The organism is Pseudomonas sp. CCC3.1, assembly GCF_034347405.1.
Lineage (GTDB): Bacteria > Pseudomonadota > Gammaproteobacteria > Pseudomonadales > Pseudomonadaceae > Aquipseudomonas.
In genome coordinates this window covers 115344-230686 of the sequence record NZ_CP133778.1, presented here as the reverse complement: position 1 = coordinate 230686, position 115343 = coordinate 115344, and the positions used below count along the sequence as shown (strand labels likewise).

Here is a 115343-nt window from a genome sequence, read left to right as displayed (position 1 = left end):
CCACTTGGGCTATCACAGCAAGCTGGCCAAGCTGTTCCGAGGCGTTGAGCAAGTGGCTGCTACCCCCAAGTTCGTCATTCTCAAGGCACGCAAATGAACCTAAACCTGTAGCAGCTGCCGAGTTCCGCGAGGCTGCGTCCGATTGCGCAGCAATCGTTAAGGCCCACACTCAGATTTGACTTAACAACCGAACCTGCCGATTTGCGACGGCTACGCCGCCGGACGTAGCCTCGCAAAGCTCGGCAACTGCTACGCGTTTTACGATCAATGGCTTTTCATGCCCGCTGCGGTCATGAACAAGCGAATCAGCATGGCAAACACCGCCAGGCTCGCGACACTGGCGGTCCAGATCAGCACCAACCAGCCAATGCGTTGCCACAGCGGCTTTTTCTCGCACTCTTGCACGTCGTTCAGATAATCCTTGCCAGCCATGTTCAGGCACTCCTCTGAGGAAAAGGCTGCGCCCGTCGGGGCGCAGCGGCACTTGCGACTAGTGATAACCGTCTTCGTGGGTCACCTTGCCGCGGAACACGTAGTAGCTCCAGTAGGTGTAACCCAGGATGAACGGAATGATGAACAAGGTGCCGACCAGCATAAAGCCCTGGCTTTGTGGCGGTGCAGCGGCCTCGTAGATCGAAATCGCTGGCGGGATGATGTTCGGCCACAGGCTGATGCCCAAACCGCTGTAGCCCAGGAATATCAGCACCAGGGTCAGCAGGAACGGCGTGTAGTGAGCATTGCGGGCAATGGCTTTGAGCAAGCCGTACATCGTGACCAGCACCAGCACCGGAACCGGCAAGAACCAGAACAGGTTAGGTAAGGTGAACCAGCGCGCGGCAATGTCGGAGTGCGCCAGCGGCGTCCACAGACTGACGATGCCCATCACCACCAGCAGCAACAACGCCAATGGCCGACCCAGCTTGTGCATGCGCTCTTGCAAATGGCCTTCGGTTTTCATGATCAGCCACGTGCAACCGAGCAAAGCATAAGCCACGATCAGTGCGATGCCGCAGAACACAGTGAACGGTGACAACCAGTCCAGACCGCCGCCCGCATATTCACGATTGACCACCGGGATGCCGTCAATGAAGGCCCCCAGCGCCACGCCCTGAAAGAAGGTCGCGACAATCGAGCCGCCGATGAAGGCCTTGTCCCAGATATGACGCTTATCGGCCGTGGCCTTGAAGCGGAACTCAAACGCCACCCCGCGAAAGATCAAGCCGACCAGCATCAGGATCAGTGGCAGGTACAGCGCCGACAACACCACCGAGTAAGCCAACGGAAAGGCCCCGAACAGCGCAGCGCCGCCCAGTACCAGCCAGGTTTCGTTGCCGTCCCAGACAGGCGCAACGGTGTTCATCATCACGTCACGGTCTTTCTCGCCCTTGATAAAGGGGAAGAGGATGCCGATGCCGAGGTCAAAGCCATCCATGACCACGTACATCATGACCCCGAAAATGATGATGATTGCCCAGATAAGTGGCAGATCAATACCCATGACTCAGTTCCCCTTCTTCAGGCTGTCGCTGTGGCCATCGTCAGTGCCTTCAACAGCAGCCGACAAAGGACGAGCAGGCGTGCGTTGCTGACCCGGTCCACCGGTGGTGTGACCATCGCCCTCATGGGCAATCGGGCCTTTGCGTACCAGTCGCATCATGTAGCCGATGCCGACACCAAACAGTGAGAAGTACACCAGCACAAACAGGATCAGGGTGATGCTCATCTGCGTCACGCTGTGGTTGGAGGAGGCATCTGCGGTGCGCATCAGCCCGTAAACCACCCACGGCTGACGGCCGATTTCAGTGGTAAACCAACCCGCAAGAATCGCGATCAGGCCGGATGGACCCATCCACAACACCAACCGCAGGAACCAGCGGTTTTCATACAAAGTGCCGCGTTTGCGCAGCCATACGCTCCACAGACCGATGAAGATCATCAGCATGCCCAGCGCAACCATGATGCGGAACGTGAAGAACACAATGGTCGAGTTAGGACGATCTGCCGCCGGGTAGTCCTTCATGGCCGGGATCTGTTTATCCAGGCTATGGGTCAGGATCAGGCTGCCCAAGTACGGCACTTCAATTTTGTAATCGGTGGTCTCTGTCTTCATGTTCGGGATGCCGAACAGAATCAGCGGTGTCGGCTCGCCGGGCTTGTTCTCCCAGTGACCTTCAATGGCCGCGATTTTCACTGGCTGATATTTCAGCGTGTTCAAACCGTGGGCATCGCCAATAAACGCTTGCACCGGCGCGACAACCAACGCCATCCACATCGCCATCGAGAACATGCGACGGATGGCGGGCGTGTTGCGCCCGCGCAACAGGTGCCAGGCAGCCGACGCGCCGACGAAGAACGCCGTGGCGACAAAGGCGGCCGTGGCCATGTGGGCCAGACGATAAGGGAACGACGGGTTGAAGATGACAGCCAGCCAATCCACCGGGATCACGCGGCCATCAATGATTTCGTAGCCTTGCGGGGTTTGCATCCAGCTGTTGGACGCCAGGATCCAGAAGGTCGAAACCAGGGTGCCAAGGGCCACCATGGCGGTTGAGAAGAAGTGCATGCCGCGGCCGACGCGGTTCCAGCCGAAGAGCATGACGCCCAGAAAGCCGGCTTCGAGGAAGAAGGCGGTGAGCACTTCATAGGTCAGCAATGGGCCCGTGACCGCGCCTGCGAAGTCAGAGAACCGCGACCAGTTCGTGCCGAACTGATACGCCATGACCAGGCCCGAGACCACGCCCATACCAAAGTTGACTGCAAAAATCTTCGACCAAAAGTGGTACAGGTCACGGTACGTATCGTCACGGGTTTTCAGCCACATGCCTTCGAGCACCATGAGATAACTGGCGAGACCGATGGTAATGGCGGGAAACAGGATGTGAAACGATACAGTGAACGCGAACTGAATTCGGGCGAGATCGAGAGCCTCCAAACCGAACATAAGTCTTCCTCTATCAGGTATCAGGTCGTTCAGGACACAGGCAGGACGCCGGTGTCCAACAGCCCCGCAGCAATGGCCATCGCGAATCAACGTTCGCTCTTTTAACCACGACTCAAGGGGATCTGGCCGTCTGGCCACTCCAGATAAACCGCCGAGGGTTTTGACCTGGATCAAACATTGCTGAAAGAGTAGTCCATTCTTGCCGTGTGGCTAATGTGGTTGGTTGTCGCGTGACAGGTTGTCCCAGGGCCTGAAATAGACCGTTGCAGGAACCGTATGCAATGCAAAAACCCGGCGTTTTCGGCAACCGTTCGGCACTTTGATGAAGGCTCAGTGCCGGGTCATTATTTGTTACAGAAAAGTGATAATCTCGACCTCCCCTGCCCTCTGCCACGACCTCTAAATGACCAGCCAGCCCCTCCTGTTACGTCATCACCGGCCCTTTGTGGCCTTCTGGTTTGCCCGTATCTTCACCGCCAGCGCGTTTCAAATGCTGACCGTGGCTATTGGCTGGAATCTCTACCAACTCACCGGCAACGTGATGGACCTGGGCTGGGTGGGGTTGATCGAATTCGCCCCGCGCGTGTTGTTTATGCTGCACACCGGGCATGTGGCAGACCGCTATGACCGGCGCCGAGTGGCCGCACTGTGCCAATCGCTGCAAGCCATGATTGCCCTGACGCTGGCCATCAGCAGCACCAGCGGGCACATCACGCGTGAACTGATCTTTATGCTGGCGTTTTTGCTGGGCGCGGCCCGTTCATTCGAAATGCCCACCACCCAGGCATTACTCCCCTCTATCGTGCCGGTGGCGCTGTTTCCCCGCGCCGTGGCAGCCGCACAAGCGGCGCAACAGTCGGCAACCATCATTGCGCCAGCGTTTGGCGGTTTGCTCTATGCATTCGGCAGCGTCTGGGTATATGGCCCCAGCGTGGTGCTTTATCTGATTGCGGCCCTGTTAATGAGCAACCTGCCTGCGCGGCAGACCCCACTGAACAAGGCCAAAGCCACCATGGACTCCTTGCTGGCCGGCATTCGCTTTATCCGCAGCCGCCCGGACATTCTGGGCGCCATCTCTCTGGATCTGTTTGCGGTATTGCTGGGGGGCGCCACGGCGTTGCTGCCGGTCTTTGCCAAAGACATTCTGCTGACCGGACCCTGGGGCCTGGGCATGCTGCGCTCCGCCCCGGCGGTGGGCGCGTTGTTGATGTCACTGTGGCTGGCGCGGTTCCCGTTTGAGCGCAAGGTGGGACGTACCATGTTTACGGCGGTGGGCGTGTTTGGGGTGGCGACCATCGCGTTCGGGCTGTCGACCTCGTTCTGGTTTTCGATGGCGGTGCTGGTGGTGCTTGGTGCAGCCGACATGATCAGCATGGTGATCCGTGCCTCGTTCGTGCAGTTGGAAACCCCGGATGAAATGCGCGGCCGGGTCAGCGCGGTCAACGGCCTGTTTATCGGCGCGTCCAATCAACTGGGCGAGTTTGAGTCCGGGGTGACGGCGCACTGGCTGGGCACTGTGCCGGCGGTGGTATTGGGTGGTGTGGGCACGCTGTTTATCGCCGGGCTGTGGATAAAACTGTTCCCGGGGTTGGCCAAGCGTGATCGGCTGATTGAGGATTAACGATGGCGCACCGCAAAACCATTGCGTAGCAGTTGACGAGTAGTACGAGGCTACGTCCGATTGCGAAGCGATCGTAAATGCTAACGGCAGGGTTGAACTGAGATACCCAAGCGCCTGACTTGACGGCGGCTACGCCTCCGGACGTAGCCTCGTACTACTCGTCAACTGCTACGGGAGCTTGGGCTACCGAATATAAAGCTGCGTCTGCAGGCGCTTGAACGGCGCGACCAGCGACGTGTTACTGAACTGGAACCAGCCGTCCTGGTTGTTACCCAAGTCGAAGGTGTAGATGTAACCCACGGTGGTGCCTGCACCGTCACAGGTCACCAAACCCTCGCCTTGATTGCAGACCGGGGTGCGCACGCCATCGATGATCTGACCATCAAACGTCACCGTGGGCTGGCCGCCGTAGCCGCGTTCCAGCACATACACCTTGATGTGCGGCCCCCGGTGCTTGCTCTTGGTCTGCTCACGACCATCGGACACATCCTCTACTGCACCTGACTTAGACGCGACCTTGAGGATTTCAACTTGGCTCAATGGCATCGCCGGAGCGGCGCTCACGCCCATGCTTATAAACAGGCTCAAACAGGCCGAGAAAGCCTTAATGGTGTGCTTCATGGATCCCCCCAATAACTGGCACGCAGTATGCCTGTCCCTACGACGTTACAAAACATGGCCCTGCAAGCAGCCAGACGTCCGAGCTGCTGGTATGATGCGCGGCTTTTTCCGACAGACAGAAAAACATCAGGCCTTAGAAGTCTGTGCTTTGCTGTTGAAAACGATTTAATCACGGCGCCAGTGGCGCCACGGGGACTGGCATGCTGGAAAGGCTGTTTCAACTCAAGGCACACAACACCAATGTGCGAACCGAGATTCTTGCGGGTATCACCACCTTCCTGGCGATGGCCTACATCCTCTTCGTAAACCCGAGCATCCTCGGCGAAACGGGCATGGACAAAGGTGCGGTGTTTGTCGCGACCTGCCTGGCAGCGGCCATCGGCTCGGCGACCATGGGCATCATCGCCAACTACCCGATCGCGCTGGCGCCGGGCATGGGTTTGAACGCCTTCTTCACCTACACCGTGGTCCTGCACATGGGCCACACCTGGCAAGTGGCGCTGGGTGCGGTCTTCATTTCAGCCGTGCTGTTCTTCCTGTTGTCGATCTTTCGCATCCGCGAATGGATCATCAACAGCATCCCGCTGCCGCTGCGCTCGGCCATTGCCGCCGGTATCGGCCTGTTCCTGGCGCTGATCGCGCTGGGTAACGCCGGTATCGTGGTTGCCAACAAGGCGACCCTGGTGGGCATGGGCGACCTGACGCAGCCAAAAGTCATCCTGGCATCCTTGGGCTTTGCCCTGATCGTGGCCCTTGAAGCCCTGAAAATGCGCGGCGCGGTATTGATCGGCATTCTGGCCGTGACCATCGCGTCCATCGCAATGGGCGTGACTGAGTTCGGTGGCGTAATGTCGATGCCGCCGTCCCTGGCCCCGACCTTCCTGCAACTGGATATTAAAGGCGCACTGGACATTGGTCTGGTCAGCGTGATCTTCGCCTTCCTGTTCGTCGACCTGTTCGACAACTCCGGCACCCTGATCGGCGTGGCCAAGCGCGCAGGCCTGATGGGCAAAGACGGGCACATGCCAAAAATGGGCCGCGCCCTGATCGCCGACAGCACCGCGGCCATGGCCGGTTCGCTGCTGGGCACCTCGACCACCACCAGTTACATCGAGTCGGCAGCAGGCGTGAGCGCCGGTGGCCGTACTGGTCTGACTGCCATCGTGGTCGGCATCATGTTCTTGCTGGCCTTGTTTTTCTCGCCATTGGCCGCCAGCGTTCCGGCCTTTGCCACCGCGCCTGCGCTGATGTTTGTGGCGGTGTTGATGATGAGCGGCCTGGCCGAAATCGAATGGGACGACGTGACCGTTGCCGCCCCGGTGGTCATCACCGCGCTGGCCATGCCGTTCACTTACTCCATCGCCAATGGCATCGCTTTTGGCTTTATTTCCTGGACCGTGATCAAGTTGCTGTCGGGCCGCGCTCGCGAACTGAATGCCCCGCTGATCATTTTGTCGGTTCTGTTTGTGGTCAAGCTGGGTTGGTTTAACGCATGAGTGCATTGCCGTTTGATTCTGCTACCTACGCCGTTGAACTTGAGTCCAAGGCCAATCGTCTGCGCGAGCTGTTAGCGCCGTTCGACGCGCCTGAACCTCAGGTGTTTGACTCACCGCTGAAACACTTTCGCCTGCGCGCCGAATTCCGCCTGTGGCGCGAAGGCGGCGAGCGCCATTACGCGATGTTCGCCCAAGATGACAAACGCACGCCGATCCTGATCGAAGACTTCCCGATTGCCAGCCTGCGCATCAATCAACTGATGCCGCAGCTCAAGGCCGCCTGGCAAGCCAGTTCGGCGCTGAGCCATAAGCTGTTCCAGGTGGAGTTCCAGACCACCTTGGCGGGCGATGCGATGGTCACCTTGTGCTATCACCGCCCGCTGGACGAGCACTGGCAAAATGCCGCCGAGCAGCTGGCCAAAGACCTTGAAATCAGCGTCATTGGCCGCTCCAAGGGCAAACGCGTGGTGATTGGCCGCGACTACGTGGTTGAGAAACTTGAGGTTGCGGGTCGCACCTTCACGTATCAACAGCCAGAAGGCGCGTTCACTCAGCCAAACGGCACGGTCAACCAGAAGATGCTCAATTGGGCATACGAGGCACTGGGCGAGCGTTCGGATGATTTGCTGGAGCTGTACTGCGGCAACGGCAACTTCACCCTGCCGCTGGCAACCCGTGTGCGCAAGGTGCTGGCCACCGAAATCAGCAAGACATCGGTGTACGCCGCCTTGAACAACCTCAGCGACAACGCTGTGGATAACGTCACGCTGGTGCGTTTGTCGGCTGAAGAACTGACCGAAGCCCTGAACGAAGTCCGCCCGTTCCGCCGCTTGCAGGGCATCGACCTGAAAAGCTACGAATTCGGCAGCGTCTTTGTTGACCCGCCACGTGCCGGCATGGACCCGGACACCTGCGAGCTGACGCGTCGCTTCGACAACATCCTGTACATCTCGTGTAACCCGCTGACATTGGCTGAGAACATCGCCCAACTGCACGATACCCATCGTATTGAGCGTTGCGCCGTGTTTGACCAGTTCCCGTGGACTCACCACATGGAATCGGGTGTGTTACTGGTTCGTCGTTAAGGTCTGATCGCGAGCAACCCCGCCCCCACAAGAGCCCTTCAAGCCCCTGTGGGAGCGGGCGTGCCCGCGATGGACGCGCTACGGTTTCTGAACGTAAAAATACCCCGCCACCTGCAACAAATCCGCGTCATTCAATAAGCCCGCGTAGTACTTGAGCTGCACCCGCGCCAGTAAATACGCGTACTTTGCCTCGGCCAAATCCCGCTTGGCGCTATACAGTTGCTGCTCGGCATCCAGTACATCCAGATTGACCCGCTCCCCGCCACTCACGCTTTTGCGCGTCGCATTGACCAGCGCGCTGGCTGACTGCACGGCCATTTCATAGGCCCGCACCTTGGCCGCTGCGCTGCTGTTGAGGTTGTACTGCTTGCGCAAGTCCACCAACGTCGCGGCTGTTTGCGCGTCCAGTTCGTACTGCGCCTGCGACAACTGCCGCGCCGCCTGCCGGGTCGATGCCGACACCGAGCCCCCGGCAAACAACGGCACGCTGAGCTGAATGCCGACGCTGTTGGTGTCGTACTTCTGATGGTAGGTGCTCTCAGAGTCCGAGCTGGTTTGCCGACTGCTCGCGTACACACTGAGCTTGGGCAGATGCCCGGCCCGCTTGCGTTCCACTTCGTACTCGGCCGACGTCAGGGCGTGCTGTTGCGACGCCAGGTCCGGGTTATTGGCCAGGGCCAGTTCGCGCCAGCTTTCAAAGCGCTGCGGCTCCAGTGGCTGAATGGTGAAGTGCGGCAATAACGGATCAAGCTGCTCCACCTGTAACGGCTCACCGAGCATGGCCTCCAGCTCGTGCAAGGCGGCATCCAGCGTGTCTTGGGCTTCGATTTCCTGGGCGACGGCCAGGCTCAGGCGGGCCTGGGTTTCCAGCACATCGGTACGAGTGCCCTCTCCCCCTTTTAACAGGCGTTGGTTGAGTTGCAAGCGCTCGCTGTACGCCCGTTTCTGCGCCCGGCTCAACTCAATCCGCTCCTGCGCCAACAAGGCCTGACTGTAGGCACTCAAAACCCGCACCGCCAAATACTGGCTTTTACTGCGAAAACGCTCGTCGGCCAGCAAGGCCTGCGCCGCGCCTTGTTTAAAGCGTGCGTAGGCCTCGTAGTCCAGCAGCGGTTGCTGCAGGGTCAGCGTCGCCGCATAGCTGCGGTAATCGCGGTCTGTCTTCGTGTGCGATTGCGTGACTTCAGACTCATTGCGCGAATTGCTGTAATTCCACACCAGCGTCGGCAACAGGGCTGAACGCCCGAGGGCCCGGTTTTCCTGGCCCGCGGCCCGTTCCTCTATCGCCGCCTGAAAGGTCGGATCGTTGCGCACCGCCAAGTCATACGCTTCAAGCAAACCCAATGCCTGTACCGGGCTGGCCCAAACCGCGCCCAGCATCAACACTCCGCAGCACAATCGACGCACACTCATTCCTCCACCAACGCCATGTGCGTGCGGTCCAGTAAGGGTTTAAACAGGTAATTAAGCATCGAGCGCTCGCCGGTGCGCACAAAGGCCTCGACCGGCATGCCAGGGCGAATTTGCAAACCGGCCAGTTGCGCCATCCCCTCGGCGCTGACCTGTGCCCGCAGCGTGTAATACGGTTCATCGGTGCGTTCATCGACCTGACGGTCTGCCGACACCAGCGTCACCTCGCCCGCCACCCGTGGCGTGGTGCTTTGGCTAAAGGCCGAGAACATCAATTGCACGGGTAACCCGGCGTGAACTTTGTCGGCCAGTTCCACAGGCACCCGCGCCTCGACCAGTAACGGCTCACCTTGCGGCACGATTTCCATCAAGGCCTGGCCAGGCCGGATCACCCCGCCCTCGGTAAACACATCAAGACCAACCACAATCCCCGCCACTGGAGCGCGTAACTGGCTGTTGGCCAGTTCAAACTCCGCCGACGCCAAGCGGTTGCGTAAATCTTCGCTGCGTATGCGGGTGTCCGCCAATTGCGTACGGACTTCTTTCTGATATTCCTCGCTCAGTTGGCGAATTTTCAGGCGCATCTCCTGCACCTGACGCTGCAATTGACCGATGCGGCCGTAGTCTTCGCTGATCGAGCCCAGCACTTGGGCGTACACCCGCTCGCTGTCCAGCAGTCGATTACGCGGGATGTAACCCTCGCGGGCCAACTCGCGCAGGCCTTGCAGTTGCTCGTCCAATGCCGTGCGTTGCAACACCTTATTGGCTTGCGAGTCACGCACCCCGCGCAATTGCGCCTCGGCACCGGCGATGCTTTCACCGATGCCTTGCTGATCGAGCAGCAACGCCTGACGCCGACTGGCGAACAACTGACGTTGCAACGCCAGGTTCGATGCCACTTCGGGCTCGTGATGCAGCGTCATCAGTTCAGCAGGAAAACTCACACTCGCAGCGCCCTCAACCTCGGCATTGAGCCGGGCCTCGCTGGCCAACGAGCCATAAAACTGGCTGCGCAGCGACTGCGCCTGCCCCAGCAACGGGGTTTCCTTGAGCCGGATCAGCACTTGCCCCGCTTGCACACGGTCGCCATCACGCACGTCGATGCGCTCAACAATCCCGCCGCTGGGATGCTGCACCACTTTGCGATTACCCGACACCATGACCTTGCCCGACACTGCGACGCCTTTGTCCAGCGGCGCCAAAGCAGCCCAAGCAAGAAACCCGAGAAACCCGCCGAGCATCAACAGCCAACCCAGGCGCGCATGGCGGCGGTCGTCCAGTTGCAGGACGTTACTCTCATAGGGCGGTTTGGCGTTTGCGGCACTCATGCTTTATTCGCCTCTACGGTGCCCAGTCGGTAGCTCACATTCATGGCCGGTTTGGGCGCCGCTGGCTTGGGCGCGGCGAGCACCTTGGCGGTGGGGCCAAAGGCTTGTAACTGGCCTTCACGCAGGATCAACAGCTGATCCGTGAGGGTCAGTACGTTGGGTTTGTGCGTGATCAAAATCAGCGTGCGCTTGAGCTGTTTGAGTTGGGCAATGGCCTGTAACAAGGCGTGCTCCCCGGCTTCATCAAGGTTGGCGTTGGGCTCATCGAGCACGATCAGCGCGGGCAAGCCGTACAAGGCACGAGCCAGGCCGATGCGTTGCTTCTGCCCGCCCGACAACCCAGCGCCGCCGTCACCCAGGCGGGTTTCGTAACCTTCCGGCAGTTGCACAATCAGTGAGTGCACACCCGCCAACTGCGCCGCGGCCAGCACCTTGTCGGAATCGACATCCGCAAAGCGTGCGATGTTTTGCGCGATGGTCCCGGCAAACAGCTGAATGTCCTGGGGCAAATAACCCAAATGCGGGCCAAGTTGCTGTTTATCCCACTGCGACAGCTCCGCGCCATCCAGCCGAACCTTGCCTGCCAGCGGCTGCCAGACGCCAACCAGCAAACGGGCCAAGGTCGACTTGCCGCAGCCTGACGGCCCGATCACACCGAGCACGTGCCCGGCGGGCAGGGTAAAAGTCAGGTTGCTCAACGTGGCACGCCGCGTTCCGGGTGCGCTGGCGCTGAGTTGCTCGACCGCCAGTTCACCCCGTGGAACGGGCAGCGCCATGCGCTGCGGGCGGGCCGGATGCGCCTGCAACAGTGATTCGAGGCGTTGATAGGCCAGGCGCGCCGAACTCCATTGCTTCCACACGCCAATCAACTGATCGATAGGGCTCAGCACCCGGCCCATCAAAATGGAACCGGCGATCATCATCCCGGCGGTGATTTGCCCTTGCACCGCCAGCAATGCGCCCAGCCCCAGTACCAGTGATTGCAGGGCCAGACGTACGCCTTTGGACCAGGCACCGACACTGGCAGTTTTTTCACTGGCCAGGTTCTGCTGCGCCAGGAATGCCGTGTGCTGCGCCAGCCAACGGCCGCGCAAGGTCCCGAGCATGCCCATCGCCTCAATCGCTTCGGCATTGCGCAAATGCGCGCTGGCTTGCTGGGTGGCTTCAACCGATAACTCGCTGGCGGCCTTGAGCGGCCCCTGCGAGACCCGCTGATTGAGCCACGCCAGCAACATCAACAGCACCGCCCCCCCGAGGGCCAGCAGCCCCAACCACGGGCTGAACATAAAGATCACACACAGGTACACCGGAAACCACGGCGCATCGAAAAAAGCGAACAGCGCATTGCCGGTCGCGAACTGACGCAGGCTGGTCAGGTCATTCAGCGCCTGCCCTGCCGCCGGGCTGCCGCTGCGTAATTGCGCCTCAAAGGCGGCGTCGTAGACGCGCTGATTCAAGCGCATGTCCATTTGCGTGCCGAGGCGGATCACCACCTGGCTGCGCACCCATTCCAACGCGCCCATCAGGCCAAACAGGCCGAGGATCATCAGCGTCAGCATCAACAGGGTCATTTCATTGCCCGATGCCAATACCCGGTCGTACACCTGCAACATGTACAGCGCGGGGGCCAGCATCAGTAAATTGATCACGGCCGAGAACAGGCCAATGTTGAAAAAAGCACGTTTGTAGGCCGTCAAGGCAGCCAGCATCTCGTTGGCTTTGGGCCGGGTCATGGAAAGGTTCCGAGGTAGTGGGCCAGAGATCCTGTGGGAGCTGGCTTGCCTGCGATGCATACGTCGCGGTTTGTCTGTCAGACCACGCTGATGCCATCGCGGGCAAGCCCGGCTCCCACGGGATTGGAGTTCACTGAGGTGAGCCCGTATTACGCCGCCAGTGCCCAGTCCTGAGCCACTTCCTGCACGCCCACTAGGCTGATGTCAGCCGCCAGCGGTGCATCGGCATGAGCCAGGCCGGCCGCAGCCAGTTGGTCGAAGGTCGAATCGGTAGACAGGCCAAACTCGCTCAGCAGGGTGTTGAGCACGCCTTCCAGACCCGCCACGTTGCCGCGCATCAGGCCGTAGATCACGTCCTGAACAGCGTTGCCTGCACGGCCAGCATCGCTGGCGGCGGACAGGTCGAGGCCGTTGAAGGAGACGGTGTAGTCGCCTAGGCCAAACGCGCTGCCCGAACCGCCAGTCAGCACTTCACCCAGACTCACGCTGTCCAGTTCACCCCACAGGTAGTGGTTCATGTTATTGCCAGCAGAGATATCAGGGTTGTACTCATAATGCAGGCCATTGCTGGTATCGCTTCCTGCGATAAAGGCGTAGTCCGAATTATTGGCGCCATGCGTCGCATACTGCTCACCATCTTGAGCACGATCGCCACTATTGAAACCACCGGTATTGCTTAGACCGTGACCCGCAGTTTTAAAACCTTGAGCCCACTCACTAAGTACGTCACCAATCGAATCAGAACCAATAAACGAGCTGTAGTTAATCGAAATAGTCATGACTTAAGTTTCTTCCTTAGATAGTTTCAGTGAAGTGGCGCGCAGCGATGCACGCCTTTGCTCACAACGAGCAATCTTTTATATAACGAAGCAAGCAGCCCGTTATTTAAAATTTATATTCGAGCATGCCACTCAATGTCCGACCGCGCGCCATGCTCAAGTTATTGCCATCGCCCATGGCCACAAAATAGGCTTCGTCGGTAGCGTTCTCTAATGACAAGGTAATATTCAACGTGTCCGTCGGCCAGTAACTGGCATACAGGTCGTACACGCTGTATTTAGGCCAGCGTGCTTGCTCTATACCGGCGGAACTCCGTTCATTCAGGCCCGCGCCATTACCAGGGCTGTGGCGCAAGCGTATCCCGGTGTCCAGGCGCCGCTCAAGGAAACGGGCACCCACTGTTAGAGACCCTCGATCTGCGGGCATATATGCCGCATTACCCATAGTAGATCCGCAATCGATTTTGTTGTTCCTGTCCGAGTCATCGAGCCATTCATAGACTCTAGTATTGGTGTAGCCAATCGTGCCATTAGGCCGGGTGTAGGGCGTCCTGATTATCTTAATAAGCTCGCCCCTTTTCTTGGCTCCGCCCATATAGTACCCACTTGAGCAAAACTCATTACTGCCAATCATATGCGTGTAACTCAGGTTGGTATACAACCGCCCCATATCGTAATTCAACTGATATTCAACGCCTCGAAAACGGGTCTCCGCCTGGTTATTCACATACGCCGAACGACCCGACGTGGAAATATCTGCTGAACCGGGTAGAGAGATACCATAGTGTAAAAATGAAAAGTTCTTGATGTTATTGTCAAAGTAAGCAACTTTCACTCCAAGCCGATCATTATTAAAGAACAAGGATTCTTTAAAGATATTTAAGCCGAACTCCCATTCCCGGTTTTCCTCAGCTTTCAGGTAGGGATTGGGGTAAACCCGCTCCGGCGCATTCCCCCCATGGGGCCGCCCGGTCATAAACACCTCAGTCACCGCCGGCGGGCGCCAGCCTTGGCCCCATCGCCCATAGAACTGCAACCAATCAACTCCGGGCTTTATCCCTATACCAAACGTCGGTGAAAACTTGCCTTCTTCACGATCGGAATCATAGAAGTGAACATTTCTTACAGAACTCCCCGATGTCATCACCTCGCCACCATTCTCCCCTGGAGTGACTGGCGCTTGCCATAAGCTCATGCCTGTCTTGCCTTCCAGGCGATAGCGGTCATAACGCAACCCGGCATCCAGCGTCAGCCAATAGCTGTACTGGTAGTGCAGGGTATTGAACAGGCTGGCCATGGTGCGTTTGCCTTCCGGGTCTGCTCCCTCGACCCAGGGCAGATCCGTCTCGTTCTCGGCCGGCACCAGATTGTTCTTGGATTTCAAGGTGTCCTGATAGCTTTCCAGGCCATAGTTCCAGCTCAGTTGCCCGTAGTTGTTGAAGTCAAACCGGGACGTGTTTTCTACCTGAAAACCCCATGTGCTGGTGCGAAACTCATCTTCGTAACCATCAAATGCATTACCACTATCAGCCGACGCCTTGTGGGGGGCATTGCGCCGATCAAGTTGCGTATTGACGTAATAGAGCTTGCTCTTGAGGTCGATCAGCTCGTTATCCGGGTTGTAGCTGTAATCCAGCGCCAGGTTGCCGGTATTGATATTGCTTTTACCGGTACGCACATAATCGTAACCATCCTGCGTCGCATTGAGTTCCGTCCATGCGTCAGTGCTGTCGCTGTCGGTTTCCAGGTAAGTGAACTGCGCTCGCTGGTCGTTGGGCAGGTTCAGCCCGAACTTGACCATCTGCGAACGGGTCACGCTGCCGGTATCGCCTACCTCACTGGTCAGCCAGTCTTTCCAGGCTTCTCGATATTTGTTCTTGTTGCGAATATTTACGCCCAGGTTATCGGCGTTTTGCCGACCGGTACGGTAGTCACCAAAATGGCGCTCGCTATAGGCGACCAAAACATCGCCAAGATCATTGCCAAATGCGAAGACGCCACCGCCATTGAAATAGGTGCCGTTACCCAATTGACCGATACCGCTGCCGGCCCGGATGCGCCCGCCGTACTCTTTGCCGTCTTCCAGGAACTCGCTGGCTTGCAGTGTGTTAAAGCTGGCAATGCCTCCCAGTACCCCCGCACCGCCCATGCCGGACTGGGCGCCTTTGTCGATTTCGACGTTGGAGACCATTTCCGGGTCGATCAGCATTACGCCATTGCGTTGCTGGTGGCCGTTGACGTTGAAGTTCTGGCGCATGCCGTCAACGTTCATGTTGACCCGGCCATAGTCCTGAATACCGCGGATGTTGACCGACAGACCCTGGTCACGCTGGTTGACGGCGGTGTACACGCCTGAGGTTTCTTCCAGCATGTCAGCAGCATGACGCGGGGCGCGTTTATTGATTTGTTCGCGGGTAATCACCGACACCGATTGAGGGGTCTGGTACACCCAGTCAGCACTATTGCCGTTGCCTTCACTGGCGGTGACCGACGTAGTGCCCAGTGCCAACGCGCCTTTCGCGTCGCCACTGACACGGGTCAGGGTCACTTGGCGTTCGCCGGTGAAGCGGTACTCCACCGGGTTGCTGCCCAACAGTCGCGCCAGGCCTTCTTGCGCACCAAAATCACCGTTCAGCGCAATGGATTTCAGGCCTTGCAGCATTTGGCTGTCGAACAGCACCTGCATACCGGCTTGCTCGGCATAGGCCAGCACCGCTTTGTCCAGCGGCTGCGCCGGGATGTGGAAGGCGATGAATTCTTGTGCAATGGCGCTGCTGACTTTTTCAACGGCGTGCGCCGGTGCTTGTGCCGCCAACACGGCCAAAATTGCGACATGCACAGCAAAGGCTAACCGACTTGCGGAATGCACCCCTTTGCGCTGACTAACGATCATTTTTGTTATCCCCAGGCTTGCCTATTTTGTTTTGAGAATGAATCTCAATAGCAAGACGACGCAGCAGGGAAAAGTCAGTAAAGGTTTTTGCGATTAATTTTTAGCGTGTGATTTCGCTGGCCATGAGATCTCTTGTAGTCGCTGCCGCAGGCTGCGAGAGGTCCGCATACGCTTCAAGGAAACGGGTTGCTCCGCACCCCTTCGCAGCCTGCGACAGCGACTACAGGTCTGTGCCAAGAATCAGTAAATCAGGCTGACGCCCGCCAGTTCCACACGTTTTACGTGCAGCTCTTGGGTGAGGGTGTGCAGCGCGGTGTCGAGCATGTCGAGGCGGAACACACCGCTGACATGCCGACTCGCCAACGCGGGGTTGGCCAGGACGATTTGCCCGGACCGATAGCGGTTGAGTTGTTCGATGACGTGCCCCAACGGCTGGCGATCAAACACCAGCACGCCTCGCCGCCAGCCGGTGGCCGCACTCAGGTCGAAACCTTGCAAAGGTTGCACGCCACTGTTTGCGCTGTAGCGAGCACTTTGCCCTTCTTCAAGCATTTGCCGCAGCGCGCCTTGAACCGGCGGGTTTTGCAGGCTGACCGCGACGCTGTGCTGCAACACGCCCACCCACGCCTGATCGCTGCTCTCGCGCCCCACCACAAACTGAGTGCCCAAGGCTTTGGTTTGACCGCCTGCGCTTTGCACCACAAAGGGCCGGACTTCTGCCTCGCCCATCGGTGCCACATCAAACACTGCCGAGCCTGCGAGCAGGCTGATGCGCCGCTCGTCAGTGTCGTAGTCGATGCGGATGGCGCTCGACGCGTCCAGCTCCACCGAGCTGCCATCGTCGAGCTGGACGGTGCGGATTTCTCCTGCGCCAGTGCGGTAGTCGGACTGCATGTTAATCAGCAGCGTCGGGCCGCTGATCCAACCAACCGCCAACACCAAGGACAGTACCGCAGCACGTCCGACCCAGCGCAGCGGGCGTCTGCGCCGAGTCACCGGCGCGGTCCGCTGCGCTTCAGGGCGCTGACGGCGTGGGGCTGGCCTGGCCATTTCCGGGTCCAGTGCCAGTGCCCCCAAGGCCGCCCAGGTTTGCTTGGCAAACTGCAAGGCAGACACATGGCGTTCATCAGCCGCCAACCATTGTTCGAGTTGTGCCTGCGCCGCCTCGTCCAGGTCACCCGCGTGCAGGCGCACCGCCCACTCGGCGGCCGTCTCAGTGATGATCTGTTGTTCGGGGCCTTGGCTATTCACGTGTGAATCTCAATTTCTCGTTGTATATAAGCAGTGACGTCTTACCGAGCAATTATCAGTAAGCCGTTTATCGAAAGACTGGCAGGTTATTTCTCAGGCACTTGTAGGCGTTGCATGACATACGCCAACGCTTTCGACAGATGTTTTTGCACTGAACTGTCAGAAATTTCAAGGTGACGCGCGACTTCAGCATGGGTCATGCCTTCGATGCGGTTGAGCCGGAAGATTTCCTGCGTGCGCTCAGGCAGTTCTGACAATGCCTGCTTTAGCGCCATGCGCTGTTGTTCAGCCATCGCCTGAGCCTCCAGCCCTGCCAGTTCATCTTCGATGTCAGCCAATGCCTCATGGGTCACCGAGTCAGTCTTGCGGCGGTTTTCCTGGCGGATGTGATCGACCAGCAAATTGCCAGCGACGCGATAGAGGTAGCCGGGGGAATTGTCGATGTGCTCTTTGCGCCCGCGCTCGGCCATGCGCAGGAAGCTTTCCTGCACCAGATCCGCGGCCAACTGTGGGTCTCGTACCTTGCGCGCCAGATACCCGCGCAGGGTACTGGCATGCTTGAGGAACAAGCCCTTGAGGTCCATATCCGACAAACCGGCTCCCTGGCACTAGAAGGAAAAGGGGCGGCTATCTTACTTTTTGTCGAGAATGATTTTCAATTGATATTAACTTGCATAACGCAGCGTTCGATAAACGCCCACTTATTGGGAGAAAGCCGGCCCGACATTAGCGGCGCAATTGACCTGATTAACCGGTTGGTACAATTTAATCCAACCGACTGAGCAGCGCTCAGGCGACCTCATAAAAACAACGAAGAGTTGCCTTATATGTCCCCAATCGTTCTGGTGCTCAATGGCCCCAACCTCAATCTGCTTGGCAGCCGAGAACCCGGCATTTATGGCCACGAGACGCTGGCTGACATTGCCGACTTGTGCGGCCGCACGGCCAGTGAAGAAGGCTTGAAAGTCGAATTTCGCCAGACCAACCACGAGGGTGAATTGCTCGACTGGATTCACGCAGCACGTAAGCGTTGCGCGGCCATTGTGATCAACCCGGCCGCCTGGACCCACACCTCGGTGGCGATTCGCGATGCCTTGGTCGCCTGCGAGCTGCCCGTGATCGAAGTTCATCTGTCCAACGTCCACACACGTGAAGCCTTCCGTCATCACTCGTTTGTCTCGGGCATTGCCCAGGCAGTGCTGTGCGGCTTTGGCAGCAACGGCTATCGCCTGGCGCTGCAACATCTCAGCCGCCAGTTGAAGGGGTAAGCGCCATGTCGATCCACACGTCAACGTCGATAGTCGCCGGGCTGATCGGCGCGGGCATTCAGGCGTCACGCACCCCTGCAATGCATGAGCGCGAGGGCGCAGCGCAAGGGCTGCGTTACGTTTATCAACTGATTGATCTCGAGGTGTTGCACCTCGATAACAACGCCCTGCCCGACTTGCTGAACGCCGCCGAACGCATGGGGTTGAGCGGGTTGAACATTACCTATCCGTGCAAGCAGGCAATCATGCCGTGGCTCGACGAGCTGTCTGATCAAGCGCGCGGGATCGGCGCGGTGAACACCGTGGTGTTGAAGGACGGCAAACGCATCGGGCACAACACTGACTGCTCGGGCTTTGCGGAGGGTTTTCGTCGCGGCCTGAGCGGCGTTGCCGTGCAACACGTGGTCCAAATGGGCGCAGGCGGTGCAGGCTCAGCCGTGGCCTACGCGCTGCTCAGTGAAGGCGTTCAACAGTTAGAGATTTTTGATGTCGACACCGAACGTGCGCAAAGCCTGGCAGACAACCTGAATCAGCACTTTCCCGGCGCCCGGGCCAAAGCGGGTACTGACCTTCAAAGCGCACTGGCCAAAGCCGACGGGCTGGTCAATACCACGCCGATGGGCATGGCCAAGTTGCCTGGCATGCCGGTGCCCACGCAGTGGCTGCATGGCGCGTTGTGGGTGGCCGAAATTGTGTACTTTCCGCTGCAAACCGAGTTACTGCGACACGCCCGCGCCCTGGGCTGCCGCACACTGGATGGCGGCAACATGGCGGTGTTTCAAGCGGTCAAGGCGTTTGAATTGATCAGCGGTGCGAGCGCTGACGCAGATCGCATGCTGGCGCATTTTCAGGAAATGAACGGTTAAACCGCAGGCGCGCTGTCCGGGGGCGCTTCGCCCCCCATCACACCTGCAAGTAGCGCAACACCGAGTCGCAGATCATTTGGCGTTGACGCTGTTTGACCTGCGGGTCGGACAAATCGATCTGAAAAATTTCGCCGACTGTGTAGCGATTCGACACGCGATAAAAACAGAACGAACTGACCAGCAAGTGCACGTCCAACGGGTTCAAGCCGGGGCGAAAAACCTGCTGCTCAACGCCGCGTCGCAGAATGTTTTCGAGCGCATGAACAATCGTGTCGTTCATGGCTTTGATGCCTTCTGAACGCTTGATGTATTCGCCCTTGTGAATATTTTCGACGCTGACCATGCGCACAAAATCAGCGTTCAGGTCATGGTGATCAAAGGTGAACTCGACCAGCCGCTGAATCGCTTCGCGAGGTTCAAGCTCATCGAGGTGCAGCAAGTTCTCAGTGCTGCGGATCTCGCCGTAGAGCTTCTCCAGCACTTCGATATACAGCTGCTCTTTGCTGGTGAAGTAGTAATAGATCATGCGCTTGGAGGTACGGGTACGCTCCGCGATGGCGTCCACCCGTGCGCCCGTGAGCCCCTGTTCCACAAACTCGGCAAGGGCTTCTTGCAGGATGTTTTCGCGGGTCTTCTCCGGGTTGTTTTTCCGGCTCTTGCGCGGTTCAACTGCCGGCGCCATCGCGCCGGTGTCGACTTCTGGGATCTGGGTCATTAAAGGCTCACGGCCATCTGGGGATGGCCGCGATTATGGCCCGCCCGGTTAAACGAAGGAAGTCGACACCTGTATTCGACCACCGTCCTACAGCTTTGCCTGACGCACCGCGCCCGTACGTGACTTGGCCATCGCCGCCAGGCGGACCGCAACGTTGGCCGCGCCATAACCGGCATAGCCGTTTTTGCGCTGTAACAACTCAAAGAAGAAGCGCCCTGCAAACGGCTCGGTGTACACATGGAACAACTCGCCGCCCTGCGCGTCTCGGTCGTACAGCACGTTGAAATAGGCCAGCTCGCTCAAGAACTCATCGTCAAAATCAAAACGCGCGGCCAGATCGTCGTAGTAGTTCAGCGGAATATCCAGCAGCGGCACGCCTGCGGCTTTGGCACGGCTGACTTCAGCAAACAGGTCATCGCACTCAAACGCAATGTGGTGCACGCCTGAACCGCGATAACTCGACAACGCGTGTGAGATGGCGGTGTTTCTGTTTTCAGAAATGTTCAGCGGTAAGCGAATCGTGCTGCATCGGCTACGCAATGCGCGGCTTTTAACCAGCCCGTAGGGGTCCGGCAACACCACTTCGTCATCCGCTTCAAAGTCCAGCAAGCTCTTGTAGAACAGCACCCAGCTGTCGAGGCTGTCTGCTGGCAGCGCCATGGCCATGTGGTCAATGCGCTTGAGCCCACCCTGGGTTGCCGGGGATGAGGTGAGGTTGAAGTCAGATTCGTACAGCGGTTTGCCTGCTTCGTCCTGATCGACCAGATAAATCAGGCTGCCATCGGGGGCTCGAACGGCGGCCAGCTCCAGTTCATTAGGGCCGACCAGACCGCGATAGGGCTGACCTTTATAGGCCACGGCGCGGGCCAGCGCGCTGGCGCTGTCTTGCACACGGATCGCCGTGGCGCACAGCGATGGGCCATGCGCCTCAAAAAAGTTATGCGCGAACGAATACGGCTCCGCGTTGAGAATCAGGTTGATATCGCCCTGGCGCAGCAAGCTCACATTTTTCGAGCGATGTTGCCCAGCCTTGCTGAACCCCAGCCGTTCGAGCCAGTGCGTCAGTTGCGCGCCCTGATTGTCATCGACGGCAAATTCAAGAAATTCGATGCCGTTGTATTGGCTGGCTTCAGGCGGCGAAAACAGCGGTTCCAGCGTGGCTGCGGGAGCGGCCTGTTGCGCCAGGCGTTCGCGGGTTTTCTCTTCGAGGTACAGCAACGAGCGCAAGCCATCGGCGGCATTGGCGCGGGTAGGCGCAGCGCGGAAACCATCATTGAAGATTTCCAGCGACAACGGCCCGGTGTAGCCGCTCTGAATGATCGGCGCCAAAAAGCCCGGCAAATCGAACTCGCCCTGCCCCGGGAAGCAGCGGAAGTGGCGACTCCACTCCAGCACGTCCATGGCTAAAATCGGCGCGTCGGCCATTTGCACAAAGAAGATTTTGTCGCCCGGAATCTGTGCAATGGCACTCGGATCGCCCTTCAGCGACAAAGTGTGGAAGCTGTCGAGCAACACACCGAGATTCGGGTGGTCAATGTGGCGCACCAGATCCCAGACCTGTTGCCAGGTGTTCACGTGGCGCCCCCATGCCAAGGCTTCGTAGCCGATGCGCAGGTTGCGCGCCCCGGCACGCTCGGCGAGCAGGCTCAGGTCGTCCAGCAGAATCTGCCGGTCACCCACGGAGTCGGGGGCAGCGTTACTGCACACCAGCACCAGGTCGGTGCCGAGTTCTTGCATCAAGTCGAATTTGCGCTCGGCGCGGTCCAGGTTGCGTGCCAGCCGGTCACGGCGGCAGCCTTCAAAGTCGCGAAAAGGCTGAAACAGGCTGATCTCTAAACCCAGGTCTGCACAGATCTGGCGCACTTCACGCGGGCTGCCGTCGTAGTAGAGCAGGTCATTTTCAAAGATCTCGACCCCATCAAAACCGGCCGCCGCAATGGCGTCGAGTTTCTCCGGCAATGTGCCGCTCAAAGAAACAGTGGCGATCGAACGCTTCATTTTTAACTCCTGGGCCGGCAACCGATGGCATTTCTTATATAGCCTGATTATTAAGGGCACCCTATCATTGAGCAACCAGTCTGTACCAACCGGTTAGTTTTGCGTGCGATTATCGAACACTATGCCCAATGTCGAATTGACGACTTTTTGTCCAATCGCCACCATCCAATACGTACTACCTGTTCCATACGTTGCACAACACCACATAACAATTCCAAGAAACGGGTAACCGCTCATGCTTGCACTTACTGATATGACGCCCTGCTTTGCTATGCCGCTTGCGTGGTGCCCGACCCTACAACGGACGGGTAAATAACCATGACCCCTTCTCAATCTGCACGCGTCAATGCTGCCCAAGCCACCCCAGGTGCCGGTCTCGGTGACCGGATGCGCAGCGCCATGGCCATTGGTAAAACCCGCTGGGGCATGCTCGCCCTGGTGTTTTTCGCGACCACGCTGAACTACATCGACCGCGCCGCGTTGGGCGTGATGCAACCGATTCTGGCCAAGGAAATGAGCTGGACGGCGATGGACTACGCCAACATCAACTTCTGGTTTCAGGTGGGCTACGCGATTGGCTTCGTCCTGCAAGGCCGCCTGATCGACCGGATCGGCGTCAAGCGCGTGTTCTTCTGTGCCGTCTTGCTGTGGAGTCTGGCAACGGGTGCGCACGGCCTGGCCACCTCGGCTGTCGGCTTTATGATCTGCCGCTTTATTCTCGGGCTGACCGAGGCGGCCAATTACCCAGCCTGCGTGAAAACCACACGCCTGTGGTTCCCGGCCAGCGAACGCGCCGTGGCCAGCGGCATCTTCAACGCCGGGACCAACGTGGGCGCCATGTTCACGCCCATGCTGCTGCCGTTGGTATTGCATGTGTGGGGCTGGCAGGCTGCGTTTTTGTGCATGGCTTCATTGGGCGGTATCTGGCTGATCTTCTGGGGGCTGAAATACTACAACCCGGAACAGCATCCGACCGTGACCAAAGAAGAACTGGAGTACATCCAGAGCGAGCAGGAGCCAGAACACAAGCAGGTGTCCTTCGCCACCATTCTGAAAATGCGCGGTACGTGGGCCTTCGCACTGTCCTACTCGATGACAGCTCCCGTGTTTTGGTTCTACCTGTATTGGCTGCCGCCTTATCTGAACCAGCAATACAACCTGGGCATTAGCGTGACGCAAATGGGCATCCCGCTGATCATCATTTACCTCACCGCCGACTTCGGCAGCGTGGGCGGCGGGATTTTGTCTTCCGTGCTGATCAGCCGTGGCATGGCGGCAGTCAAGGCACGCCTGGTGTCGATGCTGTTGTGCGCAATCTGCATCATCGGTGTGGTGATGGCGGCGGGTTCCAGCCAACTGTGGGTTGCCGTGGGCGCCATCGCGCTGGCCCTCGGGGCGCATCAGGCCTGGACAGCCAACGTGTGGAGCATGGTGATGGACTACACGCCTAAACACATGATGGGCACGGTGTTCGGTTTTGGCGGCATGTGCGCGGCCATCGGCGGGATGTTCATGACTCAGTTCGTGGGGTATGTGCTGACCGTCACCAACAACAATTACACCCTGCTGTTCACCATGATTCCGGCGATGTACTTCATTGCGCTGACGTGGATGTACTTCATGGCACCGCGAAAAATCCCACAGGTTTGAGTTCAGTCTGGAACGCTCAAATAGCCCCTCTCATTCAGGAGAGGGGTGCTTCATCAAGATCAAAAGATCGCGAGGCAAGCTCGCTCCTACAGGGTGTGTTGTTACTCAAACCGCCTTTTTCTTGCGCTGTTGCCAAGCCGCCGCCAACCCGCTGATGCAGACAATCGCAATGCCGATCCGTGATGTCAGGTCAGGCGTGTGGTTGAACAGCAGCCAGCCCAGCAGGCCGGAAAACACAATCTGGCAGTAACTGAAAGGCGCCAACAATGCCGGGGCGGCCAGCCGGAACGACTGTGTGAGGAGCAAATGCGCGGTCATGCCCAGGGAGCCCAGTGCGAGCATTTCAAGACCATGCACAAACGTGGGCGTCTGCCAGAAGAACGGTACCAGCGCACTCAGCACCAAGGCGTTAAATAACCCGGCAAAGAAGTTACTGGTGGTCGGCGTATCGTACAGGCTGAGTTTGCGCGTCAGGATCTGGTAGCAACTGAAACACAGCGCTGCCGCCATCGGCAGCAAGACGGCCGGGGTAAACAACTCGCCTCCCGGATGGATGATCACCACCACCCCGATAAATCCGAAGCTCACCGCGATCCACTGACCCCGCGTGACTTTTTCGCCAAGCAACGGCCCGGACAGGGCCGCCACCAACAACGGCGCCAAAAAGTTAACCGCGGTGTTTTCTGCCAACGGGATGTACAGCAGGCCAAAGGTAAAAAACAGCCCGGACCCTAGCAGACAAATCGCCCGATACACCTGCAGCAACGGGCGCTTGCTGCGTAACACCCGCAACCCCGATTGCGGCAAGAAGTAGCTGGCCATCAGCAGGGTGTGCACCATATAGCGCGCCCACACCACCATCACCACCGGGTACAAACCACTCAAGTACTTGGACAACGCATCGTGGCTGGAGAACAACGCGGTGGCTGTCACTATCAGCAAAATGCCCTTGAGCGGCTGGTTAACGCCTGAGAGTGGCGTAGGCAATGTCATCGAACACCTCGTGTGCAGCAATGAACTGATAGTGGGCTAAACCTGCACTACAAGCTGGCGCAAAAGCGCTCGGGTTTTATCTATAGCCAATTGCGCCCGCTGCTCGGCGCTGACGCCCTGAGCCAATAACTGCACACAAGGCACCTCCAGGCTAAGCGGTATATCGGCAGGCATGCATTTCAACAACCCGAGCAAGTCACAGTCCCCGTCTCCTGGAAAACGCCGTTCATTGCGCGCCTGACGCAGTATTTCCTGCATGTCATCAGGCCTTGGCCCGGCGACATCACACAGCTGCATATACCGCAGCCGCGACGGTGGGACGCGCGCGAGCTCTTCGAGACTGGACCCCGAACGATTGAAATGGAAGGCATCCACCAGCACGCAGCCATTCTCACGTCCGGCGTTCTCGACAATGCGCAGCGCCTGCGACAGATCCCGCGCATCGGTCCAGGGCATGAATTCAAGGTGCGGATGAATGCCGTACGCCAGGCTCAAATCACACAACGCGGCAAAGTTATCGGCCTGTCGCTGTTCATCCGGATCGTTACCCGCGACCAGCAACTCGGTTGCGCCAAATTCAGCACCCAAGGCCAGGATTGTGGCGAAGTCTGACACGCGGGTCTGCGGTTTAAGGCGAAGAATTTCGATATCGAGCACTTTGATCCCGGTATCACGCAGGTGTTTTTGCGTTTTCCTACGTAGATCCGCATCACTGACCAACGGGAAGTGATGCTCTTCAGGCGTTGATGGCTCCAAACGCAGGCCAACATGGCTATAGCCGGTACGGGCTGCTATTTCGACCATTTCAACGGGCGAGACTTCCAGCACGGTCAAAGCAGCCAGAGAAAAAGAATGTGAACTCACAATGCAGAGATCCTCTTATAAGATTTATGGAATCGCAGAATTCACACAATTTAGAATCGAGTTCCACATTCATGCAAGTCAATTTAACCGACGGGTTAAAATTCTTCGTCACACCGCAAACAACTCGGACGCCTGACACGCCACTGACAACTCATCAGCAAAGCGCAGCAACACCGGTGCCAGTTGATGCAAACGCTCTTGCGGCAGACGCGCACTAGGTCCGGCCACACTCAGAACACCGATCACGCGCTGATCCAGCGGGCTGCGCACCACGGCCGCGATGGCCGACGTGCCGACCGCCGAGCTTTCTTGCACACAGGCATAGCCACGCTCACGGGCGATGCGCAGCAGTTCCAGCAACTGGGCATTGGATTGAGGGGCGTTCGGGCCTACGTCGTCAGGGGCTTCAATGCCTTGACGCTCGACCTGCGCCAGCGCGAGGGCATCGCTCATGCTCGCCAGCCAGGCATGCCCAGACGCGGTGTAATACAACGGCGCATCGCGGCCCATGTCAGGGTCAAACCGCAGGCCCGAACGGGCGCCCTGAGATTTGGCGATCCAGGTCAACCGCTCCCCATCGACAACCCCAAGGCGCACCAGTTCGCCGGTCTCTTGTGCAAGCCGGTCGAGGATGGGCTGCACGATGTCAGCCCCACTGCTGGCCAGGTATTGAAAACCCATGGCGACCAGCTTGGTCGACAGGTGATAACGACTGCTTTCAGCGTTTTGCCGCACATAGCCGAGGCGAACCAGTTCGGCGAGCAAGCGGTGCGTCGCACTTTTAGGAATGCTCAACTGCTCGGCCAACGTCTGCATTGGTACGCCACGAGGCTCACGGGTAAGGCTTTCGAGCACATTGAAGACTCGTTCGATCTGACTACCAGCCATACAGGGCCCTCGCAAAATATGAGTGATTCTAAAAGGTAATCCTCAAAACGCAAAAGCTGGAACTCAAAAACAAGGTAATGGTTGTCGTTTAAACGCTAAAACTCTATATTTTGGAATCTAGTTCCAAAATAACAATTTCACCACCGGAGCCTCAAAAAATGACTGCTGCCTCTCACCCCAGCACTCTCGACTGTGATGTGCTGATCGTCGGTTCGGGCGCCGCAGGGCTGGCCGCCGCAGTGACGGCCGCCTGGCATGGGCAAAAGGTCATCGTGGTCGAAAAAGATCCGGTATTCGGTGGCGCCACCGCCTGGTCTGGCGGCTGGGCATGGGTACCCTGCAACCCGCTGGCCAAACGCGCCGGGATCGTTGAGGACGTGGAATTGCCGCGCACCTACCTCAAGCACGAATTGGGCGAGCGCTACGAGCCGGCGATGATTGATGCTTTTCTTGAGGCCGGACCGCACATGGTGGCGTTCTTCGAACAGCACACCCGCTTGCAATTTGCCGATGGCAACGCAATTGCCGACATCCACGGCGATACGCCGGGGGCCGGAACCGGAGGGCGCTCAGTGATCGCCGCGCCCTACAACGGCCGTGAGGTCGGCAAGCTGCTCAAGCGTCTGCGCAAGACAATGCGCGAAACCTCCTTTATGGGCATGCCGATCATGGCGGGGCCTGACCTGGCTGCCTTTCTCAATCTCACCCGCTCGCTGCCAGCCGCCTGGCACGTGACCCAACGTTTTACTCGCCACCTCATGGACCTCGCCCTGCGGGGCCGGGCTCTGCAATTGGTCAATGGCGTTGCATTGGTCGCGCGGCTGGCCAAGTCAGCGGAAGACTTGGGCGTGCTGTTATGGGAGTCGGCTCCGGTGACGCAGTTAATCCAGGATGAAGCGGGCGTCACGGGGGCCGTGGTCAAGACAGCACAGGGCGAGATACAAATCCGCGCCCGCAAGGCCGTGGTGCTGGCAGCTGGCGGGTTTGCCAATGACATTGAACGGCGCAAGGCGCTGTTTCCACGCACGCCGACCGGGCACGAGCATCTGGCCCTGCCGCCGCTGGGCGCCAGCGGTGATGGTCTAACGCTGGGAGAAAGTGCTGGCGGCTGGGTCAACAGCGACATGCAGTCGCCTGTGGCCTGGGCGCCGGTGTCGCGCGTCCCGTACAGCGACGGCAGCATCGGGCACTTCCCGCACATCATTGAGCGCGGCAAACCGGGGATCATTGGCGTGTTGAGCAACGGCCAGCGCTTCGTCAATGAAGCCAACGGCTATTACGATTACGTCACCGCCATGGTGGAAAAAGCGCCAGCCAATGGGCCGGTCGCTTCGTGGCTGATTTGCACGCATGATTTCCAGCGCCGTTACGGGCTCGGTATTTCGCGGCCTTTTCCTATCCCTGTGGGGCCGTTTGTCCAGTCCGGCTACCTGAAAAGTGCCTACACCCTTGAAGGCCTGGCACGCGCCTGCGGCATTGATGCCAAAGGTTTGCAAACCACTGTGGACAACTACAACCACCACGCTCAAACAGGCCAGGACCCGCAATTCGGGCGCGGCTCCACCCCGTACAATCGCAAACAAGGCGACCCGTTGCATCAGCCCAACCCTTGCGTGGCGCCCATCACACAAGGCCCGTTTTACGCAGTCAAGGTCGAACCCGGCTGTTTCGGTACCTTTGCCGGGCTCAAAACCAACGAGCATGCACAAGTGCTGAACACAGCAGGTCAGGCGATCAAGGGGTTGTATGCCGCTGGAACAGACATGGCCAGCATCATGGGCGGGTACTACCCCGCAGGAGGAATAAATCTTGGCCCAGCACTGACGTTTGGCTACATCGCCGGGCGACACATTGCAGGCATCACACACTACGAGTGAGCCCGCCAACACGTCTGCGGGAGCTGGCCAGCCAGGCTCCCACAGCTTCAGCGATTAAAAATCGAAGAACACCGTTTCGTTGCCACCTTGAATGTAGATGTCAAACCGATAGGCCGGCTTGCCATTCACTTCGCAGCGCTGGGCGATCAGGGTTTCACGGCGTTGCGGCTGCTCGATCAAGTTGAGCACCGGGCATTTAGCGTTGGCTTCAGGCTCGTCGCTGAAGTACAGACGCGTTTGCAGATGAATGTTGATGCCTCGGGCAAACAGCGACACGTTGATGTGCGGCGCCATCGGCACGCCCGCGGCGTTTTTCACCACGCCGGGTTTGATGGTGCTGAGTGTCCATTCACCCGCATCAAACGTGGTCGCCGTCCGGCCAAAACTGTTGAAGGCTTTCTCACTGTCAAAGTCTTCGTCGTAGACCCCTTCGTGGTTGGCTTGCCACAGCTCCAGGAAGGAGTCGCGCACCAGGTGGCCATTGCCATCATAGACATTGCCGAGCAGCAGAATGTGCTCGCCCTCAGCGCCAGGCTTGGCCATCTCGCTCCAGATTTCTTCTGGACGCGACGGGTTACCCGCGGCGGCCAGCGCCAACCCGATATGCACGTAAGGGCCGGCCGTTTGCGATGGAGTTTCCGGTAGCAGTTCGATAGGCATGACGAGGCTCCTCAGCAGTTTTCGAAGTGAGTCTTGCGCTGACCGCGCAGCACGATGTCAAAGCGATACGCCAGGCAATCCATCGGATTGGCAGCGCCCATGTCCAACCGCGCAATCAGGCTTTGTACGGCCTCAGGGCTGGCAATCGACTTGACGATCGGGCACATCGGGATCAACGGATCGCCTTCGAAATACAACTGGGTAATCAGGCGCGTGGCAATCGAAGGGCCACTGATGGACACGTGAATATGCGCCGGGCGCCAGTCATTGGGGCCGTTGCGCCACGGGTAAGGGCCCGGTTTGACGGTACGGAAACTGTAATAGCCCTGGCTGTCGGTGAGTGTGCGGCCCACGCCACCAAAGTTGGGGTCCAGCGGCGCCAGGTAGCGGTCATTCTTGTGGCGATAACGGCCACCGGCGTTGGCTTGCCAGATTTCGACCAAGGTGTGCGGGATCGGCTTGCCGTATTGGTCGCACACGCGGCCCGAGAGCAGGATCCGCTCGCCCACCGGCAAGCCGCCATTGTTGAAGTTCAGCAACAGGTCGTTGTCGAACTTGCCGAATCTGAGGTGAGAAAAATCGGGGCCGCTGGTTTCGCTGACCGATTGCGGGATGCTCACCAGCGCCTGGCGCGGGGAACGGGCAATCGAGGTTTTGTAGTCAGGGGTCAGGGCTTTAGGGTGCCAGTTGCGATCACGGATGATAAAGCGCCGGCTGTCTGCATCAGACATGTCGATCTCCTGTTGTTTTTATAAAGGCGCCAGTTTCAGACAACAGAAGATCAAGGACTACTGAAAAGGACGCCTTAACACATAACCAAATGGTTATGGATAGACCCCTTCGCCATACGCTTGCCCCAACTCACGCAACACCTCAACGCAACCTTGGGCCGCCACCGACATCGGCACATGGGCGTTGCTGCAAATGCCAATCGAGCCGCCTGGTTCACGCTGGCCGAGGTCGATTTCTTGCAGCTCGCCGCTTGCCAGATCAAGGCGCACCGCATCCAGAGGCGCGATCCAGACCGCATTGTTACGCAGCACATAGCGCCGACTCACCGTCACCGACAAGGTTTCCAGACGTTGGCGCGACTGACTGATGCCGCACTGCACAAACAAACTGTCGGCAAACGTGCGGATGGTGGTGTTGGCCAGCGGCAGCACCAGTGGATAACGTTCCAACTGGCTGCGATCCAGCGGGCCCTGCAACAACGGATGACCCGGGCGCACGACCAGCGTCATCGATTCGCTGTACAGATGTTCAAAATTCATGCCCTGTATTTCTGGGCTGTCCGTCATGCGTCCCACCACCAGATCGACGTCGCCGACACGCAACTGCGACAACAAATACGCACTCGGCCCGGTCACGATACTCACCACCAGCGCCGAATGGCGGGCGTGCAAGCGGCTCACCAACTCGGGCACCAGCAGGCTTTCAACGGTGGACAACACCCCCAACCGGACCGTACCACCTGAATACTCACCCCCGCGCAACGCATTGACCCCTTCGCGCAACGCCTGCACCGACGGCGTTGCATAACGCAGGAAAGCCACCCCGGCCTCGGTCAGGCTGACCCCGCTTTTACTGCGTACAAACAGAGTGACCGTCAGCAGTTCTTCCAACTCTTTGAGGGTTTTTGACATCGCTGGCTGGCTGACCGCCAACACATCCGCCGCCCGCGCCAAACTGCCCTGGCGTGCCATTTCCAAAAAGCACACCAAGTGGCGATATTTGATGCGGGTATCGATATTCACAGGGCTAACAGCTCCAAGGCAGATAAGGGCGTCACGCGTCGTCGACGGGAACGTTTTGCAGATAAAACTCGTGCAGCTTGGCGAGCAGCAGTTTTTTGTCCGGCAAACGCGTCTGATACTCAGCGATCAATGCCGGGGACAACGAGCGATTGAGCGCGTATTCAACCACTTCATCATTTTTACTGGCGCACAGTAAAACACCAATGGCCGGGTTTTCGTGGGGCTTGCGATGGTCGCGGTCGAGAGCCTCCAGGTAAAAATTGAGTTTACCCAAGTGTTCGGGCTCAAAACGCCCGACCTTAAGTTCAATCGCGACCAGACAATTTAAACCTCGGTGAAATAGAACCAGATCCACTGCAAAATCTCGATCACCCACCTGTAGCGGATACTCAGAACCGACAAAGCAGAAGTCATTGCCCAGCTCCGTCAGAAACTCTTTTAAACGCCCCAACAAACCTAGATGCAAACCCGACTCGCTATGGCCTTTGGGTAATTGGAGAAACTCCACGTAATAAGCGTCTTTAAAAACATTAGCGACGCCTTCAACACGTTCCTTTAATGCAGGCGAGAGCTTGGCAGGATTAACAAGCGTTCGCTCAAACAAGGCACTTTGCAGTTGGCGACCCAGCTCACGACTAGACCACCTCTGTTCGATTGCCATGCGCATGTAAAACTCACGCTGCTGCGGCATTTGGCATTGGCTCAGCAACATCAAGTGATGAGTCCAGGGCATTTGTGTCAGCAGTGCTGACACTAAGTTTTCATCCGTTTTGTAGGTTTCATAAAATTGGCGCATGCGGAATAAATTTCGACGAGTGAACCCCCCTGAGCCCAGGCTGAGTACTCGCAATATGGGCTGCCAATTGTTCGACGACAGAGTCCCCCCATTCAGCCAGTGCAAGCTTTTGACTGATAAAGGCGCCGACTTGCCAATAGAGCCCAATCAAGTGTGCATTCACCGCCAGAGCAGAACTCTGTTGAGCACTTCTGATCATTTTCACCACGTGAGCAAAACCCGTGGTCACGATCTGGTCTGTACTTTCTGGGCAATTATTTCTCACTAAAAAAAACCTCGAGGCAGAACAAAAAATGGGATGCCCACCCTACGTCCCAATCCCCTCTTCGTAAGTCAGCGCCCGCCTACAAACAGCCGCTGCTACGTGTAGGCCTCCTCTGTGAACCCGCCCTGCTAACTGCCACACTGCCGTCCAATTCAACAAACGTCTGACAGCCGGGCTGGCGGAGTGCCTACTCAGCAGCAACACTTATCAACAGGACTTAATGAGGATTCTTCCATGCTGTGGAAAAAAGGCCGACGTAGCGACAACGTGGAAGACGTGCGCGATCAAAGCGGTGGTGGTGGGGGCATGCGCTTTGGCGGCGGCAAAGGCTTAAGCCTGATGGCGGTGGTGGTGATTGTGGGCTTTGGTCTGTTGACCGGGCAGGAGCCGATGCAAATCCTCGAACAACTCGGGAGCCAGCTCACGGATCAACCGGCACAACAAACCACTCAGCGAACCGGGCATCCGATTCCAGCCGCCGACCAGCAAGCGGAATTTGTACGCGCGATTTTGGGAGACACCGAGGACACGTGGCGTCAGATTTTTCAGCAGTCAGGCCGCACCTATAAAGACCCTACGCTGGTGTTGTTTCGCGGCCAGGTGAATTCAGCCTGCGGCTCTGCTACGGCCGCCAGCGGGCCGTTCTATTGCCCGGCGAACCAGCGGGTTTACCTGGACATGTCGTTTTTCCAGGAAATGGCTCAACGTTTCAGAGCGTCGGGTGAATTCGCCCAAGCCTATGTGATCGCCCATGAAGTGGGGCATCACGTGCAGACGCTGTTGGGGCTGTCGTCAAAAATGCAGATGGCACGCGCACAAGGCAAGCAAATGGAAGGCGATGGCGGGCTGCTGGTGCGCCAAGAGTTGCAAGCTGACTGTTACGCCGGCGTGTGGGCGAACAATGCACAAAAACGCTTGAACTGGCTGGAACCCGGTGACATCGAATCCGCTCTAACGGCTGCGAACGCCATTGGCGATGACCGCTTGCAGCAGCAAAGTCAGGGCCGAGTAGTGCCGGACTCGTTTACCCACGGCACGTCTGAACAACGTGTGCGTTGGTTCAAGACCGGGTTTGAACAAGGCGACATCAAGCAATGCGACACTTTTTCGGCACCGAGGCTCTAAATGGCGAAACGTTTGATTGCAGTGTTGGGGTTATTGGCGGCGTGCACCGCGCTACAGGCAGCAGAGCACGGGGTTAAGGAACTGAGCCCCGACCATCTGAAAATCGGCCGCGGCGAGTTGCGTGTCGGGTTGAGTCAAGACTGGAATCATCCACAACCCAACGTGCAACGTGCGCTGATTGTGATTCACGGGCGCTTGCGCAATGCCCAGACCTACTTGCACAGCGCCGAGCAAGCCGCGACGCAGGCTGGGCAGTTATCCACAACGCTGATCATCGCGCCGCAGTTTCTGAATGAGAGCGATGGCGGCCGCCATGCTCTGCCTGACAATGTGCTGCGCTGGCACGCCAATGACTGGATGGCAGGCGAGCCCGCCTTGGGCCAGACGCCCGTGAGTTCGTATGCCGCGCTGGATCAGATTCTTGAGCGTCTGAGCGACCGCAAACGTTTCCCTGACTTGCGCGAAGTGGTAATTGCCGGGCATTCCGGCGGGGCGCAAGTGGTGCAGCGCTACGCCTTGACCACTGAGGCCGACAAAGCGCTGGAAAGCGAAGGCATCAAGGTGCGCTACGTGATCGCCAACCCATCGTCCTATGCGTACTTCAACGCGCAACGCCCGGTGGCAGGGTTTGACCCGGCGACGTGTCCTGGCTTCAATACCTGGAAATACGGGCTCAAGGGCTTGCCTGCCTACGCAGAAGGGCAGAAACACCACGCGCTTGAGCAACACTACGTGGGCCGCGACATTACCTATTTGCTCGGGGCCAAAGACACCGACCCCAACCATCCGGCACTGGATAAAAGCTGCGAAGCCGAAGCCCAGGGCGCTTATCGCTTGATACGCGGGCATAACTACTTTGACTACTTAAGCCAACGTCATCCGCAAGGGCTTAATCAGCGCTTGGTTGAGGTGCCTGGCGTTGGGCACAACGGCGATCAGATGTTCACTTCGCCAGAGGGGCAAAAGGCACTGTTCGGGAAGTGATCAATCCGTGTAGGAGCGAGCTTGCCTCGCGATCTTTTGATCGTTTAAAAGATCGCGAGGCAAGCTCGCTCCTACAGGGGGCGCGGTGTCAACTCACCATCCGTTGCAGTTCGCGGCAATCTCTGGCGTGCCAGTCGGTCAATTCCGGCCACGGGTTTTCCGGGACGTTGACCAGCACGGTTTTGCTGCCTGCCGCCCGGCCACACTCCAGGTCAAAGCGGTAATCACCCACCATCACCATGCTATCCGGGGTCACACCCCATGCCTGCGCCAGTTGCAACAGGCCGTCCGGGTCGGGTTTATGCGCGGCATTCTCACGGCCCAAGACGTCCTGTGGGGCAAAGCATTCACACAAGCCAATGGCCTTGAGCGTGATATGTGCCAGCTCCTGGGCATTGCGGGTCAGTATGCCGAGGCGATAACCACGGGCAGCCAGCTCGCGTACCAGTTCGACAGCACCGGCCGCAGGCGTCGAAGCCAACGCCAACTCACGCTCGTGCTCCAGCAACCAGGCGTGCTTGGCGGCCGCCTCATCAGCGGGCAAGCCATTGAGGTGGGTCAGGATGTCGTCTTCGGCCGGAATGCCCAGCGCCTGACGAATCGCGGCAAAGTCATGCACAGCGATGGTCAGGGTGCCGTCCATGTCGAATACCCAGTGATTGATGTCCTTGAGCGTCATGCCCAATCCTTGCGGTGGCGGATCAAACCTTCCTGAGTCACCGACGCGACCAGTTTGCCAGCGCGGTTGTAGACGCTGCCACGGGAAAATCCGCGAGAATTTCCGGCCCATGGGCTGTCCATGGCGTAGAGCAACCAGTCGTCGGTGCGCAGCTCACCGTGGAACCACAGCGCGTGGTCCAGGCTGGCGACCTGCATGTCTTTTTGCCACACGCCTTTGCCATGGGGCAGCAGCGAGGTGGTCAACAAACCAAAGTCCGAGGCGTAGGCCAGCAGGTATTTGTGCAGGGCCAGGTTGTCGGGCAAGGTGCCATCGGCGCGGAACCACACGTACTTGATCGGATCGCTCACCGCAGGGTTGAACGGATCTTCACCCACCACAGGACGCACTTCGATGGGCTTGGCGCACAGCAGCTTTTCACGCATCGACTCAGGGATCAGGTGCGCACTCTGGCGGATCATATCCAGTTCGGATGGCAGGTTTTCCGGCCCCACCACATCAGGCATAGCCGTTTGATGCTCAAAGCCGCCCTCGTCGTATTGAAACGAAGCGCTGCTGGTGAAAATCGGCTGGCCCTTCTGGATCGCGGTCACCCGGCGCGTGCTGAAACTGCCGCCGTCACGCACCCGATCAACCTGATACACCACGGGCAGGCTGGCATCGCCCGGACGCAAAAAATAGCCGTGCATCGAGTGCACGTGGCGAGCATCTTCAACGGTCTGGCTCATGGCCGACAATGATTGCCCAAGCACCTGACCGCCGAACAGCTGACGAAAGCCCAAATCCTGACTGCTGCCACGAAAGAGGTTTTCTTCAATCGGTTCCAGGGTCAGTAAGTTGACCAGATCATCCAACACTTGGCTCATTCAGACTCTCCTCACACAGAGCAATGCCGTCGTAATCTTCGCTACGTCGGCCAACAAAATTTTGGCATCGCCCCAAACGCAAGGTTCGAAAACGGCCTGTTTAACCGTGCAACGTTTTCAGCCACTGTGCCCGCGAAATGCGATACAGCACATGCGGCCTTAGTGGATGGTGTTCAGCCAGCACGGGATGTTCGAAATTTCCTTCGAGGTCTCGATGCATGCCGATCGCTTCCATGACCTTTTGCGAAGGTAGATTCGACTCGCTGGTAAACGACACCACCTGATCCAGCGCCAAGCGATCAAACGCACAACGCAGCGCCGTCCAGGCCGCTTCACTGGCGTACCCGAGCCCCCAATGTTCTCGCGCCAGCCGCCAGCCTATTTCAACCGCCGGGGTGAACGCAGCGGCAAAACTGACATTCATCAGCCCAGTAAAGCCAATAAAGGCCCCAGTGTCCTTATGCTCCAGCGCCCACATCCCGTAGCCGTACTCAGCAAAATGGCCACGAAACCGGCCTATCAATGCAGCGCTTTCAAGACGGCTCAAGAGCGCAGGAAAATAACGCATCACCTGCGGGTCGGCGCACATGGCCGCGAACTCTGGCAAATCGGTGTCACGCCATGGACGCATGCGCAACCGGGAGCTTTGCAGCTCTTGAATCTGGTCCATCAGGCCTCTCCATGTGTTACCGGGCTTTTCGCATGTCGGGCAGTGTACAGCGCTGTTAATATCCAGCGCTCGTTCCTACGTTAAATCCCTATGCCAGTACCGCTGATTTACCACGAAGATTACAGCCCGGAGTTCCCGCCGGAGCATCGCTTTCCGATGGACAAGTTTCGCCTGTTGCGCGATCACCTGGTCGAGACCGGGCTGACCCGTGACGCCGACTTGTTGCGCCCTGAATTGTGCCCTGTGGATATCCTCGCGCTGGCCCATGATCGCGCCTATATCGAGCGTTACATGGCGGGCGAACTGGCCCGTGAAGATCAACGCCGTTTGGGCCTGCCCTGGAGCGAAGCCCTTGCGCGGCGGACCATTCGCGCAGTGGGCGGCTCGTTGCTCGCCGCCGAGCAGGCGCTGGCACATGGGCTGGCCTGCCACTTGGCTGGCGGCACCCATCACGCGCACTACGATCACCCGGCCGGTTTTTGCATCTTCAACGACCTGGCCGTGATCAGCCGCTACTTGCTGGAAAGTGGCCGGGTGAACCGCGTGCTGATTTTCGACTGCGATGTGCACCAAGGTGATGGCACCGCGCGGATTCTTGAGCAGACGCCTGATGCAATTACCGTCTCCCTGCACTGCGAAAAGAATTTTCCGGCACGTAAAGCGCAAAGCGACTGGGACATAGGCCTGCCGATGGGCATGGGAGATGCCGAGTATTTGCAGGTTGTCGACGAAGCACTGAATTATCTATTGCCGCTGTATCAACCCGACCTGGTGCTGTACGACGCCGGGGTCGATGTGCACAAAGACGACGCACTTGGTTATTTAAAGCTGACCGATGCCGGTGTGGCCGCGCGGGACGAGAGCGTGATGCGTCATTGTCTGGGCCGCGACATACCGGTGGTCGGGGTGATTGGTGGCGGCTACAGCAAAGACCGCAAGGCCTTGGCGCGGCGGCATGGGATCTTGCACCACAGCGCGCAAAAGGTCTGGTTGTCATCAGGGTGTCACTGAAGCGTGAGCTTTTTACCCACAATGCCTGTGGAACTGCCTGTGGATAACCTGAGCGAAAGCCCTTGCAGGCCACAGCGCACAAGGCCTGCAAGAAGCTGTACATTTTTCGTACAGCCCTGATTGCCGTAGGAGCGAGCTTACCTCGCGATCTTTTGATCGTTTAAAAGATCGCGAGGCAAGCTCGCTCCTACAGGGTTTAGTAGAATGCGCGACTTATTTCGCCGATTTGCAGCCTTGCCATGACTCAGTCCACGACCTCCCCTTCCCCTCACGTCGACATTATTGGCGGCGGCCCCGCCGGTTTGATGGCCGCCGAAGTGCTGAGCCAGGCGGGTGTGCAGGTTGATCTGTATGACGGCATGCCGTCGGTGGGGCGCAAGTTTTTACTGGCAGGCGTCGGCGGCATGAACATCACTCACTCCGAGGCGTACCCGGCCTTTTTGTCACGCTACGCCGAACGAGCGCCGAACATGGCACCCCTGCTGCGGGCTTTTGATGCCGACGCTTTGTGCGAGTGGATTCATGAGCTAGGCATCCAAACCTTTGTCGGCAGTTCCGGTAGGGTGTTCCCTACCGACATGAAGGCAGCCCCCTTGCTGCGCGCCTGGCTCAAGCGTTTGCGCGAATCGGGTGTCGTTATCCACACCCGCCATCGCTGGTTGGGTTGGCAAGCGGACGGTCAGTTGCGCATCGACAGCCCCGAAGGCGAGAAACAGCTCAAGCCAGAGGCGGTGTTGTTGGCGTTGGGCGGCGGCAGTTGGGCGCGTCTGGGGTCCGATGGGGCGTGGATGCCGTGGCTGGCTGAGCGCGGGGTCGAACTGGCGCCCTTGCAGCCGAGCAATTGCGGGTTTGATGTCACGGCCTGGAGCGACGTGCTGCGCAGCAAGTTCGCCGGAGCACCGCTCAAGAACATCGCCATCGCGCTGGAACACAGCACGCCGCGCTTGGGCGAGTGCGTGATCACCGCCAGCGGCATTGAAGGCAGTTTGATTTATGCCTGGTCTGCGCCGATTCGCGAAACGATCAACCAGCACGGCGCTGCCACGATTCTGATCGATCTGTTGCCCAACAAGCCTGTGGATAAAGTAGCCGCGGCGCTGGCCAAGCCACGCGGCTCACGCTCCATGAGCAAACACTTACACAGCCAACTGGGCCTGGACGGCGTGAAAGCGGCATTGTTGCGCGAACTGGCCCCGGCAGAAGCCTTCAACGATCCGGCGCGACTGGCCAAAGCGATTAAAGCGTTGCCACTGACACTGACCCAAGCGCGCCCCTTGGACGAAGCCATCAGCAGCGCGGGCGGCGTGCGGTTTGAGGCGTTGGATGAAAACCTGATGCTCAAGGCGTTGCCGGGGGTGTTCTGCGCAGGCGAGATGCTGGATTGGGAAGCCCCCACCGGCGGCTATTTGCTCACGGGCTGTTTTGCCAGCGGGCGGGCGGCAGGGCTGGGCATTTTAAGCTGGCTACAAACCCCGTAGGAGCGAGCTTGCCTCGCGATCTTTTGATCTTAAAGATCGCGAGCAAGCTGGCTCCTGCAAGGTTTGGTTTTAAGGCTTGCGCTTGCGCGGGCCAGTGTTGAAGACCGGCACTTTGCGCACCGGCTTGACCGACGGCTCTGCCGGGGCCGCTTCGCCGCTGTCCACCCACTTGCCGAGGTTGCGCTTGCCACCACCGCCTGAGGTTTTAGGCTTTTTCGGTTTCTTCGGCTTTTTGATCACCTGACCCGATGCGTCGGTTTCCGGCACGCGGTGCTCGGGTTCGAAGTCTTGCTCTTCGTGGCGCGGCAAGGTCTGACGCGTGAGCATCTCAATCGCCGACAACATGTTCACTTCATCGGCACAGACCAGCGAAATGGCTTCGCCTTTCTGCCCGGCACGGCCGGTACGACCAATGCGGTGAATGTAGTCTTCAGCCACGATGGGCAAATCGAAGTTGACCACCAGTGGCAGGTCTTCAATGTCCAGCCCACGCGCCGCTACGTCGGTGGCGACCAGAATCTGCACTTCGCTGGCCTTGAAGCGATCCAGCGCACGTTGGCGCGTGGCTTGTGGCTTGTCGCCATGAATGCCGTCAGCGTTGACGCCCAATGCTTGCAGCTTGCCCACCAACTCATCCACACCGTTACGGGTTTTGGCGAATACCAGAACCTGCTTCCAGTGCTGGGTGCGCAACAAGTGCAGAAACAGCTCTGGCTTACGCTTTTTGTCGACCGGGATGACCCATTGCTTGACGCTGCTGGCCGCCACGTTACGCGGGCTGACTTCGATGCTCAGCGGGTTGTCGAGCATCTGCTCGGCCAACAGGCGGATCGCGTCAGAGAACGTGGCCGAGAACAGCAGGGTCTGACGTTTTTTCGGCAATGCACGATAAATGTCACGCAGCTCTTCGGAAAAACCGAGGTCAAGCATGCGGTCTGCTTCGTCCAGAATCAGGGTTTGCAGTTGGTTGAACTTGATCGCCTTCTGGCGATACAGATCGAGCAAACGGCCTGGCGTGGCGACCAGCACATCAACACCTTTGCGCATTTTCATCATTTGCGGGTTGATGCTGACGCCGCCGTACACCGCATACGTGCTCAACGGCAAGTGCTCGGCGTACTGGCGAATGCTCTCGTGAACCTGTTCGGCCAACTCGCGGGTCGGCACCAGAACCAGCGCGCGTACCGAGTTGCTGGCAACGGTCGGGCCTTCCATGGTCAGCGATTGCAACAACGGCAGGGCAAAGCCGCCGGTTTTGCCGGTGCCGGTCTGGGCCGCCGCCATCAGGTCGCGGCCAGCCAGCACTGCGGGAATCGCTTGGGCCTGAACCGGGGTTGGGGTCTTGTAGCCGAGCGTCTCAAGGGCGCGCAGCAAGGGTTCGATCAGGCCAAGTGTGGCGAATGTCATGGGAATACCGTCGAAAAAGGTCAGCGCGGGTGTGCATACGTTGCAATGGCGCGCAGTTTACCCTAATTCAATCGGTTTTCTGCTTGCGCCACTGCGGCAACCCGATCAACACCACGGCGCTGATGATGACGGCCATCGCCGCGCACTCTTCAACACCAATGGTCTCGCCCGCAAAAGCGATGCCCAGCATCACCGCCACGGCCGGGTTGACGTAGGCATAGCTGGTGGCGGCGGCTGGGCGCACGTTTTTGAGCAGGTACATGTAGGCGCTGAAGGCGATGATCGAACCGAAGAACACCAGATACAGCAGCGCGCCCCAACCGGCAGCGGTTGGCATGTAGGTCATGCGCTCGCCACTTAAAAAGCTGCCCAGCAGCAGCATCACGCCAGCACAGAGCATTTCAGCAGCGCTGGCCATTGGCCCGGCGGGCAGCGGCAAATGGCGGCTCCACACCGAGCCGAAGGCCCAGGCCGCAGCGGCAAACAAAATCATCGCAGCGCCCAGCGGGCTGGCTTGCAGGTTGGAACCGAGGTTGAGCATGCCAATCCCGATCAGGCCGAGGACGATCCCGGCCCATTCCAGACGGGTATTGCGCGCGCCCCAGAAGTAGCCAAACAACAAGGTAAACAACGGCACGGTGGCCACGGCCAGCGCGGCCACGCCCGACGCCACGCCCGAATGCTCGGCCAGGGTCACGCCGCCATTCCCGCAGGCCAGTAACAGAAAACCAATCATGGCTGCCGAACGCCACTGCACCGGCGTCGGTGCAGGCGCACCGCGCCAGCGCATAAAGCCGTACATCAACATGCCTGCCACGAGGAACCGCACCCCGGCCATCATCAACGGCGGCCACGACTCAATGCCAATGCGGATCACCAGATAGGTCGACCCCCAAATCACGTACAACGCAAAAAAAGCACCGATCAGTTGCAACGGGAAACGACGTGCGGCAGACATGGAGGCAGCTCGGAAGGCAAAGGCAGGGGACTGGAAATACTAGACAAAAGGTGGAGAAATAATAAGTAACAGAATGCACCAAAAGTGACCGTACACTTTCTTGAACCCTGCCACCTGACTGTAGGAGCGAGCTTGCTCGCGATCTTTTGATCGTTTAAAAGATCGCGAGCAATCGAGCGTCGACCGGCTCTTCCCACAAGGTGGATTGGTCGTTTTAAAACCCGCGATAACGCTTCAAATGGTCGTTTATTTTCGCCGCAGGGACTTTTTGCAAACTGCACAGCAGGTCGTGACTGAGCTCTTTCAAGCCGTGTTTTTGCCGCAATTGCAGGGCCAGATAGGCCGTGAGGTTGGCCGCCATTTCAGCATCGGCCATGGCCCGGTGAGCCTGACCCGTGTGGGGCAAATCGGCAAAGGTGGTGAGGGTGCCCAGTTTGTGGTTGGGCGCCGCTGGCATCAAACGTCGCGCCAGCAACAACGAACAGGCAAAGTTCTGCAAACGGGTGCGTTTGATGCGCCCCATCTCGTAATCCCAGAACTTTTGGTCAAAGGACGCGTTATGCGCCACCAGCGGGGTGATGCCCACGAACTCGTTGACCTCGTTCATCACCTGCTCTGCTGACGGCGCGGTGCGCAGCATGGCGTTGCTGATGCCGGTCAGTTGTTCGATAAACCCCGGCACCCGCACGCCTGCGTTCATCAGGCTTTGGTAACGCTCGACGATGCGCCCCTGCTCAAGAATCACCACTGCAATTTCAGTGGCCCGGCAACTGCTGCTCGGCGAGAGCCCGGTGGTTTCAAAGTCAATGACCGCGATACGTTCCAAACCTGATCAATCCTGTAGAAAGTGGGGTTACTTAAGCAGCAAGGTGCCTTCAATCGGCACGTAGCGAGTGGCTGCGCGAATCAATGAGTTGGCCGTCAGGCCGGGCACGCCGTAGGCCACGGTTTCAACTCCGTGCTTGTTGGCAATGCGTTCAAGCAGCAGATCAAAGTCACCGTCGCCCGAGGCCAGCACCACTTCATCCACGTTGGCGGCCGAATCCATGATGTCGATGGTGATGCCCACGTCCCAGTCGCCTTTGGCCGAGCCATCGCTGCGCTGGATGTAGGGTTTGAGTTTTACCGTGAAGCCGAGGTTGCGCAGGATCTGCTGAAACTGCTGCTGTTTGCTGTCGCCCCGATCAATCGCATAGGCGTAGGCCTCGACAATTTCCCCGCGCTTACTGATATCAGCCCACAACGCGGCGTAATTGAAATGGCAGCCATAGGCCTGGCGAACCGTGTAATAGAGGTTCTGCACATCCGCGAAGACCGCAATTTTTTTCACCGGCAAACCTCATGATGCCCAGGCAGCGGGCACGTGGCTGAAAAACAAGGCCGCAGTATGCCAGCCTGCCGAGGGTTTGCGCGGATAAACCGCCCAGCGTGCCGTTACACGCCGGGCGATGAGGGATCAGACGAAGGAGTCGTCGTCATCAGAAAAGAAGCTGTTGTCGTCGTCATAGCCGACGTCTTCAATGCCAGACCGATCGTTGCTGGCAAATTGCTGGTTGTCATTGCCCCAGCCATTGTTGCTGGTGGGCGTCGGCTCTTCGATGATTTCTTCAACCACTTGTGGCTGTTGATGATGGCTAAACAAGCTACTGATGCCTTGCGCCAGCATCACGCCACCGGCCACACCCGCGGCCGTTTTTAAGGCGCCGCCGAGAAAGCCGCTGCCCGCCGCAGCAGGAGCAGCCGCTTGTGGCGCCGCGTACGCAGGCGCGGGGGCTGGCGGTGGTGCAGAAGGACCATCGCGCCAGCCGCCCGAGCTTGGCGGGGCGCTGAAAGTTTGTGCGGGGGCCGGGGCTGGCGCGCGGGTGCCGCCACCGAACATGTTCGACAAAAAGCTGCCTCCCGAAGCAGCAGGTGCCGGCGCGGCTGCGGCGCGGGCGTGTTCCAGTTCGGCTTGCAGTTGTTTGTTCTGCTGGTCGAGCTGCTTGATGGCGGCTTCTTGCACCAGAATTGCCTGGGTCATGAAGTAAGGCGCCAAAGGCTGGCGCGCGATGTGTTCGTTGATCAGCGCCTGCGCTTGAGCGTCTCGCGGGGCCGCCTCTCTCTCAGCCTGCTGCAACCGGCTAAATAGCCCATCAATCAGGGTTTGCTCTTCGCTGTGCATGACGACCTCGTTCGATTGTCGAAAAACCTGCTCACTGCGCAATACAGTAGGCACTCAAACGTTATGGGGACGTTACGAGAAGTTTCAACAGGCCTTACCGAGCGTTTACATTTGCTCAGCATCGCGTGTCATCGGTTAAAGTGGCACACCGCTTTTTGACAGCTGATACCCAACAATGAATCCGCTCACCGTTCTTCGTGACTCCTTGTATTTTTTCCGGCTCAACCTGGGCCAGATCATAACGCTGTGTTTGCCGCTGGTGATTCTTGAAGCCGTGTTGCAGTACGTCGTCGACAGCGCCGTGGGGCCCGACGCCTCGCAAGGTTACGGCCTGATTGTCGGTTTGCTGGTGTATCCGTTGTACACCGGGGCGCTGATTTTGTTTCTTGATGCCCGCAGCCGAAGTGAAAGCCCGACCAACCAAGAGGTACTGGCGCGAGCACTCAGCCTGTGGCCCAAGTTCGCCTTGCTCGCGGCCATCAGCACGTTATTGATTGTGCTCGGGCTTTCGATGTTCATTGCTCCCGGTATTTATCTGACAGTCGTGCTCGCCTTTTCGGAATACAACCTGGTGCTGCGCCGCGAGCCGCCGCTGATGGCGATCAAGTCGAGCCTGAAGATGAGCCGAGGCCATTTCTGGCGTATTTTTGTCTGCATCCTGGCCGTCATGGGACCGTTGATGGTACTCAAGGAGTTGAGTTTTTCGCTGGTGCCCAAAGATGAGAGTGCGCTGATATCTATCGCACTGGAGAGCGCCAACAGTTTTCTGCAATTGTTTCTCTCCGTCGTCCTGTTCCGACTATTTATGTTAATTAACGAGAAGTCCGACTCATAACTAGGAAAACTTCCTACGCGGAGAACCTTGGGGTGCCGTACGGCCGTCAGGTATGCTCGGCAATTCCCTAGCCCCCTCATAAGCTGAGCCCATGCCACGTATTCTGCGCCCCACTGTATTAGGTTTGCTGCTGATCTCGGCGGTTGTGGCGGGCCTGATTTACAGCATTACTTGGCGCCCGGAGCCCAAAGAGGTATTGGCCGTCAGTTGCCCGGTCGCGGCCCCCACGCTGGTGGCCGGGCAAGCGATCAAAATCATGACCTGGAACGTGCAATACCTGGCCGGCAAGCGCTATGTGTTCTGGTACAACCTGATTGATGGCAGCGGCCCGGATGACCGTCCAACCCGTGAAGACATGGCCTTCAGCCTGGACGAAGTGGCGCGGGTGATTCGCGATGAGCAGCCTGACTTATTGCTGCTGCAAGACCTCGATGAAGAAGCCAAGTCCAGCGACTATCAAAACCAGTTGGTGTTACTGCAAGAGCGCCTGGTCGACCTTTATCCGTGCAGCACCGAGGCCTTTACCTGGAAAGCGGACTTCGTCCCGGACCGGCATATTTTTGGCAGCGTGGGCCGAAAAATCGTCACCCTCAGCCGCTTTCAGATCGAGCATGCCGAGCGCCTGCAACTGCCGGTGGCCGAAAGCAACCTGATCAGCCGTCAGTTCCAACCCAAGCCTGCAATGTTGGTCAGCTACTTGCCACTCAATGATGGCGGGCAACTGGTCGCCATCAATACCCAGCTCGATGCACCGACCCTCAACAACAGCAATCTGCGCCGACAAATGCAGGCGACAGCTGCCGTGGTCGACAAATATGAAAGCCAAGGGACGCCGTGGGTCATTGGTGGCAATTTCAACCTGCTGCCGATTGGCCAGTTTTTGCGCTTGCCGGCAGAGCTGCGTTTGGGCTATTCGCCGGACAGTGAGCTGCATCTGTTGTGGGAGAAATACCCGATGCTCCCCAGCAACCCGGAAGCGACCGGCATCGACCGCGAACTGTGGCTGACTCATGTGCCGAACAATGCAAACGTCGAAGGGCCTGATCGCACCCTCGACTACCTGTTCTACAGCCCTAAATTGCAACGCGTTGAAGGCTATGTACGCCAGGAAGACACACAGGCTATTTCCGATCACCTGCCTGTCGTCGGACGGTTCTTGTTACCGGCACCGTAGCAGTTGCCGAGCTGAGCGAGGCTACGTCCGGCTGCGCAGCAGTCGTAAATAGGCTATCGCCGTTCCTCATTCAAACCGGGCTCTCAGGTTTTACGATCGCTGCGCAATCGGACGTAGCCTCGCTCAGCTCGGCAACTGCTACGGGGTTTCGTGCCAGCCCCAATACCTTATCCCAATACCTTATGTCTTGCGCGGCTTGATCCGCGCCGTGGCTTCGGCCACCAGCGGGTCGTCGGGCCAATAGTGTTTGGGGTAGCGCCCTTTCAAGTCCTTCTTCACCTCGGCATAGGTGCTGCGCCAAAAGTTGGCCAGGTCTTGTGTGACTTGCACTGGGCGCCGGGCGGGCGACAGCAGGTGCAGTTTGACCACTTGCCGCCCACCCGCAATACGCGGGGTATCGGCCAGTCCGAACAGTTCTTGCAGACGCACCGCAAGGATCGGCGGCTGTTCGCTGTAGTCCAGCCGCACCGAGGAGCCCGACGGCACTTTGATGTGCTGCGGGGCCAGTTCATCAAGGCGTTGGGGCAAGGGCCATTTCAGCACGTTATGCACAATGCTCGACAGGTCGAGATTGGCAAAATGGCTAAGCCGCGAGACACGCCCCAGATAGGGCCCCAGCCAGTCTTCCAACCCTGCCAGCAAGGCGGCATCGCTGATGTTCGGCCATTCACTGTGGTCTTGAGCCTTCACGTCAAGCTGGCGCAGCAACGCTACCCGCGCCTGCCACTGACGCAGCTCGGGGGTCCAGGGTAGTAACTCCAGGCCCTTGCGCCGCACCAGATTGACCAACGCCTGCGTGCGCGCCGCTTCGTTCAGGCCGGTGAGTGGCTCGCGGCTCAGCACCAGCTCACCGACTTTGCGTTGACGCTCAGCGCGCAGCACGCCTTCGCGCTCGTCCCAATCCAGCTGGTCGACGATGCTGACGTGCTCACTGAGCACATCATCCAGCAACGCGGGGTCAAACTCGGCCGCCAAGTAGATGCGCTCTTCGCGCTGGCCTTGCCGACTGCCCAAATCGGCGATGACCAGCCACGGCTGTTTCATCAACCCATCAACCTCGCTGAACAGTGCAGCCCGACCATTGGCAAGCCGATACTCGGCGCCACCCGGCTTGCGCTGCTGGGCGATGCGGTCGGGATAGGCCAGCGCCAGCAAGGCGCCCAGCCAGCGCGGGTGATCAGGGTCGGCCACCGCGTGTGTCGGCTTGCCGCGCAAGTAGCCCTTGTATTGCCGGGCCAGTTGTTTGGCGCGTTGAACCCCGCCCTGCCCGCCTCGCGCCGCTCGGCTTTCTCCCGAGAGCAAAGTCAGGCGGCTGTGCACATCGGCCCCGGCACCGCGCAAAATATCACGCTCGCCCAGCAGCGCCGCCACGTCACAGGCCATGTCTGCCAAACCCAGATCCTGACCGCGCAGCAGCAGATGGGCAATGCGCGGGTGCGACGGCAGTTGCGCCATGGCTTCGCCGTGGGGGGTGAGTTTCCAGTCCTGGCCAGCCTGTGCGCGCAGGGCGCCCAAGCGTTCCAGTAACTGCTGGGCCTGTGCATAACTGGCGGCAGGCGGCACATCGAGCCAGATCAGTTGCTGAGGCGTAACGCCCCAACGCGCCAGTTGCAGGGCCAGCCCGGCCAGATCGGCCTGCAGGATTTCAGCGCTGCCATACGCGGCCAACTGCGCGTGCTGGTCTTCAGACCACAACCGATAACACACACCGAGCTCCAGTCGCCCGGCCCGGCCCGCCCGTTGGGTGGCGCTGGCCCGCGAGATGCGCTGGGTATCGAGGCGGGTCATGCCACTGCCCGGATCGAAACGCGGGACTCGCGCCAAACCGGCGTCGATCACCACGCGAACGCCGTCGATGGTCAGGCTGGTTTCGGCAATGTTGGTCGCCAGCACCACTTTGCGCGTGCCGCTGGGGGCCGGTTCGATGGCCGCGCGCTGTGCGGCCAGATCCAGTTCGCCATGCAACGGGCACAGCAAAATGTCACTGCGTTGGCCCAGCGCATCAGCCAACTGTTGATTGACACGGCGGATCTCGGCCTGGCCGGGCAAGAACACCAGCAGGCTGCCTGTTTCGTCGCTGATTGCATCGAGCACCGTTTGCACCACGCGCGGCTCGATAAATTCGCCCGACACGAATGGCCGCCCCCAGCGCATCGCCACCGGGTACATGCGGCCTTCACTGCGCAACACCGGCGCGTCGTCGAGCAAACTGGCCAGCCGCTCACCTTCAAGGGTGGCCGACATCAGCAGGATTTTCAGCGGCTGCTCATCACGAAACAGCTCACGGCCATTGAGGCTCAAAGCCAACGCCAGATCGGCATCCAGACTACGCTCATGGAATTCATCGAAAATCAGCAACCCGACGCCTTCCAAGGCTGGGTCTTCCTGCAGGCGGCGGGTCAAAATGCCTTCGGTGACTACTTCGATGCGAGTATTGGGCCCAACTTTGCTGTCGAGTCGAATCCGATAACCGACTGTTTCGCCGACTTTTTCACCCAGCTCGCTGGCCAAACGCTCAGCGGCTGCACGTGCCGCCAGACGCCTGGGTTCAAGCATCACAATGCGTTGACCGGCCAGCCACGGCTCATTTAACAGGGCCAGCGGCACTCGGGTGGTTTTACCGGCGCCCGGCGGTGCTTCGAGCACCGCTTCGTGGCGCTCGCGCAAGGCCAGGCGCAGCGCAGGTAAAACTTCATCAATCGGCAAAGAAATCATGGTGGCTCCAGAACAGAGCGGCGAGTATAACGGCGAACGGTTGTGCATTAAGCGTGGTCTTAACCCTTCAAGTGTCTTCGAGGTTTTTATATGCGTAAGTTTTCCCGCGTCGTTGGCGGTGTCGTGGTTGCGGCGCTACTCACTCAAATGACTGCCTGCGGCAGTATTTTCTTCCCCGATCGGCGCGGCCAGATCGACGGCAAGATCGATCCCGTGGTGGTGGTACTGGATGCGGTCGGCCTGCTGTTTTATGTGATTCCTGGCTTGATTGCGTTTGGCGTCGACTTTGCCACCGGGGCGATTTATCTCTCGCCAGGCAAGACCGCGCAAATCGCGCCCGAAAAACTGCGTGAAGCCATTGGCGCCGACGGCAAGGTGGATAACAGCAAACTCCAGGCGATTCTTGAAAGTGAGCTGGGCCGCAGCTTCCCGCTGAACGACCCGCGCCTGATCCAGCACAAGGGCAGCATCCAGCAACTGGCGATGTATGGCTTGAAACCCGCAGCCTGATAAGGAAGGCCTATGACCAGCAGCCCGGAACACGCTCGTCTGTTACGCCTGGCCACCCGCGCATCGGTAGCGGTGGCCAGCGTGTTGATCATCACCAAGGCCATCGCCTGGTGGCTCAGTGGCTCGATCAGCATGCTCGCCGGGCTGACGGACTCGCTGCTCGATGGCGTGACATCGTTTCTCAACTTGCTGGCGGTGCATTACGCGTTACGCCCGGCTGATGACGATCACCGTTATGGACACGGCAAGGCCGAGTCGTTGGCGGGCATGGCACAAGCGCTGTTTATCGGTGTGAGTGCCGTGCTGATTGCCATTCAGGCGTTCGATCGGTTGAAACACGCTGAGCCGGTCGGGGCGCCGTGGCTCAGCATTGCCGTGATTGTGTTCTCGCTGGTGATGACCGTGGGGCTGTTGGTCCTGCAACACCGCGTGATCAAGGCCACGGGTTCCAATGCGGTACGTGCCGATTCGCTGCATTACCGTTCTGACTTGATGCTCAACGGCAGCATTCTGGTTGCGCTGGCCTTCGCCGCCGTGGGCTTCTCGCAGTTGGACGCATGGTTTGGTCTGGGGATTGCGGTGTACATCCTCTGGAGCGCCTTCCAGATTGCACGCGAGAGTTTTTCTGTGCTGATGGACGAAGAGTTACCCACCGATGTCAGCGAAAACATGCTGGCGTTGGCCTGCGCTGTACCGGGTGTTCTGGGCGCCCATGACCTGCGTACCCGTATCTCGGGCAACATCTGGTTTGTGCAACTGCACCTTGAACTGCCGGGCCAGCTCAGCTTGCTGGAAGCGCACACCCTGAGCGACCGCGTGGCGGCAGCCATCGAGAACGCCTACCCACGGGCCGAAGTGCTGGTGCATGCGGATCCGCAAGAGGTGGTCAAACCCAAGACCGCGCCGTAGTCGCTGCCGAAGGCTGCGAAGGGTTGCGCAGCAACCCGTTATCTCAAAGCCCCACAGCACTCACTCGGCTTCTATCTAGTAATTGACCTGATAACCCCGACTGCTCAAGCAGTTACCTTGTGCCTGCCGGTAGGTCTGTACCACTGCCGGTGCAGGCGCGTAGGTGATTTTGGCCGGGTCGAAACCACTCTGGTCAACCGCCCAGCGGTAGCAGTCATAACGGTCCTGATCGATCTGCGCCGGGGTTTGACCATTGGCAGGATAAGCAACCACGTCATAACCATTGCTCACAGGCTGCGACGCTGGCTGCAAGATCGTGGCCGGAGGCTGCACCACGATGTAGTCCTGAGTAGCTGGTTGGTACGCGTAGTAGGCGCCAGCCGCCAGGAACAACAAGGTACTGCCAACCCACACTTCCCGCGAAAACTCAGGTAAATAGCCTACGCGAATACCGTACGGCGGCTGGACCACGATGTAACGCGGGCCTTGTGGGCGATACCAGTAGCCGCCCGAAAAGAAGTAGTTCTGCCCGCGATAAGGCACTTGCCAATGTTGTCCCTGGAATCGGTCGACCACATAACCCGGCCGGTATTGCGGGCCAGGCCCCCAGCCATTGCCATGCCCGTCCGGCCGTCCGGCCCAGCGCACATCACTGGGGTGAGCGTTGCCGCCACCGGAGTTAAAGCCAGGCCTTGCGTTTGAACCACCGCCCTGCTGCCAGTTTTGATTGCCGCCCCTGTTCGGGGCCTGGGTTTGTTGAACGGCATTGGGCCGTGGCTGAATCTGCAGGTTATTGCCTGGTTGAGCCGGATTACCTTGCTGTGGCCTGGCTTCGACATGTTGCTGATTACCTGACTGAGCCGGGCGGCCCTGCTGACCATTGGCATCTTGCTGCGGGCGCCCTTGCCACTGACCATTCTGAGGCTGGCTACGGCCTTCGCTGGACTGGCCGCGCTCAACGCGCGGCTGATTGCCCTGCCCGCCTTCCTGTCTACCCTGACTGTGTTCCGGGCGCTGCTGATTACTAGCGCCTTGTCCTTGCCCTCCGTGCTGCCCACCATTGGGGCGAGCCTCTTGAGGGCCTCCGTCCCCTCGCTCATCAGCCAGTACTTGGCCGCTGACACTCACGCAGAGCACGCCAACTGTCGCCAAACGCCAGAGGTGCGATTTCATGATGTTCCTCACTAAGGGATAGGGCGTAACCATTAAGACTGGAAAACCGGGAGCCGGTTCGACGCAAGGCTATCAGTTACTCAACATATTTTTAGGCCAATAAAAAAGGGCGACCCGTCGGTCGCCCTTTGAATTTTTCCGTCCTGGCTCAACACGTGTGATGTTGGCTCACCTCGCGCCGTCTTCTGGACAGTGCGTAGCCCGGGGGCCGGGGCAACCCTGTTGGGTTGGCGGCCGCGGCTGGCCTGATTCGGCGGGCCGCAGTGGACTCTATGTCCGGGCAGTGATTCTGGTGTTAAGAATAGGCCTGCGCACGCGACACAGGATTGCGAAGATTGCTGAATAAAATATGACTTGCGCAATTTTTGACTTCAGATGGATACTTTCACGCAATAGTTATGACAAAGGGTGTCTTCGTGAGCAAACTCGACCGGTATGACCTGAGCATTTTGGCGGAATTACAACGTGATGCGCGCATTTCCAATCAGGAATTGGCCGAACGTATTGGGCTGTCGCCTTCGCCGTGCTCGAGACGGGTCAAACAACTCGAAGATGACGGCTACATCTCGCGTCAGGTCGCCTTGCTGGACCGAAAGCTGCTGGGCTTGAGCCTCACAGCCTACGTTCTAATCGGAATGGACCGACACACGCCAGAGCGTTTCGAGAACTTTGAAGCCGCGATCCGCAGCCTGCCACAGGTGCTGGAATGCAGCCTGGTGACGGGAATGGACGCCGATTACCAATTGAAGGTCGTCGTGCCTGACATGGATCACTATCAAAAACTGCTGCTGGGCCATCTGACCCGCATCGACGGGGTGACCAGCGTTCGCTCAAGCTTTGTACTGAATCAGGTGCTTAACAGCACCGAGCTGCCGTTGACGCATTTGCGTACGTAGTCGCTGCCGCAGGCTGCGATGGGTTGCGCAGCGACCCTGGCCTTAATCAATAAAAGACGAAGGTCCTGCGGCCCTTATCGCAGCCTTCGGCAGCGGCTACAGCCCCAGATCAATTTTCACGGCGGTGTCCTGACGTATACTTCAACGGTTTTTGACCCCGTGGCCGCTGGAGAACACCGATGGATCCTGCCGTACTCGAAGAATGGATGATGACGATTCTGGTCAGCGTCTTGATCTTGTTCATGGGTTTTATCGTCTGGGACCTCGCGAAGAAGTCCAAGGCCGGGCGCTTCGGCTCGATGATTCTGTTTTTTGTGCTGGGGCTCGGTGTCGCCGCGTTCATCATCAAAAGTGTGGTGATCGGTTTGATCGAGTCAGGCGCGCTATAGCCGCGCCGGTACTTCTTTGTATTGCCCCTGATCCAGCCCCTCGATTGTCCAGTCGCCAATGCGCACCCGAACCAGACGCAGGGTCGGTAAGCCTACGGCCGCCGTCATGCGCCGTACCTGACGATTACGTCCCTCGCGAATCACCAATTCCAGCCATGAGGTGGGCACGCTTTTACGAAACCGCACCGGCGGGTTGCGCGGCCACAACTCGGGCTCTTCCAGCGCTCGCGCTTGCGCGGGAAGGGTCTTGCCGTCATTCAATTGCACGCCATCACACAACTGCTGCAACTGCTCGGGTGTCGGCTCGCCTTCCACTTGCACCCAATAGGTTTTGGGCAGTTTGTGTTTGGGGTCGGCAATCCGCGCCTGTAGCTGGCCGTCATTGGTCAGCAGCAACAAGCCTTCACTGTCGCGGTCCAGACGCCCCGCCGGGTAAATGCCGGGGATGGGGATAAAGTCCTTGAGCGTCGCTCGGCCGCCTTCGTCACTGAACTGAGTCAGCACATCGAACGGTTTATTGAACAGGTACAACTTGGGATCAGACGGAGGGGCCTTGGCCACACGGCGATTGGCAGCACCGGGGCTGGTACTTTTAGGCGCCGGACGGCGTGGGGCGGGACGAGCAGGACGGGACATGACAAAAAGGACATCTAGCGATCAGGGCTGGTCATGCTAGTGCCCTGATCGCTAAATGACCACTTGAATCAACGGAATGGCGGCTCGTCGAAGCTGCGCAGTTTGCGTGAGTGCAACGAAGTGAGCTGGTTGCGCATCAAGTCCACGGCGGCAATGCCGATTTTCAGGTGCTGGCTCACGGCCCGCTCATAGAACGCGTTAGCCGAACCCGGCAGCTTGATTTCGCTGTGCAGGGGTTTGTCCGAGACGCACAGCAAGGTGCCGTACGGGACGCGCAAACGATACCCTTGCGCCGCGATGGTGCCGCTTTCCATGTCCACGGCCACCGCGCGCGACAGGTTGATCAGCGGACGTTCTTGCGCCCAGCGCAGTTCCCAGTTGCGGTCGTCGTAGGTCAGGACGGTACCGGTGCGCAGGCGCTTTTTCAGTTCGTCGCCACGCTCGCCGGTGACCTGGGCCGCCGCTTCCTGCAACGCCAATTGCACTTCGGCCAAGGCCGGGATCGGAATGTTCGGCGGCACAACCCGGTCGAGAATCCCGTCGCGACGCATGTAAGCGTGTGCCAACACGTAGTCGCCAATGGTCTGCGATTGGCGCAAGCCGCCGCAGTGACCAATCATCAGCCAGCAATGCGGGCGCAGCACGGCCAGGTGGTCGGTGATGTTTTTGGCGTTGGACGGGCCTACGCCGATGTTGACCAGGGTGATGCCGTGGCCGTCGTTGGCCTGCAAGTGATACGCCGGCATTTGGTAGCGGTGCCACACCACGCCTGAGGCAATCGCCTGGGCTTCGCCGTAGTCCATGGACTTTTCGATGATCACGTTGCCGGGCATCACCATGCGGACAAAGCGCGGGTTGTCACGCAGTTGCTCAAGACCATGCAGGATGAACTGGTCGACGTAGCGATGGTAGTTGGTCAGCAGAATCCACGGCTGTACGTGGCGCCAGTCGCTGCCGGTGTAGTGCACCAGACGACGCAGCGAGAAATCGACGCGAGCGGCGTCAAACAGTGCCAGTGGCAGCGGATCGGTGTTTTCCCAATCATACAGGCCGTCCGCGATGCCATCAGTGGCCGCCGACAGATCGGTACTCGGGAACACCCGCGCCAAAGCGGCAGCGGTCACGCCGGAACCGGCGAGTTCATCGCCCTGCTCGACCACATACGGGTACGGAATGTCTTGTTGGCTGACCCCGACTTCGACCACTACCGTGAAGTCACGCATCAACGGCACTAACTGTTCCAGCAAGTAGTTACGGAACGAAGCCGGATGAGTGACGGTGACGCTGTAGGTGCCTGGCAGTTGCACCTTGGCATACGCACGCGTTGTGGTGGGGACTTCGCCGTTAATGCGGTAGGTCAGGCGTAATTCCGGGTAGCGAAACAGAGCACGTTCTTCTGAAGTGGGCTCGACCCGATCCTTCAGGTAGCGCTTGAGTGCCTGGCTCAACGCCGTGGTTGCGCGTTCATGCAGGGCGGCGAGGCGATCGACAGCCTCGGCAGCGGTTGAAACGACAATAAAAGCTTCGGTCACGATAAGCATCCTGTCTTCTGAACTGGCAGGCCTTTATCTTGCCTGCATCGATGGCCAAAGCATACCGGACGCACCACAAAACCCTGTAGCCGCTGCCGAAGGCTGCGGCTACAGAGGATAGGTCAGAGCGTTTGCGGGGTTGAGCGCTCAACTATGGCAGCCACATTCAAGCCACGTGGCAAGTTGCCGTAGGCCCGGCCGCTGCCGTGTAGCCGACTGGCAATAAAGGCGTCGCTCACGTCGCTGTTACCTGCCTCCAGCAGCAGTTTGGCCTGTAGGCCCAAGGCAATGTCTTCGGTCAGTTGCCGGGCGCGGTATTGGATGTCGTCGGTGTCCTGGAAGGCCTTTTTCAACTGCCCAATGTGCTGTGCCAATCGCGCATCGCCATGCCCATCTCCCAACTCGCAAAACAGTGCGTCGAGTACGCCCGGCTCTTTGGACAATGCGCGCAAAACGTCCAGGCACTGGACATTGCCGGAGCCTTCCCAGGTGGAGTTGACCGGCGCTTCGCGATAAAGGCGCGGCAAGATGCTGTCTTCAACATACCCCGCGCCGCCCATGCATTCGGCCGCCTCGTTGATCATCGCCGGGGCCCGTTTGCAGATCCAGTATTTGCCCACCGCAGTGACCAGGCGTGAGAACTTGGCTTCTTGCGGGTCGTCCAGGTGGTCCAGCGCACGCCCCATGCGCAGGCTCAACGCCAGCGCAGCTTCGCTTTCCAGCGCTAGGTCGGCCAGTACGTTTTGCATCAGGGGTTGTTCGGCCAATACCCGACCGCCTATCAACCGATGGGCGCAATGATGGCTGGCCTGGGTCAAGGCCTGACGCATCAACGCGCTGGAGCCGACCATGCAATCGAAACGGGTCATGGCGACCATTTCGATAATCGTCGGCACGCCACGCCCTTCTTCGCCAATCATCCACGCCAATGCCCCACGAAACTCAACTTCACTGGAGGCGTTTGAGCTGTTGCCCAGTTTGTTTTTAAGACGCTGGATGTAGAACTCGTTGCGACTGCCGTCCGGGCGATGGCGTGGCAGCAGAAAACAGCTCAGGCCTTTGTCGGTTTGCGCCAAGGTCAGGAAGCCGTCGCACATGGGGGCCGAGCAAAACCATTTATGCCCCAACAATTCGTAGGCCTGCCCGGGCCCGCCCGCGCCCACCGGATAAGCACGCGTGGTATTGGCGCGCACGTCGGTACCGCCCTGCTTTTCGGTCATGGCCATGCCCAGGGTCACCCCGGATTTTTGACGGATGTCTACGTTACGGGGGTCGTATTCAGTGGCCAGGATTTTGGGCAGCCAACTCTCGGCAATATCCGGTTGCAGGCGCAAGGCCGGGACGCTGGCGAAGGTCATGGTCAACGGGCAACCGCTGCCCGCCTCGGCCTGGCTGTGCAGATAGGTCATGGACGCGCGGGCAACATGCGCGCCCGGCTGCGGGTCGGTCCAGGGCAAGGACGGCAAACCTTGTTCAATCGCCGTACGCATCAGTTCGTGATAGGCCGGGTGAAACTCCACCAGATCAATCCGATGGCCAAAACGGTCATGGCTGACAAACACCGGTTTGTTTTCATTGGCCAGAAAACCCGCAGCCATCAACGGGCCACCCGCCAGTGCACCGTACTGATCAATTCGCGATTGCGCCCACCCCGCGCCAAAGTGCTGGCTCCAGTGCTGCAAAGGCAGGTCAATGCGGTACAGATTGACGCCGTCCAAGGATGGCGGCTGGTTGGTGACTTGGTGGGTTTCGGCGTATTGATGCAGGTTCATTGCGCGGGCTCCAAAGATCAATCCAATGGACCCAGTGAAGCACGCACAGCCACCATCACAAGTGGCATAAACGCCTAAATCCCGGCGCTTCTGCCATCACTAGAGGTGCGACAGGCGCCGTGACAGTGCCTGCTGCAAGTCTTCAATACGCAACGGTTTGATCAAGTAATCGGTAATCCCGTCGACCTGCTCACGCGCCGCTTGAGCCTCGGCTTGGGATTCAAACAGCACCAGCACTGGCAACTGCGAGCACGCGGCCAACGTCAACAATTGAGTGCCCATCGAGGCCCCCGTCACCAGAATCAACGGGTATCCCAGCAACACCACATCCACCCGCTCTCGACGCAAAACGTCAATTGCCGCCAGGCCGTTGTCGACACTGAGTACGCGATAACCCAGTTTGAGCAACATGGCGCGTAAAGGTGCCGCGCTGTCGTCTTCAACGAGCAACACCGCGCACTCCCCCGGCTTTTTTTGCGGGTGCAACGCAGGTGCAGGCTCAGGCAGAGCCAGCGATTCAAGCGTTAACAACATCTGAAACTGTGAGCCTTGGCCCGGCTGCGAGTGGTGGGTCAAACGCCCACCCAACAGTTGAACCAGTCGTCGGCAAATGGCCAGACCGATGCCCAGCCCGCCATAGCTGCGAGTCATGGAGCCATCCACCTGAAAGAAGTTTTGATACAACTCGGCTTCTTCCTGATGGACAAAACCAATGCCGCTGTCGATCACATTAAAGGCCAATGCCCAACGCCACTGGCCTGCGGCCTTGCCGGTGACGCGCAAAATCACCCCGCCTTCATGGGTGAACTTGATCGCGTTGTCCAGCAGGCACTCAAGGCACTGGCGAATCTTCTCGGCATCCCCCACCCATTGATCGGGCATGTCCCGAGCCACGTCATAAGAAAACGCTAGCCCTTTGTCCCGCGCCTTCGGCCCGAAGTGGTTGTTCAGATCATTGAGCAGTTCATTCAGGCTAAAAGGCCGGGGATTGGCCTTAAGCCGACCGGCCTGCAACTCGGTCAGGGCCAGGATGCCGTTGACCATGCCCATCATTTCTCGGGCCGAACCTTCGGCCGTCTGGGTGTAGAGCTCAAGTTCGGGGTTCAGGTCCAGGGTTTTGATCAGCTCAAGCGAACCAATCACGCCGTTCATGGGCGTGCGCAGTTCATGGGAAACCGTCGACAAAAACTCGTCTTTAAGTTGGTTGGTGCGGGCCAGTTGCTGGTTCATCGCCGCCAGCTTTTGTCCGGTCTCTTGCAACGTGCGCGCCTGCAAGTCGCGCATGGCATTGATCCGGTCGGCAAGCGCCAGCGACAGCAGGCCTACCTCAATCGCCGAACCGATCTGGCTGGCATACATGGTCAGGAACACATTCGGCAGGTAGCCCAATACCATCAGCGTATTGACCAGACCTCCGAGTAAAAAGGCCGACCAGGCGATCACAAAATAGCGCGCCACCCTTAAACCACGGGCCCAAGCCACCACCCCAGAAACAAAGATGGCAACAATAAACGCCAACGCCAGCCCCGTCGCCAGGCGCAATGCCACGGCATAGCTGGTGACCAGCGACAGCACCATTACCAATACGCCAACGCCCATCAAGAACATTAATATGCGGTCGAGCCAGCGGCTGTGGGAGGCGGTGTGCAAAAAGGAGCGCGCAAACTGGCAACCGAAGAACGCGGCAGAGCCGATCAAGAACGGGGTAGCGGCGTTGGCCCACCACGGGTTGTTCGGCCAAAAGTACTGCACCGCTGCGCCATTGACCGAGAGCTGGTACAGGCCGAACGAGCCGATATAGAAGATGTAATAGAGGTAGCTGGTGTCGCGCACGCTGATAAAGATGAACAGGTTGTACACCAGCATCCCCAGCAACACGCCGTAAATCAGGCCCAGGATATAGATCCGTATCGGTTGCTCTTCAAGGTACGACTGCGCAGACCACAGGGTTAGCGGGGCCTGAATCGAGCCTTGGCTGGCCAGACGCAAGTACACAGTGCGGCTCTGCCCGGGGCTGAAGTTGAGTTCGAACAGGTAATTGTTTTCTTTGATTTGCCGACTGTTAAAGGGCTGCGCATCGCCCGTTCGCTCAACCAGACGGTAGTTGCCCGCGGTATCGGCCAGGTACAAATCAATATGATCAAGCGGCGGATAAGCCAGCTCCAGCAGCCAGGTACGCTGGGTTTCAGGGTTTTTGGGCAGGTAACGTAAATCAACTTTCAGCCAAAAGACCGAGTGCGAATAGCCCGCGTTGAGCGTGGCTTTATCGTGAACTTTGAACAGGCCATCGTGTGCGATGACATCGTTCAGCGTCGCCAAGCCTTCTACATCTTCGAAGACCTGCATCACTCGGCCCAGGGGCAGGCTCTGTGTGGTTTCGTCGAACTCAACTGCGCTGACCAGCATCGGTAGCCAGCCCAATAACATCATCACCAAATAGCGCATACAGCCCCAGCGTTCCGCATCCGGTAACGTGCACAATCCCCCATTCCTTTCGAGACCACGTTCACCGGCTTACCTATTGTTAATTGGGGGCCAACTCTAGCATAGCCACTGATGGCAAATACACACCCCTCAAACAATCAAAGAAAAGGCTCTAGAACGGGCATTTCAGAGCATTCCTGTCGGATAATCCTCTATCGCTTGCAGGACAATTAAAGACTTATCAGCGACATATCATTCAACGCGGAGCAAGCCGCCGCAAAAAAGCGTTTGGTGGTAAGCTCGCGCACCATGAATATCTACAGTTCTCGCCCCGTTGTCCTCTGTCTCTCCGGCCATGACCCCAGTGGGGGTGCCGGCTTGCAGGCAGATATCGAAGCCCTGCTGGCTCAAGGCTGCCACGCCGCTCCTGTGGTAACAGCCCTGACTGTGCAGAACACCGTGAATGTCAGCGATTTCCGCGTGCTGGATCGAGAGTGGGTGCTGGCGCAAGCCAATGCCGTGCTCAGCGACTCCACGATTGCGGCCGTCAAGCTGGGCATGCTCGGCTCACTGGAAATGGTCGACACCGTGGTCGAGCTGCTTCAAGCCCACCCGCATCTGCCGATGGTCTGCGACCCGGTGTTGCGCGCAGGCGGTGGCGGGCGACTGGGCAAAGACGAAGTGGGCTACGCCATGCGCGAACGCTTGCTGCCGCTGGCAGTCATTGCCACCCCTAACCTGCCTGAAGCCCGCATTCTGGCCGAACTGCCCGAAGGCAGCGCCGATGAATGCGCCGAAAAACTCCTGCCGTTCTGTAAACACTTGCTCATCACCGGCGGACACGGCGATGAACACGAAGTCCATAACCGCTTGTACAGCCGCGACGGTAGCCGTCATACCTTCACCTGTTACCGCCTGCCGGGTAGCTATCACGGCTCGGGCTGCACCTTGGCCAGTACGTTGGCTGGGCGTTTGGCCATTGGCGAAAATCTGGTCAGCGCGGTAGAGACCGCACTCAATTACACGTGGCGCACCCTGCGTGATGCCGAGCAACTGGGCCAGGGCCAATTTGTGCCTCGCCGTTTGCCGCTGGACTTCTGTTCGTAACGAATGAGGCTCGACCGATGAAGCTGCGTGGTCTTTACGCAATCACTGATAGCCAGCTGCTAGCCGGCAAATTTTTAGGGTATGTCGAGGCAGCGCTGGATGGCGGCCTGACCCTGTTGCAGTACCGCGACAAGAGCGGCGACGAAGCCCGCCGCCTGCGCGAAGCCGAAACGTTGAAGGAGTTATGCGATCGTTATAAAGCTCACTTGATCATCAACGATGACGCTGAGCTGGCTGCACGTCTGGGCGTGGGCGTTCACCTGGGCCAAACCGACGGCCCGCTGACACCTGCGCGGGCATTGCTGGGGGCAAAGGCGATCATTGGTTCAACCTGCCACGACCAGATCGACCTGGCCGAGCAAGCCGCCAAAGAAGGTGCAACGTATGTCGCCTTTGGCCGTTTCTTCACCTCCAACACCAAGCCCGGTGCAGCCCCGGCAGCTCTGGATGTCATTGATCAGGCGCGCACCCGGCTTCATCTGCCGATTTGTGTGATTGGCGGCATTACCCTGGACAACGCGGCGCCGCTGGTCGAGCGCGGGGCTGATTTGCTGGCGGTGGTGCACGGCCTGTTTGGCGCTGACAACGCTCAGGAAGTGACCCGACGCGCCCGCGCGTTCAACGCCCTGCTGTCTATTTAAATACCGAATACTGATTCAGAGAGAGCCCATCATGTCTCGTTCCGAAACCCTGTTTGCCAACGCCCAAAAACACATCCCCGGCGGCGTGAACTCGCCAGTTCGTGCTTTCAAGAGCGTGGGCGGCACGCCGCTGTTTTTCAAACATGCCGAAGGCGCCTATGTCACCGACGAAGACGACAAGCGTTATGTCGACTACGTCGGCTCCTGGGGCCCGATGATTCTGGGCCACAGCCACCCGGACGTGTTGGACGCCGTGCGTGCGCAGTTGGAACACGGTTTGTCGTATGGCGCACCGACCGCCATGGAGACCGAAATGGCTGACCTGGTGTGCTCGATTGTGCCGTCGATGGAAATGGTGCGCATGGTCAGCTCCGGCACCGAAGCCACCATGAGTGCCATCCGTCTGGCGCGCGGCTTCACTGGCCGCGACAACATTCTCAAGTTCGAAGGCTGCTACCACGGCCACTCTGACAGCTTGCTGGTCAAGGCCGGTTCCGGCGCACTGACTCAGGGCGTTCCAAGCTCGGGCGGCGTGCCTGCCGATTTCGCCAAACACACCCTGACCACCACGTTCAACGACCTCGAGGCGGTTGAAAAACTGCTGGACGACGTGGGCAGCACCGTGGCGTGCATCATCGTCGAACCGGTCGCTGGCAACATGAACTGCGTTCCGCCTGCTCCGGGCTTCCTGGAAGGCCTGCGCAGCCAGTGTGACAAATACGGCATCGTGCTGATTTTTGACGAAGTGATGACCGGTTTCCGCGTGGCACTGGGCGGCGCCCAAGCCCACTACGGCGTCACCCCGGACCTGAGCACGTTCGGCAAAATCATCGGTGGCGGCATGCCGGTGGGCTGCTTTGGCGGCAAACGAGAAATCATGCAGCACATCGCCCCGCTGGGCCCTGTGTATCAGGCGGGCACGCTGTCCGGCAACCCGCTGGCGATGGCCGCAGGCCTGACCACCTTGCGCCTCATCAGCCGTCCGGGCTTCCATGCCGAGCTGACCGACTACACAACGCGCCTGCTCGATGGCCTGCAACAGCGTGCGGACGCCGCCGGAATCCCGTTTGTGACCACTCAGGCGGGCGGCATGTTTGGCCTGTACTTCAGCGGCGCCGATGACATCGTGACGTTCGACGACGTGATGGCCAGCGATGCCGACCTGTTCAAGCGCTTCTTCCACCTGATGCTGGAAGGCGGCGTGTACCTGGCACCGAGTGCTTTTGAAGCCGGTTTCACGTCAATTGCCCATGGCGAAGCTGAGTTGCAACTGACCCTGGATGCTGCCGAGCGTGCTTTCGCTGCGCTGAAGTAATCCTCAGAGCCGATAAGGGGTTAGCCCCTTGTCGGCTTTTTTATGTCCGTTATGCGGTAATTTTTGACGCCGCCCGTCCAGAATCGTCTTAAATCAATCGATATGGCGGTCACGCAGCAGAAAAACGAGTAAAGACTTTGTAAGGTTGCCTCCGCTTATTTCATAATGCGCGCCTACTCATCCCTTGGTCGGGTATGCCCGCCTATCAGAGGTACGTCGATTCCCATGAACCGCACCGGCCGCGCCCTTGCACTGGGCTGCCTGTTGCTCCTACAACCGCTGCTTGCCCAGGCAGGCGGTAACTCGTTGTTGATCCCAGCGATGGGTCGCTGCACCCTCAATACTCAGCCAGAAGACCTTCAGGAGGCACTCGCTGCGTGCATTGAAGCGGCTAAAGCCGGGGATGCAGAAGCCGAATACGAGTTAGGCGAGTTCTATTACGACGGTAAAAATGCCCCACAAGACCTCAATAAAGCCCTGAGCTACTTTGAGCAGGCGTCGCTGCAAGGCCACGCGATGGCCCAATTCCAGCTCGGCACCATGTTCTTCAAGGGCGAAGGTGTGCCGGCCAACAACATTCAGGCGTACATCGTGCTGAAAATGGCCGCAGTCAACGGCGCCGAAGACGCGCTCGACACCGCCGATCTGGTGGCCGAACAAATGCCTCGCGACCAGCTCGAAACAGCGACCCAGATATTGGGGCAGATCTTCCGCAAATACCTGCTCGAATTGCAGTCAGCTGATGGCCGTTCGCCGTTTTCGCCACTGCCTTGAGCCCCCTCCTGTCGCCCTTTACCCAGACAACTGAAAACCACTGCGCCTGGGCATAAATGCATTCGGGGAGTTACTTCTCCGGCATAGGAAACGGAAACGGCATCACGTTGCTCACGCCACGCGCTTCGCTGATTTTCGGGGTACCCAGACGCTCGACCTCGTCGATACGCACAATCGAGTGCATCGGCACAAAGCTGCGCACCACACCTTCAAATTGAGCCTTGAGCTTTTCTTCGCTCGGATCGACGACCATTTGCGTGCGCTCACCGAAGACGAACTCCTCGACTTCCAGGAAACCCCACAGATCACTTTGATAGATCTGCTTGGCGTACATTTCGAACACCTGGCCCTGATTGAGGAAAATCACCTTGTAGATTGGAGCTTCACGTTTGGTCATGGTGGGCGGGTGACATCTGAGGATATAAAAGAGGGCGCAAACTATAGCATAGCCACTGGACGCTAAGCGCTAGGAACCAACGGCTATGCCCCCTATAATGCGCGGTTCTTTGAACCACTTGATGAACACCCATGGCCAAGAAGCTTTACATCGAAACCCACGGTTGCCAGATGAATGAGTACGACAGCTCGCGCATGGTCGATCTGCTGGGTGAACATCAGGCCCTGGAAGTCACAGCGCGCGCCGAAGACGCTGATGTCATCCTGCTTAATACCTGCTCGATCCGTGAACGCGCCCAAGACCGCGTGTACTCGCAACTGGGCCGCTGGCGTGAACTGAAACTGGCCAACCCCGAGATGGTGATTGCCGTCGGTGGCTGCGTGGCCAGCCAGGAAGGCGCCGCGATCCGCGACCGCGCCCCTTATGTTGACGTGGTATTCGGCCCGCAAACTTTGCACCGCCTGCCCGAAATGATCGACGCCGCACGCATCACCAAGCTGCCACAGGTGGATGTGTCGTTCCCCGAAATCGAAAAATTTGATCACTTGCCCGAGCCGCGTATCGACGGCCCAAGCGCCTACGTGTCGGTGATGGAAGGTTGCAGCAAGTACTGCACGTTCTGCGTGGTGCCGTACACCCGCGGCGAAGAAGTCAGCCGCCCGTTCGACGACGTGTTGGCCGAAGTGATTCACCTGGCTGAAAACGGCGTGCGCGAAGTGACGTTGCTGGGGCAGAACGTTAACGGCTACCGAGGTTTGACCGAAGGCGGTCGCCTGGCGGATCTCGCCGAGTTGATTCGCGTGGTCGCGGCTATCGACGGGATCGAGCGCATTCGCTACACCACCTCGCACCCGCTGGAGTTCTCCGACAGCCTGATCCAGGCGCACGCCGAAGTGCCTGAACTGGTGAAACACCTGCACCTGCCCGTGCAATCGGGTTCGGACCGCATCCTGTCGGCGATGAAGCGCAACCACACCGCCTTGGAATACAAGTCCAAGCTGCGCAAATTGCGCGCGGCGGTGCCGGGCATCTGCATCAGTTCGGACTTTATCGTTGGCTTCCCCGGTGAAACCGAGAAAGACTTCGAACAAACCATGAAGCTGATCGAAGACGTCGGTTTCGACTTCTCGTACTCCTTTGTCTACAGCCAGCGGCCCGGCACACCGGCTGCTGACCTGGCTGACGACACGCCGGAAGAGCGTAAAAAAGAGCGCCTGAACGCGCTGCAGCATCGCCTCAACCAGCAGGGTTTCGAGATCAGCCGACAAATGGTGGGCTCCACTCAGCGGATTCTGGTCACCGACTACTCGAAAAAAGACCCTGGCGAGTTGCAAGGCCGCACCGAAAACAACCGAATTGTAAACTTCCGCTGCGACAATCCGCAGTTGATCGGACAATTTGCCGATGTACACATCGACGCCGCCCAGCCGCACTCGTTGCGCGGGTCATTGCTGAACTGATACACGCCCCTGTGGGAGCTGGCTTGCCAGCTCCCACAAAAGGTATGCAGCCGCCAATAATCATTTTCCTCGGCCCTTTCACCTGCGGCCTGCTAGCGTTATCCTTCAATTCATCTCAATTGCCTTAGGGCGGCTAAAAACGACCTTGAACGCACCCATCGAACCACATCGTTTTCTCCTCGAGCCTTTTGAGGCCCGCCGCTTCGCCAATATGTGCGGACAATTCGACGAGCATTTGCGCCTGATCGAACAACGTCTCACGATCGAAATCCGCAATCGCGGTAATCAATTCGAGCTGATCGGCGACCCAAAACTCACGTCTTCCGCAGAAAACCTGCTGCGTCGCCTGTACCGCGAAACCAAAGCCACTGAGCTTTCGCCGGATCTGGTGCATCTGTTCCTGCAGGAATCTGACATGCAAGACCTCGCCAGCAACCCCGTGGCCGAAGCCAGCGTTTCACTGCGCACCAAAAAGGGCATGATTCGCCCTCGCGGTATCAATCAGCAGCGCTACGTGAAGGAAATCCTGGGCAACGACATCAACTTCGGCATTGGCCCAGCCGGTACGGGTAAAACCTACCTGGCCGTGGCCTGCGCAGTTGACGCCCTGGAGCGCGAGCAAATTCGGCGCATCTTGTTGGTGCGCCCAGCCGTTGAAGCCGGTGAAAAGCTCGGTTTCCTGCCGGGTGACCTGTCGCAGAAGATCGACCCGTACTTGCGCCCGCTGTATGACGCGCTGTACGAGATGCTGGGTTTTGAATACGTGGCCAAGCTGATCGAGCGCCAGGTCATTGAAGTGGCACCGCTGGCCTACATGCGCGGCCGCACGCTGAACAACAGCTTCATCATTCTCGACGAAAGCCAGAACACCACCGTTGAGCAAATGAAGATGTTCCTGACCCGTATCGGTTTCGGCTCCACCGCCGTGATCACCGGTGACATCACTCAGATCGACCTGCCAAAAGGCACCAAGTCGGGTCTGAATCACGTCATTGAAGTGCTCAAGGACGTGCCGGGCATCAGCTTTACTCACTTCCAGTCCAAGGACGTGGTGCGCCACCCATTGGTGCAACGCATCGTTGAAGCCTACGGGCGCTACGAACAGGAAGCCGCAGACAAACTGGCTGCCCTGCCCGCCGCCAAGGACTACCGCCACGATGCTTGAGCTTGACCTGCAACTGGCGACCGATGCCGCAGCCCCCAGTGAAGCCCAGTTCCGCCAATGGTGCGAACTGGCGCTGCGCCAGCGCACCGCTGACTCGGAAATGACCATTCGTCTGGTCGACGAGGCCGAAGGCCGTGAGCTTAATCACACCTGGCGCCAAAAAGACTACGCAACCAACGTGCTGTCCTTCCCGGCTGACGTGCCCGACGAATTCCTCGACATCCCGTTACTCGGCGATCTGGTGATTTGTGTGGCCGTGGTCGAACGCGAAGCCGCTGAACAAGGCAAGGCACTTGAAGCTCACTGGGCTCACTTAGTGATGCACGGCTGCTTGCATCTTCTGGGTTACGACCATATAGAAGACGACGAAGCAGAAGAAATGGAAGCGCTGGAACGAACGTTGCTTGCAGAACTGGGTCATCCGGATCCATATGCAGACGACGAAACTGATTAACCACCCACTGAAACAACCCAGGGATACGAGTAAATCGCTATGAGCGAAGACCGATCGAGCAACGGGCAAAAGTCATGGTTAGGTAAGCTGACCCAGGCCTTTGCCCATGAGCCGAAAAACCGCCAGGAGCTGCTTGAGCTGCTGCGCGAAGCACATCAGAACAAACTGTTGGACAGCGAAGCGCTGGCCATCGTCGAAGGCGCCATTCAAGTGGCTGACCTGCAAGTACGGGACATCATGGTTCCGCGCTCGCAGATGATCAGCATCAAGGCGACCCAGACACCTCGCGAATTTCTCCCGGCGATCATTGACGCGGCGCACTCGCGCTATCCGGTGATCGGCGAAAGCCACGATGACGTCCTCGGCGTCCTGCTGGCCAAAGACCTGCTGCCGCTGATCCTTCAAGAGAACGGCGACAAGTACAACATTAAGGATTTGCTGCGTCCGGCGACATTTGTCCCTGAGTCCAAGCGCCTTAACGTGTTGCTGCGCGAATTCCGTGCTAACCACAACCACATGGCCATCGTCATTGACGAATACGGCGGTGTGGCCGGTCTGGTCACGATTGAAGACGTTCTGGAGCAGATCGTCGGCGACATCGAAGACGAGCACGATGTCGAAGAAGACAGCTACATCAAGCCGCTGCCAAGCGGCGACTTCCTGATCAAGGCCCTGACGCCCATCGAGAACTTCAACGAGTTCTTTGACAGCGACTTCTCCGACGACGAGTTCGACACCGTTGGCGGCCTGGTCATGAGCGCGTTCGGACACTTGCCAAAACGCAATGAAATCACTGAAATCGGCCCTTATCGGTTCCGCATTCTGAATGCTGACAGCCGTCGAATTCACTTGATTCGCTTAACGCCTATTGCCCGCTAAACCTTCACGCTAAGGATTGAAATGCGCTGGATAACCTCCCCCGGCTGGCCCGGTAACTTGCTGGCCGTGGTAGCCGGCGCACTGACAACCCTGGCGCTGGCTCCTTTCGATATTTGGCCTTTGGCACTGGTAGCCTTGGCCATTTTTTATCTTGGCTTGCGCGACCTCTCGCCTAAACAGGCGCTGGGACGTGGTTGGTGCTACGGCTTCGGCCTGTTTGGCGCGGGCACCAGCTGGATCTACTACAGCATTCACCACTTCGGTGGCGCCTCGGTAATGCTGGCCGGTTTACTGATGCTGGCGTTCACCGCCGCCATCGCCTGGTTCTTCGCCCTGCCCGCCTGGCTGTGGGCGCGCTGGATTCGTCGCAACGAAGCCCCGCTGGCCGACGCCCTGGCGTTTGCTGCGCTGTGGGTGATTCAAGAAGCGTTTCGCGGCTGGTTCCTGACCGGTTTCCCGTGGCTTTACTCGGGTTACAGCCAGCTTGACGGCCCACTGGCCGGGCTCGCGCCACTGGGTGGCATGTGGCTGATCTCGTTCATTCTGGCCCTGACCGCCGCCCTGCTGTGCAACTTGCCACGCCTGATCAAGATCAAGCGCAAAGCCTTTATTGGCGCAGCCGTCGTGCTGCTGATCGGCCCTTGGTGCATCGGCATTGCACTCAAGCATCACGCCTGGACCAGCCCGTCGGGCAATCCGCTGAGTGTGGCCGCCATTCAGGGCAACGTTGAACAGAGCATGAAATGGGACCCGGCGCAGCTCAACGCGCAGCTGGCGCTGTACCGCGACATGACCCTCAGCTCTAAACGTGCCGACCTGATCGTGTGGCCAGAAACCGCTATCCCGGTACTCAAAGAAAACGCCGAAGGGTATTTGACGATGATGGGGCGGTTTGCCGCCGAGCGAAATTCCGCACTGATTACCGGCGTACCGATCCGTCAGGAAGTGCGCCACGAATCGCGTTACTTCAACGGCATCACAGCGGTCGGTGAAGGCGATGGCATTTACCTGAAACAAAAACTGGTGCCATTTGGTGAGTACGTACCGTTGCAGGACGTGTTGCGCGGCGTGATCGCGTTCTTTGACCTGCCAATGTCCGACTTTGCTCGCGGCCCGGCGGATCAACCCATGCTGCAAGCCAAGGGTTATCAGATCGCCCCGCTGATTTGCTACGAAGTGGTATACCCGGACTTTGTCGCAGGCCTGGCCGCCCAGAGCGATATTTTGCTGACCATCAGCAACGACACCTGGTTCGGCACCTCGATTGGTCCGCTGCAACATTTGCAGATGGCACAAATGCGCGCCCTTGAAGCAGGCCGCTGGATGATCCGGGCGACCAACAACGGCGTCACTGCGCTGGTTAACCCATACGGTCAAATCACCGCCCAGATCCCGCAATTCGAGCGCGGCATCCTGTATGGCGAAGTCGTACCGATGCACAACCTGACACCGTATCTGCAATGGCGCTCATGGCCGCTGGCGATTCTGTGCGTACTGCTGATCGGCTGGGCGCTGATCACCAGCCGGATTGCCAAGACGGTTTAGGCCCGAACAAAACGGGAGCCCGCGGGAGCGGGCTTTCTGTCAGCGATAAAACAACGGGTAGGCAATCTGCCCGACGGCTTCGTTGAGCAATAACCCGGACTGCCAGATCGACTTGTACTCTGGCAGCCAGCCTCCAAACGGCCTTGCGTTGCCGGCACTTAAAAAGCCGACTGGCGCAGGCACCACTTCAAATCCGGCCTTTTCAAAACACCACACCGAACGCGGCATGTGCCATGCCTGCGTCACCACCACGACGCGCTTGATACCCTGCGGCAACAGAATGTCGGCGCTCATTTGAGCGTTTTCCCATGTGGTGCGGCTTTGTTCTTCTTTCCAGCGCACCTCGACACCCGAATCATCGCGCAACGAATCAGCCATTATCTGCGCCTCACTCGGCGGCGTGCCGTAGTGCAAGCCGCCCGTGGTCAGCACCGGCAAGCCCGAGGCCTTGGCCAGTCGTGCTGCATACCGCTGGCGCTCGAGCCCGATCATGGTCGGCTGATCACTGCCCCAGGCCGGGTCACTACGCTCGCGCCCTGAGCCCAGCAGCACAATCGCATCCGCACGTTCAGCCAGTGTCGACCATTCACTCGGGGCTAACGCAGGTTCACGCTCAACGGCACGCGCGCCCCACTCCACAACAATGGGCAAGCTCATTAACCATAAACCGCCAAGCCCCAAGGCAAACAGCACACCCGCCAGACGCGGACGCGAGCGCCGAAACCACCAGGCCAGCAGCAGGAGCAAAAGAAGAATGCCCGGAGGCAATAGAAATTGTTTAACGAAATATCGAATAGGCATCGAGCATCTCCAAAGATGCCCGAAGCCTAAGGGGGTTGAGGGGAGGCATCAACAGGGCCAGTCAACATTTGAACTCAAGCCCTGATACATCAACCTTGGATACACACTGCTTTCATCGTGGGCCCGGCTTGAATCGCCGCACAACCCTACGTTCCCTGCACCCTGTCTTTGAGCCAGATGACCTTGGCCTTGCGAGGGGCATTTTGCACATTCAGGCTGCCTTGCGAGCGTTCATCAGCCTCACGCCCGATCCGGTTCAAATAGACGTTGATCAACTCTAACTCGGCACGACTCAAACCACGCAATTCCAACTCGACAGGGCGCTCATCTCGTAATCGCACTGCCGTCTTTGCTGAATCAAGAGCCACACTCAAACGATCAATCAGCCGCTCGTACACCTCCGATTTTATTTCTTTGCGTTGCGACTCAGCCATCCGTACACCTCATTAAGGAAGTTTCTCCCCCCATGGACAGCTTAGCTGCGCGTGTAAAACCAGCGCGTTGCCGCGACCAACGGAATGATGAGGCAATCAGGGTTTCCCTCGATAGAGCGGGGTCATGTATGCTACGGGACTTCCTGTAACCCCTGCTCCAACCTGACCGGGCAACACAAACGCCTGTGTAAGTTGAAGAGGATTAGGCCACCCTTTATTAGTACAAGTAGCCATGCACGAACACTATCAGCCCCGTGAAATAGAAGCCGCCGCCCAATCATTCTGGGACAACCAAAAGTCCTTCGAAGTCAGCGAAGATCTAGGCAAAGAAACCTTCTACTGCCTATCGATGTTCCCGTACCCAAGCGGCAAGCTACACATGGGCCACGTGCGCAACTACACCATCGGTGACGTGATTTCCCGTTACCAGCGCATGCTGGGCAAAAATGTTCTGCAACCCATGGGTTGGGACGCTTTCGGCATGCCGGCCGAAAACGCCGCGATGAAAAACAAAGTCGCCCCGGCCAAATGGACCTACGAAAACATCGCTTACATGAAAACCCAGCTGCGCAGCCTCGGCCTGGCGGTTGACTGGTCCCGCGAAATCACCACGTGCAAGCCTGATTACTACCGCTGGGAACAATGGCTGTTCACTCGCCTGTTCGAAAAAGGTGTGATCTATCGTAAAAACGGCACCGTGAACTGGGACCCGGTCGACCAGACCGTTCTGGCCAACGAGCAAGTGATCGACGGCCGCGGCTGGCGTTCGGGCGCGGTGATCGAAAAACGCGAAATCCCGATGTACTACTTCAAGATCACCGCTTACGCGGATGAGCTGCTTGAAAGCCTCGACGACATGCCCGGCTGGCCGGAGCAGGTCAAAACCATGCAACGCAACTGGATTGGCAAATCCCGTGGCATGGAAGTGCAATTCCCTTACAACGTCGAGTCCATCGGCGAAGCGGGCGCACTCAAAGTCTTCACCACCCGTCCAGACACCTTGATGGGCGCCACCTACGTGGCCGTCGCCGCCGAACACCCGCTGGCCACCCAGGCGGCGCAAGGCAACCCGCAGCTGCAAGCGTTTATCGCTGAATGCAAGGGCGGCAGTGTTGCTGAAGCCGACATGGCCACCCAAGAGAAAAAAGGCCTGCAAACCTCGCTGTTCGTTGAGCACCCGCTGACCGGCGAGAAACTCCCGGTTTGGGTCGCCAACTATGTGCTGATGCACTACGGCGATGGCGCTGTCATGGCGGTACCGGCGCACGATGAGCGTGATTTCGAATTCGCCACCAAGTACGACCTGCCCATCAAGGCAGTCGTGCGCACCAGCGCTGGCGACGAAACACCAGCCCCTTGGCAGGATGCTTATAACGAGCACGGCACCCTGATCAACTCCGGCGAATTCGACGGTCTGGACTTCCAGGCCGCATTCGACGCCATCGAAGCCGCCTTGACCGCCAAAGGCCTGGGCCAATCGCGCACCCAGTTCCGCCTGCGTGACTGGGGCATCAGCCGTCAACGCTACTGGGGCTGCCCGATTCCGATCGTGCACTGCGACACCTGCGGTGACGTGCCGGTCCCTGAAGACCAACTGCCAGTTGTGCTGCCAGAAGACGTCGTACCCGACGGCGCTGGTTCGCCATTAGCGCGCATGCCTGAGTTTTACGAGTGCAGCTGCCCTAAATGTGGCGCACCGGCCAAGCGCGAAACCGACACGATGGACACCTTTGTCGAATCGTCGTGGTATTACGCTCGCTACGCCTCGCCGCACTTCGAAGGCGGGCTGGTTGAGCGCAAGGCGGCCGACCACTGGCTGCCGGTCGACCAATACATCGGCGGCATCGAACACGCGATCCTGCACCTGCTTTACGCGCGTTTCTTCCACAAACTGATGCGTGACGAAGGCCTGGTCAGCTCCAACGAGCCGTTCAAGAACCTGCTGACTCAAGGCATGGTCATCGCCGAGACCTACTACCGTACGCTGGACAACGGCGGCAAGGACTTCTTCAACCCGGACGACGTCGAAATCGAACGTGACGCCAAGGCCAAGATCATCGGCGCCACGCTGAAGACTGACGGCCTGCCGGTAGAAATCGGCGGCACGCAAAAAATGTCCAAATCGCTGAACAACGGCGTGGACCCGCAATACATGATCGAACAGTACGGCGCAGACACCTGCCGCCTGTTCATGATGTTTGCCTCGCCGCCTGATGCAAGCCTGGAATGGTCGGACTCGGGTGTTGAAGGTTCGCACCGCTTCCTCAAGCGCGTATGGCGCCTGGCCCACGCTCACGTCGGCCAAGGCCTGCCGGGCGCGCTGGACATCGCCAGCCTGAACGACGAGCAGAAAGTCATTCGCCGGGCCATCCACCAGGCGATCAAGCAAGCCAGCCAGGACGTCGGCCTGCACCACAAATTCAACACCGCCGTCGCCCAGGTGATGACCGTAATGAACGTGCTCGAAAAAGCACCGCAAACCACCGAGCAGGATCGTGCCTTACTGCAAGAAGGCCTTGAGACTGTAGCGTTGATCCTGGCGCCGATCACTCCACATATCAGCCATGAGCTGTGGAATCAGTTGGGGCACGCCGGAGCAATCATCGACGCACCGTGGCCAACCCTGGACGAAAGTGCGCTGGTGCAAGACACCCTGCAACTGGTTATTCAGGTTAACGGCAAACTGCGCGGCCAGATCGACATGCCGGCAAGCGCCAGCCGTGAAGACGTTGAAGCGGCTGCCCGCGTCAACGAAAACGTGCTGCGTTTCACCGAAGGCCTGACGATCCGCAAAGTGATCGTGGTGCCTGGCAAACTGGTCAATATCGTCGCCAGCTAATTGGAACAGGCGCCCGTACTGCGTGCGGGTGCCCAACAAAACCTTTCGGGCCGCCACGTCGGCCCTCCTGGTTTCAAGGGGAGCAACACATGATCAAACGCAACTTGCTGGTGATGGGTCTCGCTGTTCTGTTGAGCGCCTGCGGCTTCCAGCTGCGCGGCACCGGCACCAATCAGCTGACCATCACCGAACTGGGTGTCAGTGCTCGCAATGCTTATGGCGACTCGGTTCGCGAACTGCGCCAGGCGCTGGAAAGCAGCGGCGTCAAAGTCACTGACAACGCGCCCTACAAACTGGTTTTGGCCAACGAACAAGAAAGCTCGCGCGCTGCCAGTTATACCGGCACCAACTCATCAGCTGAGTACGAGCTGACCAAAATCTGGAACTACGAGATCATCGGCGAAAACAACTTGCCTTTGCTCGATAGCAAGATTGAAGCGCATAAAGTCTACCTGCAGGACGGCAACAACCTGAGCGGTTCCACTCAGGAAGCGGCGATGACCCGTAAAGAAATGACTGGTGACCTGGTGCAGCAAATGCTGTTGCGTCTGTCGCAGCTGACACCGGCGCGTCTGGCCGAGCTGCAAACAGTCGCGGATGAGAAGGCACGTGCAGAAGCACAAGCCCTCGAAGCTGCACGCAAGGCTGAAGCCGAAACACCTCAGCAGTCGCCACTCGAACTGCCAAACCAGTAAGGCATACGGGGCGCTCAGGCGCCCCGTCATCTATCAAGCCCCTATGAAACTCGCCCCCGCTCAACTCGCCAAACACCTGCAAGGCAGCCTCGCGCCCATCTACATCGTCAGCGGCGATGACCCGTTGCTGTGCCAGGAAGCCGCCGACTCCATCCGTAGCGCCGCCCGCAAACAAGGCTTTGATGAACGCCAGGTATTCAGCGCTGACGCCAGCTTTGACTGGGGTTCGCTGTTGCAAGCGGGTGCCAGCATGTCGCTGTTCGCTGAAAAACGCCTGCTGGAACTGCGCCTGCCCTCTGGCAAGCCCGGCGACAAAGGTGCGGCGGCGCTGCTCGAATACTGCTCACGCCCTGCCGAAGACACCTTGCTACTGATCAGCTTGCCCAAGCTCGATGGCAGCGCGCAAAAAACCAAGTGGGGCAAGGCACTGGTCGAAGGCCCGCAGACCCAGTTCGTACAAATCTGGCCGGTAGACGCCAGCCAGTTGCCGCAATGGATTCGCCAGCGCTTGTCCCAAGCTGGGCTGTCTGCCAGTCAGGACGCTGTCGAACTGATTGCTGCGCGGGTAGAAGGCAACCTGCTGGCAGCCGCCCAGGAAGTCGAAAAGCTCAAGCTGATGGCCGAAGACGGCCAGATTACGGTCGAGACCGTGCAAGCGGCGGTGGCTGACAGTGCACGTTTCGACGTCTTCGGGCTGGTTGATGCGGTACTCAACGGCGAAGCGCCGCACGCCTTGCGCATGCTTGAAGGCCTGCGCGGCGAAGGCGTTGAGCCACCGGTGATTTTGTGGGCGCTGGCCCGAGAGTTGCGGGTCCTGGCCAACATTGCCTTGCAGTACAGCCAGGGCATCCCGCTGGACAAAGCGTTTAGTCAGGCCCGCCCACCGGTCTGGGACAAACGCAAACCGCTGATGAGCAAAGCCTTGCAACGTTATTCGGCGCAACGCTGGGCTCAACTGCTGATGGATGCACAGCGCATCGATGCCCAAATCAAAGGCCAGGCGGCCGGGTCTGCGTGGAGCAGCCTGAGTCGATTAACGCTGTTGATGTGTGGGCAACGTCTGAACTTGCCTGCGGAGTAGGCACAAACGCTGTAGCCGCTTACGAAGGCTGCGTTGGGCTGCGGCTACAGGAGAACCGGCCGCCACTGGACATCTTCAAAAAACTGGCCGATGATTTGTGCTTGTTTAAACCCAGTGAGAGCAAATGCCATGAGCAAGCGCCCCAACAAGGCCAAATCCATCGTCGCCCAACCCTTGTTCCGAAGCCGCCAGGAACGCCCCGCCAAAGGCAAAGGCAGCTACCGCCGCGAAGCCTTCCAGTCGAGAGACCGGGAGGCTTTTTACTATCTGGCTGCCTGACAGCGGGGATGATAAGGTCTGCATCTGATTTGCATTACCTGGACCTGCGCATGCCCTTAAGTTATTCACGTCGTTGGCCAATGCGCCAACTGATTGCTGCTTCCAGCGTCATTTTGTTAGTCGCCTGCGCAGAAAAACCGACCGCAGCCGATGCTCAACCCCTTCCCGCCACGCCCGCCGCGCCCGTGGTCACCACCAGCGCTGCCAGCACCGATGTGCCAGATATTCAGCCCGCCCAGAGCTTCAGCGAGTGGCAGGCCAATTTCCGTGCTCAAGCCCTGAACGCCGGAATCTCACCGCAAATATTCGATAACGCGTTTGCTGGCATTACGCCCGACATGAGCGTGATCAAGGCCGACCGCAGCCAACCTGAGTTCAGCCGCCCGGTCTGGGAGTACCTCGACGGGGCCCTGTCGCCGTTGCGTGTTCGTAACGGCCAGCGCCTGCTGGAGCAAAACGCCGAGCTGCTGACCCGCATCGAGCAACGCTACGGCGTAGATCGCCAGGCGCTGGTGTCGGTCTGGGGCATGGAAAGCAACTTCGGTACTTTCCAGGGCAATAAGTCGGTGATCCGCTCACTGGCAACCCTCGCCTACGAAGGCCGCCGCCCTGAGTTCGCCCAGAGCCAACTGATCGCCGCGCTGAAGATTATTCAAGAAGGCGATATCACTCCTGAAAAAATGCTCGGCTCCTGGGCAGGCGCCATGGGCCAGACCCAGTTCATCCCGACCACCTATGAAACCCACGCCGTGGATTTCGATGGCGACGGTCGCCGCGACATCTGGAACAGCTCGGCTGATGCCTTGGCCTCGACTGCGCACTACCTGCAAAGCTCAGGCTGGAAGCAGGGTCAGCCGTGGGGGTTTGAGGTTAAATTGCCGAGCGGATTTGACTACGCGCTGGCCGATGGCGCGGTACGAAAAAGCGTCAGTGAGTGGCAGAAACTGGGCGTTACACTGCCAGCCGATGCTCAAGCGCCTACAGGCACGCAAGAGTTGAGCGCAACGTTGTTGCTGCCCGCTGGCTACCGTGGCCCGGCGTTTTTAGTGCTGGATAACTTCCGCGCCATTTTGCGTTACAACAACTCATCGTCGTACGCACTGGCCGTGGGCTTGCTCTCTCAGCGCTTCAACGGCGATGGCGTCATTTTGGGTGATTGGCCAAAAGATGACCTGCCGCTGAGCCGATCCGAGCGAATCGAACTGCAAACCCTGCTCACTCAGCGCAATTACGATGCGGGTAATCCCGACGGGATTATTGGCGCGAACACCCGCAAGGCAATCCGCAGTGCACAGCAGGCTTTTGGCTGGCCGGCAGATGGCTACCCTTCGCATAAATTGCTTGAGCGTTTGCGCAGTCAGTAACCCATTACCCTGTAGGAGCAGCCGGTCGACGCTCGATTGCCTCGCGATCTTTTAAAAGATCAAAAGATCGCGAGGCAAGCTCGCTCCTACAGGGTCAGGCTCGAACCGTCACCACCGCCTGCTCAAGCAGCAACTGCTGGTTGTCCGCATCCAGACGCACTTGCGCGCCCATCGGCAAGGTGATGTTCGGGTCGCAATGCCCACTGCGCCAGCCAGCCAGCACAGGGATATTCAGCGGCCCCAGTTCTTGCTTGAGCAACCGCTCCAGCGCCTGCACATCGACCCCGGCAAAATCCCCCACGAGCACCCCGCGTAACTGGCCAAGCTTGCCTGCCAGTCGCAGATGGGTGAGCAAACGATCGACCCGGTACAGCGGTTCGTTGACGTCTTCGATAAACAGGATGATGCCGTCATCATCCAGCTCAAACGCGGTGCCCATGGCAGCGCAGATCATCGACAGATTGCCGCCCAGCAAACGGCCACAGGCCGAGCCAGACGCCAGGGTGGTCAACGGGTAGGCCGCAGGGTGTTCGAGCAAAGCAGGTTGTTGCCCACTCAGCATGCGAAACAAGGAAGACTCAGTCGGCGGCTGTTTGTTACCCAGCAGGTCCGCGTTAAGCATGCCCCCGTGAAAGGTCACAAAGCCTGCGTAGCGGGTGATCGCCAGATGCAGCGCGGTGATGTCGCTATAGCCTACGAACGGTTTGGGATGGCGTCGCAGGAGCTCAAAATCGATATCGTCAAGAAAGCGCGAGCAACCATAACCTCCGCGCAAACAGAAAATCGCATCAATGCTGTCGTCAGCAAACGCGTCATGAAGGTCGCGCAAGCGAACGGCATCTGAACCTGCCAGGTAGCCTTCTTTTTCCCAAACACCTGGAAACACCCTGAGCTGATAACCACGGGCATGCATCCATTGGGTTGCGTGTTGCAGATCAAGTTCGGCAGGACCGGCCGGGGCGATCAGGCCGATCACCCCGCCAGCAGGCAGCGCGGGCACCGCGCTGTGAGTCTTGAAAGACACGGGCGCGGTGGGCCGGCTATTCATCGCTTCAGGCACCCACCAGCATGTTTTTAACCAGCTTGGCTTGTTCGTCAGCGTGGTACGAAGAACGCACCAGTGGGCCCGACGCTACGTTTTTGAAGCCCATTTTGTAACCTTCTTCGGCGAACCAGGCGAAGGTGTCCGGGTGAACAAAACGTTGCACCGGCAAGTGGCTGCGCGACGGTTGCAGGTACTGGCCCAAGGTCAGCATGTCGATGTCGTGTTCGCGCATGCGCTTCATCACTTCAATGACTTCGTCATCGGTCTCGCCCAAGCCCAGCATCAGGCCGGATTTGGTCGGGATGTGCGGCATCATTTGCTTGAAGCGTTGCAGCAAGGTCAGCGACCACTGGTAGTCAGAACCCGGACGCGCAGCCTTGTACAGGCGCGGCACGGTTTCGAGGTTGTGGTTGAAGACGTCTGGCGGCTCGGCGGCAGTGATTTCCAGCGCGATGTCCATGCGGCCACGGTAGTCCGGAACCAGGGTTTCGAGCAGGACGTTCGGCGACAGTCGACGGATTTCGCGAATGCAGTCGGCAAAGTGCTGAGCACCACCGTCACGCAGGTCGTCGCGGTCTACCGAGGTAATTACCACGTACTTCAAACGCAGGTCAGCAATGGCAATCGCCAGGCTTTCAGGCTCGTTGACATCCAATGGCTTCGGACGGCCGTGGCCCACGTCACAGAACGGGCAGCGACGGGTGCAGATGTCGCCCATGATCATGAACGTCGCCGTGCCACCCGAGAAGCATTCGCCCAGGTTCGGGCAGGACGCTTCTTCGCACACGCTGTGCAACTTGTGCTTACGCAGCAAGGCCTTGATGCGATCGACTTCCGGCGACACCGGGATGCGCACGCGAATCCAGTCCGGTTTCTTTGGCAACTCGGTGGTCGGAATAATCTTTACCGGGATACGCGCAACCTTTTCGGCACCGCGCAATTTAACGCCGGTCTCAACCTTGGAACGGGCCTCTTGCGCACGGGCCACACGTTCGGAGATATCCAGCGTCGGGATCAGGGTTTGAACAGCGTCTTGCGCAGTAGTCATATCAATCGATTCCGCCCGTTAGGGTCGTCTGCTCAGCATAGTCGAGGTGTTTGACGAGCTGCACGCGCAGCCGGGCACTCACCTCGGCAAATTCAATCGGCCCTGCACGGTCACGCAACTGGGTCATCGCCAGCCCCGCATAACCACAGGGGTTAATCCGTCCAAACGGTTCCAGGTCCATGTCCACATTCAGGGCCAGGCCGTGAAAAGAGCAGCCATTGCGAATACGCAGACCCAGAGAGGCGATTTTCGCGCCGTCAACGTAAACGCCCGGGGCATCAGCCTTGGCCGCTGCTGTCACACCATAAGTGTCCAGCAGGTCGATCAGGCAATGCTCCATCCGGCTCACCAGTTCTCGTACGCCAAAACCAAGGCGGCGCACGTCCAGCAACAGGTAAGCGACCAATTGGCCAGGCCCGTGATACGTCACTTGCCCACCGCGGTCTGACTTGACCACAGGAATATCACCCGGCAATAACAGATGTTCGGCCTTGCCTGCCTGACCTTGGGTAAACACGGGCGGATGCTGCACCAGCCAGACTTCGTCTTGCGTGTCCGGCTTATGCTTGCGCTCTTCAGTGAAACGCTGCATCGCCAGCCACGTGCGCTCGTAGTCGAGCTGACCCAGCTCGCGAATACCCAAGACCTGCGACATCACAGCACCATGTGTACGAAGCCGGTGGCTCGCAATTCGCTGTTGATGTTGTACAGCTGGTCTTGATCGGTCGCAACAATGTGCAACTGGATCGTGGTGTATTTGCCATTGGTGCTTTGGCGCTCGTCAATGCGGTCGTCATTGACCGTTGCGTATTTCTTGACGATATCAATGATCTTGTCTTTGTTGCCCACACCCGTGTCGCTGATCACCTTAACCGGGTAATCCACGTTAGGGAATTCGATCTTTGGCGCCTTTACTTCGGTGTCGGTCATGGCGTATTGGCCTCGTAAGCCCAGGACTACAGAATGACCCCGTGCAGGGTAAGCACGGGGTCACGCAGGGGGAGTGCTATCAGTTGAACATCCCGTAGAAGAATAGACGGATGCTATCCCACACGCGGCGGAAAATACCACCTTCCTCAACCGGCTCAAGGGCGATCAGGTCGGCGCTGTGCACAACCTTGTCGTCCAGCTTGACCTCAACCTTACCGATCACATCACCTTTGGCGATAGGCGCCATCAGTTGTGGGTTCATGGTCATGCTGGCAGCCAGCTTTTTCAATTGGCCTTTAGGCAACGTCATGGTCAGGTCATCGGCCAGACCGGCTTTAACCTGATGCGTGGTGCCTTTCCAGACCGGAGCCTGAGCCAGCTCAGTGCCTTTCTGGTAGAAGGTTTGGGTTTCAAAGAAACGGAAGCCGTAGGTCAGCAGTTTCTGAGTTTCAGCCGCACGGGCCGCTTCGCTGTTAGTACCGAATACCACGGCGATCAGGCGCATGCCATCACGTACAGCCGAAGACACCATGCAGTAGCCGGCTTCGTCGGTGTGGCCGGTTTTCAGGCCATCAACGGTCTTGTCACGCCACAGCAACAAGTTGCGGTTAGGCTGTTTGATACCGTTCCAGAAGAACTCTTTCTGCGAGTAGATCGCGTAGTGAGTCGGGTCTTCGTGAATGATTGCGCGAGCCAGCAACGACATGTCGTGAGCCGACGAGTAGTGCTCAGGGTTCGGCAGACCGGTCGGGTTCATGAAGTGACTGTTGCTCATGCCCAGGTCGCCAGCGGTTTTGTTCATCATGTCTGCGAAGGCGTCTTCGCTGCCGGCGATGTGCTCAGAGAGCGCAACGCTGGCGTCGTTACCCGACTGAATGATGATCCCGTGCAGCAGGTCGCTGACCGACACTTGGGTGCCGACCTTGATGAACATGCGCGAACCACCTGTGCGCCAGGCGTTCTCGCTGACAGTCACCGGGTCGTTCTCGCCAATCTGGCCACGACGGATTTCCAGGGTCGCGATGTAGGCGGTCATCAGCTTGGTCAGGCTGGCGGGCGGCAGGCGCTGGTCGCCGTTGTTTTCAACCAGCACGTTACCGCTGTTGGCATCCATCAGAACGTAGGACTTGGCAGCCAACTGTGGCGGCGACGGCATCATCTCGACTGCCCAGGCAGCCGGGGTGATGATCAGCGGGACAAGCAGGCACAGGCGTTTGGCAAAGGTGGTGATGTTCATCCGTCTCTCGAATTTGTTAATGAAAACTTACCCTCGCGGGCAAAACTTTTGTGACAGCCGTTTGACGGGCTGTCGCGTATTCAGTTGCAAGCCAGCCTCTGGACAGGCTTTTATTGTTGATCCTTGCAACTGCGTTTGGGCCTCCGGGGTTCAAGGCCCAACGCTTCAATCAGTGTTACTGATCCGTCACAACGCTTGGCTGACCCAAATTGGCCGATCGCACGCTGTTTTGCATGTTCTGCACTTCACCGGCCGAGGCAATCGGCCCCAGGCGAACGCGGTGCAAAGTTTGCTGATTGCGCACAATCGAGCTGATAAAGACGGGTGCGCTGACCATGCCACTGAGTTTGGATCGAAGCAACTCGGCAGCGTCCGGATTGGCAAATGCGCCGACTTGCAGATAAGTGCCCTGGCCCTTTTGCGCAACCACGGGCGGAATCACGTCCGAAGCGTGCTGCTGAGGCGGCGGTGTCCACTGCTCCACTTTGCCGGTCGACACTGTCAAACCGGGTGCCGCTTGCGCTACTTTAGGCTCGTTGAGCATTAACGGCGCCGGGCGACCACGCTGAGCCCACCAGGCTTGCGGGTCAATGCCTTCAACCTTGACCCGAGCCGTGCCCGTTTCGGCATAGCCGAGTTTTTTGGCCGCGGCGTACGACAAGTCGATGATACGGTCCGAATAGAACGGCCCACGGTCGTTGACCCGCAAAACCACGGTCTTGCCATTGTCCAGGTTGGTCACTTTGACGTAGCTGGGCAATGGCAGCGTTTTGTGCGCGGCGCTCATGCCGTACAGGTCATACACTTCGCCATTGGCGGTGTTCTGCCCGTGGAACTTGGTGCCGTACCAGGACGCAGTGCCCGAGGCCACATAGGTCTTGGACTCTTGCATCGGAAAGTAGGTTTTGCCCAATACCGTGTAAGGGTTGGCCTTGTAAGGTCCGGTATGCAGCGTCGGCGTGGCATCCGGGATGCGCGAGACATCGACATCCCACCACGGCGCGCCGTCTTTGTGAGCGCGGTTGATGTCGAGCCCAGGCTTGGAGCTGATAGCGGTCGAGGTTTGCGGGTTGCTCGAACGACTGCTCGAACAGCTCACCACCAGCAGCGCCATCGCCGCGCAGGCAGCGAGTTTCAAAGGTGTGCGGATCGCAGGAAACGCCATTACTTGTTGCCCCGAGCTTGAACCAGCAGGTCGGACAGTTGATGCACTGCCATGGCGTACATCACGCTACGGTTGTAGCGCGTGATCGCATAAAAATTCTTCAGGCCCATCCAGTATTCAGGACCCTTTTCGCCTTCAAGACGGAACGCCGTTACGGGCATGTCGTCGCGCAGCGCATCATGACTCGACCAGCCCAGCGCTCGCAACTCCCCGACGGTCTTGACCGGTTCAATCCCTTGGGTCAACCCTTCATCGACCCGATCGCCCTGCACGTCGGCACGGGCCACCACTGGCTCGCCCGCGACCCAGCCATGGCGCTTGAAGTAACTGGCAACGCTGCCAATGGCATCGTCCGGGTTGCTCCAGATATTGATGTGGCCATCGTTATCGAAGTCCACCGCATAGGCGCGAAAGCTGCTCGGCATGAACTGCGGCAAGCCCATCGCACCGGCGTAAGAACCTTTGAGGCTCAGCGGGTCGACTTGCTCTTCGCGGGCCAGCAACAGGAATTCGCGCAATTCCTTGCGGAAAAACTCGGCGCGCGGCGGGTAATCAAAGCCCAGGGTCGACAACGCATCGATCACCCGGTAATTGCCGGTATTGCGACCGTAGAAGGTTTCAACGCCGATGATCGACACAATCACCTGCGCCGGGACGCCGTATTCCTGCTCGGCACGAGCCAGTACGGCTTCGTGCTCACGCCAGAAATCGACACCGCGGGCGACCCGGGCATCGGTCAGAAACATCGGCCGGTATTCTTTCCACTGTTTAACGCGCTCGGCCGGGCGAGAAATAGCGTCGAGAATGGCCTGCTTGCGCTCAGCCTCGCGGAAAACGCCCATCAACTGTTCACCGGCGAACCCGTAGTCACGGGTCATCTCGCCGACGAATTCAGCCACTTGGGGCGAACCTTCATAGTCGCCGGCCACCGCGTTGTGCGCGGCACCGAACAGACCCAGCAGGCCCACCCATGACGCGTATCGAGCGGCCCAGCCACGCATTGCTTGCATTGAATTGTTCACCTTAATCAAACTTGCGCGATCCACTTTCGATGCGTGTGGATCGACATCAAAACTCCAAACGCTGACAGCAGCGTCACGAGCGAAGTTCCGCCATAACTAATAAACGGCAATGGCACACCCACCACCGGCAACAGGCCACTGACCATACCGATGTTGACGAAAACGTAAACAAAAAAAGTCATGGTCAAACTGCCCGCCAGCAACTTGCCGAACAGCGTCTGTGCCTGGGCAGTAATCACCAGGCCGCGACCAATCAACAGCAGGTAGATCAACAGCAACGCGCAAATGCCCACCAGGCCGAACTCCTCCCCCATAACGGCGATGATGAAGTCGGTGTGGCTTTCTGGCAGAAAGTCCAGGTGCGACTGGGTGCCCAGCAGCCAGCCTTTACCAAACACGCCGCCCGAACCGATGGCTGCCTTGGACTGAATGATGTTCCAGCCAGTGCCCAGCGGATCGCTCTCAGGGTCGAGGAAGGTCAAGATTCGCTGCTTCTGGTAGTCGTGCATGATGAAAAACCACATGGCAATCGCCACCGGTATGGCCGCCGCCAGCACGCTGATAATCCAGCGCCAGCGCAAACCGCCCATAAACAGCACGAATGCACCACCAGCCAGTACCAGCAACGCCGTCCCAAGGTCGGGCTGACGTACGATCAGGCCAAAGGGGATCCCGATCAGCAACAAACTGACCGCCACGTGCTTGAGCTGCGGCGGCAAGGTGCGCTTGGAGAGATACCAGGCGATGGTCGCGGGCATCAGGATTTTCATGAACTCAGAGGGCTGGAAACGAATGACCCCCGGAATGTTGATCCAGCGCGTAGCACCCATGGCGTTGTGGCCCATGACGTCCACCACCACCAGCAACATGACCCCGGCCAGATAGCCGATCGGCACCCAGCGCGCCATAAAGCGTGGTTCCAGTTGAGCGATGATGAACATCGACACCAGACCGATACCAAACGAGGTCGCCTGTTTGCTCAACAAGTCCCAGCTTTTGCCACTGGCCGAATACAACACAAACAAACTGCCCGCTGCGAGCGTCAGCAACAAAATCAGCAACGGGCCGTCGATGTGCAAACGCTGAAGCAGCGTGGCACGGCGACGCATCACATCCTCACTGGAGAGGATGCGGTCAAAATTACTCATCATTGGCCGTAGCCTCCGCCTTTGAAGCGCTGGCGTACTCAGGTTTGAGCTTGCCGTCTGCATCCAGCAGCCAGGCATCCATGACCGAACGCACCACAGGTGAAGCCACGCGGCTGCCGGCTTCGCCGTTTTCGATCATGACCGAGACCGCGATTTGCGGGTTGTTAGCCGGCGCAAAACCGACGAACAAGGCGTGGTCACGGTGACGTTCCTGGACCTTGGAGCGGTCGTATTTTTCGCCCTGCTTGATGGCCACCACCTGCGCCGTACCACTCTTGCCAGCAATCAGATACTGCGCCCCAACGCCTGCAACCCGCGCCGTACCGCGCGCGCCATGCACCACTTGCTGCATGCCGTGGGTAACCTTGGCCCAGTTGGACGGGTCGCGCAGCACAATATCGGGCATTGGATTAGGGTCTACCGGTGGAACACCCTCAATGGTTTTAGCCAGGTGCGGGCGACTCCACTTGCCTTTGCTGGCAATCAACGCAGTCGCTTGGGCCAGTTGCAAAGGGGTGGACTGCATGTAGCCCTGACCAATCCCCAGAATCAGCGTTTCGCCCGGGAACCACGCCTGACGCCGGGTCGCACGCTTCCACTCACGGGAAGGCATAAGGCCAGCCGATTCTTCAAACATGTCGAGCGAGACTTTTTGACCAATGCCGAACTGATTCATATAAGTCGACAAACGGTCGATGCCCAGCTTGTGGGCCAGGTCATAGAAGTAGGTGTCGTTGGAGCGCATGATCGCGGTGTCCAAATCGACATAGCCATCACCGGTGCGGTTCCAGTTACGGTACTTGTGATCGTAATTGGGCAACTGGTAATAGCCAGGGTCATAGACCCGAGAGGTGCCCGTCACGACACCGCTGTCCAGCCCCGCAATCGCGACCGCAGGCTTGATGGTCGAACCTGGCGGGTACAGGCCACGCAAGATCCGGTTGAACAGCGGGCGGTCAATCGAGTCACGCAGCTCGGCGTAGGCCTTGAAGCTGATGCCGGTCACAAAGAGGTTAGGGTCAAAACTCGGCTGGCTGACCATCGCCAGCACTTCACCCGTCATCGGGTTCAATGCGACCACGGCGCCACGGCGACCGGCCAGCGCTTCTTCGGCCGCCTCTTGCAACTTGATATCCAGGCTTAGAACGATGTCTTTGCCGGGAATCGGGTCTGTGCGTTTAAGCACCCGCAGCACACGGCCACGCGCGTTGGTCTCGACTTCCTCGTAACCCACCTGACCATGCAGCTCGGCTTCATAGAAGCGCTCGATGCCGGTTTTGCCAATGTGGTGAGTGCCGCTGTAGTTGACCGGATCGAGGGTTTTAATCTCTTTCTCGTTGATCCGCCCCATGTAACCCACCGAGTGCGCAAAATGCGCACCTTGCGGGTAGTGGCGTACCAACTGGGCAACCACCTCAACCCCTGGCAGGCGGAACTGGTTGACGGCAATCCGGGCGATTTGTTCTTCATTGAGCTCGAACAGAATCGGCACCGGCTCAAACGGCCGACGCCCCTGCTTCATGCGCTTTTCAAACAAGGCGCGGTCTTCAGGCGTGAGTTGCAGCACTTCGACGATGGCGTCGAGCACTTGCGCCCAGTCGCCCGAGCGCTCACGGGTCATGGTCAGGCTAAAGCTGGGACGGTTGTCTGCGATCACCACACCATTGCGGTCAAAAATCAGACCGCGAGTCGGGGGGATCGGCTGCACATGCACCCGGTTGTTTTCAGACAGCGTGGAGTGATAGTCGTACTGCACCACTTGCAAGTAGTACAGACGAGCAATCAGTACGCATATCAGAGCCACCACCACGAATGCGCCGACCACGACGCGTTTGCGCACAAGGCGTGCGTCCTTTTCGTGGTCTTTGAGGCGAATCGGCTGGGTCATTCTGGGGCGCTGAGCTATTTGTGATAAGGGTGCCCGGACAATACCGTCCAGGCGCGATACAACTGCTCACCGATCAGAATCCTTACCAACGGGTGCGGCAACGTCAACGGCGACAGCGACCAGCGCTGATCGGCGCGGGCGCAGACTTCTGGCGCCAACCCTTCCGGGCCGCCCACCATAAAGTTCACCGTACGCGAGTCGAGGCGCCAGCGGTCCAGCTCAACCGCCAGTTGCTCGGTACTCCAGGGCTTGCCGTGCACTTCGAGGGTGACAATCCGCTCCCCCGGGCCGACTTTGGCCAGCATGGCCTCGCCTTCCTGACGGATGAATCGGGCCACGTCGGCATTCTTGCCACGGGTATTGAGCGGAATTTCTACCAGTTCAAGGGCCAACTCGGATGGCAGACGCTTGGCATACTCATGCCAACCTTCTTCCACCCACTTGGGCATCCGCGAACCGACAGCGATCAAACGCAGGCGCACAGCGAACCCTTATTCCTGGTCTTTGTTGAGCTTGAGGAAGTGCTCGTGGCTGTTTTCCGGGCTGTGGTGTGCAGCGCTGGCCGAACGGCTTTGTTCTGCACCAGCCCACAGGCGTTCCAGGTCGTAGAACTGACGCGCGCTGGCGGTCATCATGTGCACGATCACATCGTCCATATCCAGCAGAACCCAGTCGCTGTCGCCCTTGCCTTCTTCACCCAGCGGCTTGACGCCCTGTGCCTTGACGGCTTCGCGGACCTTGTCCAGCATCGCGCCGATCTGACGGTTCGAAGTACCGGTGGCGATGATCATGAAGTCAGTGATGCTGTGCTTATCACGCACGTCGATCACTTGGATGTCCTGGGCCTTGACGTCTTCCAGTGCTGCTTTGGCCACTTCCACCAGTGCTTCGCCAGCCAGTACCACACCCGTGTGGGCGGCAACTGGCAACGGGGCGCTTTTGAAGGTGCCTTTGCGCTTTACTTTGCTTACATCTTTATCAGTCATATAAAACTCGTTTTGCTCGTATGTTCGGCTGCTTCAATACACGTCAAATCGCGCCTTGAAACACGCCTTTTTAGTTCGACGCACGGTAAAGCCCGTGCGCATCGATGTAGGCCAGGACCGCGTCGGGCACCAGATAACGTACCGACTTACCGCTGGCCAGCAGTTGACGGATCTGGGTGGCGGATACCGCGAGCGGCGTCTGCCAGACGAATGCAATCTGTCCGCCGGGCCCCTTCAGGGCTAGCGGGTCGCTTACCGAGCGCGCTGCCAGCAGGTTGCGCAAGGCATCCGGCGGTTCGCTGTCGGCATCCGGGCGCTGTAGCACCAGGATATGGCAATGCTGGAGTAACTCCTCCCAGCGGTGCCACATGGGCAGGCCGCAAAAAGCGTCCCAGCCCAGCAATAAAAACAACTGGTCATCAGCGGCCAACTCGGCCCGCATCAGTTCCAGGGTATCAATGGTGTAGGACGGCTTGTTCCGTTGCAGCTCCCGGGGGTCTACCACCAGCGTAGCTACTCCGGCGACAGCACACTCAACCATCGCCAAACGGTCGAGCGCCGACACCTGCGGGGTGTCGCGGTGTGGCGGCCTGGCGTTGGGGGTCAGACGCAACTCATCGAGTTCCATCATTTCCGCCACTTCAAGCGCGCCCCGCAAATGCCCGATGTGCACCGGGTCGAAGGTGCCCCCCAACACGCCAATGCGCCGGGGTAACACGTCGATGACCGGCACCACCACTAACGGGCTAAGGTCGACCAAGTCAGCTCGGCTCCTGACCGCGCAACTGGCCATCACCCACCACGATGTACTTCTCGCAGGTCAACCCTTCGAGACCGACCGGGCCGCGGGCGTGCAGCTTATCAGTAGAAATGCCAATCTCCGCACCCAATCCGTATTCAAATCCATCGGCGAAGCAGGTTGGGGTGTTCAGCATCACTGAACTGGAATCGACTTCGGCCATAAAACGGCGGCCTTCGCCCTGATGCTCGGTCACGATCGAGTCAGTGTGATGGGAACCATAGTGATTGATGTGCTCAATCGCCTGGTCCAGTCCATCAACGATACGAATCGACAAAATCGCGGCCAGGTATTCAGTGTTCCAGTCTTCTTCGGTCGCCGCAGCCACGTCGATCAGCGACTGAGTGCGTTCACATCCGCGCAATTCGACGCCCTTGGCGCGAAATTGTTCGGCCATCGCGGGCAAAAACTGCGCCGCCACGACCTGATCCACCAGCAAGGTTTCCATCGCGCCGCAAATGCCATAACGGTAAGTCTTGGCATTGAAAGCGATGCGCTGAGCCTTGGCCAGGTCAGCATGAGCGCTGACGTATACATGGCAAATACCATCCAGGTGCTTGATAACCGGCACCTTGGCATCACGGCTTACGCGTTCGATCAGGCCTTTGCCGCCCCGCGGCACGATGACGTCGACGTACTCGGGCATGGTGATCAGCGCGCCCACAGCGGCACGGTCAGTCACTTCAACCACTTGCACCACAGCCGGCGGCAGCCCGGCCTCGGCCAGACCTCGCTGGATGCAGATGGCAATGGCGCGGTTGGAGTGAATGGCTTCAGAACCACCGCGCAAAATGGTCGCGTTACCCGACTTCAGGCACAAGCTGGCAGCGTCAATGGTCACGTTCGGACGCGATTCATAGATAATCCCGACCACGCCCAACGGAACGCGCATCTTGCCGACCTGAATCCCCGATGGACGGTAGCTCATGTCGCGAATGGCCCCGATGGGGTCCGGCAGACTGGCCACCTGGCGCAAGCCGACAATCATGCTGTCGATACGTGCTGGGGTCAGCGCCAGGCGCTCCAGCATCGCGGGCTCCAGGCCGTTGGCCCGGCCAGCGGCCAGGTCCAGTTCATTGGCGGCAGTCAACTGCGCACGGGCCGCATCCAATGCAGACGCAGCGCCTTGCAAGGCACGGTTTTTCTGCGCAGTGCTGGCACGGCCGATCACTCGGGAGGCTTCACGAGCAGCGCGACCCAGGCGGGTCATGTAGTCAAGAACGGACTCAGTCATGGTCTCAATGGTCTTGGCAGAGGGGAAAGCGGCCGATTATAGCGATCAAGCTGCCTCACGCACAGCGGTGACAGGCGGATGGTCAAAATGGGCTGCAAATAGCCCTCGTTCAGCCCCGATTAAGCGTGACTTGCTATGCTCTCGTGCTTTTCAGCCTCTCCAATGACCGCTCTGACGATGCCGACCATGCTGCCTGACGCCTTTTTCAACCGCGACGCCCAGCTCCTCGCCCGCGAGCTGTTGGGAAAAGTCATACGTCATAAGGTCAACGGACTGTGGCTCAGCGCTCGCATTATCGAAACCGAAGCGTATTACTGCGCCGAAAAAGGCAGCCACGCCTCCCTAGGGTACACAGAAAAACGTAAGGCTTTGTTTCTGGATGGCGGGTACATCTACATGTACTACGCGCGCGGTGGAGACTCGCTGAACTTCAGCGCCCACGGGCCCGGCAATGCCGTACTGATTAAATCCGCACACCCGTGGCAGGACGAACTGTCCGGCCCCGCGAGCCTGGCGCAGATGCAACGCAACAACCCCGACGCTAAAGGCCAGCCCCGCAACGCGCACACACTGTGCGCGGGGCAGACATTGCTGTGCAAATCCCTGGGCCTGAAAGTCCCGGAATGGGATGCCAAATGTTTCGACTCCGAACGATTATGGGTCGATGACGTCAGAGAACGACCGCCGCGAATCCTGCAAACCACCCGCTTGGGAATCCCCCACGGTCGCGACGAACATTTGATGTACCGATTTGTCGACGCTGATTACGCGGCGTACTGCACCCGTAACCCACTGCGCCGCGGGCAGGTTGAGGGGCAGGATTATTTGATTTTGCGAAACGAAGAGCCTCTGTAGGAGCGAGCTTGCCTCGCAATCTTTTAAACGATCAAAAGATCGCGAGGCAAGCTCGCTCCTACAGAGGGCTGCTGATTCTCTACAAAAAACAAAAGGAAGTTGAAGTATGGGCCCATGGCTCGATAGCGTGACCGGCTGGCTGACGGCCAACCCGCAATGGCTGGGTCTGGCAGTATTTATTGTGGCGTGCACAGAGTGCCTGGCCATTGCCGGAATCATCGTTCCGGGCACGGTATTGCTGTTTGCAATCGCGGTCATGGCCGGTAGCGGCGCCCTCTCCTTGGGCGAAACACTGCTGCTGGGGTTTCTCGGCGGTTTGCTGGGTGACGTGCTGTCTTACGCCTTGGGCAGGCGTTTCCATCAAAATATTCGGCGCCTGCCCTTGCTGCGCAGTCACCCTGAATGGATAGCCGGGGCCGAGGGCTACTTTCATCGTTACGGCATCGTCAGCCTGCTGGTCGGCCGTTTCATTGGGCCACTGCGTCCGATGCTGCCGATGGTCGCCGGGATGTGCGACATGCCCATCCCACGTTTCATTCTCGTCAGCTTGCTGGCCGGTGCGGGCTGGTCTGTTGCCTACCTGTTGCCCGGCTGGGCGACCGGCGCGGCCATTCGCTTGCCGCTGCCCGAAGGTTTCTGGCCACAAGCCGCCATCGTTGCCGTGAGCATCGCGGCTCTGCTGGGGCTGTGCATCCATGCCAATATTCGCCGGCAACCTAAAGCGACCGTGCTGATCGGCACACTGAGCCTGGCCCTGCTGGTCGCAGTGTTCTTCAGCTACACCCACATGAGCGCATTCGACCAAGGCATCAACGCGCTGGTGCAAGAGCACCGCAGCAGCGCCATGGACCTGGCCGCCGTGCTAGTGACGCAAATCGGCAACTTCCGCACTCAACTGCTGGCCGCCGCACTGGTGTGCGCATTGCTGTTCTTTAACAAACAATGGCGGGCGCTGATCTTCTTCGGCGGGGTAACGCTGTTTACTGCCGTGGCCAATACCACCACCAAACACTTCTTTGCACGCATGCGCCCTGAAGTGCTGGTTGACCCGCTGACCAGCTACAGCATGCCCAGCGGTCACAGTTCCGGGGCGTTTGCCTTCTTTTTGGCATTGGCGATTCTGGCTGGCCGCGAAAAACCGCAACGCATGCGCATTACCTGCGTGCTGATAGGTTGCTTGCTGGCAATTACCGTCGCCATGTCGCGGGTGTACCTGGGGGCTCACTGGCCGACTGACATCATGGCTGGCGCTCTGCTCGCCATCACCGTCAACGCCTTCGCCCTGGCGTTGACCCAGCGCTATCGGGTGCTGACACCGGTGCCGGTAAAAGTCTGGTGGATGATCTTGCCTTCGTGCGCGGCGCTGTATGGCTTCTTCATGCTGGGCCATTTATCCAAAGAGATGCTGCGCTACGCCTATTAGATGATCAAAAGCCCGCTCGTACAGGGGCGTGAATTTTAGTTGAACATGTCGCCCTGCATTTCATCGAGCAGGGCTTGAATCCCGTCCAGACGCAGCTGCGGGTCATCAACCTGCAGCAAGTCGATCTTGTCTTCTTCGGCAAAAGGCAGCAGGTAGGCCAATTGGTTAGCCAGCGATTGCTGGCCCTCCACCTCGGTGTTCATGTTCAGCGCAGCGACCATCGGGTGTTCTGCCAAGGCCTTGAGCAACGCCAAAAGGTCTTGGTCCTCATCCTGCAGCGGCTGCTCCGGGATTTCATCCAGCCATTCCACTTCGGCTATCAGCAACTTATCTGGCTGTAACTCGGTGCTCAGCACCTCAAACCGGCGTCCACCTTCAACCCGGATCCCCAACAAGCCGTTTTCTTGCTTCTGGAAATCACGAACCAATGCCTCACAGCCCACCACGGCAATGTCTTGCGGGGCTTCGCCGACTTCACTGCCTTCAAGAATGCACACCACACCAAAGCCGGTGCCTTGCTTCATGCAGCGGGCGATCATGTCGAGGTAGCGTGCTTCGAAAATCTGCAAATCCAGCACACAGCCCGGAAAAAGGACGGTACTCAAGGGGAACAGCGGCAATGTCATAACACCCTCCTTAGACCACGAGAGTCACGGCCAACGGCAAAAACACTGCCGTGCCCACGCCCATTAAACTCATCGCCAACGCCGCAAAAGCGCCGCACTCCTCGCCTTCATGCAAGGCCACCGAGGTGCCCACTGCGTGAGCCGTCATGCCCAGCGCCATGCCACGTGCTTCAGGGCTGTGCACGCCCAGCAGGGTTAACAGGCCCGGGCCGAAAATTGCACCAATCACCCCTGTAATCAGCACAAACACTGCGGCCAGCGCAGCCACACCGCCAATTTGTTCGGCCACCAACATCGCAATCGGCGAGGTCACCGACTTGGGCGCCAAGGTCATCAGCATCATGTGTTCGGCACCAAACCACCACGCCAGCAGCACCACCAACCCGGTCGCCAATACCCCGCCAATCACCAGCGTAGTAAAAATGGGCCAGAACAGCTGACGAATTCGTCGCAGGTTGAGGTACAGCGGCACCGCCAGCGCCACGGTGGCCGGGCCCAGCAAAATGCTGAGAATCTCAGTGCTCTTGCGGTATTCGGCATAAGTCAGGCCACAACTAACGAGCACCCCGATCACCAGCAACATGCTGGCCAGCACCGGCTGTAGAAAGATCAAACGGGTTTTTTCATACGCCGCGAGCACCAACTGGTAGGCGCCCAAGGTAATACCGATACCAAATAACGGATGATGGATCACAGACTGTAAGGCAGCTTGCCATTGCACACTCATGGCCGCTCCTCGCGCTTGCTGTGCGGCTTGAGCAAGCGCTGCATCAACACACCGACAAACGCCATTGAGATCAACAGAGACAAGACCAACGCACCCGCAATGGCCCAAAAATCGGCGGCAATATCGGCCGCATAAACCATCACCCCGACCGCAGGCGGCACCAGCAGCAGAGGCAGATAACGCAGCAGGCCTTTGGCCGCCTCGCTCAAGGGCTCACTGACCTGGCCAGAGACCAGCAGATACGCCAGTAGCAGCAACAAGCCGATAATCGGCCCGGGCAGCACGGGAATGAACAAGTGATTGAGGGCGGTGCCAAGCAATTGAAACAGCACCAGCCATGTCAGGCCGCGTAACAACATCTCTCATCTCCAGCGATTTTTTTTGCGCCGCATTATAAGCACGTCACGGCAAACCTCACCGAAGCAGATCACCTTCTGCTTTCCCCTGCGCTGAAACAAAGAATATGTGCGCATGTTTCATCTGCTCCTATAGACAGCTTCCATTGCTACGGCATACTCGGCAGCCTAACTATCCGGATCCCGCTATGCGCCCACTTGCTCCCCTTGCTTTGACCCTGCTACTGACGGCCTGTGGCGATGGCGAATCGCTATTGCCGCCTGACGCACGCCTGCCTGACGGCGGCCGCTATCGGGGTGAAGTGGTCAATGGGTTGCTGCAAGGTCAGGGCCGTATCGACTACCCCAACGGCAGTTGGTATGCGGGCCAGTTCAAAAATGGTCAATGGCAGGGCCAGGGCGAGTGGCATGGCAGCGGCGGCGAGGTCTATGTCGGGCATTTCGAGCAGGGCCTGTTTAATGGCCAAGGCAGCCTGAGCACCCACAACAGCAGTTATGTCGGCGGCTTCAAGAACGGTCGGCGTGAAGGTGAAGGCACGCTTAAAGAAGGCGGCATGAGCTATCGCGGCGAGTTCAAAGATGACGAGTACTCCGGGCTCGGCCATCTGGAGTTGGACGACGGCAGCCAGTACGAGGGGCAGTTTGCCAACGGCAAGCCCAACGGAGAGGGCAAGCGCAGCGACTCAACCGGCAATGAATTCAGCGGGCACTTCGTCAACGGCCAGCTCGAAGGCAACGGTACGTTCGACAGCGCTGACGGCGATCAGTACGCCGGCGGGTTCAAAAATAGCCAGTTAAACGGCAAAGGCCGCTATGAAAACGCCGACGGCGACGTCTGGATCGGTGACTTCAAAGACGGCGCACTGACCGGCAAAGGCGAGCTGTTCGGTGTCGATGGCAGCACCTATCGCGGCCTGTTCAACGAATGGCGCTTCAATGGCCCAGGCCATTTGAGCATGACCGATGGCAGCACCTATGTTGGTGACTTTGCCGCCGACACCTATCAGGGTAACGGCACCTTGACCTTGAGTGATGGCACCGCCGAAAGCGGCTACTGGCTCAATGGCCAGCGGGTGCGCGACGCCAAAGGCAATGTACTGCCCGACCCGCTAGAGCTCGGCTTGCTCAATCAGGGCGAGTTGCTCAATCAGGCGCTGGAGGCAGTTCCCGCCTCAACCCCGGCCATTGAGCTGTACAGCCTGGTGGTGGCGGGCGATGGCAAACAGAGCGTTTTCATGCGCGAAGCCGATTACGTCAACGACATGCTCGCCAGCCGCTTCGGTAGCCGCGGCCATATCACGCTGGTCAACCATCGCGATCACCTGATGGATCGCCCCATGGCCACCCGCGAAAACCTGCACCGCGCAGCCAAAACCCTGGCCGAGCGCACGGGGCCGGAAGATCTGGTGTTTATCTACCTGACCAGCCACGGCACGCAAGAACATGAGTTGGTGCTGGATCAGCCACGGCTGGAGCTGGCCGATCTGCCCGCCGACGAATTGGCCGCCGCGCTGGCCCCCCTGAAGAATCGTGACAAGATCATTGTGATCTCATCCTGCTACTCCGGCGGTTTTATCCCGGCACTCAAGGATGAAAGAACCCTGATCATGACCGCCTCGCGGGCCGACCGCGTGTCATTTGGCTGCTCGGAAGAAGCCGACTTCACGTATTTCGGCAATGCCTTGTTCGCCCAGGCACTCAACCAGACCGACGACCTGCAAAAGGCCTTCACGCTGGCTCAACAGTTCATCACCGAGCGCGAGCAAACGGATGGCTACGAAGCCTCCGAACCTCAAATCTGGGCGCCCAAAGGCGTTCTGAACCACTGGCAACGTTTGCGTCAGCAACAAGCCAAACAGGCATTGCATAAATAGCTTGAACAGCAAGGCCGCAAAGAAGGACTACGCTGAATGTATCAAGGGAGAACTCGCATGTACTTGACGCCTCAGCACATTCTGCTCGCAGGAGCCACGGGCCTGACGGGCGAGCTTCTGCTCGACCGCCTGCTCAACGAACCGACCATCAAGCGCGTGCTGGCACCCTCGCGCAAACCGCTGGCTGCCCACCCGCACCTGGAAAACCCCGTGGGTGACCCGACCGTATTTTTGCCGCAACTGAGCGGCCCGGTAGAGGTAGCCTTCTGCTGTTTGGGCACCACCATCAAACAGGCAGGCTCAGAAGAAGCGTTTCGTGCCGTGGATCACGACATGGTCGTGGCCTTTGCCAAACGCGCCCTGGAAATGGGGGCGCAGCACCTGATCGTCATCAGCGCAATTGGCGCCGATCCAAAATCCTCAGTGTTCTATAACCGGGTCAAAGGCGAGATGGAGCAATCATTGCGCGCTCAAGGCTGGCCGCAATTGACCATTGCTCGCCCGTCATTGCTGATTGGCGAGCGCCAGGAAGAACGCCCCGTGGAAAAAATTGCGGGCACGCTGTCCAAGTTGATTCCGGGCAAGTACCACGGCATCGAAGTCTGCGAACTGGCCCGAGCCTTGTGGCGACTGGCGCTGGAAGAGCAAAAAGGTGTGCGAGTGGTGGAATCGGATGAATTGCGTAAATTGGGCAAATAACCGGATACACGAGCAGCGATAAAGTTGGCCCGTTTTTTTAACGGGCCATATCTCTCATACCTAAAATTAAAGCTAAGGATTAAAAACAACGTAATCACTGTTTAAACCTTAATTCTTACAACTCATCCTTCACAGGCTTAGTACTAAGACTCTGGGCAAAGCGAAGTAAATATCCATCCGGGTCTTGAACCAGAAAATTCCGTTGCACATACACATGCGTGTCATGTCGATATTGGCAATCTTCTACTGGTTTACGAAGAGAGTACCCTGCCTGCTCAATCTTACGTGCCAACGCATGCGCATCGATACAGCCGATCGAAAAATTCACACCTCTCCCGTAGGGGCTTTACTAACGATCCCACATTCCATGCAGAGACTTCGTCTTCTTGCTGCTGGCGCATTATTTGACTACCACACTAGGCCAAATAGGCAAATGAATCTTCAGGTCGCTCATACTCAACCTCTAACCCCAACACCTGGCAGTAAAATTTCAAGCTCCGTTCAAAATTAGAAACAGACAGCTCTGGAACTAGCTTATTGAAAACCAACATATATGCTCACCCCTCAAGCCTAAAAAAAGTAATCAACCTTGAGCACCCTAACGTTAAAACACTTGCGCACACCGCCATGAAATACGGATATATTCCATCCCATAAAACCTCACCCGCCCACACTGTTAAATCGCCCAAACAACCAGCGAACCCACTTCAACACACCCATAAAGCACACCACCACTACCAGTGCATACACACTCACCAACCCGGTCAAGCCGTTATAGAGCCCGTCTAAGGCGACCGAAGCAAAGACAATCATCGGCAGAACCGTCACGAACACATACAAAAGTCCATTTGAAAAGAAGGTGGACGGCAAGAGTGCGAAGTTCAAAATGGATAAATGAATATAGTCCACGGGGAGTTGGCGCTGGGTCACAAAAGAAAATGCATTAAGCCCCAGCAGAAATATAAGGTTGGCCAAAACACCCAGCACCATGACACCGCAAAAAATGGCCGTGTGGTAAGGGCTGACTAACAGGGGCTCAAAACTGATCAATCCAGAGACCATGCATACACCGAGAAAAACAACAGCGGCAATAATAAAATACACTTCGCACCATCTGAACAAAATCAGTGTCATCAGATTGATGGGACGCACAAGCAACATATCAGCTTTGCCTTGGGTCAACGCGCCGAAAAAATCCGTGATGGCAGAATTAAAAAAACTCACGACCATACTTCCAACCGCATAGGTTACAAAAAAAATCATTAGCCAGTTTTTATCTTTGCCCTCCAACACCACGAGCGAGTTGACCACATCAAAAAATACAAACTGCAAACTATACATCAGCACCAGCGCCACCAAGACGCCCAGCAGATTCGCTTTATACCTGAGTTCGCTTTTCATGGCGTTTGCCATCAACAAAAAAAAATGCATTTAACCTCCTGCGCCTGAGTAACGCGCGCTGGCCATTTTAAATGTAATGTGACAAGCCACAAACATTAACACGAGCCATATAATGAGCAACCCTATCAACTCTTGCGCCAATGCCATGCTCGGACGAAGTAAAAACTCTGCAGGACCGCTAATAAGAAGCCTGAAAGGATTATATTGCATGAAAGGCTGTATCGTGTCCGGCCAGAAGGACAAGGGCAGTAACGTACCACCCACCACACTGGAAAAGACAACCTGAAAGCTAATAATCATGTCTGACTTTGTTAACCAGAATGCCGCAAGGGACATTAAAAAACCCACTAGAAAACATAGCAGCAGATTCATGACACTCAGAACAATAAAGCCCAAAGGCCCAACCCACTCACCACTCGTCAGTCCGACCCAAAAGGCGATCATCAATAAGGGCGCATAGTAAACAAGTGCAGCCCCGTAAAAAATTAAGAAGCTGTATTGGATATAGCTCACTGGCTTTGCAAAAAAACACTCCAACTGCCCTTGGTGCACATGGTTCGAAACATTCATGATCAAGTCATAGGCATTATTCAAGCGCCCCAAAGCCAGTACAGCAATGTAATAAAGATACATTTCACTCAGCGAATACCCTGGTAACTCGTCAGCGCTAGCCCCCTCATACACAAATGTCCAAACGGCAAACTGTATGAAAAATGGAATACCCGTTGCTATCAGAAGATCCGTAATCAACATTGATCGATCTCTGTAGCATGAGAGCAAACCTGTTTTTATTAGTCCTACGTATACGTTCATAGACATAAATTCGCTATTCACTCGCCCAAGAGTTGAACAAATTAACGACACCGTCTTCGAATCCTGACGCCTTTAAATCTAATTCGTACCGGCCGACCTCAAACAATGACTGGACATAGGAAACGCGATCTCGAGAAATAAAATATACCAATTGAGTAGCGGTTTCACTGGCAGGTAACTGAGCGTTAACCGTGTTCATTCTCTCTTTGAAATCCCCCAGAGACGAAGTAGGCTCCCCCTTCATCTTGAGTGTCACTGTGAGCTGTAACTTATCACTGAGTTTATGATTGAGCGCCTTGAGAGTGCCATCAAAGCGGATGCAGCCCCGATCAAGAATAATAGCGTGGTCACAACAGGACTCAATATCCCCCAAGTCATGGCTAGTGAGGAAAATAGCCAGGTTATCCGTCTCTCTCTTGTAATTTAGATATTTTCGAATTTCAAATTTAGAGGTTACATCTAGCCCCACAGTAGGCTCATCCAGAAAAACCAGTTCAGGCGCATGTATTAAACTCAATGCCAACTCACATTTAACGCGCTCACCTAAACTTAAATTTCGGACCGGCTTATTTAAGACTCTCGATAAATTAAGAGCCTCAACCAATTCGGCCATTCGGCTTTTATAATCTGACTCCGACACTTGATAGATCTTGCGATAGGTCTCCAAACCCGTTTTTACAGGCAGGTCCCACCAGAGTGAAGTTTTGTGACCAAAGACTACACCAATCTTCTTAAGAAAATTCTTGTTTCGTTTACTCGGGTCAAAACCTAAAACGCTAACAGCACCGGAGGTGGGTCGTTGGATACCACATAATATTTTAATCAAACTGGACTTACCGGCACCATTAGGCCCAATAAAGCCCAATGCCCCTCCCGCGGCCAAAGAAAAATCAATATCCGTCAAACATTTATATTCGTCATACTCAGGACGAACGATACGGCGCGCCCATTGAATGATGCTGTCGCTTTCTTTCGAAAGATAATAGTTCTTGCACACCGCTGACACATGAATTGCAGGTTCCATCACTCACCACACTTTTTAAAATAAAATCAACAGAGAGCGTCAAAACTAAAACTAAGCTGCATGCTAAAGACCGCTGTTCACAAGTGACAATCACGCTCCCTGCGTACGCGCAATTAATCTACCGCTTTACACCCCGGACCATTCATTAACAATACTCTTTCGTTTGTACGACTTTTTTTCTGGCAAGGCACGGACTTCTTGATGAGTCAAGGTGACCTTATAACCAAACAAGGTAGATAACTGTTGTTCAATGCTATTAATAATTTGCGCTATCGGAAGATAAGGCTGCCCTTTATAGACGGTTAATAACTCCACGGCCTCTGCCGTTTTTTGAATAAGACGGTAACTAACTAATGACAAATCCTCATCGACCAAGGTGGCGTCCAGAATAGCAAGCAGTGAAGCGCTAGGGATTAACGTTGAGTCACGCGTTTTAAAAGCATCATCACGTCGACCATTTATTTCTGACAGTGACATAGATGAGCGGCCACATTGACAAATCGACGGAGAGTCATGCAGTTTTGCCAAATCACCATGATCAAACCTTATCATCGGCATGTAAGCATTTTTCAAATCAGTTGCCACCACAGCGCCGAAACCATTTTCATCAGCATTAATGATTTCCAGATAAGTACTGTCTTCTGTGAAATGGTATCGACTGTAGAGGCACTGGGTGGCCATGAGTCCTATTTCTTCTGAACTGTACTCGTCAAAAATTGGCAACTCTAATAGTTTGGAATAATAAGCCCTTTCATGACAAGAACTTGACTCCGAGTTTACCAATACTGCCTCTACACCGCTGTCTAAAATTTCTTTCTTATGCGCAATCAATAATGGTAAATAACTTGGTAACACAACCAGCAGACGCGGTTTTATAAGCAGCAGATGCTGACCCAATGGGGTCGTTGGTAACAAATCAGGAAGCTGGAATATCCTATATTTACCCAGCATTGAAGACACGAGCAATCCGGAGTGATGAATAAAATATATCCAATCACTTTCTAAAAGGGGAGTTCTCAAGCAATTGCTATAAAATCGTAAACATTGAGCATGATCCCTTTTTAAATAATTATCATCTCTAAACACTGCAAACGGCACACCACTTGATCCAGAGGTGCGTAGGGTATGCGCTTGTAACAGTTGCGAAGCGTTTGAAACTCGTAAAGACTCACTTACACCAGACAGTATTTTTTTGTTGACAATCGGCAAACATTTAAAATCCGAAAAACTTTTGATACACCCTAATTCATACCCCTCCTTTTGATACAGCTCGCGATAAAAAGGAACCTGCGTAAAAGCGTCATCTACCAACTTACTGAGGCCAGCCAATTGCCAGGCTTCAACATCGCGTTGTTGACGTGTAAGAAAAGACTGCATCTCATCCGATTGGCGCGCCCAATAACGGGCGACTTCAGTTTGAATCTCAAGATTATCGCTCGGCATTTTATACACTTGCTCTGCGAGTTTTTTTATTTCGGGGATACTACCGTGCTCAAGTTGAGCCTGATAAATGGCATATTCATTATTTTTATTACTCATCTCCACTCCTATCGCAAGCACTATACCCATACAGGATCAACTACTAATTCCCAGCACTCTGAGCGAGCAAATAATTAGCGATCGCTTTTGTGAAAGCATCCTCGAAAAGCACATTCGGCTCAGGGTTAACTTCTATTATATAAATCTCACCGTTATCATCGACGATCACATCCACACCAGCCACCACCAAACTTAAAGCTTTCACTGCATCAATTGAGCAACGAACAATATCAGGAGGAATGTCACACACCAGCACATCATCACTCTCACCTCCTTGTGCGTAATTACACAAAGGCAAAGCCTCTTGATCATCGCAGGCATAATCCCGACTACCTGTTACAGCAATTCCATCAACTATATCAACACGCCAAATATACTTATTTTCCCGTACAACGTATTTCTGAACAACGACCATCCCATCTCGAATCAAAATATCGTTAATACCCTTCCTGTTGCCAGCATCAGGATAAACAAACACCTCCTCAGCACTGTATCCCAGCAGAGACTTAACGACGACCGCCCGACAGGAGTGCGTGTCTAAAAAGCTGTCAATATGTTCCCAACTATAAACAATCGCAGTTTCCGGTATCGGGATGTTTTTTTCCCATAGCGCCTGATACATCAGCGCTTTATTTCTTGCAATCAAATAAGCGGACGGCTCATTAACAATCGGAATCGGACACTGACCGCTCTCAATATTCGCCAACAACATTAGTTGCGTTGCATACCCCTGAGTTCTCTCACCCATTCGATCTAAATATAAAATATCCAACCCATCAAAAAGCCCACTTGAATCAAACCTCAACACCAAATCCGTATAATGAATAAACCTAACTTCTCCTCCTTCACTTTCTATTCTGCTCGCTACGTACTCGATCAACTCATGCCTTTCATCAAATATGATTCCTATGCACTTCACTCTCACCCTCTCCTATTACAGCAGGCAACACCTCGCCGAGGCTTTATTTATAGACTCATTCAATCCGCAAACACGCTAAACATTATGATTCAGGAAAATTTACAGCGTAACTTATGCCGCCCATACCATACCGCGCTCACAATCGCCGAATACATTTTAAATGTTTCAATTACAGGCTATAAATCAATCTGCCAACAGCGCTAAAGCCTTTTGCTTTCAGATCCTGCATCAAAACAAACATTGAGTGTCGCTATAGCGCTTATCAGAATATTTTTTAGTGCATCTTTTCTCAGGGCACTCAGATGCGAAGTGGCTACTAAACTTCCAAAAGGCAACTCCAGTAATTTATAAGGATCGCCTAAAACCCCGGCATTACTAATCCACTCATTGTAATACCCATCAATAAAACAGAAGGCTTCTGGATTATTTATCAAATATTTTCTAAGAGCAACTGAACAAATAATTTTCGGACTTGACATATTGAAAATCGACAAATCAGATTTTGACTTGTCTAGTACATCGGCATCAATCAACCTATATGTTTCATCACACCCAGCAATATGAATAAACAAATATTTAACTGTCTTTACCATGTCCTTAATTGAGGTGTAATTTAAACCAAGCTCCAACTCAGCCGCATATTTTCTTTGCCGTGACCAGTAATACAGTTGCCTACACCCTTTTATATGGAATTCTTTGGCGAGCGCTTGTCCGATATTGCCCATACCGATGATTCCAATGCTCTGATCTGCGATAGAGGGACGCACGGTCTGGGGCCAACGGCTGCCGTCTTTAACGCACTCAATACTCTCAAAGACGCCAGCCGTACAAACAGTCATCATAGCCAAAGTAAACTCTACGACGGCCTGAACGTTTAGCCCTGGCGTGTTTGAGACACGTATACCTCGCTGAGTCGCAGCTTCTATGTCTACAAAGCTGGCTGTACCGGTTCCCATCACGACAAGATGTTTCAACTCTGTTGCCATGCTGAGCAATTCAGAAGACACATACTCTGGTCCCCCGACGATATAGCCTTGCACAAAAGGCAATGCCTCACGAATAGAGTGTTCATTGACCAGTGTGCGCAGGTGAATCAGCTTAATATCAGGGGGCAAAGCGCCCTCGGGAATGTCAAAGTCCCCAGTGACTAAGACAGTCTTCATACGTACGCCAATTGGTGCGAAGCCTCTACCTTCAGCGCCTGACTTTCGGTCAGACTATTTAATGCTTTTTTCAACTGATCGATGGACTGCTTGAACACATGATCCGGTTTAAGTACCGCAATTCTCACCCGGTTGTGTCCTGCTGTATGATGGCTGTTCCAATAAAAGTAACGACCCGGCAACACCGCAACCCCATAAGTTGCCAAATAAGCCGTCAGACTCAAATCATCAAGCCCCGTAGATTCTATATTCAGCCAGACCACACTCATGGTTGCGTCACTGGAAGGTGATTCAACCACAACCTGCGTAGTCGATAACGTTTTATAGGCGTACCTGGCATTATCTCTCACCAGTGACTGAATATAAGAGATTCCACCTTTGGCCTGCGTAGCCTCTATAAATTCAATAAGAATACGCAGAGATAGATTTGAGCTACACAGGTAAAGTTCTTCATATATGCTACGGACATTGGCAGCAATATCTTCACTGTACGAAAGGAGGCTAACCTTAGTGTCTAGACTCGGCCACTGCTTCCCAGTGTCCTCAAGAATGATAAAGGAGGCCTTTTTTTCCAACAGCATCTGATATTCATCAACCGTGTTGTTATTGCAGAACCTGAATGAAGTATCGAGCACCACGACCACGCCCTGCTCAACGCAAAGGTCCATGATTTGCGACATCATGCCTTCGCTGATGACCGTGCCTGTCGGGTTGTTGGGATTGACCATGAACAGCACATCAATTTTTTCTTTAGCTAGAACTTCCCGCAAACACCCGATATCGTTGAATATCGCTTCTGCTACAGGCTTTAGATTAACTTCACGACGCCTCAGCAATTGCGCCAGGTTATCAAAAGTAGGTTCTACCAAACCAACGGTATAATTCATTTCTCGCGCCCACGCGCCAACAATATCAATACTGTTCGACGCCGTAGGGCACACAGAAAATAAAGTGTGCCCTTTAAGACCTTCAAGCCCGAAATAATTAGAAAATTTTTCTTTAAATAATAATTCCATTTCAGGCACTGGGATTTTCTCAGCAGCCCCCCACAATTCAGGCAACGCAGTGACTACGGAACTGAAATACTGTGTTGCTGACAAGTAGCTATGCCCATCTGCCAAATTGTAAGGCGCCGACAAGCCATACACTTCCAGCTCAGTCAGACAGTTGTTCTTGGACAAAGTCGATTTTTTCATTTTTGTTATTCCTGATCGATAGTCACAAAACGATGAGTAAGCGACAACACATAATCAATGAAGCGCAGAACTTTCACGCCTCCATGCTAATAGCCATCGATCAAGTTTGCACACCTGATATTCACGCCCCACCGTTCAAAACATTTCAATTTCACAACAAATATTTCATCTAGCGTAATTTAAACACCACACACTGTAGGACTCGCAAACTTAGAATTAGCGCCAATTCCGAATAGGACATTAATCTTCAAGAATCACGATTTCTTGATACACACTTCCTTTCAACTTACTAACTCATCCATTAAATACACGCGCAATACAACGTAGGGCTTTTAGTCTTGGTTAATAAGACAGTTAAAGCCCACCCGTGGCCTGAAACCCCACGCCCAGCACAGTCAACACCGACAAGGGCAATAACACGGTATCCAGCAACGCGCTGGCGGGCAGGTCCAGAGCCGGGTAACGCGGTGCATCAGCGCCAAAGCGATCTTTTGCACAGCAGCCCCCTTGCAGGGCATACCAGTCCAGTCGAGTTCCTGAGTAGACAATCGGCGCGCCCGGCTGGGCGGCGTCCAGCGTACTGACACTGGCGCAGCCACTGAGTTGCACGCCCAGCAGCAACGCCAGCAGTGACTTACTCATCGCCGCCGACATGGTGCTCGCCCCAGCGCGGGAGCATGTCTTGCGGGATATTGAGCAGATTCAGAATACGCGCCACCACAAAGTCCACCAGGTCATCGATGGTCTGCGGCTGGTGATAGAAACCTGGGGACGCAGGCAAGATGATGGCGCCCAAGTTCGACAGCTTGAGCATGTTCTCCAGGTGGATGCTGGAGTACGGCGCCTCACGCGGCACTAATATCAGCTGACGACGCTCTTTAAGCGTCACATCGGCCGCCCGCTCAATCAGGTTGTTGCACGCACCGGAGGCAATCGCCGACAGCGTGCCCGTCGAACATGGCACCACGACCATCGCCGCCGGCGCCCCGGAGCCCGACGCCACCGGCGACATCCAGTCTTCCTTGCCATACACCCGAATCTGCCCGGCAGCCGCGCCCGTGTATTCGATCAGAAAGGTCTGCATGGTTTGTGGCTTGGGCGGCAGGATGACATCGGTTTCGGTCGCCATGACCAATTGCGCCGCTTTGGAAATCAGGAAGTGAACTTCGCGGTCTTCCCGCACCAGGCAATCGAGCAGGCGCAACGCGTATTGCATGCCCGAGGCGCCGGTCACGGCCAGGGTGATGCGCTCCGGGCCGCTCATTGCAGCGCGTCCGCTAATTTGCCATGCAGACCGCCGAAGCCGCCGTTGCTCATGATCACCACGTGAGTACCGGGTTTAGCCTGGGCTTTAACGTCGGCAATGATGGCCTCCAACGAGTCGCAAACCAGCGTCGGCACGGGGCTTGATGCCACCGTCGCAGCCAAGTCCCACCCCAGGTTGGCCGGTGCGTACCACACCACGTGGTCGGCCTGAACCACACTCTGCGGCAAGCCATCGCGGTGTGCGCCAAGCTTCATGGAGTTGGAGCGCGGCTCGATTACCGCGATCAGCGGCGCATCGCCAATCCGTTTGCGCAACCCGTCGAGCGTGGTCGCAATGGCGGTTGGGTGGTGGGCAAAGTCGTCGTAGATCGTAATACCGTGCACTTCAGCGACTTTTTCCATGCGCCGTTTCACGCTTTTAAAGGCGCTCAGGCCGTCGATCGCCAGGCTCGGCACCACACCCACATGGCGTGCTGCTGCCAAGGTGGCCAAGGCGTTGGCCACGTTGTGCTGACCGGTCATGTCCCACTCGACCGTTCCTTGAACAGCACCTTCAAACAGCACCTCAAAGCGCGAGCCGTCTTCACTCAATAGTCGGGCTTGCCATTGTCCGCCTTCGCCGGTGGTTTGCACCGGGGTCCAGCAGCCCATCTCAATCACACGCTGCAGGGCAGGCTCGGTGGTGGGATGAATCACCAGCCCTTCACTCGGAATGGTGCGCACCAAGTGATGGAATTGACGCTCAATCGCTGGCAAATCGGGGAAGATGTCTGCGTGATCGAACTCAAGGTTATTGAGGATCGCGGTGCGAGGGCGGTAGTGAACAAATTTTGAGCGCTTGTCGAAGAACGCGCTGTCATATTCATCGGCTTCAACGACGAAAAACGGCGTATCACCCAAGCGGGCCGAGACGGCAAAGTTTTGCGGCACGCCGCCAATCAAGAAACCCGGCGCCATGCCCGCGTGCTCAAGCACCCAGGCCAGCATGCTGCTGGTCGTGGTTTTGCCATGGGTACCAGCCACCGCCAGCACCCAGCGGCCTTGCAGCACATGATCAGCCAGCCATTGCGGGCCGGACACATAAGGCAGGCCTTTATTGAGCACGTACTCAACGGCCGGATTGCCACGCGACAGCGCGTTGCCGATGACCACCAGATCCGGAGCAGGATTGAGCTGCGCGGGGTCATAACCCTGGGTCAATTCAATGCCTTGAGCTTGCAGCTGGGTGCTCATTGGCGGATAGACGTTAGCGTCAGAACCGGTAACGTGATGGCCCAGTTCTTTGGCCAATACCGCCAACGACCCCATGAAAGTGCCGCAAATACCAAGAATATGAATGTGCATAGTCGACCTCGTAAATCATCGACGAAGGGTAGCGTAGGGGGCTTCTTTTCGCACCTGATGATTTCTTACAGACGTGCTTGAAACCACCTGCAGAACGTAGCAGTTGCCGAGCCTGCGAGGCTACGTCCGGCTGCGCAGCAGCCGTCAAGCCGGACAATGCGGTGCGTCAGAGAAACCTTGCACTGAGCGTTCGGGATCGCTGCGCAATCGGACGTAGCCTCGCAGGCTCGGCAACTGCTACGAGGTTTCGTGTAATAGCGTCTGGCGTTCTATCCCATGCTTGCGCAGCTTTCTATAGAGGGTGTTGCGGCTCACGCCCAACTGCGCGGCGGTCTGGGTCATGTGCCAGCGCTGCTGTTCCAGCGCCACCAGCAAGGCCAGCTTTTCGGCGTCTTCCAGCGGATTGTCGGAGCAAGGCGGCAGAGGTTTGAGGGGAACCTGGCGAATCGCCACCGGCAAGTCGTCAAACTCGATCACCTGCTCTTCGCACAGTGCAGCCAAGGTTCGCAGCACGTTACGCAGTTGCCGCACGTTGCCCGGCCAGTGGAAGTCCAGCAACGCCTGACGCGCCGCAGGTCTGATGCAAAGACGCTGCCCAGCCGCTTCCTGGGCCAGCAAAAAGTCCAGCAACTGCGATTTGTCGGTGCGATCGCGCAACGCTGGCAATCCCACTTCCAGGCCATTGAGCCGGTAGTACAAGTCTTCACGGAAGCTGCCGTCTGCCACCCGCTCCTGCAAGTTGCGGTGGGTCGCGCTGACAATCCGCACATCAACCGCCTGCGGTTCGCCACCAATCGGTACCACCACGCGGTCTTCCAGCACTCTTAATAGACGGGTTTGCAGCACCAGCGGCATGTCGCCAATTTCATCCAGAAACAAGGTGCCGCCATCGGCCTGCTGCAACTTGCCCTGCATGCCTTCTTTGCGCGCCCCGGTAAAACTGCCGCCGCGATAACCGAACAGTTCGCTTTCGATCAGGCTCTCTGGAATCGAGGCGCAGTTAAGCGCCACAAATGGCTTGTCAGCACGGGCGCTGGCTTGATGCACCGCCTTGGCAAATGCTTCTTTGCCCGACCCGGTTTCGCCATTGATCAACAGCGGTACGTCACGTTCGAACACCCGCAGCGCCCGGCGAAAATCGGTTTGCAGTGCCTCATCCCCCAGGCAGATGCCACTCAGGGGCGGCCGCACCGGCTCAGGCGCTGGCGCAACAAACACTGGCGCTGCACGCGGCTGACCACGCAGCGCGGCAAACAAGCGTCGTCCATCCACGGTGCGCAACGGCCAACGGGTGCTTGCTTGCACACTGGCGCGGGCGAAAAGCTCATCGCGGGAGCAATCAAACACACTGTCGACTGTCTGCCCCAGCAGGTTGCCGCGCGCATGCCCCAACAGGTTGATGCCGCTTTGATTGATCGCGCAGATCACCCCGTCGCCGTCGAACGCCAGCATGCCCTCACTGAACAGTCCCACCGACTCGGCCTGCAAATGAAAGCGCAACAACCATTGCTGTTCGTATTGGCGCAGGAAGTAACTGCTTTCAATGGTTTTGGCCGCGAGGTTGACCAGCGCCATGGTGTGAAACTGGCTCTGGCGCGAGGCCTCATGCCGCGCCGAGGACACATCCAGCACCGCCAGCAACTCACCCTGCGGGTCGAACACCGGGCTGGCTGAGCAGGTCAGCCCGGTATGGCGGCCACGAAAATGCTCGTCCTGATAAATACTCAGGGCCTGGCGCTCTACCAGGCAGGTGCCGATGCCGTTGGTGCCCTCACGGGCCTCGCTCCAGTCGGCGCCGAGCCACAGCCCCGCGTGCTCGAAAATTTTGCGCTCCGTGGGCGCCGTGATGCAGTTCAGGATGACCCCGCGCGCGTCGGTCAGCAGTACCGCATGCCCCGCACCTGAAAGCTGCTGATGCAGGCTGTTCATTTCGTGCCCGGCAATTTGCAGCACCTGCTGCAACCGCTCGCGGCCTTCGAGAATGCGACCATGCTCAAGCACCGTCGGGGCGATGTTCTGCGCGGGGTCGAGGTGGTAGTCCTCCAGGCAACGCTGCCAGGAGCGAACGATAGACGGGTCACATCCTTGAGGACGACCCTGAATGACATTGATGACTTGCCGGGCATGCCGATTTAAATCGGGGCTGTGCATTTTTATTGTTCTCCGCTCTGTCACGACGGCCCAAGGCGCAGAAAAACCAACCTCTGCGACAACCGGGACCCAGTCCAAACCGAATGCCCAGCATCCTCTTGCGCCCGACGCATTGCAATCTCGAACTGACTCGTCGGTCATCGACTGTCTCGCTTTTGGTACAAAGTGTCACTTGGGCTGTACCACCACTGTCACAACGACTGCACTCCAAGCGACACCTAAAAACCCTAAAGCCACGGTTTACAAGAGGTGTGGCTATTTGGCCCAGCCTTTGCTCCTGCTTTGTGCAGCGCCACAGCGCGTCCTCCCATAAGCACAATAAAGCCAAGGAGACACTCCATGCGTTACGCACAACCCGGTACTGAAGGCTCGGTCGTCTCGTTCAAGAGCCGCTACGGTAACTACATCGGCGGCGAATTCGTGGCACCCGTCAAAGGCCAGTACTTCACCAATACCTCGCCTGTGAACGGCAAGCCGATTGCCGAATTCCCTCGCTCAACTGCCGAAGACATCGAAAAAGCTCTGGATGCCGCCCACGCCGCAGCCGATGCCTGGGGTGCAACCTCAGTGCAAGCACGCTCGCTGGTACTGCTGAAAATCGCTGATCGCATCGAACAAAACCTCGAACTGCTGGCTGTGACCGAAACCTGGGACAACGGCAAAGCAGTACGCGAAACCCTGAACGCTGATGTGCCACTGGCCGCCGACCATTTCCGCTACTACGCCGGCTGCATCCGCGCGCAAGAAGGCAGCGCGGCTGAGATTGATGGCAATACTGTGGCTTATCACATCCACGAGCCGCTGGGTGTGGTCGGGCAGATCATCCCGTGGAACTTCCCGCTGCTGATGGCCGCCTGGAAACTCGCCCCGGCGCTGGCTGCTGGCAACTGCATCGTGCTCAAACCAGCCGAGCAAACCCCGCTGAGCATCACCGTGCTCATGGAACTGATCGGCGACCTGCTGCCGCCAGGCGTGCTGAACGTGGTGCAAGGCTTCGGCAAAGAAGCAGGCGAAGCACTGGCCACCAGCAAGCGTATCGCCAAAATTGCCTTCACCGGCTCCACGCCAGTGGGCTCGCACATCATGAAATGTGCTGCCGAAAACATCATCCCGTCGACCGTGGAACTGGGCGGCAAATCGCCGAACATCTTCTTCGCCGACATCATGCAGGCCGAACCGACCTTTATTGAAAAGGCCGCCGAAGGTTTGGTGCTGGCGTTCTTCAACCAGGGCGAAGTGTGCACCTGCCCTTCTCGCGCACTGATTCAAGAGTCGATCTACGACGACTTCATGAAAGTGGTGATGAAAAAGGTTGAGTCGATCAAACGTGGTGACCCGCTGGACACCGACACCATGGTCGGCGCCCAGGCGTCCGAGCAGCAGTTCGACAAGATCCTGTCCTACCTTGAAATCGCCAAGGCCGAAGGCGCCGAGCTGCTGACCGGCGGCCAGGTGGCCAAGCTCGAAGGCGACCTGTCGACGGGCTATTACATCCAGCCGACGCTGCTCAAGGGCACCAACAAAATGCGCGTCTTCCAGGAAGAAATCTTTGGCCCGGTGGTCAGCATCACCACCTTCAAAGACGAAGCCGAAGCGCTGGCGATTGCCAACGACACCGAGTTCGGTCTGGGCGCTGGTTTGTGGACCCGCGACATCAACCGCGCCTACCGCATGGGCCGCGCCATCAAGGCCGGTCGCGTATGGACCAACTGCTACCACCTGTACCCGGCGCACGCCGCGTTCGGTGGCTACAAAAAGTCCGGTGTCGGCCGTGAAACCCACAAAATGATGCTCGACCACTATCAGCAGACCAAAAACCTGCTGGTGAGCTACGACATCAATCCGTTGGGCTTCTTCTAACCGTCCTCCCCCTGTAGGAGCGAGCTTGCCTCGCGATCTTTTAAAAGATCAAAAGATCGCGAGGCAAGCTCGCTCCTACAATCGGGCCTTTGGCCCAGCTCTTGCTTTGCTCCCTGTCATATTTTTTCAAACTATAAAAGAACAGGTGAATTGACATGCCTAGCGAACCCAATGCTGCTTCGGCGGCCCCCTCCTCTGTCGACTTTGAAAAGGTCGGCTCCGACTACTTTCAACAACGTGAACTGAAAAAAGGCGCCGCAGGCTGGGTCCTGCTGGTAGGCCTGGGTGTGGCGTACGTGATTTCCGGCGACTACGCCGGCTGGAACTTCGGCCTGGCCCAAGGCGGCTGGGGCGGGATGTTTATCGCCACCTTGCTGATGGCCACCATGTACTTGTGCATGTGCTTTTCGCTGGCCGAACTGTCTTCGATGATTCCCACCGCAGGCGGCGGCTATGGCTTTGCCCGTAGCGCTTTCGGCCCGTGGGGCGGGTTTCTGACCGGCACCGCGATCTTGATTGAATACGCCATCGCACCCGCCGCCATCGCCGTGTTTATCGGCGCGTATTGCGAGTCGTTATTCGGCATCGGCGGCTGGATGATTTACCTGGCCTTCTACATCATTTTTATCGGCATCCACATCTTCGGCGTCGGTGAAGCACTCAAGCTGATGTTCATCATCACCGCCGTCGCCGCCATTGCCTTGGGCGTGTTTCTGGTCTCGATGGTGCCGCACTTCAGCGTCGCCAACCTGCTGGACATCCCCGTCACTGAGGCCAAAGGCGCCAGCGCGTTCTTGCCGTTTGGTTACGTCGGCGTGTGGGCAGCCATCCCGTATGCGATCTGGTTTTTCCTGGCCGTGGAAGGCGTGCCGCTGGCAGCCGAAGAGACCAAAAACCCTAAGCGCGACCTGCCGCGCGGCCTGATTGGCGCCATGCTGGTGCTCGTGACCTTTGCCCTGCTGATCCTGATCATCGGCCCGGGCGGCGCCGGGGCGCACCACTTGATGGCCTCGGGCAACCCGCTGGTTGAAGCATTGAGCAAGTCATATGGCGGCTCGACCTGGATGGGCAGCTTCGTCAATCTGGTCGGTCTGGCGGGCTTGATTGCCAGTTTCTTCTCGATCATTTACGCCTACTCGCGTCAGATCTTTGCCCTGTCCCGTGCAGGCTACTTGCCGCGCAAACTGTCAGAAACCAACAAAAGCAAAGCCCCGGTACTGGCGTTGATCATCCCCGGAATCATCGGCTTTGGCCTGTCGCTGACGGGTCAGGGCGATTTGCTGATTCTGGTGGCAGTGTTTGGCGCGACTATTTCCTACGTGTTGATGATGGCTGCGCACATTACCCTGCGCATCCGTCGCCCCAAAATGGAGCGTCCGTACCGCACGCCGGGCGGTATTGTCACTTCAGGCACCGCTTTGGTGCTGGCATGCGTGGCCGTGGTCGCAGGTTTCCTGGTTGACCCACGCGTTGTGATTGGCGCTGCAGTGATCTATGGCGTATTAATTGCCTACTTTGCTTTTTACAGTCGACATCACTTGGTGGCCGGTACACCGGAAGAGGAATTCGCGGCCATTCAACAGGCTGAGCAATCCCTGCACTAGTCGCTGAGAAACCCGCCAGACGCGCCGCGTCTGGCGTTAAGGAGCACCTTGTATGGCAACTTTTTCTCACGCGGTGGGTACCCAGACTTACCGTTTTGACAGCCTCAAAGACGTCATGGCCAAAGCCAGCCCGGCTCGATCCGGGGACTTTCTGGCAGGCGTTGCGGCGCTCAATGACGGCGAACGCGTCGCTGCGCAAATGGCGCTGGCCAACATCCCGCTTTCGTATTTCTTGCAAGAAGTGCTGATCCCTTACGAGTCCGACGAAGTGACGCGGCTGATTATCGACAGCCACGACCTGATTGCCTTTGCGCCCGTCAGCCACCTGACCGTCGGCGGTTTTCGGGACTGGTTGCTCAGTGATGCCGCCGATGAACACAGCTTGCGCGCACTGGCCCCCGGACTGACCCCGGAAATGGTCGCCGCGGTGTCGAAGATCATGCGCGTTCAAGACTTGATTCTGGTGGCGCAGAAGATCCGCGTGGTCACCCGGTTTCGCGGCACCATGGGCCTGCCCGGTCGCCTGTCGACCCGCCTGCAACCCAACCACCCCACGGATGACCCGGCCGGTATTGCGGCGAGCATTCTCGATGGCCTGTTGTATGGCAACGGCGATGCGATGATCGGCATCAACCCAGCCACGGACAGCATCGCCTCAATCTGCGACCTGCTGAACATGCTCGACGCGATCATTCAGCGCTATGAAATCCCGACCCAGTCGTGCGTGCTGACCCACGTCACCACATCGATTGAAGCGATCAACCGCGGCGTGCCGCTGGACCTGGTATTTCAGTCGATTGCCGGCACCGAAGCAGCCAATGCCAGCTTCGGGATTAATCTGAATGTGCTGCAGGAAGGTTACGAGGCAGGCTTAAGCCTCAATCGCGGCACCTTGGGCAATAACCTGATGTACTTCGAAACCGGCCAAGGCAGCGCGCTGTCGGCCAACGCGCATTTCGGGGTCGACCAGCAAACCTGCGAAACCCGGGCCTACGCCGTGGCGCGGCATTTCAAGCCGTTTTTGGTCAACACCGTGGTGGGTTTTATCGGTCCCGAGTACCTGTACAACGGCAAACAAATCATCCGTGCCGGGCTCGAAGACCACTTCTGCGGCAAGTTGCTGGGCGTGCCGATGGGCTGCGACATTTGTTACACCAACCACGCCGAAGCCGATCAGGACGACATGGATAACCTGCTGACGCTGCTGGGCGTGGCCGGGATCAACTTCATCATGGGCATTCCGGGGTCGGACGACATCATGCTCAACTATCAGACAACGTCTTTCCACGACGCGCTCTATGCCCGAAAAACCTTGGGATTAAAGCCTGCGCCCGAGTTTGAACAGTGGTTGAGCAAGGTGGGTATTTTCACTCAGAGCGATGGACGGATCGAATTCGGCGAGCAATTGCCCCCCGCGTTTCGCCAGGCATTGGCTCATTTGGGAGGACGCTGAACATGGGCACTACGCCGACCGACAGCCTCAACCCTTGGCTGGAACTGCGCCGCCTGACCCCGGCGCGCATTGCGCTGGGCCGCACGGGCACCAGCATGCCGACCCAGGCGCAGCTGGATTTTCAATTCGCCCACGCCCAAGCGCGGGACGCCGTGCACTTGCCGTTTGATCATGCGGGGCTGAGCAGCCAGTTTGCAGAGCGCGGACGCGACAGCTTGCTGGTGCACAGCGCTGCCATTGATCGGCACAGCTACCTGCAACGACCCGATCTGGGGCGCAAACTCAACGAAGACTCGGCGCAGCAACTGCGCGACTACGCCCAAGCCAATGCAGGCGGCTTTGACGTGGTCGTGGTGGTGGCCGACGGGTTATCGGCACTGGCCGTTCATCGTCACACCCTGCCCTTTTTGGCGCGCATGGAAGAACACTTCGCCACTGAAGGCTGGCGTTTGTCGCCGGTGGTTCTGGTGCAACAAGGCCGAGTCGCGGTGGCCGATGAGATCGGCGAACTGCTGGGCGCCAAAATGGTGGTGATGCTGATCGGCGAACGCCCAGGCTTAAGCTCACCCGACAGCCTGGGGCTGTATTTCACCTACGCGCCCAAGGTCGGTTTGACCGATGCGTATCGCAACTGCATCTCCAACGTGCGACTTGAAGGCCTGAGCTATGGCATGGCCGCTCATCGGCTGGCGTACCTGATGCGCGAAGCCTGCCGTCGGCAATTGTCGGGGGTCAATTTGAAGGATGAGGCGCAGGTACAAACCCTGGATGTGGCCGCGCCCAACGAGAACTTCCTGCTAAAAGACGCGTAACTACTGACACAAAACCCTATGTAGGAGCGAGCTTGTCTCGCGATCTTTTGATCTTTAAAAGCAAAAGATCGCGAGACAAGCTCGCTCCTACCCATTGGTTCAAGAAGAACTAATACACGCTTCGCTACAAACTCAAGCAGCACAATCCGCTTCAATCCGTATAATCCTTTCGGTTCAAAATGTACGAAAAAACTACATTCCCTGTAGTTAAATACCTATCCCCCCGCACAGACCTGCTGAGCCGGGTCATCAACACAGGTGCCATACATGGATTTCAACCCGATCGACATTATCCTGCACCTCGATGTGTACCTGGACATGCTGGTAAGAGACTACGGAGTGTGGATCTACGCCATCCTGTTTCTGGTGATCTTTTGTGAAACCGGCCTGGTTGTCATGCCTTTCCTGCCGGGTGATTCCTTGCTGTTTATCGCAGGCGCGGTAGCGGCTGGTGGCGGTATGGACCCTGTCTTACTGGGCGCACTTTTGATGCTGGCGGCGATATTGGGTGACAGCACCAACTACGTCATCGGACGAACGGCGGGCGAACGCTTATTCAGTAATCCGGACTCGAAGATTTTCCGTCGCGATTACCTGCAAAAAACCCACGATTTCTACGAACGTCATGGCGGCAAAACCGTGACCATGGCGCGCTTTCTGCCGATTTTCCGCACCTTCGCCCCGTTTGTGGCAGGTGTGGCACGCATGTTCTACCCGCGCTTCTTTATGTTCAGCGTGTTCGGCACTATCCTTTGGGTCGGCGGTCTGGTCACCCTGGGTTACTTCTTTGGCAACGTGCCGTTCATCAAATCCAATCTGTCGCTGCTGGTGGTGGGCATCATCGTGCTGTCGCTGGTACCGATGATTATTGGTGTGGTTCGCAGCCGATTCGGACGCAGCCCTTCCAAAGCCTGATCGGAGAACGGCTATGTGGTCGCTGAGTGAATGGAGACGCCAGCGGATTCTGGCGCAGCACCCGGTGGCGGAGGACGTCTGGCATGACGTCCGCCAACACCTGAGTATTCTTGACGGGCTGGACGACGCGCAGGACAAATGGCTGCGCGAAAGCAGTGTGTTGTTCCTCAAGGAAAAACACCTGACGCCCATGCCCGGCGTCGAGCTGACAGAAGAGGGCGAACTGTTGCTGGCCGCTCAGGCGCAACTGCCGTTGCTCAACCTGGGCGATCTGGACTGGTATCAAGGTTTTCACGAAATCGTCTTGTACCCGGATGACTTCGTCAGCCCGCAGCGTCACCGCGACTCCAGTGGCGTAGAACATGAATGGGAAGGCCACCACAGCGGTGAGGCCTGGCAACATGGGCCGGTGGTATTGGCTTGGCCGGGCGTGCTGGCCAGTGGTCATTGGGAAGGTTACAACCTGGTCATTCACGAACTGGCGCACAAGCTGGACATGCTCAACGGCGCCGCCAACGGCATGCCGCCGCTGCACAGCAACATGCAAGTGACTGACTGGACCAAGGACATGCAACAGGCCTTCGACCACCTCAATCACTACCTGGATCACCACAACCCCGACCACGCGCCAATCGACCCCTATGCAGCCGAAAACCCGGCTGAGTTCTTTGCGGTCACCAGCGAATACTTCTTCAGCGCGCCAGACCTGCTGCACCACGTCTACCCGCTGGTTTACCAGCAGCTCAGCCTGTTTTATCGTCAGGACACCCTGGCCCGGCTACGCAAGCTGCAAAGCGAACACCCCGAATACCGCGCACATCACTGAACGGCCAAGCGTGACGCGGTTATAGGAATACGCCTATAATCGCCGCCACTTTTTGGCCAAATCGGCCAAGTAAACTGGCCTACACACGGGGGCACCGCCCAATGAGCTACAGCAAGATTCCGGCTGGCAAAGACCTGCCGAATGACATCTACGTCGCCATCGAGATTCCGGCTAACCACGCGCCGATCAAATATGAAATCGACAAAGACAGCGATTGCCTGTTCGTTGACCGCTTCATGGCCACCCCGATGTTCTACCCGGCCAACTATGGCTTCATCCCGAACACTCTGGCTGACGACGGTGATCCCCTCGACGTGCTGGTCGTGACCCCTTACCCGGTAGCCCCAGGTTCGGTTATCCGCGCACGTCCAGTTGGCATCCTGCACATGACTGACGACGGCGGCGGCGATGCCAAAGTAGTAGCAGTGCCTCACGACAAGCTGTCCCAGCTGTACGTTGACGTGAAAGAGTACACCGACCTGCCACCGCTGCTGATTCAGCAGATCCAGCACTTCTTCGAGAACTACAAAGACCTCGAAAAAGGCAAATGGGTGAAGATCGAAGGTTGGGGCGACGCAGAAGCTGCCCGCGCCGAGATCACCAAATCGGTTGCTGCCTACAAAGGCTAAGTGCAGACCGGCAGGCTCCAGCAGCTTGCTCAACGCACTAAAAACCCCGGCTCGCCGGGGTTTTTTTATGCCTGCCTAAA

105 protein-coding genes and 3 pseudogenes (1 of these 108 only partly in view) are annotated in these 115343 nt (G+C 57.7%); 43 read left to right on the top strand and 65 right to left on the bottom strand.

Annotated features, from left to right (window positions below; translation table 11 throughout):
• Positions 1-97, top strand: partial view of a methyltransferase gene (locus RHM56_RS01120; RefSeq protein ID WP_322237741.1) — the final stretch only. Its footprint begins 1028 nt before the window's first position; 97 of the gene's 1125 nt are visible here — the last part of the coding sequence; its start codon lies off the left edge, out of view; it ends in the stop codon at positions 95-97.
• A gap of 167 nt (positions 98-264) precedes the next feature.
• On the opposite strand, the gene RHM56_RS01115 is transcribed toward RHM56_RS01120, so the two are convergent.
• Genes RHM56_RS01115 through RHM56_RS01105 form a run of 3 tightly spaced genes read right to left on the bottom strand, consistent with a single transcriptional unit; the run spans position 265 to position 2941 of the window.
• A complete protein-coding gene (locus RHM56_RS01115) occupies positions 265-432 on the bottom strand; it encodes a DUF2474 domain-containing protein (protein WP_026014352.1) in 168 nt (55 codons plus the stop codon).
• Positions 433-490: 58 nt separating this feature from the next.
• Complete coding sequence (cydB, locus tag RHM56_RS01110) at positions 491-1498, bottom strand: cytochrome d ubiquinol oxidase subunit II (protein WP_322237737.1); 1008 nt, start codon at positions 1496-1498, stop codon at positions 491-493.
• Between the two features lie 3 nt (positions 1499-1501).
• Positions 1502-2941 carry a cytochrome ubiquinol oxidase subunit I gene (locus RHM56_RS01105; protein WP_322237734.1) on the bottom strand — a complete coding sequence of 480 codons (1440 nt, stop codon included), beginning with the start codon at positions 2939-2941 and terminating at the stop codon, positions 1502-1504.
• Between the two features lie 403 nt (positions 2942-3344).
• On the opposite strand from RHM56_RS01105, the gene RHM56_RS01100 reads away from it, so the two are divergent.
• Positions 3345-4562, top strand: a complete 1218-nt coding sequence (locus tag RHM56_RS01100; RefSeq protein WP_322237731.1) for an MFS transporter — start codon at positions 3345-3347, stop codon at positions 4560-4562.
• A 183-nt stretch (positions 4563-4745) separates the two neighbouring features.
• Here RHM56_RS01100 and RHM56_RS01095 read toward each other — a convergent pair whose 3' ends face one another.
• Entirely contained in the window at positions 4746-5183 is a 438-nt protein-coding gene (locus tag RHM56_RS01095) for a DUF4879 domain-containing protein (RefSeq protein ID WP_322237729.1), read from the bottom strand.
• A gap of 200 nt (positions 5184-5383) precedes the next feature.
• Between RHM56_RS01095 and RHM56_RS01090 the strand changes: the two genes are divergently transcribed.
• The gene (locus tag RHM56_RS01090) at positions 5384-6679 is read left to right on the top strand and encodes an NCS2 family permease (protein ID WP_322237726.1); all 1296 of its coding nucleotides are present in this window, start codon (positions 5384-5386) and stop codon (positions 6677-6679) included.
• Positions 6676-7764, top strand: a complete 1089-nt coding sequence (gene trmA, locus RHM56_RS01085) for a tRNA (uridine(54)-C5)-methyltransferase TrmA (protein WP_322237724.1) — start codon at positions 6676-6678, stop codon at positions 7762-7764. Before RHM56_RS01090 ends, trmA begins: the two co-directional genes overlap by 4 nt.
• Before the next feature lie 78 nt (positions 7765-7842).
• Here trmA and RHM56_RS01080 read toward each other — a convergent pair whose 3' ends face one another.
• From RHM56_RS01080 to RHM56_RS01050, 7 genes are all read right to left on the bottom strand, one after another.
• Positions 7843-9177, bottom strand: a complete 1335-nt coding sequence (locus RHM56_RS01080) for a TolC family outer membrane protein (RefSeq protein WP_322237722.1) — start codon at positions 9175-9177, stop codon at positions 7843-7845.
• A complete protein-coding gene (locus RHM56_RS01075) occupies positions 9174-10502 on the bottom strand; it encodes an HlyD family type I secretion periplasmic adaptor subunit (RefSeq protein WP_322237718.1) in 1329 nt (442 codons plus the stop codon). Before RHM56_RS01075 ends, RHM56_RS01080 begins: the two co-directional genes overlap by 4 nt.
• Complete coding sequence (locus RHM56_RS01070) at positions 10499-12235, bottom strand: type I secretion system permease/ATPase (protein ID WP_322237715.1); 1737 nt, start codon at positions 12233-12235, stop codon at positions 10499-10501. The genes RHM56_RS01075 and RHM56_RS01070 overlap by 4 nt, the downstream gene beginning before the upstream one ends.
• A gap of 149 nt (positions 12236-12384) precedes the next feature.
• Positions 12385-13014 carry a heme acquisition protein HasA gene (locus RHM56_RS01065; protein ID WP_322237713.1) on the bottom strand — a complete coding sequence of 210 codons (630 nt, stop codon included), beginning with the start codon at positions 13012-13014 and terminating at the stop codon, positions 12385-12387.
• A 106-nt stretch (positions 13015-13120) separates the two neighbouring features.
• The gene (locus RHM56_RS01060; protein ID WP_322237711.1) at positions 13121-15907 is read right to left on the bottom strand and encodes a TonB-dependent receptor; all 2787 of its coding nucleotides are present in this window, start codon (positions 15905-15907) and stop codon (positions 13121-13123) included.
• 240 nt (positions 15908-16147) lie between these two features.
• Positions 16148-17158, bottom strand: coding sequence for a FecR family protein (locus RHM56_RS01055; protein WP_322237708.1), 1011 nt, complete (start codon positions 17156-17158; stop codon positions 16148-16150).
• Between the two features lie 86 nt (positions 17159-17244).
• A complete protein-coding gene (locus tag RHM56_RS01050; RefSeq protein WP_322237706.1) occupies positions 17245-17751 on the bottom strand; it encodes a sigma-70 family RNA polymerase sigma factor in 507 nt (168 codons plus the stop codon).
• A gap of 234 nt (positions 17752-17985) precedes the next feature.
• Here RHM56_RS01050 and aroQ point away from each other — a divergent pair, with 234 nt between their 5' ends.
• Both aroQ and RHM56_RS01040 read left to right on the top strand, forming a co-directional pair.
• Positions 17986-18426, top strand: coding sequence for a type II 3-dehydroquinate dehydratase (gene aroQ / locus RHM56_RS01045; RefSeq protein ID WP_322237703.1), 441 nt, complete (start codon positions 17986-17988; stop codon positions 18424-18426).
• A gap of 5 nt (positions 18427-18431) precedes the next feature.
• Positions 18432-19292 carry a shikimate dehydrogenase gene (locus RHM56_RS01040; RefSeq protein ID WP_322237700.1) on the top strand — a complete coding sequence of 287 codons (861 nt, stop codon included), beginning with the start codon at positions 18432-18434 and terminating at the stop codon, positions 19290-19292.
• A 37-nt stretch (positions 19293-19329) separates the two neighbouring features.
• Here the strand turns inward: RHM56_RS01040 and RHM56_RS01035 are convergent, their stop codons facing one another.
• On the bottom strand, positions 19330-20007 hold the full coding sequence (locus RHM56_RS01035; protein WP_322237697.1) for a TetR/AcrR family transcriptional regulator: 678 nt from the start codon (positions 20005-20007) through the stop codon (positions 19330-19332).
• A gap of 87 nt (positions 20008-20094) precedes the next feature.
• Positions 20095-22005 (bottom strand): 3-dehydroshikimate dehydratase QuiC, encoded by a 1911-nt coding sequence (gene quiC / locus RHM56_RS01030; protein ID WP_322237695.1) that lies wholly within the window; start codon positions 22003-22005, stop codon positions 20095-20097.
• Positions 22006-22323: 318 nt separating this feature from the next.
• On the opposite strand from quiC, the gene RHM56_RS01025 reads away from it, so the two are divergent.
• Complete coding sequence (locus RHM56_RS01025; RefSeq protein WP_322237692.1) at positions 22324-23655, top strand: MFS transporter; 1332 nt, start codon at positions 22324-22326, stop codon at positions 23653-23655.
• A gap of 105 nt (positions 23656-23760) precedes the next feature.
• Here RHM56_RS01025 and RHM56_RS01020 read toward each other — a convergent pair whose 3' ends face one another.
• The 3 genes from RHM56_RS01020 to RHM56_RS01010 all read right to left on the bottom strand — a co-directional run bounded on the left by RHM56_RS01020 (position 23761) and on the right by RHM56_RS01010 (position 26400).
• Positions 23761-24648 carry a DMT family transporter gene (locus tag RHM56_RS01020; RefSeq protein ID WP_322237689.1) on the bottom strand — a complete coding sequence of 296 codons (888 nt, stop codon included), beginning with the start codon at positions 24646-24648 and terminating at the stop codon, positions 23761-23763.
• A 36-nt stretch (positions 24649-24684) separates the two neighbouring features.
• Positions 24685-25512 (bottom strand): sugar phosphate isomerase/epimerase, encoded by an 828-nt coding sequence (locus RHM56_RS01015; RefSeq protein WP_322237686.1) that lies wholly within the window; start codon positions 25510-25512, stop codon positions 24685-24687.
• 108 nt (positions 25513-25620) lie between these two features.
• A complete protein-coding gene (locus RHM56_RS01010) occupies positions 25621-26400 on the bottom strand; it encodes an IclR family transcriptional regulator (protein WP_322237683.1) in 780 nt (259 codons plus the stop codon).
• Positions 26401-26558: 158 nt separating this feature from the next.
• On the opposite strand from RHM56_RS01010, the gene RHM56_RS01005 reads away from it, so the two are divergent.
• On the top strand, positions 26559-28277 hold the full coding sequence (locus tag RHM56_RS01005) for an FAD-dependent oxidoreductase (protein WP_322237680.1): 1719 nt from the start codon (positions 26559-26561) through the stop codon (positions 28275-28277).
• Positions 28278-28331: 54 nt separating this feature from the next.
• Here the strand turns inward: RHM56_RS01005 and pcaG are convergent, their stop codons facing one another.
• The 4 genes and pseudogenes from pcaG to RHM56_RS00985 form a co-directional block, all read right to left on the bottom strand.
• Positions 28332-28937 (bottom strand): protocatechuate 3,4-dioxygenase subunit alpha, encoded by a 606-nt coding sequence (gene pcaG / locus RHM56_RS01000; RefSeq protein WP_322237677.1) that lies wholly within the window; start codon positions 28935-28937, stop codon positions 28332-28334.
• 11 nt (positions 28938-28948) lie between these two features.
• Positions 28949-29668 carry a protocatechuate 3,4-dioxygenase subunit beta gene (pcaH, locus tag RHM56_RS00995; RefSeq protein ID WP_322237674.1) on the bottom strand — a complete coding sequence of 240 codons (720 nt, stop codon included), beginning with the start codon at positions 29666-29668 and terminating at the stop codon, positions 28949-28951.
• 93 nt (positions 29669-29761) lie between these two features.
• Complete coding sequence (gene pcaQ / locus RHM56_RS00990) at positions 29762-30691, bottom strand: pca operon transcription factor PcaQ (protein ID WP_322237671.1); 930 nt, start codon at positions 30689-30691, stop codon at positions 29762-29764.
• Between the two features lie 31 nt (positions 30692-30722).
• Positions 30723-31686, bottom strand: a pseudogene (locus tag RHM56_RS00985) (PDDEXK nuclease domain-containing protein).
• A 300-nt stretch (positions 31687-31986) separates the two neighbouring features.
• Here RHM56_RS00985 and RHM56_RS00980 point away from each other — a divergent pair.
• The gene (locus RHM56_RS00980; protein WP_322237668.1) at positions 31987-32877 is read left to right on the top strand and encodes a neutral zinc metallopeptidase; all 891 of its coding nucleotides are present in this window, start codon (positions 31987-31989) and stop codon (positions 32875-32877) included.
• Positions 32878-33861 (top strand): alpha/beta hydrolase, encoded by a 984-nt coding sequence (locus tag RHM56_RS00975; protein ID WP_322237665.1) that lies wholly within the window; start codon positions 32878-32880, stop codon positions 33859-33861. It begins immediately after the preceding gene.
• Positions 33862-33949: 88 nt separating this feature from the next.
• On the opposite strand, the gene RHM56_RS00970 is transcribed toward RHM56_RS00975, so the two are convergent.
• From RHM56_RS00970 to RHM56_RS00960, 3 genes are all read right to left on the bottom strand, one after another.
• The gene (locus RHM56_RS00970; protein WP_322237662.1) at positions 33950-34540 is read right to left on the bottom strand and encodes an HAD family hydrolase; all 591 of its coding nucleotides are present in this window, start codon (positions 34538-34540) and stop codon (positions 33950-33952) included.
• Entirely contained in the window at positions 34537-35406 is an 870-nt protein-coding gene (gene tesB / locus RHM56_RS00965; RefSeq protein ID WP_322237660.1) for an acyl-CoA thioesterase II, read from the bottom strand. The genes RHM56_RS00970 and tesB overlap by 4 nt, the downstream gene beginning before the upstream one ends.
• A gap of 100 nt (positions 35407-35506) precedes the next feature.
• Positions 35507-36076 carry a GNAT family N-acetyltransferase gene (locus RHM56_RS00960; protein ID WP_322237657.1) on the bottom strand — a complete coding sequence of 190 codons (570 nt, stop codon included), beginning with the start codon at positions 36074-36076 and terminating at the stop codon, positions 35507-35509.
• Between the two features lie 90 nt (positions 36077-36166).
• On the opposite strand from RHM56_RS00960, the gene RHM56_RS00955 reads away from it, so the two are divergent.
• Positions 36167-37087, top strand: coding sequence for a histone deacetylase (locus RHM56_RS00955; RefSeq protein ID WP_322237654.1), 921 nt, complete (start codon positions 36167-36169; stop codon positions 37085-37087).
• A gap of 239 nt (positions 37088-37326) precedes the next feature.
• On the top strand, positions 37327-38565 hold the full coding sequence (locus RHM56_RS00950) for a TIGR03862 family flavoprotein (RefSeq protein ID WP_322237651.1): 1239 nt from the start codon (positions 37327-37329) through the stop codon (positions 38563-38565).
• A gap of 69 nt (positions 38566-38634) precedes the next feature.
• On the opposite strand, the gene RHM56_RS00945 is transcribed toward RHM56_RS00950, so the two are convergent.
• From RHM56_RS00945 to RHM56_RS00925, 5 genes are all read right to left on the bottom strand, one after another.
• Positions 38635-39972, bottom strand: a complete 1338-nt coding sequence (locus RHM56_RS00945) for a DEAD/DEAH box helicase (protein ID WP_322237648.1) — start codon at positions 39970-39972, stop codon at positions 38635-38637.
• Positions 39973-40039: 67 nt separating this feature from the next.
• Entirely contained in the window at positions 40040-40930 is an 891-nt protein-coding gene (gene yedA / locus RHM56_RS00940) for a drug/metabolite exporter YedA (RefSeq protein ID WP_322237645.1), read from the bottom strand.
• A 214-nt stretch (positions 40931-41144) separates the two neighbouring features.
• Positions 41145-41756 carry a 3'-5' exonuclease gene (locus tag RHM56_RS00935; RefSeq protein ID WP_322237642.1) on the bottom strand — a complete coding sequence of 204 codons (612 nt, stop codon included), beginning with the start codon at positions 41754-41756 and terminating at the stop codon, positions 41145-41147.
• Positions 41757-41783: 27 nt separating this feature from the next.
• A complete protein-coding gene (locus RHM56_RS00930; protein WP_322237640.1) occupies positions 41784-42260 on the bottom strand; it encodes an NYN domain-containing protein in 477 nt (158 codons plus the stop codon).
• 126 nt (positions 42261-42386) lie between these two features.
• Entirely contained in the window at positions 42387-43091 is a 705-nt protein-coding gene (locus RHM56_RS00925) for a DUF2076 domain-containing protein (protein WP_322237637.1), read from the bottom strand.
• Positions 43092-43266: 175 nt separating this feature from the next.
• Between RHM56_RS00925 and RHM56_RS00920 the strand changes: the two genes are divergently transcribed.
• Together RHM56_RS00920 and RHM56_RS00915 are read left to right on the top strand one after the other, a co-directional pair.
• Positions 43267-43926, top strand: coding sequence for a YciC family protein (locus RHM56_RS00920; protein ID WP_322237635.1), 660 nt, complete (start codon positions 43267-43269; stop codon positions 43924-43926).
• A 91-nt stretch (positions 43927-44017) separates the two neighbouring features.
• On the top strand, positions 44018-45100 hold the full coding sequence (locus RHM56_RS00915; RefSeq protein WP_322237633.1) for an endonuclease/exonuclease/phosphatase family protein: 1083 nt from the start codon (positions 44018-44020) through the stop codon (positions 45098-45100).
• 180 nt (positions 45101-45280) lie between these two features.
• On the opposite strand, the gene hrpB is transcribed toward RHM56_RS00915, so the two are convergent.
• Positions 45281-47815: an ATP-dependent helicase HrpB gene (gene hrpB, locus RHM56_RS00910; protein ID WP_322237631.1), complete on the bottom strand. Its 2535-nt coding sequence runs from the start codon at positions 47813-47815 to the stop codon at positions 45281-45283.
• 90 nt (positions 47816-47905) lie between these two features.
• On the opposite strand from hrpB, the gene RHM56_RS00905 reads away from it, so the two are divergent.
• Together RHM56_RS00905 and RHM56_RS00900 are read left to right on the top strand one after the other, a co-directional pair.
• Positions 47906-48325: a polyribonucleotide nucleotidyltransferase gene (locus tag RHM56_RS00905; protein WP_322237628.1), complete on the top strand. Its 420-nt coding sequence runs from the start codon at positions 47906-47908 to the stop codon at positions 48323-48325.
• 12 nt (positions 48326-48337) lie between these two features.
• Complete coding sequence (locus RHM56_RS00900) at positions 48338-49234, top strand: cation diffusion facilitator family transporter (protein ID WP_322237625.1); 897 nt, start codon at positions 48338-48340, stop codon at positions 49232-49234.
• 75 nt (positions 49235-49309) lie between these two features.
• Here the strand turns inward: RHM56_RS00900 and RHM56_RS00895 are convergent, their stop codons facing one another.
• Complete coding sequence (locus RHM56_RS00895; RefSeq protein WP_322237622.1) at positions 49310-50407, bottom strand: DUF6515 family protein; 1098 nt, start codon at positions 50405-50407, stop codon at positions 49310-49312.
• A gap of 398 nt (positions 50408-50805) precedes the next feature.
• On the opposite strand from RHM56_RS00895, the gene RHM56_RS00890 reads away from it, so the two are divergent.
• Positions 50806-51303: an Lrp/AsnC family transcriptional regulator gene (locus RHM56_RS00890; protein WP_019411960.1), complete on the top strand. Its 498-nt coding sequence runs from the start codon at positions 50806-50808 to the stop codon at positions 51301-51303.
• Positions 51304-51482: 179 nt separating this feature from the next.
• Entirely contained in the window at positions 51483-51692 is a 210-nt protein-coding gene (locus tag RHM56_RS00885) for a DUF2788 domain-containing protein (protein WP_019411961.1), read from the top strand.
• Here RHM56_RS00885 and RHM56_RS00880 read toward each other — a convergent pair.
• From RHM56_RS00880 to RHM56_RS00865, 4 genes are all read right to left on the bottom strand, one after another.
• Positions 51687-52253 (bottom strand): pseudouridine synthase, encoded by a 567-nt coding sequence (locus tag RHM56_RS00880; RefSeq protein WP_322241656.1) that lies wholly within the window; start codon positions 52251-52253, stop codon positions 51687-51689. The genes RHM56_RS00885 and RHM56_RS00880 overlap by 6 nt on opposite strands.
• 143 nt (positions 52254-52396) lie before the next feature.
• A complete protein-coding gene (gene amn, locus RHM56_RS00875) occupies positions 52397-53869 on the bottom strand; it encodes an AMP nucleosidase (RefSeq protein WP_322237618.1) in 1473 nt (490 codons plus the stop codon).
• A gap of 113 nt (positions 53870-53982) precedes the next feature.
• On the bottom strand, positions 53983-55632 hold the full coding sequence (locus RHM56_RS00870; protein WP_322237615.1) for an acyl-CoA dehydrogenase family protein: 1650 nt from the start codon (positions 55630-55632) through the stop codon (positions 53983-53985).
• A gap of 99 nt (positions 55633-55731) precedes the next feature.
• The gene (locus RHM56_RS00865) at positions 55732-58077 is read right to left on the bottom strand and encodes a hybrid sensor histidine kinase/response regulator (protein ID WP_322241654.1); all 2346 of its coding nucleotides are present in this window, start codon (positions 58075-58077) and stop codon (positions 55732-55734) included.
• 288 nt (positions 58078-58365) lie between these two features.
• Between RHM56_RS00865 and RHM56_RS00860 the strand changes: the two genes are divergently transcribed.
• The 4 genes from RHM56_RS00860 to RHM56_RS00845 all read left to right on the top strand — a co-directional run bounded on the left by RHM56_RS00860 (position 58366) and on the right by RHM56_RS00845 (position 61893).
• On the top strand, positions 58366-59163 hold the full coding sequence (locus RHM56_RS00860) for a hydroxymethylpyrimidine/phosphomethylpyrimidine kinase (RefSeq protein WP_322237612.1): 798 nt from the start codon (positions 58366-58368) through the stop codon (positions 59161-59163).
• Between the two features lie 17 nt (positions 59164-59180).
• Positions 59181-59804, top strand: coding sequence for a thiamine phosphate synthase (gene thiE / locus RHM56_RS00855; RefSeq protein WP_322237609.1), 624 nt, complete (start codon positions 59181-59183; stop codon positions 59802-59804).
• A 31-nt stretch (positions 59805-59835) separates the two neighbouring features.
• On the top strand, positions 59836-61119 hold the full coding sequence (hemL, locus tag RHM56_RS00850) for a glutamate-1-semialdehyde 2,1-aminomutase (protein WP_322237606.1): 1284 nt from the start codon (positions 59836-59838) through the stop codon (positions 61117-61119).
• Between the two features lie 225 nt (positions 61120-61344).
• Positions 61345-61893 carry a tetratricopeptide repeat protein gene (locus tag RHM56_RS00845; protein WP_322237603.1) on the top strand — a complete coding sequence of 183 codons (549 nt, stop codon included), beginning with the start codon at positions 61345-61347 and terminating at the stop codon, positions 61891-61893.
• 70 nt (positions 61894-61963) lie between these two features.
• Here RHM56_RS00845 and RHM56_RS00840 read toward each other — a convergent pair whose 3' ends face one another.
• The gene (locus RHM56_RS00840) at positions 61964-62290 is read right to left on the bottom strand and encodes a DUF1820 family protein (protein ID WP_019411970.1); all 327 of its coding nucleotides are present in this window, start codon (positions 62288-62290) and stop codon (positions 61964-61966) included.
• Positions 62291-62421: 131 nt separating this feature from the next.
• Between RHM56_RS00840 and miaB the strand changes: the two genes are divergently transcribed.
• The 5 genes from miaB (at position 62422) to lnt (ending at position 67793) form a co-directional block, all read left to right on the top strand.
• A complete protein-coding gene (gene miaB, locus RHM56_RS00835) occupies positions 62422-63750 on the top strand; it encodes a tRNA (N6-isopentenyl adenosine(37)-C2)-methylthiotransferase MiaB (RefSeq protein ID WP_322237601.1) in 1329 nt (442 codons plus the stop codon).
• Between the two features lie 145 nt (positions 63751-63895).
• A complete protein-coding gene (locus RHM56_RS00830) occupies positions 63896-64915 on the top strand; it encodes a PhoH family protein (RefSeq protein ID WP_322237598.1) in 1020 nt (339 codons plus the stop codon).
• Complete coding sequence (ybeY, locus tag RHM56_RS00825; protein ID WP_322237596.1) at positions 64908-65369, top strand: rRNA maturation RNase YbeY; 462 nt, start codon at positions 64908-64910, stop codon at positions 65367-65369. The genes RHM56_RS00830 and ybeY overlap by 8 nt, the downstream gene beginning before the upstream one ends.
• Positions 65370-65408: 39 nt before the next feature.
• Positions 65409-66248, top strand: a complete 840-nt coding sequence (locus tag RHM56_RS00820; RefSeq protein WP_019411974.1) for an HlyC/CorC family transporter — start codon at positions 65409-65411, stop codon at positions 66246-66248.
• A gap of 21 nt (positions 66249-66269) precedes the next feature.
• Positions 66270-67793, top strand: coding sequence for an apolipoprotein N-acyltransferase (lnt, locus tag RHM56_RS00815; protein ID WP_322237592.1), 1524 nt, complete (start codon positions 66270-66272; stop codon positions 67791-67793).
• A gap of 39 nt (positions 67794-67832) precedes the next feature.
• Here the strand turns inward: lnt and RHM56_RS00810 are convergent, their stop codons facing one another.
• Both RHM56_RS00810 and RHM56_RS00805 read right to left on the bottom strand, forming a co-directional pair.
• On the bottom strand, positions 67833-68594 hold the full coding sequence (locus RHM56_RS00810) for a YdcF family protein (RefSeq protein WP_322237590.1): 762 nt from the start codon (positions 68592-68594) through the stop codon (positions 67833-67835).
• A 146-nt stretch (positions 68595-68740) separates the two neighbouring features.
• Positions 68741-69028 carry a hypothetical protein gene (locus RHM56_RS00805; RefSeq protein ID WP_322237588.1) on the bottom strand — a complete coding sequence of 96 codons (288 nt, stop codon included), beginning with the start codon at positions 69026-69028 and terminating at the stop codon, positions 68741-68743.
• 232 nt (positions 69029-69260) lie between these two features.
• Here RHM56_RS00805 and leuS point away from each other — a divergent pair, with 232 nt between their 5' ends.
• From leuS to RHM56_RS00780, 5 genes are all read left to right on the top strand, one after another.
• Positions 69261-71867 (top strand): leucine--tRNA ligase, encoded by a 2607-nt coding sequence (gene leuS / locus RHM56_RS00800; RefSeq protein WP_322237586.1) that lies wholly within the window; start codon positions 69261-69263, stop codon positions 71865-71867.
• A gap of 89 nt (positions 71868-71956) precedes the next feature.
• Positions 71957-72562, top strand: coding sequence for an LPS assembly lipoprotein LptE (lptE, locus tag RHM56_RS00795; protein ID WP_322237584.1), 606 nt, complete (start codon positions 71957-71959; stop codon positions 72560-72562).
• A 43-nt stretch (positions 72563-72605) separates the two neighbouring features.
• Positions 72606-73643, top strand: coding sequence for a DNA polymerase III subunit delta (gene holA / locus RHM56_RS00790; protein WP_322237581.1), 1038 nt, complete (start codon positions 72606-72608; stop codon positions 73641-73643).
• Between the two features lie 129 nt (positions 73644-73772).
• Positions 73773-73922: an alternative ribosome rescue factor ArfA gene (gene arfA, locus RHM56_RS00785; protein ID WP_322237578.1), complete on the top strand. Its 150-nt coding sequence runs from the start codon at positions 73773-73775 to the stop codon at positions 73920-73922.
• Positions 73923-73972: 50 nt separating this feature from the next.
• Positions 73973-75286, top strand: coding sequence for a lytic murein transglycosylase (locus tag RHM56_RS00780; protein ID WP_322237576.1), 1314 nt, complete (start codon positions 73973-73975; stop codon positions 75284-75286).
• A gap of 94 nt (positions 75287-75380) precedes the next feature.
• Here RHM56_RS00780 and RHM56_RS00775 read toward each other — a convergent pair whose 3' ends face one another.
• The 13 genes from RHM56_RS00775 to RHM56_RS00715 all read right to left on the bottom strand — a co-directional run bounded on the left by RHM56_RS00775 (position 75381) and on the right by RHM56_RS00715 (position 87788).
• Positions 75381-76334: an LD-carboxypeptidase gene (locus tag RHM56_RS00775; protein WP_322237573.1), complete on the bottom strand. Its 954-nt coding sequence runs from the start codon at positions 76332-76334 to the stop codon at positions 75381-75383.
• A 4-nt stretch (positions 76335-76338) separates the two neighbouring features.
• Positions 76339-77379 carry a lipoyl synthase gene (lipA, locus tag RHM56_RS00770; protein ID WP_019411984.1) on the bottom strand — a complete coding sequence of 347 codons (1041 nt, stop codon included), beginning with the start codon at positions 77377-77379 and terminating at the stop codon, positions 76339-76341.
• A gap of 1 nt (position 77380) precedes the next feature.
• Positions 77381-78034: a lipoyl(octanoyl) transferase LipB gene (gene lipB / locus RHM56_RS00765; RefSeq protein WP_322237570.1), complete on the bottom strand. Its 654-nt coding sequence runs from the start codon at positions 78032-78034 to the stop codon at positions 77381-77383.
• A complete protein-coding gene (locus RHM56_RS00760; RefSeq protein ID WP_322237568.1) occupies positions 78034-78309 on the bottom strand; it encodes a DUF493 domain-containing protein in 276 nt (91 codons plus the stop codon). Before RHM56_RS00760 ends, lipB begins: the two co-directional genes overlap by 1 nt.
• Before the next feature lie 79 nt (positions 78310-78388).
• Positions 78389-79546 (bottom strand): D-alanyl-D-alanine carboxypeptidase family protein, encoded by a 1158-nt coding sequence (locus RHM56_RS00755; RefSeq protein ID WP_322237565.1) that lies wholly within the window; start codon positions 79544-79546, stop codon positions 78389-78391.
• A 175-nt stretch (positions 79547-79721) separates the two neighbouring features.
• Positions 79722-80711 carry a septal ring lytic transglycosylase RlpA family protein gene (locus RHM56_RS00750; protein WP_322237562.1) on the bottom strand — a complete coding sequence of 330 codons (990 nt, stop codon included), beginning with the start codon at positions 80709-80711 and terminating at the stop codon, positions 79722-79724.
• Positions 80711-81721 carry a lytic murein transglycosylase B gene (gene mltB / locus RHM56_RS00745; protein WP_322237559.1) on the bottom strand — a complete coding sequence of 337 codons (1011 nt, stop codon included), beginning with the start codon at positions 81719-81721 and terminating at the stop codon, positions 80711-80713. Before mltB ends, RHM56_RS00750 begins: the two co-directional genes overlap by 1 nt.
• A 17-nt stretch (positions 81722-81738) precedes the next feature.
• Positions 81739-82842 carry a rod shape-determining protein RodA gene (gene rodA / locus RHM56_RS00740; RefSeq protein ID WP_192812409.1) on the bottom strand — a complete coding sequence of 368 codons (1104 nt, stop codon included), beginning with the start codon at positions 82840-82842 and terminating at the stop codon, positions 81739-81741.
• Between the two features lie 31 nt (positions 82843-82873).
• Entirely contained in the window at positions 82874-84769 is a 1896-nt protein-coding gene (gene mrdA / locus RHM56_RS00735; RefSeq protein WP_322237556.1) for a penicillin-binding protein 2, read from the bottom strand.
• Positions 84770-84783: 14 nt separating this feature from the next.
• Positions 84784-85251, bottom strand: coding sequence for a 23S rRNA (pseudouridine(1915)-N(3))-methyltransferase RlmH (rlmH, locus tag RHM56_RS00730; protein ID WP_003444191.1), 468 nt, complete (start codon positions 85249-85251; stop codon positions 84784-84786).
• Between the two features lie 9 nt (positions 85252-85260).
• Positions 85261-85755 (bottom strand): ribosome silencing factor, encoded by a 495-nt coding sequence (rsfS, locus tag RHM56_RS00725; RefSeq protein WP_322237553.1) that lies wholly within the window; start codon positions 85753-85755, stop codon positions 85261-85263.
• 70 nt (positions 85756-85825) lie between these two features.
• The gene (gene nadD, locus RHM56_RS00720) at positions 85826-86548 is read right to left on the bottom strand and encodes a nicotinate-nucleotide adenylyltransferase (protein WP_322237550.1); all 723 of its coding nucleotides are present in this window, start codon (positions 86546-86548) and stop codon (positions 85826-85828) included.
• Complete coding sequence (locus RHM56_RS00715; protein WP_322237548.1) at positions 86517-87788, bottom strand: glutamate-5-semialdehyde dehydrogenase; 1272 nt, start codon at positions 87786-87788, stop codon at positions 86517-86519. The genes nadD and RHM56_RS00715 overlap by 32 nt, the downstream gene beginning before the upstream one ends.
• 162 nt (positions 87789-87950) lie before the next feature.
• Here RHM56_RS00715 and RHM56_RS00710 point away from each other — a divergent pair, with 162 nt between their 5' ends.
• Both RHM56_RS00710 and RHM56_RS00705 read left to right on the top strand, forming a co-directional pair.
• The gene (locus RHM56_RS00710) at positions 87951-88643 is read left to right on the top strand and encodes a DNA-3-methyladenine glycosylase (protein ID WP_322237546.1); all 693 of its coding nucleotides are present in this window, start codon (positions 87951-87953) and stop codon (positions 88641-88643) included.
• Positions 88644-88749: 106 nt separating this feature from the next.
• The gene (locus RHM56_RS00705; protein ID WP_322237543.1) at positions 88750-90066 is read left to right on the top strand and encodes a bifunctional DedA family/phosphatase PAP2 family protein; all 1317 of its coding nucleotides are present in this window, start codon (positions 88750-88752) and stop codon (positions 90064-90066) included.
• Positions 90067-90101: 35 nt separating this feature from the next.
• Here the strand turns inward: RHM56_RS00705 and RHM56_RS00700 are convergent, their stop codons facing one another.
• Genes RHM56_RS00700 through RHM56_RS00690 form a run of 3 tightly spaced genes read right to left on the bottom strand, consistent with a single transcriptional unit; the run spans position 90102 to position 91778 of the window.
• Positions 90102-90692 carry an LON peptidase substrate-binding domain-containing protein gene (locus RHM56_RS00700; RefSeq protein ID WP_322237540.1) on the bottom strand — a complete coding sequence of 197 codons (591 nt, stop codon included), beginning with the start codon at positions 90690-90692 and terminating at the stop codon, positions 90102-90104.
• 10 nt (positions 90693-90702) lie between these two features.
• Entirely contained in the window at positions 90703-91413 is a 711-nt protein-coding gene (locus RHM56_RS00695) for an LrgB family protein (RefSeq protein ID WP_322241653.1), read from the bottom strand.
• A 2-nt stretch (positions 91414-91415) separates the two neighbouring features.
• Complete coding sequence (locus tag RHM56_RS00690; protein WP_322237537.1) at positions 91416-91778, bottom strand: CidA/LrgA family protein; 363 nt, start codon at positions 91776-91778, stop codon at positions 91416-91418.
• Between the two features lie 185 nt (positions 91779-91963).
• Between RHM56_RS00690 and RHM56_RS00685 the strand changes: the two are divergent.
• Both RHM56_RS00685 and RHM56_RS00680 read left to right on the top strand, forming a co-directional pair.
• Positions 91964-93716, top strand: a pseudogene (locus RHM56_RS00685) (C13 family peptidase).
• On the top strand, positions 93707-94348 hold the full coding sequence (locus tag RHM56_RS00680) for an oxidoreductase (protein WP_322237534.1): 642 nt from the start codon (positions 93707-93709) through the stop codon (positions 94346-94348). The pseudogene RHM56_RS00685 and the gene RHM56_RS00680 overlap by 10 nt, the downstream one beginning before the upstream one ends.
• A gap of 115 nt (positions 94349-94463) precedes the next feature.
• On the opposite strand, the pseudogene RHM56_RS00675 reads toward RHM56_RS00680, so the two are convergent.
• The 12 genes and pseudogenes from RHM56_RS00675 to RHM56_RS00620 form a co-directional block, all read right to left on the bottom strand.
• A pseudogene (locus RHM56_RS00675) lies at positions 94464-94899 on the bottom strand (bleomycin resistance protein).
• A 109-nt stretch (positions 94900-95008) separates the two neighbouring features.
• Entirely contained in the window at positions 95009-95779 is a 771-nt protein-coding gene (locus tag RHM56_RS00670) for an ABC-2 family transporter protein (RefSeq protein WP_322237531.1), read from the bottom strand.
• Positions 95780-96502 carry an ABC-2 family transporter protein gene (locus RHM56_RS00665; protein WP_322237528.1) on the bottom strand — a complete coding sequence of 241 codons (723 nt, stop codon included), beginning with the start codon at positions 96500-96502 and terminating at the stop codon, positions 95780-95782. It lies immediately after the preceding gene.
• Between the two features lie 73 nt (positions 96503-96575).
• Positions 96576-97586, bottom strand: a complete 1011-nt coding sequence (locus tag RHM56_RS00660) for an ABC transporter ATP-binding protein (RefSeq protein WP_322237526.1) — start codon at positions 97584-97586, stop codon at positions 96576-96578.
• A 126-nt stretch (positions 97587-97712) separates the two neighbouring features.
• Positions 97713-99125 (bottom strand): hypothetical protein, encoded by a 1413-nt coding sequence (locus RHM56_RS00655; protein WP_322237524.1) that lies wholly within the window; start codon positions 99123-99125, stop codon positions 97713-97715.
• A 43-nt stretch (positions 99126-99168) separates the two neighbouring features.
• On the bottom strand, positions 99169-100044 hold the full coding sequence (locus RHM56_RS00650) for an ATP-grasp domain-containing protein (RefSeq protein ID WP_322237522.1): 876 nt from the start codon (positions 100042-100044) through the stop codon (positions 99169-99171).
• A gap of 200 nt (positions 100045-100244) precedes the next feature.
• Positions 100245-101207 (bottom strand): NAD(P)-dependent oxidoreductase, encoded by a 963-nt coding sequence (locus tag RHM56_RS00645; RefSeq protein ID WP_322237521.1) that lies wholly within the window; start codon positions 101205-101207, stop codon positions 100245-100247.
• Positions 101204-102403 (bottom strand): pyridoxal phosphate-dependent aminotransferase, encoded by a 1200-nt coding sequence (locus RHM56_RS00640; RefSeq protein WP_322237519.1) that lies wholly within the window; start codon positions 102401-102403, stop codon positions 101204-101206. Before RHM56_RS00640 ends, RHM56_RS00645 begins: the two co-directional genes overlap by 4 nt.
• A gap of 354 nt (positions 102404-102757) precedes the next feature.
• The gene (locus RHM56_RS00635) at positions 102758-103045 is read right to left on the bottom strand and encodes a YceK/YidQ family lipoprotein (protein ID WP_322237516.1); all 288 of its coding nucleotides are present in this window, start codon (positions 103043-103045) and stop codon (positions 102758-102760) included.
• Positions 103038-103667: a flavin prenyltransferase UbiX gene (gene ubiX / locus RHM56_RS00630; RefSeq protein WP_322237513.1), complete on the bottom strand. Its 630-nt coding sequence runs from the start codon at positions 103665-103667 to the stop codon at positions 103038-103040. The genes RHM56_RS00635 and ubiX overlap by 8 nt, the downstream gene beginning before the upstream one ends.
• Positions 103664-105013: a UDP-N-acetylmuramate:L-alanyl-gamma-D-glutamyl-meso-diaminopimelate ligase gene (mpl, locus tag RHM56_RS00625; protein WP_322237510.1), complete on the bottom strand. Its 1350-nt coding sequence runs from the start codon at positions 105011-105013 to the stop codon at positions 103664-103666. Before mpl ends, ubiX begins: the two co-directional genes overlap by 4 nt.
• A gap of 237 nt (positions 105014-105250) precedes the next feature.
• On the bottom strand, positions 105251-107164 hold the full coding sequence (locus RHM56_RS00620) for a sigma-54-dependent Fis family transcriptional regulator (RefSeq protein WP_322237507.1): 1914 nt from the start codon (positions 107162-107164) through the stop codon (positions 105251-105253).
• Positions 107165-107503: 339 nt separating this feature from the next.
• Between RHM56_RS00620 and RHM56_RS00615 the strand changes: the two genes are divergently transcribed.
• The 7 genes from RHM56_RS00615 (at position 107504) to ppa (ending at position 115263) form a co-directional block, all read left to right on the top strand.
• Positions 107504-109024, top strand: a complete 1521-nt coding sequence (locus tag RHM56_RS00615; RefSeq protein ID WP_322237505.1) for an aldehyde dehydrogenase family protein — start codon at positions 107504-107506, stop codon at positions 109022-109024.
• 155 nt (positions 109025-109179) lie between these two features.
• Positions 109180-110628, top strand: a complete 1449-nt coding sequence (eat, locus tag RHM56_RS00610; RefSeq protein WP_322237502.1) for an ethanolamine permease — start codon at positions 109180-109182, stop codon at positions 110626-110628.
• A 52-nt stretch (positions 110629-110680) separates the two neighbouring features.
• Positions 110681-112081 carry an ethanolamine ammonia-lyase subunit EutB gene (locus tag RHM56_RS00605; protein WP_322237500.1) on the top strand — a complete coding sequence of 467 codons (1401 nt, stop codon included), beginning with the start codon at positions 110681-110683 and terminating at the stop codon, positions 112079-112081.
• Between the two features lie 2 nt (positions 112082-112083).
• On the top strand, positions 112084-112893 hold the full coding sequence (eutC, locus tag RHM56_RS00600) for an ethanolamine ammonia-lyase subunit EutC (protein ID WP_322237497.1): 810 nt from the start codon (positions 112084-112086) through the stop codon (positions 112891-112893).
• 267 nt (positions 112894-113160) lie between these two features.
• A complete protein-coding gene (locus tag RHM56_RS00595) occupies positions 113161-113808 on the top strand; it encodes a DedA family protein (protein WP_322237494.1) in 648 nt (215 codons plus the stop codon).
• A gap of 13 nt (positions 113809-113821) precedes the next feature.
• Positions 113822-114634 carry a M90 family metallopeptidase gene (locus RHM56_RS00590; RefSeq protein ID WP_322237491.1) on the top strand — a complete coding sequence of 271 codons (813 nt, stop codon included), beginning with the start codon at positions 113822-113824 and terminating at the stop codon, positions 114632-114634.
• Positions 114635-114735: 101 nt separating this feature from the next.
• Entirely contained in the window at positions 114736-115263 is a 528-nt protein-coding gene (gene ppa / locus RHM56_RS00585; RefSeq protein ID WP_016779241.1) for an inorganic diphosphatase, read from the top strand.
• Positions 115264-115343 lie beyond the last annotated feature (80 nt).

What these genes read in the sequence shown, in the direction of transcription:
- RHM56_RS01115 (WP_026014352.1), bottom strand. Translation starts at nt 432, where the DNA reads ATGGCTGGCAAGGATTATCTGAACGACGTGCAAGAGTGCGAGAAAAAG.
- cydB (WP_322237737.1), bottom strand. Translation starts at nt 1,498, where the DNA reads ATGGGTATTGATCTGCCACTTATCTGGGCAATCATCATCATTTTCGGG.
- RHM56_RS01105 (WP_322237734.1), bottom strand. Translation starts at nt 2,941, where the DNA reads ATGTTCGGTTTGGAGGCTCTCGATCTCGCCCGAATTCAGTTCGCGTTC.
- RHM56_RS01100 (WP_322237731.1), top strand. Translation starts at nt 3,345, where the DNA reads ATGACCAGCCAGCCCCTCCTGTTACGTCATCACCGGCCCTTTGTGGCC.
- RHM56_RS01095 (WP_322237729.1), bottom strand. Translation starts at nt 5,183, where the DNA reads ATGAAGCACACCATTAAGGCTTTCTCGGCCTGTTTGAGCCTGTTTATA.
- RHM56_RS01090 (WP_322237726.1), top strand. Translation starts at nt 5,384, where the DNA reads ATGCTGGAAAGGCTGTTTCAACTCAAGGCACACAACACCAATGTGCGA.
- trmA (WP_322237724.1), top strand. Translation starts at nt 6,676, where the DNA reads ATGAGTGCATTGCCGTTTGATTCTGCTACCTACGCCGTTGAACTTGAG.
- RHM56_RS01080 (WP_322237722.1), bottom strand. Translation starts at nt 9,177, where the DNA reads ATGAGTGTGCGTCGATTGTGCTGCGGAGTGTTGATGCTGGGCGCGGTT.
- RHM56_RS01075 (WP_322237718.1), bottom strand. Translation starts at nt 10,502, where the DNA reads ATGAGTGCCGCAAACGCCAAACCGCCCTATGAGAGTAACGTCCTGCAA.
- RHM56_RS01070 (WP_322237715.1), bottom strand. Translation starts at nt 12,235, where the DNA reads ATGACCCGGCCCAAAGCCAACGAGATGCTGGCTGCCTTGACGGCCTAC.
- RHM56_RS01065 (WP_322237713.1), bottom strand. Translation starts at nt 13,014, where the DNA reads ATGACTATTTCGATTAACTACAGCTCGTTTATTGGTTCTGATTCGATT.
- RHM56_RS01060 (WP_322237711.1), bottom strand. Translation starts at nt 15,907, where the DNA reads ATGATCGTTAGTCAGCGCAAAGGGGTGCATTCCGCAAGTCGGTTAGCC.
- aroQ (WP_322237703.1), top strand. Translation starts at nt 17,986, where the DNA reads ATGTCCCCAATCGTTCTGGTGCTCAATGGCCCCAACCTCAATCTGCTT.
- RHM56_RS01040 (WP_322237700.1), top strand. Translation starts at nt 18,432, where the DNA reads ATGTCGATCCACACGTCAACGTCGATAGTCGCCGGGCTGATCGGCGCG.
- RHM56_RS01035 (WP_322237697.1), bottom strand. Translation starts at nt 20,007, where the DNA reads ATGACCCAGATCCCAGAAGTCGACACCGGCGCGATGGCGCCGGCAGTT.
- quiC (WP_322237695.1), bottom strand. Translation starts at nt 22,005, where the DNA reads ATGAAGCGTTCGATCGCCACTGTTTCTTTGAGCGGCACATTGCCGGAG.
- RHM56_RS01025 (WP_322237692.1), top strand. Translation starts at nt 22,324, where the DNA reads ATGACCCCTTCTCAATCTGCACGCGTCAATGCTGCCCAAGCCACCCCA.
- RHM56_RS01020 (WP_322237689.1), bottom strand. Translation starts at nt 24,648, where the DNA reads ATGACATTGCCTACGCCACTCTCAGGCGTTAACCAGCCGCTCAAGGGC.
- RHM56_RS01010 (WP_322237683.1), bottom strand. Translation starts at nt 26,400, where the DNA reads ATGGCTGGTAGTCAGATCGAACGAGTCTTCAATGTGCTCGAAAGCCTT.
- RHM56_RS01005 (WP_322237680.1), top strand. Translation starts at nt 26,559, where the DNA reads ATGACTGCTGCCTCTCACCCCAGCACTCTCGACTGTGATGTGCTGATC.
- pcaG (WP_322237677.1), bottom strand. Translation starts at nt 28,937, where the DNA reads ATGCCTATCGAACTGCTACCGGAAACTCCATCGCAAACGGCCGGCCCT.
- pcaH (WP_322237674.1), bottom strand. Translation starts at nt 29,668, where the DNA reads ATGTCTGATGCAGACAGCCGGCGCTTTATCATCCGTGATCGCAACTGG.
- RHM56_RS00980 (WP_322237668.1), top strand. Translation starts at nt 31,987, where the DNA reads ATGCTGTGGAAAAAAGGCCGACGTAGCGACAACGTGGAAGACGTGCGC.
- RHM56_RS00975 (WP_322237665.1), top strand. Translation starts at nt 32,878, where the DNA reads ATGGCGAAACGTTTGATTGCAGTGTTGGGGTTATTGGCGGCGTGCACC.
- RHM56_RS00970 (WP_322237662.1), bottom strand. Translation starts at nt 34,540, where the DNA reads ATGACGCTCAAGGACATCAATCACTGGGTATTCGACATGGACGGCACC.
- tesB (WP_322237660.1), bottom strand. Translation starts at nt 35,406, where the DNA reads ATGAGCCAAGTGTTGGATGATCTGGTCAACTTACTGACCCTGGAACCG.
- RHM56_RS00960 (WP_322237657.1), bottom strand. Translation starts at nt 36,076, where the DNA reads ATGGACCAGATTCAAGAGCTGCAAAGCTCCCGGTTGCGCATGCGTCCA.
- RHM56_RS00955 (WP_322237654.1), top strand. Translation starts at nt 36,167, where the DNA reads ATGCCAGTACCGCTGATTTACCACGAAGATTACAGCCCGGAGTTCCCG.
- RHM56_RS00950 (WP_322237651.1), top strand. Translation starts at nt 37,327, where the DNA reads ATGACTCAGTCCACGACCTCCCCTTCCCCTCACGTCGACATTATTGGC.
- RHM56_RS00945 (WP_322237648.1), bottom strand. Translation starts at nt 39,972, where the DNA reads ATGACATTCGCCACACTTGGCCTGATCGAACCCTTGCTGCGCGCCCTT.
- yedA (WP_322237645.1), bottom strand. Translation starts at nt 40,930, where the DNA reads ATGTCTGCCGCACGTCGTTTCCCGTTGCAACTGATCGGTGCTTTTTTT.
- RHM56_RS00925 (WP_322237637.1), bottom strand. Translation starts at nt 43,091, where the DNA reads ATGCACAGCGAAGAGCAAACCCTGATTGATGGGCTATTTAGCCGGTTG.
- RHM56_RS00920 (WP_322237635.1), top strand. Translation starts at nt 43,267, where the DNA reads ATGAATCCGCTCACCGTTCTTCGTGACTCCTTGTATTTTTTCCGGCTC.
- RHM56_RS00915 (WP_322237633.1), top strand. Translation starts at nt 44,018, where the DNA reads ATGCCACGTATTCTGCGCCCCACTGTATTAGGTTTGCTGCTGATCTCG.
- hrpB (WP_322237631.1), bottom strand. Translation starts at nt 47,815, where the DNA reads ATGATTTCTTTGCCGATTGATGAAGTTTTACCTGCGCTGCGCCTGGCC.
- RHM56_RS00905 (WP_322237628.1), top strand. Translation starts at nt 47,906, where the DNA reads ATGCGTAAGTTTTCCCGCGTCGTTGGCGGTGTCGTGGTTGCGGCGCTA.
- RHM56_RS00900 (WP_322237625.1), top strand. Translation starts at nt 48,338, where the DNA reads ATGACCAGCAGCCCGGAACACGCTCGTCTGTTACGCCTGGCCACCCGC.
- RHM56_RS00895 (WP_322237622.1), bottom strand. Translation starts at nt 50,407, where the DNA reads ATGAAATCGCACCTCTGGCGTTTGGCGACAGTTGGCGTGCTCTGCGTG.
- RHM56_RS00890 (WP_019411960.1), top strand. Translation starts at nt 50,806, where the DNA reads ATGACAAAGGGTGTCTTCGTGAGCAAACTCGACCGGTATGACCTGAGC.
- RHM56_RS00885 (WP_019411961.1), top strand. Translation starts at nt 51,483, where the DNA reads ATGGATCCTGCCGTACTCGAAGAATGGATGATGACGATTCTGGTCAGC.
- amn (WP_322237618.1), bottom strand. Translation starts at nt 53,869, where the DNA reads ATGCTTATCGTGACCGAAGCTTTTATTGTCGTTTCAACCGCTGCCGAG.
- RHM56_RS00870 (WP_322237615.1), bottom strand. Translation starts at nt 55,632, where the DNA reads ATGAACCTGCATCAATACGCCGAAACCCACCAAGTCACCAACCAGCCG.
- RHM56_RS00865 (WP_322241654.1), bottom strand. Translation starts at nt 58,077, where the DNA reads ATGCGCTATTTGGTGATGATGTTATTGGGCTGGCTACCGATGCTGGTC.
- RHM56_RS00860 (WP_322237612.1), top strand. Translation starts at nt 58,366, where the DNA reads ATGAATATCTACAGTTCTCGCCCCGTTGTCCTCTGTCTCTCCGGCCAT.
- thiE (WP_322237609.1), top strand. Translation starts at nt 59,181, where the DNA reads ATGAAGCTGCGTGGTCTTTACGCAATCACTGATAGCCAGCTGCTAGCC.
- hemL (WP_322237606.1), top strand. Translation starts at nt 59,836, where the DNA reads ATGTCTCGTTCCGAAACCCTGTTTGCCAACGCCCAAAAACACATCCCC.
- RHM56_RS00845 (WP_322237603.1), top strand. Translation starts at nt 61,345, where the DNA reads ATGAACCGCACCGGCCGCGCCCTTGCACTGGGCTGCCTGTTGCTCCTA.
- RHM56_RS00840 (WP_019411970.1), bottom strand. Translation starts at nt 62,290, where the DNA reads ATGACCAAACGTGAAGCTCCAATCTACAAGGTGATTTTCCTCAATCAG.
- miaB (WP_322237601.1), top strand. Translation starts at nt 62,422, where the DNA reads ATGGCCAAGAAGCTTTACATCGAAACCCACGGTTGCCAGATGAATGAG.
- ybeY (WP_322237596.1), top strand. Translation starts at nt 64,908, where the DNA reads ATGCTTGAGCTTGACCTGCAACTGGCGACCGATGCCGCAGCCCCCAGT.
- RHM56_RS00820 (WP_019411974.1), top strand. Translation starts at nt 65,409, where the DNA reads ATGAGCGAAGACCGATCGAGCAACGGGCAAAAGTCATGGTTAGGTAAG.
- lnt (WP_322237592.1), top strand. Translation starts at nt 66,270, where the DNA reads ATGCGCTGGATAACCTCCCCCGGCTGGCCCGGTAACTTGCTGGCCGTG.
- RHM56_RS00810 (WP_322237590.1), bottom strand. Translation starts at nt 68,594, where the DNA reads ATGCCTATTCGATATTTCGTTAAACAATTTCTATTGCCTCCGGGCATT.
- RHM56_RS00805 (WP_322237588.1), bottom strand. Translation starts at nt 69,028, where the DNA reads ATGGCTGAGTCGCAACGCAAAGAAATAAAATCGGAGGTGTACGAGCGG.
- leuS (WP_322237586.1), top strand. Translation starts at nt 69,261, where the DNA reads ATGCACGAACACTATCAGCCCCGTGAAATAGAAGCCGCCGCCCAATCA.
- lptE (WP_322237584.1), top strand. Translation starts at nt 71,957, where the DNA reads ATGATCAAACGCAACTTGCTGGTGATGGGTCTCGCTGTTCTGTTGAGC.
- holA (WP_322237581.1), top strand. Translation starts at nt 72,606, where the DNA reads ATGAAACTCGCCCCCGCTCAACTCGCCAAACACCTGCAAGGCAGCCTC.
- arfA (WP_322237578.1), top strand. Translation starts at nt 73,773, where the DNA reads ATGAGCAAGCGCCCCAACAAGGCCAAATCCATCGTCGCCCAACCCTTG.
- RHM56_RS00780 (WP_322237576.1), top strand. Translation starts at nt 73,973, where the DNA reads ATGCCCTTAAGTTATTCACGTCGTTGGCCAATGCGCCAACTGATTGCT.
- RHM56_RS00775 (WP_322237573.1), bottom strand. Translation starts at nt 76,334, where the DNA reads ATGAATAGCCGGCCCACCGCGCCCGTGTCTTTCAAGACTCACAGCGCG.
- lipA (WP_019411984.1), bottom strand. Translation starts at nt 77,379, where the DNA reads ATGACTACTGCGCAAGACGCTGTTCAAACCCTGATCCCGACGCTGGAT.
- lipB (WP_322237570.1), bottom strand. Translation starts at nt 78,034, where the DNA reads ATGTCGCAGGTCTTGGGTATTCGCGAGCTGGGTCAGCTCGACTACGAG.
- RHM56_RS00760 (WP_322237568.1), bottom strand. Translation starts at nt 78,309, where the DNA reads ATGACCGACACCGAAGTAAAGGCGCCAAAGATCGAATTCCCTAACGTG.
- RHM56_RS00755 (WP_322237565.1), bottom strand. Translation starts at nt 79,546, where the DNA reads ATGAACATCACCACCTTTGCCAAACGCCTGTGCCTGCTTGTCCCGCTG.
- RHM56_RS00750 (WP_322237562.1), bottom strand. Translation starts at nt 80,711, where the DNA reads ATGGCGTTTCCTGCGATCCGCACACCTTTGAAACTCGCTGCCTGCGCG.
- mltB (WP_322237559.1), bottom strand. Translation starts at nt 81,721, where the DNA reads ATGCAAGCAATGCGTGGCTGGGCCGCTCGATACGCGTCATGGGTGGGC.
- rodA (WP_192812409.1), bottom strand. Translation starts at nt 82,842, where the DNA reads ATGCGTCGCCGTGCCACGCTGCTTCAGCGTTTGCACATCGACGGCCCG.
- mrdA (WP_322237556.1), bottom strand. Translation starts at nt 84,769, where the DNA reads ATGACCCAGCCGATTCGCCTCAAAGACCACGAAAAGGACGCACGCCTT.
- rsfS (WP_322237553.1), bottom strand. Translation starts at nt 85,755, where the DNA reads ATGACTGATAAAGATGTAAGCAAAGTAAAGCGCAAAGGCACCTTCAAA.
- nadD (WP_322237550.1), bottom strand. Translation starts at nt 86,548, where the DNA reads ATGGCCAGTTGCGCGGTCAGGAGCCGAGCTGACTTGGTCGACCTTAGC.
- RHM56_RS00715 (WP_322237548.1), bottom strand. Translation starts at nt 87,788, where the DNA reads ATGACTGAGTCCGTTCTTGACTACATGACCCGCCTGGGTCGCGCTGCT.
- RHM56_RS00710 (WP_322237546.1), top strand. Translation starts at nt 87,951, where the DNA reads ATGACCGCTCTGACGATGCCGACCATGCTGCCTGACGCCTTTTTCAAC.
- RHM56_RS00705 (WP_322237543.1), top strand. Translation starts at nt 88,750, where the DNA reads ATGGGCCCATGGCTCGATAGCGTGACCGGCTGGCTGACGGCCAACCCG.
- RHM56_RS00700 (WP_322237540.1), bottom strand. Translation starts at nt 90,692, where the DNA reads ATGACATTGCCGCTGTTCCCCTTGAGTACCGTCCTTTTTCCGGGCTGT.
- RHM56_RS00690 (WP_322237537.1), bottom strand. Translation starts at nt 91,778, where the DNA reads ATGTTGTTACGCGGCCTGACATGGCTGGTGCTGTTTCAATTGCTTGGC.
- RHM56_RS00680 (WP_322237534.1), top strand. Translation starts at nt 93,707, where the DNA reads ATGTACTTGACGCCTCAGCACATTCTGCTCGCAGGAGCCACGGGCCTG.
- RHM56_RS00670 (WP_322237531.1), bottom strand. Translation starts at nt 95,779, where the DNA reads ATGCATTTTTTTTTGTTGATGGCAAACGCCATGAAAAGCGAACTCAGG.
- RHM56_RS00665 (WP_322237528.1), bottom strand. Translation starts at nt 96,502, where the DNA reads ATGTTGATTACGGATCTTCTGATAGCAACGGGTATTCCATTTTTCATA.
- RHM56_RS00660 (WP_322237526.1), bottom strand. Translation starts at nt 97,586, where the DNA reads ATGGAACCTGCAATTCATGTGTCAGCGGTGTGCAAGAACTATTATCTT.
- RHM56_RS00655 (WP_322237524.1), bottom strand. Translation starts at nt 99,125, where the DNA reads ATGAGTAATAAAAATAATGAATATGCCATTTATCAGGCTCAACTTGAG.
- RHM56_RS00645 (WP_322237521.1), bottom strand. Translation starts at nt 101,207, where the DNA reads ATGAAGACTGTCTTAGTCACTGGGGACTTTGACATTCCCGAGGGCGCT.
- RHM56_RS00640 (WP_322237519.1), bottom strand. Translation starts at nt 102,403, where the DNA reads ATGAAAAAATCGACTTTGTCCAAGAACAACTGTCTGACTGAGCTGGAA.
- RHM56_RS00635 (WP_322237516.1), bottom strand. Translation starts at nt 103,045, where the DNA reads ATGAGTAAGTCACTGCTGGCGTTGCTGCTGGGCGTGCAACTCAGTGGC.
- ubiX (WP_322237513.1), bottom strand. Translation starts at nt 103,667, where the DNA reads ATGAGCGGCCCGGAGCGCATCACCCTGGCCGTGACCGGCGCCTCGGGC.
- mpl (WP_322237510.1), bottom strand. Translation starts at nt 105,013, where the DNA reads ATGCACATTCATATTCTTGGTATTTGCGGCACTTTCATGGGGTCGTTG.
- RHM56_RS00620 (WP_322237507.1), bottom strand. Translation starts at nt 107,164, where the DNA reads ATGCACAGCCCCGATTTAAATCGGCATGCCCGGCAAGTCATCAATGTC.
- RHM56_RS00615 (WP_322237505.1), top strand. Translation starts at nt 107,504, where the DNA reads ATGCGTTACGCACAACCCGGTACTGAAGGCTCGGTCGTCTCGTTCAAG.
- eat (WP_322237502.1), top strand. Translation starts at nt 109,180, where the DNA reads ATGCCTAGCGAACCCAATGCTGCTTCGGCGGCCCCCTCCTCTGTCGAC.
- RHM56_RS00605 (WP_322237500.1), top strand. Translation starts at nt 110,681, where the DNA reads ATGGCAACTTTTTCTCACGCGGTGGGTACCCAGACTTACCGTTTTGAC.
- eutC (WP_322237497.1), top strand. Translation starts at nt 112,084, where the DNA reads ATGGGCACTACGCCGACCGACAGCCTCAACCCTTGGCTGGAACTGCGC.
- RHM56_RS00595 (WP_322237494.1), top strand. Translation starts at nt 113,161, where the DNA reads ATGGATTTCAACCCGATCGACATTATCCTGCACCTCGATGTGTACCTG.
- RHM56_RS00590 (WP_322237491.1), top strand. Translation starts at nt 113,822, where the DNA reads ATGTGGTCGCTGAGTGAATGGAGACGCCAGCGGATTCTGGCGCAGCAC.
- ppa (WP_016779241.1), top strand. Translation starts at nt 114,736, where the DNA reads ATGAGCTACAGCAAGATTCCGGCTGGCAAAGACCTGCCGAATGACATC.